Source organism: Pantoea sp. S61, from assembly GCF_016625145.1.
Classification (GTDB): domain Bacteria; phylum Pseudomonadota; class Gammaproteobacteria; order Enterobacterales; family Enterobacteriaceae; genus Pantoea; species Pantoea rwandensis_B.
On the sequence record NZ_JACVUO010000022.1, the window covers coordinates 1 to 85,736 of the forward strand.

84 protein-coding genes and 3 tRNA genes are annotated in these 85,736 nt (G+C 54.8%); 58 read left to right on the plus strand and 29 right to left on the minus strand.

The window, feature by feature from the left end; translation table 11 throughout:
- The first annotated feature begins 328 nt into the window (after positions 1-328).
- Positions 329-1,750, plus strand: coding sequence for a glutamate--tRNA ligase (gene gltX / locus IAE30_RS25995; RefSeq protein ID WP_200681271.1), 1,422 nt, complete (start codon positions 329-331; stop codon positions 1,748-1,750).
- An 83-nt stretch (positions 1,751-1,833) separates the two neighbouring features.
- Here the strand turns inward: gltX and IAE30_RS26000 are convergent, their stop codons facing one another.
- Together IAE30_RS26000 and IAE30_RS26005 are read right to left on the minus strand one after the other, a co-directional pair.
- Positions 1,834-2,187 (minus strand): YfeC-like transcriptional regulator, encoded by a 354-nt coding sequence (locus tag IAE30_RS26000; RefSeq protein WP_038645592.1) that lies wholly within the window; start codon positions 2,185-2,187, stop codon positions 1,834-1,836.
- Between the two features lie 114 nt (positions 2,188-2,301).
- Positions 2,302-3,087 (minus strand): formate/nitrite transporter family protein, encoded by a 786-nt coding sequence (locus tag IAE30_RS26005; protein WP_200681272.1) that lies wholly within the window; start codon positions 3,085-3,087, stop codon positions 2,302-2,304.
- Positions 3,088-3,431: 344 nt separating this feature from the next.
- On the opposite strand from IAE30_RS26005, the gene IAE30_RS26010 reads away from it, so the two are divergent.
- Both IAE30_RS26010 and IAE30_RS26015 read left to right on the plus strand, forming a co-directional pair.
- Positions 3,432-3,507 (plus strand) — tRNA-Ala (locus IAE30_RS26010).
- 39 nt (positions 3,508-3,546) lie between these two features.
- Positions 3,547-3,622, plus strand: a tRNA-Ala gene (locus tag IAE30_RS26015).
- Positions 3,623-4,200: 578 nt separating this feature from the next.
- Here the strand turns inward: IAE30_RS26015 and IAE30_RS26020 are convergent.
- The 5 genes from IAE30_RS26020 to IAE30_RS26040 all read right to left on the minus strand — a co-directional run bounded on the left by IAE30_RS26020 (position 4,201) and on the right by IAE30_RS26040 (position 9,866).
- Positions 4,201-5,832 (minus strand): rhodanese homology domain-containing protein, encoded by a 1,632-nt coding sequence (locus IAE30_RS26020; protein ID WP_200681273.1) that lies wholly within the window; start codon positions 5,830-5,832, stop codon positions 4,201-4,203.
- Positions 5,825-6,415, minus strand: a complete 591-nt coding sequence (locus tag IAE30_RS26025; RefSeq protein ID WP_038645597.1) for a cysteine dioxygenase — start codon at positions 6,413-6,415, stop codon at positions 5,825-5,827. Before IAE30_RS26025 ends, IAE30_RS26020 begins: the two co-directional genes overlap by 8 nt.
- Positions 6,412-7,395: an ABC transporter substrate-binding protein gene (locus IAE30_RS26030; protein ID WP_200681274.1), complete on the minus strand. Its 984-nt coding sequence runs from the start codon at positions 7,393-7,395 to the stop codon at positions 6,412-6,414. The genes IAE30_RS26025 and IAE30_RS26030 overlap by 4 nt, the downstream gene beginning before the upstream one ends.
- The gene (locus tag IAE30_RS26035) at positions 7,395-8,483 is read right to left on the minus strand and encodes an LLM class flavin-dependent oxidoreductase (RefSeq protein WP_200539183.1); all 1,089 of its coding nucleotides are present in this window, start codon (positions 8,481-8,483) and stop codon (positions 7,395-7,397) included. The genes IAE30_RS26030 and IAE30_RS26035 overlap by 1 nt, the downstream gene beginning before the upstream one ends.
- Before the next feature lie 192 nt (positions 8,484-8,675).
- Positions 8,676-9,866 (minus strand): NupC/NupG family nucleoside CNT transporter, encoded by a 1,191-nt coding sequence (locus IAE30_RS26040; RefSeq protein ID WP_034825912.1) that lies wholly within the window; start codon positions 9,864-9,866, stop codon positions 8,676-8,678.
- A gap of 369 nt (positions 9,867-10,235) precedes the next feature.
- Between IAE30_RS26040 and IAE30_RS26045 the strand changes: the two genes are divergently transcribed.
- Complete coding sequence (locus tag IAE30_RS26045) at positions 10,236-11,477, plus strand: Nramp family divalent metal transporter (protein ID WP_034825925.1); 1,242 nt, start codon at positions 10,236-10,238, stop codon at positions 11,475-11,477.
- 60 nt (positions 11,478-11,537) lie between these two features.
- Here the strand turns inward: IAE30_RS26045 and IAE30_RS26050 are convergent, their stop codons facing one another.
- Positions 11,538-11,894, minus strand: coding sequence for a DUF2502 domain-containing protein (locus IAE30_RS26050; protein ID WP_200681275.1), 357 nt, complete (start codon positions 11,892-11,894; stop codon positions 11,538-11,540).
- A 159-nt stretch (positions 11,895-12,053) separates the two neighbouring features.
- On the minus strand, positions 12,054-13,046 hold the full coding sequence (gene mgrA, locus IAE30_RS26055) for an L-glyceraldehyde 3-phosphate reductase (protein WP_200681276.1): 993 nt from the start codon (positions 13,044-13,046) through the stop codon (positions 12,054-12,056).
- A gap of 213 nt (positions 13,047-13,259) precedes the next feature.
- Here mgrA and IAE30_RS26060 point away from each other — a divergent pair, with 213 nt between their 5' ends.
- Together IAE30_RS26060 and glk are read left to right on the plus strand one after the other, a co-directional pair.
- Positions 13,260-14,915 (plus strand): alpha-keto acid decarboxylase family protein, encoded by a 1,656-nt coding sequence (locus tag IAE30_RS26060; RefSeq protein WP_200681277.1) that lies wholly within the window; start codon positions 13,260-13,262, stop codon positions 14,913-14,915.
- A gap of 301 nt (positions 14,916-15,216) precedes the next feature.
- Entirely contained in the window at positions 15,217-16,182 is a 966-nt protein-coding gene (gene glk / locus IAE30_RS26065) for a glucokinase (protein WP_045816616.1), read from the plus strand.
- A gap of 33 nt (positions 16,183-16,215) precedes the next feature.
- On the opposite strand, the gene IAE30_RS26070 is transcribed toward glk, so the two are convergent.
- Complete coding sequence (locus IAE30_RS26070; protein ID WP_038645613.1) at positions 16,216-16,941, minus strand: LytTR family DNA-binding domain-containing protein; 726 nt, start codon at positions 16,939-16,941, stop codon at positions 16,216-16,218.
- Positions 16,938-18,629, minus strand: coding sequence for a sensor histidine kinase (locus IAE30_RS26075; RefSeq protein WP_304622284.1), 1,692 nt, complete (start codon positions 18,627-18,629; stop codon positions 16,938-16,940). Before IAE30_RS26075 ends, IAE30_RS26070 begins: the two co-directional genes overlap by 4 nt.
- A gap of 573 nt (positions 18,630-19,202) precedes the next feature.
- Between IAE30_RS26075 and IAE30_RS26080 the strand changes: the two genes are divergently transcribed.
- Positions 19,203-19,727 (plus strand): GNAT family N-acetyltransferase, encoded by a 525-nt coding sequence (locus IAE30_RS26080; RefSeq protein ID WP_045816619.1) that lies wholly within the window; start codon positions 19,203-19,205, stop codon positions 19,725-19,727.
- A 118-nt stretch (positions 19,728-19,845) separates the two neighbouring features.
- Entirely contained in the window at positions 19,846-21,078 is a 1,233-nt protein-coding gene (gene alaC / locus IAE30_RS26085; RefSeq protein ID WP_200539186.1) for an alanine transaminase, read from the plus strand.
- Positions 21,079-21,118: 40 nt separating this feature from the next.
- Here the strand turns inward: alaC and ypdK are convergent, their stop codons facing one another.
- From ypdK to IAE30_RS26100, 3 genes are all read right to left on the minus strand, one after another.
- The gene (gene ypdK, locus IAE30_RS30460) at positions 21,119-21,193 is read right to left on the minus strand and encodes a membrane protein YpdK (protein WP_100701370.1); all 75 of its coding nucleotides are present in this window, start codon (positions 21,191-21,193) and stop codon (positions 21,119-21,121) included.
- Between the two features lie 202 nt (positions 21,194-21,395).
- The gene (locus IAE30_RS26095; RefSeq protein WP_045816621.1) at positions 21,396-22,424 is read right to left on the minus strand and encodes an HlyD family secretion protein; all 1,029 of its coding nucleotides are present in this window, start codon (positions 22,422-22,424) and stop codon (positions 21,396-21,398) included.
- A 5-nt stretch (positions 22,425-22,429) separates the two neighbouring features.
- Positions 22,430-24,031 (minus strand): MFS transporter, encoded by a 1,602-nt coding sequence (locus IAE30_RS26100; protein ID WP_200681278.1) that lies wholly within the window; start codon positions 24,029-24,031, stop codon positions 22,430-22,432.
- Positions 24,032-24,181: 150 nt separating this feature from the next.
- On the opposite strand from IAE30_RS26100, the gene IAE30_RS26105 reads away from it, so the two are divergent.
- Genes IAE30_RS26105 through IAE30_RS26115 form a run of 3 tightly spaced genes read left to right on the plus strand, consistent with a single transcriptional unit; the run spans position 24,182 to position 26,240 of the window.
- On the plus strand, positions 24,182-24,967 hold the full coding sequence (locus IAE30_RS26105; RefSeq protein WP_034825209.1) for an IclR family transcriptional regulator: 786 nt from the start codon (positions 24,182-24,184) through the stop codon (positions 24,965-24,967).
- A 7-nt stretch (positions 24,968-24,974) separates the two neighbouring features.
- On the plus strand, positions 24,975-25,427 hold the full coding sequence (locus IAE30_RS26110; protein WP_038645626.1) for a universal stress protein: 453 nt from the start codon (positions 24,975-24,977) through the stop codon (positions 25,425-25,427).
- A 9-nt stretch (positions 25,428-25,436) separates the two neighbouring features.
- Positions 25,437-26,240 carry a hypothetical protein gene (locus IAE30_RS26115; protein ID WP_038645628.1) on the plus strand — a complete coding sequence of 268 codons (804 nt, stop codon included), beginning with the start codon at positions 25,437-25,439 and terminating at the stop codon, positions 26,238-26,240.
- A 2-nt stretch (positions 26,241-26,242) separates the two neighbouring features.
- On the opposite strand, the gene IAE30_RS26120 is transcribed toward IAE30_RS26115, so the two are convergent.
- Positions 26,243-26,464, minus strand: a complete 222-nt coding sequence (locus IAE30_RS26120) for a hypothetical protein (protein ID WP_038645630.1) — start codon at positions 26,462-26,464, stop codon at positions 26,243-26,245.
- A gap of 32 nt (positions 26,465-26,496) precedes the next feature.
- Here IAE30_RS26120 and IAE30_RS26125 point away from each other — a divergent pair, with 32 nt between their 5' ends.
- On the plus strand, positions 26,497-26,778 hold the full coding sequence (locus IAE30_RS26125) for a lipoprotein (RefSeq protein ID WP_038645632.1): 282 nt from the start codon (positions 26,497-26,499) through the stop codon (positions 26,776-26,778).
- 67 nt (positions 26,779-26,845) lie between these two features.
- Here IAE30_RS26125 and IAE30_RS26130 read toward each other — a convergent pair whose 3' ends face one another.
- Positions 26,846-26,995: a hypothetical protein gene (locus tag IAE30_RS26130; RefSeq protein WP_166934934.1), complete on the minus strand. Its 150-nt coding sequence runs from the start codon at positions 26,993-26,995 to the stop codon at positions 26,846-26,848.
- A 284-nt stretch (positions 26,996-27,279) separates the two neighbouring features.
- Positions 27,280-28,497: an MFS transporter gene (locus IAE30_RS26135; RefSeq protein WP_200681279.1), complete on the minus strand. Its 1,218-nt coding sequence runs from the start codon at positions 28,495-28,497 to the stop codon at positions 27,280-27,282.
- Between the two features lie 265 nt (positions 28,498-28,762).
- Here IAE30_RS26135 and IAE30_RS26140 point away from each other — a divergent pair, with 265 nt between their 5' ends.
- Positions 28,763-29,002 carry a hypothetical protein gene (locus IAE30_RS26140; protein WP_038645636.1) on the plus strand — a complete coding sequence of 80 codons (240 nt, stop codon included), beginning with the start codon at positions 28,763-28,765 and terminating at the stop codon, positions 29,000-29,002.
- A gap of 37 nt (positions 29,003-29,039) precedes the next feature.
- On the opposite strand, the gene IAE30_RS26145 is transcribed toward IAE30_RS26140, so the two are convergent.
- Positions 29,040-29,939, minus strand: a complete 900-nt coding sequence (locus IAE30_RS26145; RefSeq protein ID WP_200681280.1) for a DMT family transporter — start codon at positions 29,937-29,939, stop codon at positions 29,040-29,042.
- Positions 29,940-30,120: 181 nt separating this feature from the next.
- On the opposite strand from IAE30_RS26145, the gene IAE30_RS26150 reads away from it, so the two are divergent.
- Together IAE30_RS26150 and IAE30_RS26155 are read left to right on the plus strand one after the other, a co-directional pair.
- Positions 30,121-30,996: a helix-turn-helix domain-containing protein gene (locus IAE30_RS26150; RefSeq protein WP_200681281.1), complete on the plus strand. Its 876-nt coding sequence runs from the start codon at positions 30,121-30,123 to the stop codon at positions 30,994-30,996.
- Between the two features lie 168 nt (positions 30,997-31,164).
- Entirely contained in the window at positions 31,165-31,440 is a 276-nt protein-coding gene (locus IAE30_RS26155; protein WP_234472865.1) for a hypothetical protein, read from the plus strand.
- A gap of 20 nt (positions 31,441-31,460) precedes the next feature.
- Here IAE30_RS26155 and IAE30_RS26160 read toward each other — a convergent pair.
- A tRNA-Arg gene (locus tag IAE30_RS26160) sits at positions 31,461-31,535 on the minus strand.
- 86 nt (positions 31,536-31,621) lie between these two features.
- A complete protein-coding gene (locus IAE30_RS26165) occupies positions 31,622-32,542 on the minus strand; it encodes a formate/nitrite transporter family protein (RefSeq protein WP_038645641.1) in 921 nt (306 codons plus the stop codon).
- A gap of 244 nt (positions 32,543-32,786) precedes the next feature.
- Here IAE30_RS26165 and ccmA point away from each other — a divergent pair, with 244 nt between their 5' ends.
- The 10 genes from ccmA to mlaA are packed head-to-tail and all read left to right on the plus strand — an operon-like array spanning position 32,787 to position 40,544.
- Positions 32,787-33,401 carry a cytochrome c biogenesis heme-transporting ATPase CcmA gene (gene ccmA / locus IAE30_RS26170; RefSeq protein ID WP_200681282.1) on the plus strand — a complete coding sequence of 205 codons (615 nt, stop codon included), beginning with the start codon at positions 32,787-32,789 and terminating at the stop codon, positions 33,399-33,401.
- Positions 33,401-34,060, plus strand: a complete 660-nt coding sequence (gene ccmB / locus IAE30_RS26175; RefSeq protein ID WP_038649973.1) for a heme exporter protein CcmB — start codon at positions 33,401-33,403, stop codon at positions 34,058-34,060. The genes ccmA and ccmB overlap by 1 nt, the downstream gene beginning before the upstream one ends.
- Positions 34,061-34,116: 56 nt before the next feature.
- On the plus strand, positions 34,117-34,857 hold the full coding sequence (locus IAE30_RS26180; protein ID WP_034825278.1) for a heme ABC transporter permease: 741 nt from the start codon (positions 34,117-34,119) through the stop codon (positions 34,855-34,857).
- The gene (gene ccmD / locus IAE30_RS26185) at positions 34,854-35,087 is read left to right on the plus strand and encodes a heme exporter protein CcmD (protein WP_200681283.1); all 234 of its coding nucleotides are present in this window, start codon (positions 34,854-34,856) and stop codon (positions 35,085-35,087) included. The genes IAE30_RS26180 and ccmD overlap by 4 nt, the downstream gene beginning before the upstream one ends.
- Positions 35,084-35,569: a cytochrome c maturation protein CcmE gene (gene ccmE / locus IAE30_RS26190; protein ID WP_034825185.1), complete on the plus strand. Its 486-nt coding sequence runs from the start codon at positions 35,084-35,086 to the stop codon at positions 35,567-35,569. The genes ccmD and ccmE overlap by 4 nt, the downstream gene beginning before the upstream one ends.
- Positions 35,566-37,524 carry a heme lyase CcmF/NrfE family subunit gene (locus IAE30_RS26195; RefSeq protein ID WP_038645645.1) on the plus strand — a complete coding sequence of 653 codons (1,959 nt, stop codon included), beginning with the start codon at positions 35,566-35,568 and terminating at the stop codon, positions 37,522-37,524. The genes ccmE and IAE30_RS26195 overlap by 4 nt, the downstream gene beginning before the upstream one ends.
- Positions 37,521-38,078: a DsbE family thiol:disulfide interchange protein gene (locus tag IAE30_RS26200; RefSeq protein WP_200681284.1), complete on the plus strand. Its 558-nt coding sequence runs from the start codon at positions 37,521-37,523 to the stop codon at positions 38,076-38,078. Before IAE30_RS26195 ends, IAE30_RS26200 begins: the two co-directional genes overlap by 4 nt.
- The gene (locus tag IAE30_RS26205) at positions 38,075-38,530 is read left to right on the plus strand and encodes a cytochrome c-type biogenesis protein (protein ID WP_034825179.1); all 456 of its coding nucleotides are present in this window, start codon (positions 38,075-38,077) and stop codon (positions 38,528-38,530) included. Before IAE30_RS26200 ends, IAE30_RS26205 begins: the two co-directional genes overlap by 4 nt.
- On the plus strand, positions 38,530-39,741 hold the full coding sequence (gene ccmI / locus IAE30_RS26210; RefSeq protein ID WP_038645650.1) for a c-type cytochrome biogenesis protein CcmI: 1,212 nt from the start codon (positions 38,530-38,532) through the stop codon (positions 39,739-39,741). Before IAE30_RS26205 ends, ccmI begins: the two co-directional genes overlap by 1 nt.
- Before the next feature lie 35 nt (positions 39,742-39,776).
- Positions 39,777-40,544 carry a phospholipid-binding lipoprotein MlaA gene (mlaA, locus tag IAE30_RS26215; RefSeq protein WP_038645653.1) on the plus strand — a complete coding sequence of 256 codons (768 nt, stop codon included), beginning with the start codon at positions 39,777-39,779 and terminating at the stop codon, positions 40,542-40,544.
- A 45-nt stretch (positions 40,545-40,589) separates the two neighbouring features.
- On the opposite strand, the gene fadL is transcribed toward mlaA, so the two are convergent.
- Complete coding sequence (gene fadL, locus IAE30_RS26220; RefSeq protein ID WP_034825171.1) at positions 40,590-41,873, minus strand: long-chain fatty acid transporter FadL; 1,284 nt, start codon at positions 41,871-41,873, stop codon at positions 40,590-40,592.
- A gap of 358 nt (positions 41,874-42,231) precedes the next feature.
- Here fadL and IAE30_RS26225 point away from each other — a divergent pair, with 358 nt between their 5' ends.
- The 4 genes from IAE30_RS26225 (at position 42,232) to sixA (ending at position 46,813) form a co-directional block, all read left to right on the plus strand.
- Entirely contained in the window at positions 42,232-42,528 is a 297-nt protein-coding gene (locus IAE30_RS26225; RefSeq protein ID WP_075564061.1) for a YfcZ/YiiS family protein, read from the plus strand.
- Between the two features lie 167 nt (positions 42,529-42,695).
- Positions 42,696-44,006 (plus strand): acetyl-CoA C-acyltransferase FadI, encoded by a 1,311-nt coding sequence (gene fadI / locus IAE30_RS26230; RefSeq protein WP_038645655.1) that lies wholly within the window; start codon positions 42,696-42,698, stop codon positions 44,004-44,006.
- Complete coding sequence (gene fadJ, locus IAE30_RS26235; protein WP_200681285.1) at positions 44,006-46,135, plus strand: fatty acid oxidation complex subunit alpha FadJ; 2,130 nt, start codon at positions 44,006-44,008, stop codon at positions 46,133-46,135. Before fadI ends, fadJ begins: the two co-directional genes overlap by 1 nt.
- 195 nt (positions 46,136-46,330) lie before the next feature.
- Positions 46,331-46,813 (plus strand): phosphohistidine phosphatase SixA, encoded by a 483-nt coding sequence (gene sixA / locus IAE30_RS26240; RefSeq protein WP_038649978.1) that lies wholly within the window; start codon positions 46,331-46,333, stop codon positions 46,811-46,813.
- Positions 46,814-46,870: 57 nt separating this feature from the next.
- Here the strand turns inward: sixA and smrB are convergent, their stop codons facing one another.
- Complete coding sequence (gene smrB / locus IAE30_RS26245) at positions 46,871-47,419, minus strand: endonuclease SmrB (RefSeq protein ID WP_034825165.1); 549 nt, start codon at positions 47,417-47,419, stop codon at positions 46,871-46,873.
- A gap of 156 nt (positions 47,420-47,575) precedes the next feature.
- Between smrB and prmB the strand changes: the two genes are divergently transcribed.
- The 6 genes from prmB to IAE30_RS26275 all read left to right on the plus strand — a co-directional run bounded on the left by prmB (position 47,576) and on the right by IAE30_RS26275 (position 52,451).
- Positions 47,576-48,508 (plus strand): 50S ribosomal protein L3 N(5)-glutamine methyltransferase, encoded by a 933-nt coding sequence (gene prmB, locus IAE30_RS26250; RefSeq protein ID WP_038645659.1) that lies wholly within the window; start codon positions 47,576-47,578, stop codon positions 48,506-48,508.
- Positions 48,509-48,554: 46 nt separating this feature from the next.
- Entirely contained in the window at positions 48,555-49,640 is a 1,086-nt protein-coding gene (aroC, locus tag IAE30_RS26255; protein WP_038645661.1) for a chorismate synthase, read from the plus strand.
- Positions 49,641-49,647: 7 nt separating this feature from the next.
- Complete coding sequence (mepA, locus tag IAE30_RS26260; RefSeq protein ID WP_200681286.1) at positions 49,648-50,472, plus strand: penicillin-insensitive murein endopeptidase; 825 nt, start codon at positions 49,648-49,650, stop codon at positions 50,470-50,472.
- Between the two features lie 130 nt (positions 50,473-50,602).
- Positions 50,603-51,400 (plus strand): sulfite exporter TauE/SafE family protein, encoded by a 798-nt coding sequence (locus tag IAE30_RS26265; RefSeq protein ID WP_160869171.1) that lies wholly within the window; start codon positions 50,603-50,605, stop codon positions 51,398-51,400.
- 67 nt (positions 51,401-51,467) lie between these two features.
- A complete protein-coding gene (locus IAE30_RS26270) occupies positions 51,468-52,013 on the plus strand; it encodes an elongation factor P hydroxylase (protein ID WP_034825153.1) in 546 nt (181 codons plus the stop codon).
- A 156-nt stretch (positions 52,014-52,169) separates the two neighbouring features.
- Positions 52,170-52,451: a YfcL family protein gene (locus tag IAE30_RS26275; RefSeq protein ID WP_038645671.1), complete on the plus strand. Its 282-nt coding sequence runs from the start codon at positions 52,170-52,172 to the stop codon at positions 52,449-52,451.
- A 30-nt stretch (positions 52,452-52,481) separates the two neighbouring features.
- Here IAE30_RS26275 and mnmC read toward each other — a convergent pair whose 3' ends face one another.
- Positions 52,482-54,494 carry a bifunctional tRNA (5-methylaminomethyl-2-thiouridine)(34)-methyltransferase MnmD/FAD-dependent 5-carboxymethylaminomethyl-2-thiouridine(34) oxidoreductase MnmC gene (gene mnmC, locus IAE30_RS26280; RefSeq protein ID WP_200681287.1) on the minus strand — a complete coding sequence of 671 codons (2,013 nt, stop codon included), beginning with the start codon at positions 54,492-54,494 and terminating at the stop codon, positions 52,482-52,484.
- Between the two features lie 155 nt (positions 54,495-54,649).
- On the opposite strand from mnmC, the gene fabB reads away from it, so the two are divergent.
- Both fabB and IAE30_RS26290 read left to right on the plus strand, forming a co-directional pair.
- Positions 54,650-55,870, plus strand: a complete 1,221-nt coding sequence (fabB, locus tag IAE30_RS26285; protein ID WP_038645675.1) for a beta-ketoacyl-ACP synthase I — start codon at positions 54,650-54,652, stop codon at positions 55,868-55,870.
- Positions 55,871-56,089: 219 nt separating this feature from the next.
- On the plus strand, positions 56,090-57,271 hold the full coding sequence (locus tag IAE30_RS26290; RefSeq protein WP_038645678.1) for an MFS transporter: 1,182 nt from the start codon (positions 56,090-56,092) through the stop codon (positions 57,269-57,271).
- Here IAE30_RS26290 and IAE30_RS26295 read toward each other — a convergent pair.
- Positions 57,234-58,670 (minus strand): PLP-dependent aminotransferase family protein, encoded by a 1,437-nt coding sequence (locus IAE30_RS26295; protein WP_200681288.1) that lies wholly within the window; start codon positions 58,668-58,670, stop codon positions 57,234-57,236. The genes IAE30_RS26290 and IAE30_RS26295 overlap by 38 nt on opposite strands.
- An 86-nt stretch (positions 58,671-58,756) precedes the next feature.
- Here IAE30_RS26295 and IAE30_RS26300 point away from each other — a divergent pair, with 86 nt between their 5' ends.
- Positions 58,757-59,200 carry a rhodanese-like domain-containing protein gene (locus IAE30_RS26300; RefSeq protein ID WP_038645682.1) on the plus strand — a complete coding sequence of 148 codons (444 nt, stop codon included), beginning with the start codon at positions 58,757-58,759 and terminating at the stop codon, positions 59,198-59,200.
- A gap of 1 nt (position 59,201) precedes the next feature.
- Here the strand turns inward: IAE30_RS26300 and flk are convergent, their stop codons facing one another.
- The gene (gene flk, locus IAE30_RS26305) at positions 59,202-60,233 is read right to left on the minus strand and encodes a flagella biosynthesis regulator Flk (protein ID WP_200539200.1); all 1,032 of its coding nucleotides are present in this window, start codon (positions 60,231-60,233) and stop codon (positions 59,202-59,204) included.
- A gap of 114 nt (positions 60,234-60,347) precedes the next feature.
- Positions 60,348-61,253 carry a DMT family transporter gene (locus IAE30_RS26310; protein WP_200681289.1) on the minus strand — a complete coding sequence of 302 codons (906 nt, stop codon included), beginning with the start codon at positions 61,251-61,253 and terminating at the stop codon, positions 60,348-60,350.
- Positions 61,254-61,348: 95 nt separating this feature from the next.
- Between IAE30_RS26310 and IAE30_RS26315 the strand changes: the two genes are divergently transcribed.
- From IAE30_RS26315 to hisP, 15 genes are all read left to right on the plus strand, one after another.
- On the plus strand, positions 61,349-62,128 hold the full coding sequence (locus tag IAE30_RS26315) for a helix-turn-helix domain-containing protein (protein ID WP_200681290.1): 780 nt from the start codon (positions 61,349-61,351) through the stop codon (positions 62,126-62,128).
- 166 nt (positions 62,129-62,294) lie between these two features.
- Positions 62,295-63,419, plus strand: a complete 1,125-nt coding sequence (pdxB, locus tag IAE30_RS26320; protein ID WP_200539203.1) for a 4-phosphoerythronate dehydrogenase PdxB — start codon at positions 62,295-62,297, stop codon at positions 63,417-63,419.
- Between the two features lie 102 nt (positions 63,420-63,521).
- Complete coding sequence (locus tag IAE30_RS26325; RefSeq protein ID WP_045813661.1) at positions 63,522-64,532, plus strand: aspartate-semialdehyde dehydrogenase; 1,011 nt, start codon at positions 63,522-63,524, stop codon at positions 64,530-64,532.
- On the plus strand, positions 64,532-65,338 hold the full coding sequence (truA, locus tag IAE30_RS26330; protein ID WP_369800278.1) for a tRNA pseudouridine(38-40) synthase TruA: 807 nt from the start codon (positions 64,532-64,534) through the stop codon (positions 65,336-65,338). The genes IAE30_RS26325 and truA overlap by 1 nt, the downstream gene beginning before the upstream one ends.
- Positions 65,339-65,374: 36 nt before the next feature.
- A complete protein-coding gene (locus tag IAE30_RS26335) occupies positions 65,375-66,037 on the plus strand; it encodes a DedA family protein (protein ID WP_045813660.1) in 663 nt (220 codons plus the stop codon).
- A gap of 132 nt (positions 66,038-66,169) precedes the next feature.
- Positions 66,170-67,078: an acetyl-CoA carboxylase, carboxyltransferase subunit beta gene (accD, locus tag IAE30_RS26340; RefSeq protein ID WP_034825118.1), complete on the plus strand. Its 909-nt coding sequence runs from the start codon at positions 66,170-66,172 to the stop codon at positions 67,076-67,078.
- A gap of 189 nt (positions 67,079-67,267) precedes the next feature.
- Entirely contained in the window at positions 67,268-68,536 is a 1,269-nt protein-coding gene (folC, locus tag IAE30_RS26345) for a bifunctional tetrahydrofolate synthase/dihydrofolate synthase (RefSeq protein WP_200539204.1), read from the plus strand.
- Entirely contained in the window at positions 68,526-69,281 is a 756-nt protein-coding gene (gene dedD, locus IAE30_RS26350) for a cell division protein DedD (RefSeq protein WP_045831629.1), read from the plus strand. The genes folC and dedD overlap by 11 nt, the downstream gene beginning before the upstream one ends.
- 251 nt (positions 69,282-69,532) lie before the next feature.
- Positions 69,533-70,018, plus strand: coding sequence for a colicin V production protein (cvpA, locus tag IAE30_RS26355; RefSeq protein WP_034825265.1), 486 nt, complete (start codon positions 69,533-69,535; stop codon positions 70,016-70,018).
- Positions 70,019-70,054: 36 nt separating this feature from the next.
- Positions 70,055-71,572, plus strand: a complete 1,518-nt coding sequence (gene purF / locus IAE30_RS26360; protein ID WP_034825114.1) for an amidophosphoribosyltransferase — start codon at positions 70,055-70,057, stop codon at positions 71,570-71,572.
- Between the two features lie 115 nt (positions 71,573-71,687).
- Positions 71,688-72,257 carry a UbiX family flavin prenyltransferase gene (locus tag IAE30_RS26365; RefSeq protein WP_038645698.1) on the plus strand — a complete coding sequence of 190 codons (570 nt, stop codon included), beginning with the start codon at positions 71,688-71,690 and terminating at the stop codon, positions 72,255-72,257.
- Between the two features lie 275 nt (positions 72,258-72,532).
- Positions 72,533-73,315 (plus strand): lysine/arginine/ornithine ABC transporter substrate-binding protein ArgT, encoded by a 783-nt coding sequence (gene argT / locus IAE30_RS26370; RefSeq protein ID WP_034825110.1) that lies wholly within the window; start codon positions 72,533-72,535, stop codon positions 73,313-73,315.
- Between the two features lie 192 nt (positions 73,316-73,507).
- A complete protein-coding gene (locus IAE30_RS26375) occupies positions 73,508-74,194 on the plus strand; it encodes a histidine ABC transporter permease HisQ (protein ID WP_038645701.1) in 687 nt (228 codons plus the stop codon).
- Positions 74,191-74,907 (plus strand): ABC transporter permease, encoded by a 717-nt coding sequence (locus IAE30_RS26380; RefSeq protein ID WP_034825106.1) that lies wholly within the window; start codon positions 74,191-74,193, stop codon positions 74,905-74,907. The genes IAE30_RS26375 and IAE30_RS26380 overlap by 4 nt, the downstream gene beginning before the upstream one ends.
- A gap of 8 nt (positions 74,908-74,915) precedes the next feature.
- The gene (gene hisP, locus IAE30_RS26385) at positions 74,916-75,689 is read left to right on the plus strand and encodes a histidine ABC transporter ATP-binding protein HisP (protein ID WP_038645703.1); all 774 of its coding nucleotides are present in this window, start codon (positions 74,916-74,918) and stop codon (positions 75,687-75,689) included.
- A gap of 233 nt (positions 75,690-75,922) precedes the next feature.
- Here hisP and IAE30_RS26390 read toward each other — a convergent pair whose 3' ends face one another.
- Complete coding sequence (locus IAE30_RS26390; RefSeq protein WP_045813657.1) at positions 75,923-76,870, minus strand: sugar-binding transcriptional regulator; 948 nt, start codon at positions 76,868-76,870, stop codon at positions 75,923-75,925.
- A gap of 194 nt (positions 76,871-77,064) precedes the next feature.
- Between IAE30_RS26390 and dalD the strand changes: the two genes are divergently transcribed.
- The 3 genes from dalD to IAE30_RS26405 are packed head-to-tail and all read left to right on the plus strand — an operon-like array spanning position 77,065 to position 81,233.
- On the plus strand, positions 77,065-78,453 hold the full coding sequence (gene dalD / locus IAE30_RS26395; protein ID WP_200681291.1) for a D-arabinitol 4-dehydrogenase: 1,389 nt from the start codon (positions 77,065-77,067) through the stop codon (positions 78,451-78,453).
- A 2-nt stretch (positions 78,454-78,455) separates the two neighbouring features.
- A complete protein-coding gene (xylB, locus tag IAE30_RS26400) occupies positions 78,456-79,925 on the plus strand; it encodes a xylulokinase (protein ID WP_038645710.1) in 1,470 nt (489 codons plus the stop codon).
- A gap of 27 nt (positions 79,926-79,952) precedes the next feature.
- On the plus strand, positions 79,953-81,233 hold the full coding sequence (locus tag IAE30_RS26405; protein ID WP_038645712.1) for an MFS transporter: 1,281 nt from the start codon (positions 79,953-79,955) through the stop codon (positions 81,231-81,233).
- Between the two features lie 36 nt (positions 81,234-81,269).
- On the opposite strand, the gene IAE30_RS26410 is transcribed toward IAE30_RS26405, so the two are convergent.
- Entirely contained in the window at positions 81,270-82,163 is an 894-nt protein-coding gene (locus tag IAE30_RS26410; protein ID WP_038645715.1) for a TIGR01777 family oxidoreductase, read from the minus strand.
- A gap of 202 nt (positions 82,164-82,365) precedes the next feature.
- On the opposite strand from IAE30_RS26410, the gene yfcF reads away from it, so the two are divergent.
- On the plus strand, positions 82,366-83,007 hold the full coding sequence (yfcF, locus tag IAE30_RS26415) for a glutathione transferase (protein ID WP_038645717.1): 642 nt from the start codon (positions 82,366-82,368) through the stop codon (positions 83,005-83,007).
- A gap of 111 nt (positions 83,008-83,118) precedes the next feature.
- Positions 83,119-83,664: an NUDIX hydrolase YfcD gene (yfcD, locus tag IAE30_RS26420; protein ID WP_038645719.1), complete on the plus strand. Its 546-nt coding sequence runs from the start codon at positions 83,119-83,121 to the stop codon at positions 83,662-83,664.
- A 46-nt stretch (positions 83,665-83,710) separates the two neighbouring features.
- On the opposite strand, the gene IAE30_RS26425 is transcribed toward yfcD, so the two are convergent.
- Complete coding sequence (locus IAE30_RS26425) at positions 83,711-84,970, minus strand: 4-aminobutyrate--2-oxoglutarate transaminase (protein ID WP_200539211.1); 1,260 nt, start codon at positions 84,968-84,970, stop codon at positions 83,711-83,713.
- Positions 84,971-85,736 lie beyond the last annotated feature (766 nt).

Below are 85,736 nucleotides of genomic sequence, written 5' to 3' on the forward strand. Positions count from 1 at the left end.
AACCGCCGACCCCCTCCGTGTAAAGGAGATGCTCTACCAACTGAGCTAATCACCCCCGCTGTGTGGAGTCGCATTATAGGGATCCTTCGAAGTGAGTCAACGCTTTTTAAAACATAAATGTGCGTTCGCTTTAAATTTAGGCAGCATGCCGCGCTTTTAGCCAATGTGCTGGTTTTATTAGCAGAAAAACGCACTTCAATCTGTGATGCCGCCGCGAGAGTCATTGAGGAAAGCGTCCCACCTGCTAGAATATGCGCACTGTTTTTTCGCGTTAACCCGTTTTTTTGTCATCCAGACAAAGAAACCTGCGCATCTAAGGCAATGCTGAATGAAAATCAAAACTCGCTTCGCACCCAGCCCAACGGGATACCTGCATGTGGGCGGTGCCCGTACTGCTCTTTATTCCTGGCTTTATGCTCGCCATAACAAGGGCGAATTCGTTCTGCGTATCGAAGATACCGATCTGGAACGTTCAACGCCGGAAGCCATTGAAGCCATCATGGATGGCATGAACTGGCTGAACCTGCAGTGGGATGAAGGCCCGTACTATCAGACGAAGCGCTTTGATCGTTACAACGCGGTCATCGATGAGATGGTAGAAGCGGGTACCGCTTATAAATGCTATTGCTCTAAAGAGCGTTTAGACGCGCTGCGTGAAGAGCAGATGGCGAAAGGCGAGAAGCCACGTTATGACGGCCGCTGCCGTGACAGCCATGAACATCATGCGGCGGATGAGCCTTGCGTGGTCCGTTTCCGTAACCCGCATGAGGGTTCGGTCATTTTTGACGACCAGATCCGTGGACCCATTGAGTTCAGTAATCAGGAGCTGGATGATCTGATCATCCGCCGCACCGATGGTTCACCAACCTACAACTTCTGTGTAGTGGTGGATGACTGGGATATGGGCATCACGCACGTGATCCGTGGTGAGGACCATATCAACAACACGCCACGCCAGATCAACATCCTTAAGGCGATTGGTGCAGAAGTGCCAACTTACGCACACGTCTCAATGATCCTGGGTGATGACAGTAAGAAGCTGTCGAAACGTCATGGCGCAGTGGGTGTGATGCAGTACCGTGATGACGGCTATCTGCCGGAAGCGTTGCTCAACTATCTGGTGCGTTTAGGCTGGTCACATGGCGACCAGGAAATTTTCAGCGTGGCTGAGATGGCCGAGCTGTTTACCCTGGATGCTGTCAGTAAGTCTGCCAGTGCGTTTAACACCGAAAAACTGCAGTGGCTGAACCATCACTACATCAATACGCTGCCGCCGGAAAACGTGGCAACGCAGCTGCAGTGGCACATCGAGCAGCAGAATATCGATACCCGCACCGGCCCGGAGTTGGCGAAACTGGTGACGCTGCTGGGTGAGCGTTGCAAAACGCTGGTCGAGATTGCCGCTTCTTGCCGTTACTTCTATGAAGAGTTCGATGCTTTTGATGCCGATGCGGCGAAGAAACATTTACGCCCTGTTGCGCGTCAGCCACTGGAAGTGGTGCGTGACAAACTGGCTGCGCTGAGCGACAGCGAGTGGAATGCGGAGAATGTGCACAACGCGATTCAGGGTGCCGCCGATGCGCTCGAACTGGGTATGGGCAAAGTGGGCATGCCACTGCGCGTGGCGGTCACCGGTGCAGGTCAGTCTCCGGCACTGGATGTGACTGTCGAAGCGATTGGTCGCAGCCGCAGCGTGGCTCGCATCGATAAAGCGCTGGCCTTTATTGCTGAGCGTGAAGCCCAGGCTTAATTGAGGTAGCGGCAGCCTGTAACGTTGCCGCTGCACTTATCGTGGGCATTAAAAAAGCCGGGAGCATGAGCGCCCGGCTTTTTTTAATCTTCTTTAATCCCTAGCCGTTCCAGCACACCACTTATCCCCTCGCGTAGCAACAATGCAGCCAGTTGATCTTGCTCAGCGGTTGTCATTTGCTGGACAGAATTTATTAATAACGCAGGTAACGTATTTTGTTGAGCACCGTAATTGGCCGCCGGCTCGGTCGCGTGGCGGGTAGACTGAATAAAGCTTTTTACACGCTCATCAATATGAATCAATCGCGCCTTACCACCCTGTACACCGGGCTTGGGCGTGGTTGTCCAGTTTTCGCGTTTGATCCATTTATTCACCGTTTGCCGACTGTAGCCCGTTTCCAGCGCGAGCTCCTCGGGGGTGAGCCATTCCTTTTTCACGATGCTGTCCCTGTTAAATACATTAGCTGTACATATTACAACAAAACGTAACGGGGAAAAGTAATCAGGCAGGAAAATGCCTCTTGTCTCATGACAAAAGGCATAAATCGGATATTAAGCTTCGCTGGTTTCAGCTTGTGCAGGACGGAAAGCAAGGAAATAGGTGAGGCCAACAAATATTGCACCGCCCACGCCGTTGCCAAGGAAGACGGCAATCACGTTTGGCGCAAAGTCTGCCCAGCTCATTTGTCCGGCAAAAATCGCGGCGGGCACAATAAACATGTTCGCCACCACGTGCTGGAAGCCAATCGCCACGAAGGCCATCACCGGGAACCACATGCCAAAGATTTTGCCGACCATATCTTTACTGGCAAAAGCTAACCACACAGCCAGACACACCAGCCAGTTGCAGCCAATACCTGAAATGAACGCGTGCAGGAAATCCGCATTCACTTTCGCGTGAGCAATCGCCACGGTCTTTTTCAGATAATCGCCTTCGGTCATACCGAGCATATGACCAAAGAACCAGGCGACTGCGATGCTGCCAATAAAGTTGGCAATCGTGACCCAGAACCAGTTGCGCAGCACACTCAAACCGCTGATGCGGCGGGCGAACCAGGCGATCGGTAAGGTTATCATGTTGCCAGTCAACAGTTCACCGCCGGCCAGAACGGTCAGTATCAGGCCAACCGGAAACACCGCGGCGCCGAGGAAGCCGCCAAAGGAGCCCCATTCAGCAGGCAGTTGGTTGATAACATGCAGATCCAACAGAAAACCGGTGGCAATAAATGCACCGGCCATAAAACCAAGGATCAATAAGGTGGAAACAGGCAAACGGCTTTTAGCCACGCCCGCTTGAATCGCCAGTTGGGCGATCTCTTTCGGTGTATGCAGCGACATAATTCACTTTTCTTTTATTGAACAAGGGGAAAATGCTGGCCGATCAATGAGTGATATACCCTGGAAGGTTGACCGGTTAATTAGCGCGCTAAGTTTTACACTTACCCGTAACGAACACAAGATTATTCCTAACATCTTTAACCCTGATTTAACCTTGGTTGCAGGGCGTTAAATGCGAAAATGCGTTAACGATATGCGTAATTGCGTTGAAAAAAAAGCCATTACGGTAGGGCGTTGCCGCCTTTTTCAGCGATTGAACACAGAACGAGAATTTGGCGTTGACACTCAGGGAGCGGTTTCATATGATGCCGTCCGTCGAGTTAAATCGGCTGTTTTTCGGTGCTGGGGGTATAGCTCAGCTGGGAGAGCGCTTGCATGGCATGCAAGAGGTCAGCGGTTCGATCCCGCTTATCTCCACCAAATCGTTTTAACGATGCACTGAAAAAGATTTCCAGATGTGGGGGTATAGCTCAGCTGGGAGAGCGCTTGCATGGCATGCAAGAGGTCAGCGGTTCGATCCCGCTTATCTCCACCAAATCTCTGTTCGTCCTGAACAATTGCAACACAATCCAACCTTACTGAATTCATAATTGCTCATTTCATATGCAGAATGGCGTCTTTATTGGTGCGACGACACTCCCAGCGTTCTGAAATGCGCCCATCTTTTGATATCAAGTCTCTCGACGAATTGCGCCATAAAACGCGCGAGCTTCTTCCTGTTCGCTGATTCTTCCTGCGCGCTGAGATGATCTCACCCCATTCAGCATTCCAGCTTCTTCTCAGGGGGCGCAATGAATGGCACCGCAGCAGCTTCTCACGCGCTGCGATGATCTTATCCGTTCAGCATTCCGGCTTCTTCTCAGGGGACGCAATGAATCGCACCGCAGTAACTTCTCACGCACTGCGATGATTTTATCCGTTCAGCGTTCAGCGTTCAGCATTCAGCATTCAGCACTGCATGAGAGTGCGCAATGAATCGCACCGCAGCAGCTTCTCACGCGCTGAGATCATCTTATCCGTTCAGCATTCAGCACTTCATCAGAGTGCCCCATAAATCGTGCCGCCAGAGCATAGTGTGCACTGAAATTATGCACAATCTTGTCGCGGCGCAATTTATGGCGCTAAGAGTTTAGCGGTTGCGGCTTGTTCTTGAGCAGGCAACACACGGAAGCCGTGCGTGCCATCACGATCCAATTGCGCCACCAGGCCGTATTCCCAATCCAGGTACGCCTGCATCACGGCAGGTGCGATATCGGTGCCTTCATACGGACGGCGATAGCGATCAATCACCGGTGAAAGCAACTGCTGGTCGCCTTGCTCGGTCGGCAGGTGCGCTGCGCGCCAGGCCGCATTGCCGCCTTCCAGCACAAACACCGGCTTGCCGGTGAGTTCCGCCACCTGGTCAACCGCATATCCGGCCAGCAAACTGCTGCCGCAGGTCAGCACATAACGTCGTGCCGTTGGCAGTATGGCTTTACCTTCTTTTTGCAGCGTTGAGCGCAGCAGCCAGCCCGCACCCGGAATATGGCTGTTAAGGTGATTGGCGTGCGTGGTGAAGTCCAATACCTGGGTCTGACCTTCTTCCAGCCACTCCGCCAGCTGCTGTGGCGAAACAAACTCGGGCTGCGCAACAGCAGGAACCTGCGCTTTCCAGGCACCGGTGGCACTGAAATCACTGGCCTGCAGCTCTTCCAGCACCGACACTTGCCAGCCCAGCTGCGCCAGCCAGGAGGCGGTCATGTTGGCACGCACGCCATCGTCATCAATCAGTACAATACGTGCACCGCGCACGCTGGCGTAATGATCGGTTTCCTGCACCAGCTGTCCGCCTGGTACATGACGACTGCCAGGCAGATGACCCGCTGCATACTCGTCAGCGTCACGCACATCAAACAGATAAGTGGTGCGTGTTTCCTGCTGCCAGCGCTTGAGTGTTGCCAGAGGAATGCGCTCCACGCCTGCGCGATCCGCGATGCTACGCGCGTTCGTCGCAGCCTGGCGCTGTGCCGTTTCACTGGCTTCACCGTATCGGCGCGACTGAGCATGCTCCAGCGCGTGGCCTGCCAGCGTCCAGCCAATAGTGCCGTTACGCAGCGCAAACACCGGATTGCGAATGCCCGCATTCACCAGCGACTGAGTACCAATAATGCTGCGCGTGCGGCCCGCACAGTTCACAATCACCGTGGTTTCCGGTGATGGCGCGATATCGCGTACGCGCAACACCAGTTCACCGCCTGGTACGCTGGTGGCGCCTGGAATGCTCATGGTCTGATATTCATCAAAGCGACGCGCATCCAGCACCACCACGTTGGCATCACTGTTGATTAAGCTGTGCACTTCATCGGCTGACAGGGAAGGGGTATGATTGTGATGTTCAACCAGTTCACCAAAGGCCTTACTCGGCGAATTCACATCAATAAACAGCTCACCGCCCGCAGCCTGCCAGCCGGCTAAATCCTCTTTTAACAGCGCTATATTGCTGTAACCCAGTGCTGCAATTCGTTCCGCAGCCGTCTGTGCCAGTCCTTCGCCGTTATCATATAGCGTGATAGCTGTCGTCAATTGCGGGATGCGATCCAGTAGTTCCAGTTCCAGTTTGGAAAGCGGGATATTGACCGCAAACAGCGGATGACCGGTGGCAAACAGCGCTTCGTCGCGGACATCAACAATCGCCACTTCCTGCTGTTGACGCAGTGACTCAAGAATGTCCGTCGCCTGACGGAAAGGGAATGCGGGTTTACTCATGTGATAGATCCCAAATGTTCGGTAAGTAACGGTTGCTGTAACCGGAGATAAACTGTTTTTCACTGCCGTCTTCGCGGTACACCGCGCGTTTTACCGCGCCGATATTGGCGCCATACACGTGGATGCTGATTGAGACGCGATCGTCATAGGCATTGCTGACGCGATGAATATCGCCCACGGTGGGAGATACGGCTTCAACGCTGCCGGGATCAAGGCGTATTGGTGCACCTTCCGGCTGCAAGCCGTTTGGCCCGGGCTGCCAGGATTGTGATATCTCCGCACCGCGTAGCATGCCAATTAATCCCCATACGCGATGGTCGTGAATCGGGGTTTGCTGGCCCGGCCCCCACACGAAGCTCACGACTGAAAAGCGCTGTCGGGCATCGGCATACAGCAGATATTGCTGATAGTGTTCGGGATGTGGCTGGGTATAAGCCTCGTCCAGCCAGTCATCATGCTGGATTAACTCTCCGAGCCAAACGCTACCCTGTTGCAAAATGGTGGCTTCATCGGGATTCTGGTCGAGTAACGTAGCCAGATTGCCGACAAAATCGCGTAAACGATGATGCTGATTGGCACTCATGATTTATCTCCCGGCGCGCTTTTGGCAACCTGATTGGCCTGAGCCGACAAACTAAAATCAAAGGCTTTACTGACATCGATCGCTTTCGGCAGCACCTGATAGCGATGGAAGAAGTCAGCCGATTTTTGCAGGGTGGGGATCAGGCTGGCATCAAACACCAGTGGACGAATACGTGCATCAGCAATCCAGCTGCTGGTGATATTGGTGGGCATATTCAGTGTCTTACCCAGCACGCTGGCAAACTCCTGCGGATGTTGCTGCGCCCAGATTTGTGCCTTAGCCAGACGCGCCAGTAGATCGGCAATCGCTTTACGCTTACCGGCATCATGTAAGGCCTCGTCACGCGCCAGCGCATACGAATAACCCGACATAATGCCTTTGCCGCCGCCGTCAGCAACGCGCACCGTGCCATCTACAGCAGTGGAGGTAGCGATATAAGGTTCCCATGGCGCCCAGGCCGATACGGCTCCTGAAGTCAGTGCGGCGCGACCATCAACAGGGCCAAGGAAACGCAGCGTGACATCGTCTGGTTTTAATCCGGCGCGCTCCAGCAGTCCAAGCAGCAAATAGTGGCCCCATCCGCCGCGATTGACCGCAATCTGCTTGCCTTTCAAATCCTGCAAATGGTGAATCCCGGCATCAGGACGCGTCAGCAGCGCGATACTGTCAGGATTGCTTTGCCATGCGCCAACCGCTTTCACCGGCGCGCCAGCCGCAAACACAAACAGGAACGGCAGATCACCGGTAAAGCCGACATCCAGTGCACCGGCATTTAATGCTTCCTGCACCGGTGCACCCGAATCAAAGGCGGTGAGTTTCAGATCGTAGGGCAGATTATTAAGTTCACCTGACGCTTTTAACGCGGCAAAACGATCCCCCTTAACATCGCCCAGGCGCAGCGTGACTTTGTCTGCGGCGAAAAGCGGATTGAGCGTGGAGAGCGCCAGCGCAACACCGGTAAACACTGCAGCCAGCCGCATCAGGCGCTCCTTTTGTCAGCGGCGTTTAGCGCCGCGACTTTCTCGCGCGTCAGCGGAATCAGCTCCTCGCCGTATTCCACCGCATCATTCAGCGGATCGAAGCCGCGAATCAGCACGCTGTGAATGCCAAGGCGGTAGTAATCCAGCAGCGCGTCGGAAACCTGATCGGCAGTACCCACCAGTGCTGTGGAGTTGTAGCCGCCTTGCACCAGTTTAGCCACGCCTGTCCACAGTACTTTGTCCAGGCGATCGCCTTCATTGGCGGCAGCCAGCAGGCGCTGAGCACCGACGCTTTGCGGCTTGGGTTTGCCAAACGCAAATCCGGTCTCTTGTAACTGTTTTTCTGCCAGCTCACGGATATGCTCGGCGCGCTCCCAGGCTTCTTTTTCGGTTTTACCGATGATGGGGCGGAACGAGATATTGAAATCAATTTCGCGCCCGTGCTGAGCCGCAGCGGCTCGTACGTTGCGCACCGTTTCTTCCGCCCCTTTCAGCGGTTCGCCCCACAAGGCAAACACATCTGCATGGCGTGCAGCCACATCAATCGCTTCCTGAGACGATCCGCCAAAGTACACCGGCAGTTTTTTCTGCACGGGCTTGATGGCTGAAAACGCCTGTTCAGCCTGGTAAAAGTTTCCCTTATGATCATAAGGCTGACTGGACTCCAGGCTCTGCCTGAGCACGGTGAGGAACTCGTCGCTGCGTGCATAGCGTTCGGCTTTATTCAGGAAATCGCCATCGCGACGCTGCTCGACGTCGCTACCGCCGCTGATGATATGCACCGCCAGACGACCATCGGTCAGTTGATCCAACGTTGCCAGCTTGCGTGCGGCCAGGGTCGGTGCGACAAAGCCCGGACGGTGTGCCAGCAGGAATTTCAGTGAGGAAGTGTGTGCCGCCGCGTGGGCGGTGACCAGAAAGCCATCCGGTTGATCGGACCAATACCCCACCAAAATACGGTCAAAGCCCGCTTCTTCATGGGCGCGAGCGAAACGTGCGATGTAATCTTTATCAAACAGCGGGCCGCTGGCGGGGATGATCTCGGAAGCCAGTCGGTGGCCAATCATGCCAAGAAATTGAATGCTCATACGATTCTCCAGATGTGACGTTATGGAGAAAAGCTACGGGCGCAGGCAACCGTGAAGGAAATTCAATATTGTGCAAAGGTTTTGCGTTTAGCGGGGAAGTGGCGATTGGCGGGGATAAGCGGGAATCGAAGTGAGATAGAACAGAAAGGCATAATTAAGAAGAGAAGGGCGAGCCGCAGCTCGCCCTAAACATCAGAAGGCCAGAACCAGACCGGCGATAGCGGCAGAAAGCACGCTCACCAGGGTTGAACCGTACAGCAATTTCAGGCCGAAGCGTGAAACCACGTTACCCTGTTCTTCGTTCAAACCTTTAATCGCACCTGCCACAATCCCAATAGAAGAGAAGTTAGCGAAGGACACAAGGAACACTGACAGAATGCCTTCCGCATGCGGTGACAGCTGACCGGCGATTTTCTGCAGATCCATCATCGCCACGAATTCGTTAGAAACCAGTTTGGTCGCCATGATACTGCCCACCTGCAGCGCTTCGCTGGACGGCACGCCCATCACCCACGCGAACGGGTAGAACACATAACCCAGCACACCCTGGAAGCTGATGCCGAAGATCAGGTCAAACAGCGCGTTCAGGCCAGAAATCAGGGCGATAAAACCAATCAGCATGGCGGCAACGATGATCGCCACTTTGAAACCGGCGAGGATGTATTCACCCAGCATTTCGAAGAAGCTCTGACCCTTGTGCAGATCCTGCAACTGCAGATCTTCTTCGCTATCGACGCGGTAAGGGTTAATCAGTGACAACACGATAAAGGTGCTGAACATGTTCAATACCAGCGCAGCCACCACGTACTTCGGTTGCAGCATGGTCATGTAGGCACCGACGATGGACATGGAGACGGTCGACATCGCCGTCGCCGCCATGGTGTACATGCGACGCTGTGACATTTTGCCGAGGATATCTTTATACGCGATGAAGTTTTCTGACTGTCCCAAAATCAGAGAGCTTACGGCGTTGAAGGATTCCAGTTTGCCCATACCGTTCACTTTTGACAGCACGGTACCGATGCCGCGGATCACCCAAGGCAGGATACGGAAATGCTGCAAAATACCGATCAGCGCCGAGATAAACACGATCGGGCACAGAACATTAAGGAAGAAGAACGCCAGGCCCTTGTCGTTCATGTTGCCAAACACGAAGTTGGTACCTTCGGCGGCATACTTGAGCAGATGATCAAACAGACCTGCAAACCCTTTGACGAAGCCGAGGCCCGCTTCAGAGTTGAGGAAGAACCACGCCAGCAAAACTTCGATCACCAGAAGCTGAACGATGTAGCGAATGCGGATGCTTTTACGATCGTGACTGACCAGCAAGGCCAGTACGGCTACCACCACTAATGCCAAAAGAAAGTGCAAAATATGGGACATGTCGGCTCCAAATTTGAGGAGGGTTGTATTTTGTTGCGTATTCTATGTAACGCGTTACTTAAAAACGAGATCAAAACCACATTATAAGTATTCGGTATCGACAAATTTCTAAGAATAGTCTCACCGCTCACAACCTCTTCACAAAGCCTTCACAAGAAATATCCACAAAAACATTGTCTATAAAATAACCCGAGAGTAGAGTGATTCCTGTTGCAAACATTTTGGCAAGAACTGGCTTTACCGCAAGGTATAGCAATGGCTATACTTCATAGCACCATCTATTAATACGATAACTATAATCAAATTTCACTTGCCTTGAGCGCCCGCTAAGCTACACGGGTCAACAAGCGTTAGGACAGGGTCCATACTATGTCAGAAAGTCGCACCGCTGAGCGCGCCGCTCGCGGAGCCAGAAAGATCAAGCTCGCGCTGCTGGGCCCCGCCTTCATCGCGGCGATTGGTTATATCGATCCCGGTAACTTTGCCACCAACATTCAGGCGGGTGCGGCCTACGGCTACAAACTGCTGTGGGTGGTGGTCTGGGCCAATGTGATGGCGATGCTGATTCAGCTGATGTCGGCCAAACTCGGTATAGCCACCGGTAAAAATCTTGCAGAACATATCCGCGATCGTTTTCCGCGCCCGGCGGTGTGGTTCTATTGGGTGCAGGCGGAAATCATCGCTATGGCCACTGACCTTGCTGAATTTATCGGTGCGGCGCTGGGCTTTAAATTATTACTGGGGATTTCGCTACTGCAAGGCGCAGTGCTCACCGGTGTCGCCACCTACCTGATTTTGATGCTGCAAAGCCGGGGCCAGAAACCGCTGGAATTGGTGATTGGCGGCCTGCTGTTGTTTGTCGCCGCTGCCTATATTGTTGAGCTGTTTTTCTCGCAGCCGAAAGTGAGTGAACTGGTCACCGGTATGGCGCTGCCTTCGCTGCCAACCTCCGACGCGGTGTTCCTCGCTGCCGGTGTGCTGGGTGCCACCATCATGCCGCATGTGATTTACTTGCACTCGGCACTGACGCAACACGGTAACATTGGCAGTAAAGCGGATCGCTACTCATCAACCAAACTGGATGTGGCGATTGCCATGACCATTGCCGGCTTTGTGAATCTGGCGATGATGGCGACTGCGGCGGCGGCTTTTCACTTCAGCGGTCATACCAGCATCGTTGACCTCGATCAGGCTTATTTAACGCTGCAACCTTTATTGGGCCGCGCAGCAGCCATTGTATTTGGATTAAGTCTGGTGGCGGCAGGCTTGTCTTCTACTGTGGTGGGAACGCTGGCGGGGCAAGTCGTGATGCAGGGCTTTATTCGCTTCCACATTCCGCTGTGGCTGCGCCGCACTATCACCATGCTGCCTTCCTTTATCGTGATCTGGGCCGGATGGGATCCTACACGCATTCTGGTGATGAGCCAGGTACTGTTGAGTTTCGGTATCGCTCTGGCGTTGATCCCGCTGTTGGCCTTTACCGGCAACCGTGAGTTGATGGGCGATGAGATGGTCAATTCACGCCTGATGCAGAACGCCGGACGCCTGATAGTGGTGCTGGTAGTGGCATTGAATCTCTATCTGTTGGTGGGCGAGGCGCTCGGCTGGTAACTCTTTGCCTGGTCAACACGAAGAAAAGAAAATCCCGGCTTTTAAGCCGGGATTTTTATATTAATGATGGTGGTGATCGTGATGGTCGCGGCCATCATCATGACGATGGTCATGGCGCCAATGCTCACGGCGTTCCCGTTCATGCCAGCGGCGTTCGCGCTCACGTTCGTAAGCCTCATGGCGACGCCACTCTTCATGACGCCACCAGCGGTGATCGTTGTAGCGATAACGGTCATTCCACCAACGCGGCTCGCGCCAGCGGCCGCCATCCCAATAGTAACCTCGACGATCGCGATCGCCGAGATGCAGCGTGACACCCGGAGCCAGCGTCAGGGTGGCACTGTTGGCTTCTGCTGTGTGCATTGCCAGGGGTGAAAGTGTTGCCAGCAAGGCGGCAAACAAAATTGCACGTTTCATAACTTCTCCTTTTCAGTGGCTTATCACTGCCACCGTTGCGCTAGTGTGCCACATCGGTCCAGTGTTGCCTTGAGAGTGAATCTGAAAACGTTGCGGGAAATCTGAATTGAGAATTTTCTGCTGCGGAAAATACCCGGCCTGAGCCGGATAGGTAAGCGTTTACACTAATATGTTATGAATCGCTTCGATCTCTTCAGTTGTCAGCATGGGCTGGCTTAGCATCTCAACCGCATCATCAATTTGCGCAGTTTTACTCGCACCAATCAGCACTGAAGTCACACGCGCATCACGTAGCACCCAGCTCAGCGCCATTTGCGCCAGCTTCTGCCCACGCTGTTGCGCGATGGCCTGCAGCTTACGCACTTTTGCCATCTTCTCTTGCGTCAACTGGCTCTCATTGAGGAATTGACTGCCGCTGGCGGCACGCGAATCCTCCGGGATGCCTTGCAGATAGCGATCGGTCAACACGCCGCCAGCCAGCGGAGAGAAGGCGATGCAGCCGACGCCATTATCACCTAGCACATCCAGTAAACCTTGCTCTTCCGGTGCACGTTCGAACATGGAATATTTCGGCTGATGAATCAGGCAAGGGGTGCCCAGATCGCGCAGAATGGCAATCGCTTCCGCTGCTTTATCTGCCGGGTAATTGGAAATGGCGGCATACAGCGCTTTACCCTGACGCACCACCTGATCCAGCGCACGCATGGTCTCTTCCAGCGGCGTCTCCGGGTCAGGGCGATGGTGGTAGAAGATATCGACATACTCCAGCCCCATGCGCTTGAGGCTCTGATCCAGACTGGAAATCAGATACTTGCGTGAGCCCCAGTCGCCGTAAGGGCCGTCCCACATGGTGTAACCGGCTTTGGTGGAAATCACCAACTCATCGCGCAATCCGGCAAAATCCTCACGCAAAATGCGACCAAAATTGGATTCGGCGGAACCCGGCGGGGGTCCGTAGTTATTGGCGAGGTCGAAGTGCGTGATGCCGCGATCAAAGGCGTGGCGCAGTAATTCACGGCTGTTATCAACGCGCGTGCTGTCGCCAAAGTTGTGCCATAAACCGAGCGAAATAGCCGGTAATTTCAGGCCGGTACGGCCACTGCGACGATATTGCATCTGTTGATAACGTTCGGGGTGAGGAAATACAGACATGCAGCGTTCCTGTCTCAAGAAGGGAGAAAGTGACATCAGCATAGCAGTGTATGCGTTTACACTAAGCCGAAACGCGCCGAAGATCGCAACTTACAGAATTTTCTGTCGTCGTAACGATTGCTTGCCACAAATCACCATGCGCTGATGGTGAAAATCTCGCCAATTCAGCCACATCGCTGATACTTCGATCATCCCCTTAAGAAGGAGCTGTCGATGAAAACCCTCAACGTTGGCGACTATTTACTGCACCGTTTACAGCAAGCTGGTATCCGTCATCTGTTCGGTGTGCCGGGTGATTACAATCTGCAATTTCTCGACAGCGTTATCGCGCACCCCGAGATTGCCTGGGTCGGTTGCGCCAATGAACTCAATGCCGCATACGCGGCGGATGGCTACGGTCGTTGCAACGGCGCTGCTGCATTGCTCACCACTTTTGGTGTGGGTGAACTGAGTGCGATCAATGGGATTGCGGGCAGCTATGCCGAATATGTCCCGGTTATTCATATTGTTGGCGCGCCAGCCAGTCGTGCGCAACAGCAAGGTGACTGTGTACATCATTCACTGGGTGATGGCGACTTCCATCATTTCCTGCGCATGGCACAAGAGGTCAGTATCGCCAGCGCGGTGCTAACTGCGGAGAATGCAGCTGAAGAAATTGACCGCGTGATAGCGGAAGCGCTTGACCAGCACCGGCCCGGCTATCTGCTGCTGGCGGTGGATGTCGCGGCGACGGAGATTACGGTGCCTGATGCCCAGCCCGTTGCGCCTGTCCATCAGGACACCGCAGTAGCGACAGCTTTTGCTGCTGCCGCTGAACGCTTACTGGCTCCTGCACAGCGCGTGGCGTTACTGGCCGATTTCCTCGCTTCACGTTGGCAATTGCAATCGCAGCTATTTTCACTCCGCCAACTGCGCGCCATTCCCGCCGCCACATTACTGATGGGCAAAGGCGTGCTTGATGAACAACAGGCAGGTTATGTTGGCACTTATGCGGCCGAGGGCAGCAGCGATCAGGTGCGCCGTGCTATCGAGGAGACGGACGTGACGTTGTGCGTGGGCGTGCGTTTCACCGATACCTTGACCGCCGGTTTCACCCAGCAATTACCTGCAGAGCGCGTTATCGACCTGCAACCGTTTCACGCCATGGTGGGGGGCGAACGCTTTGCGCCGCTTAGCATGGCGCAAGCCCTCGCCGCATTATTGCCCGTTTATCAACGCCACTGCGCACATTGGGCGCTGGCTGACACCGCATCTTGCGAAGAAATTGAGCAAAACGATGATGCGGTAATCAGTCAGCGCGCATTCTGGCAGGCGATGCAGCGCTTCCTGCAGCCGGATGATATTATCCTGGCCGATCAGGGCACGGCCGCCTTCGGTGCGGCCGCGCTGCGTTTGCCGCCGGGCGCGCAATTGCTGGTGCAACCGCTATGGGGATCGATTGGCTATACTCTACCGGCGACCTTTGGTGCACAAACGGCACAACCTGACCGGCGCGTCATTTTGATTATCGGTGACGGTTCGGCGCAGCTGACAATCCAGGAACTAGGTTCCATGCAGCGTGATGGGCAACAGCCAATTATTTTCCTGATCAATAATGAGGGTTACACGGTTGAGCGGGCGATTCATGGCGCTGAACAGCGCTATAACGACATCGCGCAGTGGAACTGGACTGCGTTGCCACATGCGATGAGCGTCCAGTGTGCCGCACAAAGCTGGCGAGTGAGCGAAACGGTGCAGTTAACGGCGGTGATGGAGCAATTGATGCGTCATCGTCGCCTGACGCTGGTGGAAGTGGTGATGGAGAAACAAGATCTGCCGCCGCTGTTGCGTAAAGTCACGGCGGCTCTGCACCAGCGCAACGGCGGCTAGCCGCTATCCGGCTCAGGCTTTGTGACTTTAGACCAGGCGGCGCCTGAAATCATTACGTACTCCCGGTACGCTCCGGTTTCTCCGCACCGTCCGTTTCCCGTGAGGCTACGACGATAACGCCTGGCGCGATAAGCCCGCAGTTTCGGAAAGTTGCCTCTATACAGTGAAGCCGCTGATTGTCAGGCTGTGGCACGCACCCGAAGTGTTTACGCCCATCATGCTGGTGGGCGTTATTGTTTTATTGGCAGGCTCTTATATAGTGTCCTGCAATTGTTTATGACCCAAGCGGAGCAGCAGAAGAATGACAAAATACGCCCTGGTCGGCGATGTGGGCGGTACCAACGCCCGTCTCGCCCTGTGTGAGGTGGAAACCGGTGCCATCTCCCAGGCCAAAACATTCTCAACATCAGACTACGACAATCTTGAAGCGGTGATTCGTGCTTATCTCGACGAGCAAAAGCTGGACATTAAGCATGCCTGTATCGCGATTGCCTGTCCTATCACCGGTGATTGGGTGGAGATGACCAATCACGATTGGGCATTCTCAACGCGTGAGATGAAAGAACATTTGGCATTCGACAGCCTGGAAATCATTAATGATTTCACCGCCGTGTCGATGGCAATCCCGATGCTGACCGACAATGAAGTGATTCAGTTTGGTGGCAAAGCGCCGGTAGAAGGCAAACCGATTGCCATTTATGGCGCCGGCACCGGATTGGGCGTCAGCCATTTGGTGCACGTTGATAAACGCTGGATCAGCTTGCCGGGAGAGGGTGGGCACGTTGACTTCGCCCCGAACAGCGAAGAAGAGGGCGAGATTCTTGAAGTGCTGCGCGCGGAGCTAGGTCATGTGTCGGCAGAGCGCGTGCTGTCAGGCTCCGGTCTGGTGAATCTCTATCGCGCCATCGTCAAATCTGACAGCCGTGAGCCTGAAAACCTCAAGCCGAAAGATGTCACCGAACGTGCATTGAAAGATAGCTGCATCGATTGTCGTCGCGCGCTGTCACTGTTTTGCGTGATCATGGGGCGTTTCGGCGGCAACCTGGCGCTCAATCTTGGTACCTTCGGTGGCGTGTACATCGCAGGGGGAATTGTGCCGCGCTTCCTCGACTTCTTCAAAGCTTCCGGCTTCCGCGCCGCGTTTGAAGATAAAGGCCGCTTCCGTGATTATCTGGTCGATATCCCGGTGTATATGATCACGCACGATCAGCCAGGCCTGCTGGGCGCGGGCGCACATCTGCGCCAGACACTGGGTCGCGTGCTGTAATCTGTTCAGGCGAGCAGCGTCCTGCTGCTCGCTTTACAACCTCATCAACTGGCGAAACGCCTTCACCTTGCTGCGACTCACCGGCACTTGCGCATCCAAATCGCGTAACTTCACCAGATAGGTATTGTTAAACCACGGCTCGATCTCACGAATTTTGCTGAGGTTGACGCAGTACGATCGATGACATCGGAAAAAGAGCGGTTCTGGCAAGCGACTGCAGAATTCACTGATCGCCATCGACATCACATACGCTTCGCGGCGGGTATAAACAAACGTCAGTTTTTCGTGCGCTTCAACATAATAGATATCGTTGATATCTGTCACGATAATGCGCTCATCTTTCACCAGGTTAACGGTTTGCGGCGCACTTTGCTGAGTGGACGGCTGTGCGAGTTGCTGCTGTGCGCTGGCCTCCAGCTTGTTCAGCATGGTGATAATACGCGACTCATGATAGGGCTTGAGGATGTAGTCAAACGCATCCAGTTCAAAAGCATCCACCGCATGCTCTTTCCATGCGGTGATAAACACTATCAACGGCTTATGCGCAAATTGGTTTATGTTTTGTGCCAGTAGCATGCCATCCAGCGAAGGGATATTGATGTCGAGGAAAATGACATCGACGCGATGGTTTTGCAGATACTTCAGCACCTCCAGCCCATCATCAAAACAGGCTTCGATAGTGATCTGACTGTGCTGCTGGATCATCCAGCTCAGTTCTTGCTGAGCAAGAAACTCGTCTTCGACGATAATGGCTTTCACGCGCTGGGTTCCGTGATATGGCTCAACGGTGCAGCCATGCGCTGACCGTTTTTGCTCAGAGTGAAGGCGATTTCCGTGCCCGGATGATGACGAGTGATGCTCAGACCCTGGCCGGAAAGCAGCTTCACCCGATGATGCACATTAAGCAGGCCGATTTTGTTACCGGGCATCTCATCGCGTGCCACCCGGCCAATCACCTCTTCACTGATCCCTGCGCCCGTATCGCGCACCGCGACGCGAACACTCTCCCCGAGATCTTTCACACTCAACGTCACCACACCTTTGCCACGGCAGGGCTGAATCCCGTGCACAATGGCATTTTCCACCAAAGGCTGAATCAGCAAACTTGGCAGCGTGAAGTGCAAATCTTCATCAATGTCATAAATCATCGAGAGCTTATCGCCAAAGCGCGCCTGTTCAATGGCAATGTAATCCTTCACCTGCCACAGCTCTTTTTTAATGTCGATCAGCTCGTCATCGTTAAGCTCAAGGTTGTAGCGCAAATAGCGCGACAGATTAATCACCAACTGGCGTGCCGTATCCGGATTGAGACGAACGGAAGAGGAGATGGCATTCAGCGCGTTAAACAGGAAGTGCGGGTTAATTTTGCTCTGCAACGCGCGCAACTCGGCTTTATTCGCCATCTCACGTAACTGCTCTGCACGTGACACCTCCAGCTGGGTAGAGATAATTTGCGACAAACCTATAGCCATCTCTTTCAGCGATCCGGTAATACGATGCGCACGACGATAATAGATTTTTAGTGTGCCCGTTACTTCCCCTTTTTCCCAAAGGGGAATAACCAGCATCGAGTGAATATCTTTGGTGCGATGGGCTTCATCATTATTCTTAATGATGATTTTGCCGCTCGCGATTGACTGCGCGGTAGTCGGGCTGATGCCATCATCCCCATTTTGATAGTTATGTTCACCGTAACCGACATAGGCGAGAATTTGTTGGGTATTGGTGATGGCCACGGCATCGGCGTGAATATCGCTACGAATAATCGCGCATACCTGGCGAAGTGACTGGCTATTCACCTGACGAAACAGCGGCAGAGTTTTATTGGCTATCTCCAGTGCCAGCTTGGCCTGGCGCGCGGCAATCGCCTCTTTTTCCCCTTCCACGCTCTGCACTAACAGCACAATCAAGCCAATGCTCGATGCGCCGAGAATCATCGGTAAAGCGATCTCAGAAACAATGGAAAAGCCCAAGGCCATCGGCCGAGCCCATAACACAATCAGCACCATGGTGAGGGTTTCGCACAGCATGCCGCCAAGAATACCGGCGCGCCAGTGCTGCTCTTTGCTCACGCGGCGATTAATGACGCCAGAAGCGACACCGGCAATGATACTGGTAATCAGGCAAGGCACGGCCGTGACACCATCCATATCGATCAGATAACGATGTATGCCCGCGATCACCCCTGTCGCGATGCCAACCCAGGGGCCAAACAGAATACCGCCGGACATCACCGCTATCACACGCACGTTCAGCAGCGAGCCATCTACGTTAATGCCTGACCAGGTGCTAAACAGCGCAAACAACGAGAAAATCGCCGTCACCACCACCTTTTCTTTGATCGAATGCTCATCTTTTTGCAGCAGCTGACGGAATACCCGCGTGCGGGTAAGGAAGAACAGACAAATCAGCATCAGCGCAGCGCGGTCAAATACCGCCAGCAGCATGTCAAAGTGGGAAGGCAAGGGCATCTCTCGGAGTGAACCTGGGTGAGGTTATGATAAAAAATGTGATCAAGATCTGCCAGCGCCGCGACACCCGCAAAACGCTTCTCATGGTTTAGATCAATTTTCTGCCAATTTCTCCAACATCCTCCGCGCGGTTTTAAACAGCAACGTCTTCAGCTCATGCCCAAAACAAACCAACCCGAATATCAAAGCACTTCCAATAGCCTGCCAATTTCTCCAGCATCCTCCGCGCGTTTTTGAAACAGCAACGCATTCAGCTCAAGGCCAGAGCGGACCAGCCCGAAGAGCAAAGCGTCTGGGCCATGGATGGCCCAGCCGATCTGCACGGATGCGTTTTGTCTTTGCGATCGGGCTGGTCCGTTCTGGCCCTGGCTCCCAACCAACAGCAACTTTAAATCCAGCTCCCAGCTCCCAACTCCCTCAATCTCCTTAAATTCCCAAAAAGAGGAAAACTTGAGTAACAAAAAGAGGATTAGTTATCCCTGCGCGGAACGCTGGTTGTCAATGACTCGGTTTGCTATGTTGCCATGAGTTATTTCGCGGAGCGCAGCAATGCAACTTCTTACCCCTCGCTTGTCCCTGACACGCTTACAACCCGAAGACTGGCAAATCTTCAAAGCGGTACATGAAGATCCCGGCACCATGACCTGGGTCAGTGAAATCCCTGACGAAAACGACATTCGTCAGCGCTTCACTGAACGCCTCGCACCCTGGCAAGTCACCAGCTTCCACATGCTGTGCCTGGTGGCGCGCTTGCGCGAAACCAATGAACCCATTGGCCTGTTCGGATGCAGTGCCGAATGGCAGCCTTATCGGCAGGCCGAGGTCGGCTACATGCTCTGCCATCGGTTCACTGGAAACGGCTACGGCAGTGAAGCGCTCAAGGCACTGTGCGACTTCTTGCTACAGGCAGAATTTCATAAACTCAAAGCTCTGGTCATAGAGGGGAATTGGCCGTCCCGACGCATTCTGGAAAAGAATGGTTTCGCGTTAGAGGGCACGCTGCGGGATAATTATCTGCTAAACGACCAATGGGTAAACGATTGGGTGCTGGGTCGCCTGAATCCACAAAATTAAAAAAATATTCTGTTGCTCTCGACAATTCTGTTATCAGCGCGTTATGTTCTTTCTTCGGTCACCGCAGTGACCAGCGTCGCTCGGACGGTCCGGGCGCCTACGTAAACCAGAGGACATCATGGCTGATAACAGCACACCCCGTCGTTTCTCGCGTATTGAACGCCTTCCCCCGTATGTATTTAACATCACCGCTGAATTGAAGATGGCTGCGCGTCGGCGTGGCGAAGACATCATCGATTTCTCGATGGGGAACCCGGATGGCCCTACGCCGCCACACATCGTGGAAAAACTCTGTCAGGTAGCGCAACGCGAAGACACGCACGGTTACTCCACCTCGAAAGGCATTCCTCGCCTGCGTCGCGCCATCTCGCGTTGGTACGCAGATCGCTATCAGGTGGAGATCGATCCCGAATCAGAAGCGATTGTCACCATCGGTTCCAAAGAAGGGCTGGCACACCTGATGCTGGCGACGCTCGATCATGGCGACACCGTACTGGTGCCAAATCCGAGCTATCCGATTCATATCTACGGCGCGGTGATCGCCGGTGCGCAAGTGCGTTCCGTACCGCTGGTGGCAGGCGTTGACTTCTTCAACGAGCTTGAACGCGCCATCCGTGAAAGTTACCCGAAACCGAAGATGATGATCCTCGGCTTCCCATCCAATCCCACTTCACAGTGTGTTGAACTCGACTTTTTCGAACGGGTGATCGCGCTGGCGAAACAGTACAACGTGCTGGTGATCCACGACCTCGCTTATGCCGACATCACCTATGATGGCTGGAAAGCGCCGTCGATTATGCAGGTGCCGGGCGCACGAGACGTGGCGGTGGAATTCTTTACCCTGTCAAAAAGCTACAACATGGCAGGCTGGCGTATCGGCTTTATGGTGGGTAACAAAGAGCTCGTATCTGCACTGGCGCGCATCAAAAGTTACCACGATTATGGCACCTTCACCCCACTGCAGGTTGCGGCGATTGCCGCACTGGAAGGCGATCAGCAATGCGTGCGTGATATCGCTGAACAGTACAAACGCCGTCGTGACGTGCTGGTGAAAGGCCTGCATGAGGCGGGCTGGATGGTCGATCTGCCGAAAGCATCGATGTACGTCTGGGCGAAAATCCCCGATCACTACGCGCATCTCGGTTCGCTGGAGTTCGCTAAACTGCTGTTGCTGGAAGCCAAAGTGTGCGTCTCACCTGGCATCGGCTTTGGTGACTACGGTGACACCCATGTGCGATTTGCCCTGATTGAAAACAGCGATCGTATTCGTCAGGCGGTACGTGGCATCAAAGCGATGTTCCGCGCGGATGGTATATTGCCGGGAACGGTAAAAGCGCTGGAAGAAGAGTAAAACTAAGAAGGGCGACTTTGGTCGCCCCGCCTGGCAGGATTTATTTGAGCATCAGCACGAAGGTGCCTACCCAGATTAACAGGAAGAAAGAAACTCCCATCAAAGCGTATCTCACAAAATGACTCCTCTGAGCGGTTACCATGCTGGTGATCCCACTCCAGCGTAACCCGAACAGAATAAGAGAAAGGTGAAGTTCATAACCGCTGCACGCTTTCTTCTCAGGTGGTTCCAAGCGAACTCAGAACAGGATCGAGCGCTAATTTACGCGCAATCGATCCGAAAATAAATAGGCCATTTCTGAGAGATTGCTCACATTTTCATCGCGCTTCAATTTCCGGTATCGCGGACATGCCCACACGCAGTTGTGCCAGATCGGGTTGGTTGGCATCCAGCACAATTTTCACCGGTAAACGCTGCACGACCTTGGTGTAATTACCGGTAGCATTGTCCGGTGAAATGGCGGAGAAGGTCGCGCCTGTCGCCGGTGCAATGCTGTCGACATGACCGGTAAAGGTCTTGCCAGGCAATGCATCGACTCTCACTACCGCTTTCTGCCCAGGCTGGACATCTGCCAGCTGAGTTTCAAGATAGTTGGCGGTGATATAGGTTTGCTGTAAGGGCACCACAGCCAGCAAACGGGTTCCGGCGCTGACGTAAGCGCCCAATCGCACCGAACGCTGACCCACCATACCCTCTACCGGCGCCACAATCCGCGTGTAAGAAAGATTTAATTTCGCCTGATCCACGCTAGCCTGCGCCGCCGTCACATCGGCTTCTGCCTGACGCACGGCCGCTTGCAACACGCCAACCTGTTTCATTGCGGCTGCCAGCGCCGCTTCACTCTGGCGCACCGCAGCGGATGCTGAACGCTGAGTTGAACTGGCTTTCTGCTGCTCATCAGCAGCAATAGTGCCGCTTTTATACAGCTGGTTATAACGCGCCGCACTCTGTCCGGCATATTGCGCTGACGCCTGGCTCGCCGCTAAGGTCGCTTTGGCTTCATCAATCGTTGATTGCTGCTGCTCCAGTTGAGCCTGGCTGCTCAGGCGCTTGGCATCGCTGACCTGCAAATTCGCCTGCGCCGTTTCCAGCGCCACGCGGTAATCGCGATCGTCCAGTGTGGCCAGCAGTTCGCCCGCTTTTACTCGCTGGTTATCTTGCACATTCACACTGGCGATATAACCGGACACTTTGGGTGCCACCAGCGTGTAATCCGCATTGACGTAAGCATCATCCGTGCGGTGATCATTCCCGGTCATTGATGACCAGACAAAAAAAGCCATGGCCAGCAACACGATTAATAGGGCACTCAACAGTACTGTTCTTTTCAAAGCAAAAGCTTGCATATCAGTTATCTCGACGTCGTCGTAACAGGTTGAATCAGGGTTTGTGGCGGCCAGACACGTTTTGGCAGCCAGGCAGTCAGCAATAGCAGCAGGGCAGCGAAGCCAATCAGCATCTGATAACAGTCACTCAGGCTAAGCACCATCGCCTGATGTTTCAGTAACGTTGCGAAACCGCTAAGGTTCTCTGCGCTACTGGCGCTGCCATCAGGTAATAAAGGAAAACTGCTGCTGGATTGGGCGCTGCTGGGCGCGGTCATCAGCCAGGGGCGACTGGCGGCATTGCCCACCAGCACGCTGGAGTGAAACTGTTCCCGGTGACTGATAAACCACCCCACCAGGGTGCTGGCGGCAATGCTCGAGAAGCCGCGCACCGTATTAAACATCGCGGAGGCAAAAGGGCCTTCCGGTGGCGCAACCACGCTGGTCGCACTCATCAATACCGGCAAAATCACCATCGGTTGACCGAAGGCCTGCAACATCTGGATTTGCCAGAAATTTTGCCGCGCCCAGTCGCTGGTGATATGCATGCCCATCAGGCAGGAGATCACCAGCAGCGCCACGCCAGCGGTCAGCATCCAGCGGCAATCAATCCAGCGGATATTCAGCAGTGCCGCCACCAGCGGGGCGATCAGTAATTGCGGCAAGCCGATGGTTAATGCCAGCGGCGCGAACTGCAGCGTGCGGAATCCCTCCACCTGGCCAAGATAAGCTGAAGGCAGCGCCGATCCGGAAAGTGACAAAATCAAGACACCTGCCAGCGCCAGCAATCCGTGCGTGAGATTGTGACGACGCAGCATCTGGAGTTTGAACAGTGGCAGCGGGTGAAACCATTCATTAATAAAGAACACAGTTAGCAATGCCAGCGCGCTCAATAATAGCGCCGCAAACAGCGGTGAATTGAGCCAGTCGAGACGTTCGCCCTGCGTCAGCGCCAGAATCAGCAGTGCCATGCCTGAGCAGCCGGTGAGCATGCCGAAAAGATCGATCTGTTTGAAACGCTCGAAGCGCAGCGGGTCTTGCGGTAAGCCCCAACCAATCAGCAGCATGGCGATCAGCATGCTGGGGATTATCTGCCAAAACACAAACATCCAGCTCACCTCATCGGTCCAGAAAGCGGCGAGCGTGGCGGCGAGATTGGGACCAAAGGTGGCGGTCAGCGCGTAGGCACCAAGGCCATAAAGCTTGATCGGCGGCGGCAGAAATCGCAGTGCCACGGTCATGAGTAACGGTGGCAATGCACCGCCAAATAACCCCTGCATCACGCGCAGCGCAATAAAGAGTGTGGCGTTCGGCGTTAAAGGCAGCAGTAAACCGCACAGCATGAAGCCAGCGGAAACAGCCAGAGCAAAACGACGCAGGGAAAAGGTCACGGCAAACCACGGTGCGATCATCATCGCGGCCACTTCTGCGGCCTGATAAGCGGAGATGATCCAACTGCCTTGATCGTAGCTAATGCCGATAGCGGCACGGATATCCGCCAGCGCAATATCCGTCACGCGGTCATTTAATCCGGAGGTGAGCGCAGCAATCAGCACGCCAACCAACCCCAGCGCCAGGCGCAGGGTAAACGGATGGGGAGCCGGAGCCGCAACAGGCTGGGCGTTCATAACAGGTGTCTCTTTTTATTATTGATGCAGTGTATTGCGATGTGATACATGTCGCATCTTACATCTCGGTATGATGTATTGCAATGTGATACAGGGTGTAAAAGTGCGGTCATTCGCGCTAAAGTAGGGCAGGCCAAAAAGGAACGCACAATGGTTGAACTTCCCTCAAGCCGTGAGGATGAAAAAGCGGGTGGCATTCAGGTCATCGCGCGTGCGGCAAAAATTCTGAATGCGCTGGGTGAACATCCGGGTGGCATGAGTCTGGGCGAAATTGCGCAGGTGGTCGATCTGCCGCGTTCAACGGTGCAGCGTATTATCGCCGCGCTCGACAGTGCGCAACTGGTGCGCAGCAGCGGGGCGGGCGGGCTGCGTCTGGGACCGGCTCTGCTCAAGCTGATTTCCAGCGTGCACAGTGATGTGGTCGAAATCGTCCGTCCATTTCTGGAACAACTCTCAGCCGATATTAACGAGACCGTCTCGCTGGCGCGCGCCAGTGGCACGCAGTTGGCGATTGTTCACTATGTGGTGGCATCCCGGGAATTGCGCGTGGTGCCACGCATCGGATTGAATCTCCCGCTCTATAGCACTTCAGGCGGTCGCGCACTGCTGGCACTGGAAAGTGATGAAGATGTGCGAGTGATGGTCGGCGAAGCCTATAAAGAGTTGACCGAAATGACGGTGAAAACCCTGCCGCAGCTGCTGGAGCTGATTGCTGAAGTGCGTAACAGCGGTCTGGCCATCGATCGTGGCGAAACGCTGGAAGGCATTTCCACCATGGCGGTGGCGATCGACACGCTGTTTGGTCGCTTCTCCATTTCGCTGCTGGTGCCGACGGCGCGTTTTCATAAACAGGAAGCACGCTATCGTGATGAAATCATGAAATGCAAAGAGGCGCTGATTCGCGAAATTGGCAAAATGACCGCTGTGGAAGGATAACCAACTGATGAAAACCTTGCTGATGGCCATCGATAACTCACCGGTGGCAGAAAAAGTCATCGCGTTAACTATTGAACAGGCGCTGGCACAACAGGCTCAGGTCACGGTGTTGTGCTGTGTCGATCCCACTTATTCCTCCTGCAATCAACCGATCGAAATCGATGCGGGCGAAGATCCGGATGATTTCGTCGCGGCAAAAGATGAACAAAACACCGCTGAAATGGTGGTGCGCCACGCCCTGGCACCGCTACTGCGTGCCGGTGTGGCTGCCAAAGGTTTGATTCTGGCCGGTGAAGCAGCGGAAACCATTGTGGCACAATCCAATGCATTGAAGGCCAGCATGATCATCATCGGTCGCCGTCATCTCTCTCCTTTCAATCGCTTACTTAAAGGTTCGGTGAGTGCGGCTGTGATTGAGCGCGCCAACTGCCCGGTTCTGATTGACGTTCGCAAGGATTAATCACGCTCCATGTTTTCCCTCTTACCTATCACGCTGGCAGCGTTTGCGCTGCTGGCGGTGATTATCATCGTTCTGATTCGCACCACCGCACTGCGCTTATGGCAGGGGCTCGTGCTGTTTTTACTGCCACTCGTATTGGCGAATATGCTGTGGTTCAGCTGGTTGCATCCACGGCAGGAGCGACAGGCGCTGGAAACCGAGGTGGCAAACCAATTAAGCCTCGCGCCAGGCTATCGTCAGTTAAAAACACAGGAGCCAGCGCTGTGGCAAATGCTTAATCGTGAGTTGCTGCACAAGCGTATGGAAGGGGTGCCTGCGGATCAGGCACTGGGCGAGTTGCGTGGATGGTTAATGGATCTGGTAAATCAGCGTATGGCGCGTGCAGACGACGAAACGCTGCTCAATTATTTGCGCGTGTCAGTGCAGGAGATGCAGGCACTGCAGCAACCGGAGCCACAACGCTGCTTTCGCTTCCTTTACCCGCAGGTAAATGGCGGCATCAATCTGCAACAAGCGCTGTCACCGACGTTATACCAGCGTGATGCACAGGCGTTAGATTTGCTCCTGCAAAACAGCACCGGCGAAGAGCGTCCGATTGATCAGCAGGGCGCACAACGTGATTTGCAAAGCGTCGTGGAGAAACTTTACGGCAAGTGGGGTGATAAACTTCAGCAACTCAACATGCCTGCTGATACTGCCGTCGATCGCAGCGCCATGTGTGCCATGTCGATTGATCTTTACAGCGGTATTCTCGCATTGCCTGCCAAACAGTCCGCCAACCTTTTGCGTAAAATGGTCAGCCTTACCGGTTAGGTTTACGCGTAAAAAAAAGCCCGCTCAGCGCGGGCATAATGGTCACTTTCCGTTTGTTTTTCTCGTGTCACCTGGTGTGGTGCAGACTTCGTGCTGTCTGAAAGCATCATGGCATCGGTTAAGTGATATGAAAAACCGTTTGGTTTTATTGATTTGATTGGTAAAAACTTTTTCAAAATGACTATTTCGCGCCAGTTTCCTATAGATGCGTGCGGCATAGGCATTTAGACTGCTTCGCTTGGAAGAGGACACCCTAATGAAAAAAATGCTGATTAGCGCACTCGCGCTTTTTATGCTGGCCGGTTGTAGTGTCAGCAAACCCGGTGGATTTGAACGTGTTGATGAAGATAAAAGCTCAAATACCGTGCAATATCGTTATGACCCGCAAACGTTGAATAAAGATGCGATGGAAGTCGATCTGGCGAATTATTGCAACCAACGTGGATTTGATAAAGTGGAATCGCTGCCGGCACAGGACAGCCATCTGCCCGGATTAAAGAAAGCCTGGTATCAATGTAATTACGCGGTAAAAAGCTAAAAGAAAGGGCGGGATAAATTCCCGCCCTTTTTGTTTTTTTATTATGTGCTGTGTGTGCTTTGCCCAATTACCAATGGCGACCATGATAACCATGGTCATGATGCCAGCCGCCACCGTGCCCCCAGCCCGGTCCGCGACCATATCCGTCATGAACGATACAACCACTCAACATCGTCATAATGGCAACAACCGAAGCAGCTTTAATAAGTGTTTTCATGGAGAGTCCTCCTCTTTTCCAATGAGGCCAGATTACCGGGGAAAAGTGGAGTGAAGATGCAGTAAATGTAGAGTTATTTCTGGATCTATTACCAGATATGTCAATTTAAAGCTAAAAACGTCAAGGCGGGAAATAAACCAATCAGATAAAACCGAATGCCTGATGATAATAACGCGAATAGTCTGAAATGCAATCCTAAATAACAGCCGTTCTCAACTTCAAAAACATTATGCAGGAAAGAAGGAGAAAATAGATGCCGCAAAGTGATGCGGCATCTGTGGGAATTAATTATGCAGCAAAGGTTCACTGACGTTTTGACGATTTGGCAGACGGATGCTGAGCGACAACACCAGTGAAATCACCAGCAGTGTCATGATCAAGCTGAAGGTCACGGTAAAACCACCAAACACGGAAGCCACCAGTGAACCCATCACGCTGCCGATACCGAATCCCAGGTAAATCAGCCCGTAATTTTTCGTCAGATTATTAAGACCGAAGAAATCGCTGACCAGAGAAGGGAACACGGTGATGGTGCCACCAAAGCTAAAGGCAACGCAGGCCAGTGACAGGAAGAAGGTGGTTTCGTTCATCCGGGTAAACAACAAAATACTCATGCCCACCAGAGAAACGATCTGTGCCAGTGAAATGACGCGAATACGTGCCATTTTATCGGAGAGTACGCCGAGAATAAGGCGGCCACTCAGGTTAGCAATCGCGATGACAGTCACGGCATTAGCGGCGGTTTGCGTGGTCAGATGGACCATGCCTTCGCCGATGTCTTTCGCTACGCCAATGACATACAGTCCGCTCATGCAGGCAGTGAGGAACATCAGTGCCAGCATCCAGTACTGTGGCAAGCGCACGGATTGCGCCAGCGTGTAATCTTTTTCCTGCAATTTCGCGTTACCGCTGCTTTGCTGGATCGGGGCATCACGCATCATCAGCGCACCCACAATGATCATACTCATCGCCAGCACACCCCAAATCATAAAGGTGTTCTCCAGGCCGTAAGTGCTGAGCAACGCGCCACAGATAAATTTGAAACCCAGGCTACCTAAGCCATAAGCGCCAATTGAGCAGGCGGAAATTAACCCTTTACGCTCCGGGAACCACTTCACGCAGTTTGACAGCGTCATCAGGTATCCTGCGCCATCCGCTAAACCGACCAGGATGCCGGCGCTGAGATACAGCATCATCAGGTTATCGGCATGAGCGGTCAGCCAGAAGCCAATCGCCATCAATATACCGGCGCCGATGGTGACGTTACGCACACCAAAGCGCTCCTGTAATTTCCCCGCCAGTGACGATGCAATCGCGAGCCCCAGGCTTAACAAACCGAATGAAAAAGCGACCTGACTAATGGGAGCATCGAGTTTATGTGCCAACTGGCCGTTAAACAGGCTCCACGTATAGACCGAGCCCAGAGCAAACTGCGTGATAATAGTGCCGATAAGGGTAAGCATGCGGGTGTGCTGCAACTGCGCGGATATTTCTGTTTTCATTTTTATCTCTCCCCTCAGGGAATGCGGAATCTGCAGCGATAATAGGCAGCTTACGCGCGCGCGTGGCGAAGCAGGGCATCAAGAGACAGGACGAGGGAATGAAATGCAGTAAAACGGGTATGAATGGCATTAGGCCCTTGGGATGTCAATTTAAGCGTGGCGGTTGCTATGGGTAAACATGTGTAACCAGGTGTGATAAGCGCGCCAGTTTTGCTGCAAGAGGACAGATTTTTGCCAGGATTAAAATTCACTAACAGGAGGAAATATGACAGACCGAGCATATGAATCCGCGTCAAGCGAGGATGAAGTTTGCTGCATCATCGGTCAGGCGGTGATCGAGTTAAGCGATGAGCATCAGCCTGTGAATAAATCCACGCTGTCGCTGAAATTACTGGCTATGGCCGATCGCGACAGAGATGATGAACGCGTTCTGCTTTACTGGATTGCCAGAAAAGCCATCAGTAAACCTCACCAGCTCAATATCGGCGTTCAGGGCTGGCGCTAGAGGACCAAAGAGCGGGCGCAATGCCCGCTCTCGCTATTTACGCCAGGCGTAATTTGCCTGCCGTGGGCCAGCGCACAAACATCACCATATTCCCCATCAGAATCATCGCCAGACCCACGATGGCATTGCTGTGCCATTGATATCCCTCATAAATGGTCGACAACGTTAGTGCCACCAACGGGAAAAGCAGTGTGCAATAGGCGGCCTGGCTGGCTCCGATACGACCGACGAGCGTGAAATAAGCGCCAAATCCCAGCACCGAACCAAAAATGGCCAGATAACTCATCGAACCAAGCCACTGCAGATTCAGCGCAGGCGCTAATGAATCGCCATTCAGTAGTGCGATGATTGCCATAACGATTGCACCATATAACATGGCATAGCTGTTGGTGGTCAGCACATCACGTTGACGGCGCTGATGGCGAGTTGAAATCATGTTACCCAAAGAGAATCCAAGCGTGCCCAAAGCACTTAGCCCAACGCCCCATAGCAGTTGCGGAGCCGGGTGCGCTGCCTGAATGTCATTCCAGAACAAGGCAACAATTCCCCCCAAGCCGAGCACGGCCGCGGGTAACAGGCGAAACGGTGGGCGCTGACGGAAAAAGATCCAACTATTAAGCGCGTTATATAACACTGCCATGGAGAAGATGACCGATTCCAGGCCACTGCTGATCCACGCTGCCGCATGATAGAAACAAACGAAGTTGAAGCCAAATACGCAACAGCCTTGCAGTAAGCAGAAAAGGTGATCCTGCTTATCCAGTGGGCGCAGGCGTTTAATCAGCTTTAGGATCACTAACATCAATACCGATGCCAGTAAGAAGCGCCAGAATACCGCCACCAGGACTGGCGTGTTGGCCGCCTCTTGTTGTAGAAAAATGGCGATCCAGGTGGTGCCCCAAATCAATACAACCGCAAGGTACAACATGATGTTCATCGTAAACTCTCCAGCAAAATCATTGCCCGAAGTGTGACGAAAACAATCACCACTCGCTTGCACGCCGTTGCGCGTGAATTGCAAAATCTTGCGCTTTTTACACGGATGTCCCGCGTTGGCCTGTTTTCTGGCCGGGGAGATCCGTAAACTGTGCGTTATTAACCTGTGAGTGGACCTCCCGATGCCCGATTATCAGACCTTTGACATGCTGCAGCGCCATAAAGCGCAACTGCGCGATAGCGTGCAGCTGTCGGGTGGCATCAAGTTGGCGGCCTGGTTTAATAGCGGCGATCGCGTCACCAACCTGAGCGACCACCACACGCTGAGCCTGTATACCGCTGATGGCTATGATACCTGGCACAAAACCCAGCATGGTTGGCGCAATGGCGGTGGTCCGGATCGCTTCTGCCTGATGCCGAGCGGGGTTGAATCGACCTGGGATCTGCGTGCCGATTTGTCATTCGTGCACCTTTACTGTACGGATGAGCACTTGCGGCATCTCGGTGAGCAGATCTGGGATCGCAGCCCCGCGCAACTCAACCTGCATGAAAAGATCTTTGCCGATGACGATCGCATCACGCAGCTTTATCGCCATTTCCTGCTGAGCGTTGACTGGCAGCAACCCGCTAATCAATTGATGTTGAGCAGTGCCTCGACGTTGTTGATGACGCATCTTTTGCAGCGCTACAGTGAAGTGCAGTGGCAGGCGCCACAGGTGCGTGGCGGATTAGCGCCCGCGGTATTGCGACGTGTATTGGCGTTTATCGATGCGCAGCTGGATCAGCCTTTGACGCTGGCACAGCTGGCGGCAGAAGCGGCCTTGAGTGAATACCACTTTGCACGCATGTTCCGCAGCAGCGTGGGTGAAGCGCCACATCAGTTCGTGATGCGTCGTCGTATGGATACCGCACTGCAACTGCTAAAGTTCAGCGCTCTGCCGTTAACTGAGATCGCGCTGCGCTGCGGTTTTCACTCCTCCAGTCACTTCAGTAACCGTTTCCGCCAACTGCATGGCGTAACGCCCTCCGCATGGCGCCAAAACCCGCATCAGCTTTGATTTCACTGTAATTGCCTGAAACAGCCAGTTTCTACCTTCGAGAAACGTCGCAAATTCATTCACTCACGCGTAATTGTGGTGATTTTTTCTTCGCCTTAGATACAATGCCATCCATTAACATATTGTTTTTGATGTGATAATTACATGTTTAGCTTATGCGGAGTGGTAATGATGGAAATGCGCGTTTCAAAGCTTGAAGCCGATGTATTTGAAATGAAGGCAGATATTAAAACGTTGAAAACCGATATGGAAACGGTGAAAACCGACCTGGCGGTGATCAAGTCTAACTACGTAACGAAAGCCGATTTACATCAGGAAATCGGCAAAACGCATGTAGAGATCGCCAAAATTCACAAAGAGATGACAAAACAAACCAAATGGATCCTGGGTGGAATAATGAGCGCCGCTGGGCTCAGCTTGGGCATAGCTCGCTGGCTGTTTTGAGGAGGGAGGGAGGTCTGAACTGGTGTCCCCTGCAGGAATCGAACCTGCAACTAGCCCTTAGGAGGGGCTCGTTATATCCCTTTAACTAAGGAGACGCGGCGCGCAGTATAGCGTACCGACCAGCAGAATTTAACCGTGTTAATCCTGTTTGCTCAATCTATCAACAATGTCGTGCCACAGATCACTGTTGTTTCTTCTGCGCTTTCTCTTTGCGCTTCTGTTCCGCCTTCGCTTTGGCCTTCGCCGCCTCACTCATATCGTTGCGAATTTGCGCATGGCTGATCAGTGCAAAAATCAACGTACCGCCGGTGATATTTCCCAGCAGGGTAGGCAGCGCAAACGGCCAGATGAATTCCTGCCAGGGCAGCGTGCCGGCAAACACCAGATACAGCACTTCAACGGAACCCACCACAATATGGGCCAGATCCCCCAGCGCGACCAGCCATGTCATCATCACAATCACCACGATTTTGGCCGCGCCCGCGTAAGGGAACATCCAAACCATGGTGGCGATAATCCAACCTGAAATCACGGCATTGGCAAACATTTCGCTGGGGGAGTTGTCCATCACCTTTTCGCTAATCACGGTGAAGGCCTGACGCGTCGCCTCGTCAAAAATCGGCATATGATTAAACGCCAATGCGCCGAGCGCCGTACCGATCAAATTTCCCGCCAGCACCACGCCCCACAGGCGCAATAACAGCATGAAATTACCGCCAGTGGGTTTGTGCATCACCGGTAATACCGCAGTAACCGTGTTCTCAGTGAACAGTTGCTGACGGGCCATTATCACGATGACAAAGCCGAAGGTATAACCCAGATTCTCCAGCAGGAAACCACCGGGTACATCAGCCAAATGCACATGGAAAATCCCTTTTGCCATCAGCGAAGCGCTCATGGATAGCCCCGCAGCCACGGCAGACCACAGCAACGCCATACCATCGCGCTCTAACTCTTTCTCGCCGTCCTGGCGAATCTCTTCATGGATTGCCGCAGCCCGCGAGGGCAGGGCATCTTCATCCACTTCTATCTCTTTACCCTGGTCCTTTTCGTCGCTCTCGACATCGTTGTCATGTTCTGAAATGGATGGTGATTGCTTCATGTTTTCCCCTGGTGATAATGCCAACGCGTAATAAGCGTAGACGGTTTTATCAAGGACGAAATGTTACTAAGATCCAAATTAAGAGTAACAAGATTTTAACTGAGGTGCTTTTTTGCACAGTTCCTTGATCTGATGCGCACGAATACCCCCTTTGAGTGAAGTGAGAGCAACCTCACAGGCTTCGGCCCACAGATTCATTGTGGTATTATCCCCGCCTTATTTCACAGCTGCGATTCCCTCTTTCATGCTCGAAGTCATTAATCTCTCATGCGTTCGTGATGAGCGAACCCTGTTTCATGGACTGAGCTTCCATATGCAACCGGGTGACATTGTGCAAATTGAAGGCCCTAACGGGGCAGGAAAAACCTCACTGCTGCGTCTGCTGGCTGGTTTAAGCCGGGCAGAAGAGGGCGAGGTGATGTGGCAATCGCAGCCGATTCGTCAGCAGCGCGAAATATGGCATCAAAACTTGCTCTATCTTGGTCATCATCCTGGTGTGAAGTCGGTACTCTCACCTCTGGAAAACCTGCATTTCTGGCACGGCGATCGTGATGAAGAAGTGATTTTCGACGCGCTGGAGCAGGTGAACTTGCTGGGATATGAAGAAGTGCCGGTTGCACAGTTGTCCGCAGGGCAGCAACGGCGTGTAGCCCTGGCTCGCTTGTGGCTCAGCCCGGCTAAAATCTGGATTCTGGATGAACCGCTCACGGCCATTGATAAAGGCGGCGTGGAAAAATTAATGGCGCGTTTCGCTGAACATGCCGATAACGGAGGCGCAGTGATTTTGACTACCCATCAGGATCTGCCTGATGAGAGTGAACGCGTGCGCAAAATCCGCCTTATCTCGGAGTGGGCTTGATGTTAGGTCGCGTGATTCAGCGTGAGTTGAAAATTGCATTTCGCAGCGGTGCCGAGGTGATTAACCCGCTGTGGTTTTTCCTGATTGTTATCACGCTGTTTCCGTTAGGTATCGGGCCGGATCCTCAGCAGCTGGCGCGCATTGCGCCAGGCGTGGCGTGGGTTGCGGCATTGTTAGCCTCACTGCTGGCGCTTGAACGACTGTTTCGTGATGATTTTCTGGATGGTTCGCTGGAGCAACTACTTTTGCTACCCACACCGCTGCCCGTCACGGTGCTGGGAAAAGTGATTGCTCACTGGCTGATTACGGGCTTGCCACTGATTTTACTGTCGCCGCTGGCGGCACTACTCCTGTCACTGGATTTTGCTGGCTGGCGCGCGATGGCACTGACGCTATTGCTCGGCACGCCAACCTTGAGTTTTCTTGGTGCGATTGGCACCGGTTTGACCGTTGGGCTGCGGCGTGGCGGCGTACTTCTGAGTTTACTGGTATTGCCGTTGTCGATACCTGTTCTGATCTTTGCCAGCGCGGCCATCGATGCCGCCGGTCAGGGATTGCCGATCGGAGGTTATCTGGCAATTCTTGGCGCGATGCTGGCAGTGAGCGCAACACTTTCGCCGTTTGCTACTGCAGCGGCTTTGCGCATTAGTCTGCATTAATCCGTGCTGCCCCAGAGCTGCCGGTATCCGAATTCTTTTTATTGTGAGCTATGCAAATGTGGAAATGGTTACACCAGTGGGCGAAGCCTGAGCGGCTTTACCAGCTATGCGGTCGCTTAATTCCCTGGTTCGCAGTGCTGGGCGTCGCCACGCTGCTACTTGGTTGGGTATGGGGCTTTGGCTTTGCACCGGCCGATTATCAGCAGGGCAACAGCTTCCGAATTATGTACATTCACGTGCCTGCGGCGATGTGGTCCATGGGTGTTTACGCCTCCATGGCGATTGCCGCGTTCATCGGCCTGGTGTGGCAGATGAAGATGGCAGATCTAGTCTCCGCTGCGATGGCGCCGATTGGCGCAGTATTTACTTTTATCGCGCTGGTCACCGGTTCTGCCTGGGGCAAACCGATGTGGGGCACCTGGTGGATTTGGGATGCCCGCCTAACCTCGGAGCTGGTACTGCTGTTCATCTATATGGGGGTGATTGCGCTCTATCACTCGTTTGAGGATCGTCGCACCGCCGGTCGCGCTGCAGGCATCCTGATTCTGGTGGGCGTGGTTAACTTGCCCATCATCCACTTCTCGGTGCAGTGGTGGAACACCCTCCATCAGGGATCGTCTGGCATTTTGCAGCAGGCGATTGCGCCGAGTATGCGGACGCCGCTGCGCTGGGCCATTCTCGGTTATCTGCTGGTGTTTGGCGCGCTGACGCTGATGCGCCTGCGTAACCTGATTTTGTTCAGCGAGCGCCATCGTCCATGGGCGATCGATGTGGCTCAGGGAGGGCGCAAAGCATGACACCGGCTTTCTCATCATGGAGCGACTTCTTCGCCATGGGCGGCTATGCCTTCTATGTCTGGCTCGCCGTCATCCTCACGTTAATCCCTTTATTTGGTCTAATGCTGCATACCCTGTTGTTCCGCCGCCGTTTGCTGGCAGAAATTCGCCAGCGTCAATCCAGGGAGCGCCGCATTCGCGCGGCCAAGTCGAAAAAAGCTGCCAGTGAAGCAGCAGGAGAAACCGTGTGAATATCCGTCGTCGTAACCGCCTGTATGTGGTGGTGGCGATTTTGGTCGGCTTAGGCCTGGCCACATCGCTGGTGATGTACGCGCTGCGTTCCAACATTGACCTGTTTTACACCCCGAGTGAAATTCTGTACGGCAAAGGCGAAGCGCATCAGATGCCGGAAACCGGGCAACGTCTGCGCGTCGGCGGCATGGTGATGCCTGGCAGCGTAAAACGCGACCCCAAAACGCTGGCTGTCTCTTTCAAGTTGTATGACGCCAACGGCGTGATCAGCGTAAGTTACGAGGGCATCTTGCCGGACCTGTTCCGTGAAGGGCAGGGCGTGGTAGCGCAAGGCGTGCTGGAAAGCGGCAACCTGGTCAATGCCAAAGAAGTGCTGGCAAAACATGACGAAAAATACACCCCGCCAGAAATTGAAGATGCGATGAAGAAAAACCACACAGGACCTGCAGCGACTTATCAGCAGGCAGGTGCTCAATCATGATGCCGGAAATTGGCAGCTTTCTGCTTTGCCTGGCGCTGGGACTCGCGCTGCTATTAAGTATTTATCCGTTGTGGGGCGCAACCCGTCAGGATGCACGTTTGATGGCGATGGCACGTCCGCTGGCGTGGGGCATGTTCGCCTGTATCGTTGCCGCCTTCGTGGTGCTGGTACATGCGTTTATCGTTAACGATTTCAGCGTGGCCTATGTCGCCACCAACTCCAACACCCTGCTGCCGGTTTACTATCGCATCGCGGCCACCTGGGGCGCGCATGAAGGTTCACTGCTGCTGTGGGTGCTGTTGCTCAGCACCTGGACGGTAGCTGTCGCAATTTTCAGTCGCGGTATGCCGCAGGATGCACTGGCGCGTGTGTTGTCAGTCATGGGGATGATCAATCTCGGCTTCCTGCTGTTTATTACGCTCACCTCGAATCCGTTTACTCGTACCCTGCCGAACTTCCCGGTTGATGGCAGCGACCTCAATCCGATGCTGCAGGATATCGGGCTGATTTTCCATCCACCCCTGCTCTACATGGGTTATGTCGGTTTCTCGGTGGCATTTGCGTTTGCTATTGCGTCATTGATGGCAGGGCGTCTCGATACCGCATGGGCGCGCTGGTCACGCCCGTGGACGACCGCAGCCTGGGTTTTCCTGACCATTGGCATCGTGCTCGGTTCGGCGTGGGCCTATTACGAACTGGGCTGGGGCGGCTGGTGGTTCTGGGATCCGGTCGAGAATGCTTCGTTCATGCCTTGGCTGGCCGGTACGGCGTTGATGCATTCACTGGCGGTGACAGAAAAACGGGGTAGCTTCAAATCCTGGACGGTGCTGCTGGCGATCACTGCATTTTCCTTAAGCCTGCTGGGCACCTTCCTGGTGCGTTCTGGCGTGCTGGTATCGGTGCACTCGTTTGCTTCCGATCCGGCGCGTGGCATGTTCATCCTTGCCTTCCTGGTGATTGTGATTGGCAGTTCATTGCTGCTCTATGCGATTAAAGGCGGCAAGGTGCGCAGCCGCGTGCAAAGCGAAACCTGGTCACGCGAATCCTTCCTGTTGGGTAATAACGTGCTGTTAATCGCCGCCATGTTGGTGGTGCTATTGGGCACGCTGTTGCCGCTGGTTCACAAGCAGCTGGGACTGGGCAGTATTTCCATCGGCGAACCGTTCTTCAACACCATGTTCACCTGGCTGATGGCACCGTTCGCGCTGATGCTCGGCATTGGTCCGCTGGTGCGCTGGCGCCGTGATGAGCCGCAAAAGTTGTGGAAACGCCTGGGTGTCGGTTTGCTGGTGACCTTGATCCTGTCGATCGCACTGCCGTGGTTGTTGCAGGATCGCATTGAAGCGATGACGGTGATCGGCCTGCTGATGGCGATATGGGTGATCTTGCTGACGTTGATGGAACTGCATGAACGCGCTACCCATCGCCACAGCTTCTTGAAAGGCCTGCGCCATTTAACGCGCAGCCACTGGGGCATGGTGCTGGGTCATTTAGGCGTTGCCGTAACGGTGGTGGGTATCGCTTTTAGCACGCAGTACAGCGTCGAGCGCGATGTGCGCATGAAATCGGGCGATACCGTGGATATCCACAACTATCACTTCATTTTCCGCGATGTACACAACCTGCAAGGGCCGAACTACAGCGGCGGTGTCGCCATTATCGATGTGACGCGTGACGGAAAATTTGAAGCGGTACTGCATGCTGAAAAACGGTTCTATACCGCAGCTCGCACCATGATGACCGAAGCGGCAATCAGCGGTGGTTTCACTCGCGATCTCTACGCGGCATTGGGCGAAGAGCTGGATGACGGTTCATGGGCGGTGCGCATCTATTACAAACCGTTCGTGCGTTGGATTTGGTTCGGCGGCGTGTTTATGGCGGTTGGCGGCCTATTGTGCCTGCTGGACCCGCGTTATCGTTCGCGCAAAAAAGCGCAGCAGGAGGAGCTGGCATGAGTAAGAAAATCTTGTTCATCCCGTTAGTGCTGTTTCTGCTGCTGGCGGCCGCGCTGTTGTGGCAGCTGTCTCGCAACGCTAATGGTGATGATCCCACGCGTCTGGAGTCGGCGCTGATTGGTAAGCCGGTACCGGTTTTCAAACTGGAAGCGCTCGATAAGCCGGGCAAAATCTACGATCAGCAGGTTCTGACCGACGGCAAACCGATCCTGCTCAATGTCTGGGCCACCTGGTGCCCGACATGCCGTGCTGAGCATCAGTATCTCAACACGCTGGCCGAGAAGGGCATTCGCGTCGTCGGGCTGAACTACAAAGATGATCGCACCAAAGCGGTCATCTGGCTGAACACGCTGGGCAACCCGTACGCGCTGAGCCTGTATGACGGTGACGGCATGTTAGGTCTGGATCTCGGCGTCTACGGTGCGCCGGAAACCTTCCTGATCGACGGCCATGGCATTATTCGTTATCGCCATGCGGGGGATATGAATGATCGTGTGTGGAACGAAGAAGTGAAACCGCTGTGGGATAAATACAGCAAGGGGGCCGGTGCGTGAAACGGCTGCTTCTGTTAATAGCGGGCATTCTGCTCAGCACCAGCCTGTGGGCTGCCATTGATACTTACCAGTTCGATTCGGTACAGCAGGAAGAGCAGTACCGCGATCTCACCGGTTCACTGCGTTGCCCTAAGTGTCAGAACAACAGCATTGCCGACTCCAATGCGATGATTGCCGCAGACATGCGTCTGAAAGTGTATGAGCTGATGAAGCAGGGCCAAAGTCGCCAGCAGATCATCGATTACATGGTGGCGCGCTACGGCAACTTCGTCACTTATGAACCCCCGGTTACCCCTTCAACGCTGATTTTGTGGGTGGGGCCGGCGCTGTTTGTGGTGCTGGGCGGCTTGATTATTATTCTGCGCAATCGCCGGGGGAAAACCCGTAGCGATCTCGATGACGATGAACAACAACGCCTTGCGGCGATTCTTAAGCGTGACGGGAAGCCGTAATGACTGGATTCTGGATTACCCTGATTATTTTGCTGGTAGCGGCCTCGGCGCTGTTTCTCAGTGCAGGCTGGCGTCAACGTCAAGCCACTAGCGGCGATCGCGATCGCCTGAATACCGATTTTTACCAGCAGCGCCTGCGTGAACTCGAACGCGATGAAGAGGAAGGCGTGGTTGCCGAGCGTCCCGAGATGGTACGTGAACTGCAACAAACGCTGCTCACCGATGTGCCAAACGAGCACGCGGCTCGCATCCATCACAGTAGCCGTTGGGTGCTATTGCCGGGTTTGATTGTATTGTTGCTGGTGTCGGTTGGCTTTTACCTGAAGACCGGTGGACTGGCGCAACTGGCCGGTTGGGTTAGCGTACAGCAGGAGTACCCTCAGTTGCGTGCCCGTGTAATGGATCCCAAAGCGGCGCCCTTAACCATGGAAGAGTTGGCTCGCCTACAATTAGGGTTGCGCACCTCATTGCAAGACGATCCGCAAAACCTCAATGACTGGACGATGCTGGGCCGCCTTGGCATGGTGCTGAATAACGCGACCAATGCCAGCCAGGCCTTCCAGCGCGCATTGCAACTGTCACCTGATAATCTGGAACTGCAGCAGGATTATGCCGAAGTCCTGACGCGTTCCAGCGATCCGCAGGACAACCGCCAGGCCAATGTGATGCTGAAAGATCTGCTAAAACGCGACCATAGCAACGTGCGCACCCTGAGCTTGTTGGCATTTAATGCTTTTGAGCAGCAGCAATATGATCAAGCGATTGGCGCCTGGCAGGTGATGCTGAAGCTTCTGCCCGCGGGTGACAAGCGCATTACCATGATAGAGCGCAGCATTGAACAAGCGAAAACTGATGCGGGACAGCAAAATAGTCACCTGGCATTGACGGTGAGTTTAACCTCGCAAGCAGAAAAAATGTTACCGCAAGGCGGAGTGTTGTATATTTCTGTGTCTGACGGTGTTTCACCGGTGCCTGTGGCTGTGAAGCGTTTACCGCTGAGCCATTTCCCGTTATCGCTCACGCTGGATGACAGCAACGCCATGATGCCCGATCGCCTGCTTTCGGCGCAGCATCAGGTGCAGGTCAGGGTGCGTATTTCGCGCGATGGTAGCGCCAATCCTCAGTCGGGAGACTGGTTTGGCTTAAGCGCGATCACCCCCTGGGATGGTCATCAGCAACTGGCTGTGGAGATTAATCAACAGCAGCCCTGAAGCGATACATTATTCAACCGCACAGGGAGATAAGAATGAATAACCGCCTGACCGGTCTGGCGCTGGCCAGCTTGCTGCTGGTGGGTTGTGCCAGTTCCAAACCGGCCGATCCAACGCAGCCTGCGCAGCGTAGCGATCCGCTCGAAGGCTTTAACCGCACGATGTTTAATTTCAACATGAACGTGCTGGATCCTTATGTGGTGCGCCCGGTGGCGGTTGCCTGGCGTGACTATGTGCCGGTGCCTGCGCGCAGTGGCATGAGCAACTTCCTCGGCAACCTGGATGAACCTGCCAGCATGCTGAATTCGATTCTGGTGGGTGAACCGCGCCAGGCAGGAATCCACTTCACACGTTTCTTCCTCAATACCGTATTGGGCTTGGGCGGATTTATCGATGTGGCGGGCAAAGCGAATCCTGAACTGGCGCGAGAAGTTCCGCACCACTTCGGGAGTACTCTGGGTCGTTACGGGGTGGGCTATGGTCCTTATGTGGTTCTGCCGGGTTATGGCAGCTTCACGGTGCGTCAGGATGGCGGCGACTATGTCGATACGCTTTATCCGGTGCTGAGTTGGCTGACCTGGCCGATGTCGATTGGTAAATGGACACTGGAAGGTGTGGAAACACGTGCACAGCTGTTGGATTCCGATGGCATCCTGAAACAGCAGCAGGATCCGTATGCGTTTATCCGCAACGCTTACTTCCAGCGTAATGATTTCCTCGCCAACGGCGGAAAGTTAAAACCGGAAGAGAATCCGAACGCCAGTGCGATTCAGGATGACTTGAAGGACATCGATTCACAGTAACAAAAATGGCGACCGCATTGGTCGCCATTTTTTTCGAGCTAACTATCAGAACTTGTAGTTAAAGTTCGCGCCGTACAGCCAGGCTTTACCCTCGGAGTTAAAGGTATAAGGGCCTTCTTTCACGGTGACTTTCTGGCCGTGCATGTAAGAGATACCAAGGTCAACTGACGCATTTTCGTTGAAGGCGTAAGAAGCACCGGCGCTCAACCACAGACGGTCCTGATCCGGAATTGAGATCGAGCGTTTGTCAGCGGGAACCGGGCTGTCATCAAACGCGATACCGGTACGGAAGGTCCAGTTATCGTCGTAGAAGTAAGTGGTACCCAACGCGATGCGATAGGCATCTTTAAAGCCTTCATCCTTATAGAACAGCGTCTGGCCGTTGCTGCCCGTGGCCTTCAGTTCCTGGAACTGGCTCCAGCTGGTGTAGGTCAGGCTGTAGTGCACGGCCCACTGCGGAGCGACTTTGTGCCAGCCCGACACTTCCCACATTTCTGGCAGGTTCAGCGTGAGTGAACCCGGAATGGTCTGGCCGCTGGTGCCGTATGGCAGGCCTAAGGCAATCGCCTGCGGTGTACCGTTGTAAGCGGTTGGAATGCTGCTCTTATAATCGCCGTCAAAGTCGATTTTTACTTCTGAACGATAGGTGAAGCCGAAGCGGTTGTTTTTATCCACTTCATACAGGATACCGGCGTTCCAGCCGTAGCCCCATTCATCACCTTTCAGGTGGGCAACCTGAGTATCAGCTGGCATGCCGACGCGAGCGCCAGCTTCACCCGCATAACGTTCGATTTTTGCTTTAGCGTAAACCGCATCAAAGCCAACACCAAAGCTGAAGTGCTCATTCAAACGATAAGCCGTGCTAAGGTTAAAGTTACCTGTCATCAGGTCGGTTTTACCACCGTAGCCGCCAGCGGTGTAACCGTCATTGAACTCTGTCGCCAGACCATAGTTAGAGGTGACGGATGCGCCTACCCACCACTGATCGTTAATCGGATGAACATAATGGAGGTTAGGGATCCACTGATTCGGTGCGATGTTTTTCGCATTCAGGCTGTTGCCGGTTGGGCTCTGGCCGCTGATATCAACTTCCGGATCAATATAAACAGTACCGATGGAGAAAGAAGGGCGATCCATCAATGCCATGGTCGCCGGGTTACGACTGGCAGATGCGGCGGTATCGCCCATCGCACCTTCACCCGAATAAGCACGACCTAAACCAATTGCTGAGAATTCATTAAGTTGAAAGCCTGCGGCGTAAACTTGGGAAGAAATAAGTGCCACTGCAGCTGCCACAGCTGACTTTGCAAACAGGTTCTTATGGTTCATGACCACAACCTCATCTAGATTTATTATTAAACGTTGTTACGTCGCGTAACAAAGGACGGCGGATTGTAGGGACTGATGACAAAGGCACATATCAGACCAGTGCGACGAGTATAGGTCTGACCTGTGTATTTGTTGCAATAATGTTTTTTAAATATTTCCGATTTGATCGATAAAATCAGATCTGCTTAACAAAATCTTGTCGATGCCCATCTAGCATAGCGGTCAAATTTGTTCTGGATCAATTTTTAGTGTGATATTCGTCACTTAGCCGCTGAGAGATAGAAGCCAGGCCGCGCGGGGCGTACACTTTGTGTCAGAAAATGATCCGATTGTGTCTATTTATCGTCAGGAGAAAACAATGACTGATGCCATTAAAAAATGCAGTGCCACGGAAACGGCGGCTTGCTGCTGCGTAGATGTTGGCACCGTAATGGACAATACCGATTGCACGGCGAGCTGGTCTGGCGCTTTTGCCGATCGTCATGCGGCTGAAGCGATGCTGAAGCACCTGACGGACAAAGCGCGTCAGGTTGAATCCGAGCCTTGCGTGATTCAAGCCGAGTTCGTTGAAGAAGCGCCAGGCATACGCCTGAATGTTGATTTCACTTTTGCCTGCCAGGCTGAGACCCTCATTTTTCAACTCGGCTTACGCTAATCCTGTCGCTGCCGGAAGCCCTTCCGGCAGCGTTTTCTCTTTTTCGTGTCTTCCCTCGCACTTTTTTTCTTCTGTTATTGGCGACTTAGCAACACCTGGTTAACACTGATGATCAGGTCAGACCTGTTTGGCAATGATGCTACGGTCGTAAATTACAGGTGAGTGCAATGAGCAAAGCGCAGCCGCTGCTGACGCGTCAGGGCGAACGTATCGCCATAACCCATGGATTACGCACGCCTTTCGCCCGTCAGGCGAGTGATTTTCATGGCATTTCCGCGCTGGAGTTGGGGCGCATGGTGGTGTCAGAACTGATGGCACGCAGCGAGTTACCGGTAGACGTTATTGACCAGCTGGTATTCGGCCAGGTGGTGCAGATGCCGGAAGCGCCTAATATTGCGCGCGAAATCGTGCTGAGCAGCGGATTGAGCGTTCACACCGATGCTTACAGTGTCAGTCGTGCCTGTGCCACCAGTTTTCAGGCGGTGGCGAATGTGGCGGAAAGCCTGATGGCGGGCACCATTGATGCAGGTATTGCCGGTGGTGCAGACTCCTCATCGGTACTGCCTATTGGCGTCAGTAAAACGCTGGCGCGCGCGCTGGTCGATCTCAACAAAGCGCGAACCTTTAGCAAAAAGCTGCAAATTCTACGCCGCCTGCGCCCCCGTGATTTGCTACCGGTGCCTCCTGCGGTGGCGGAGTATTCCACAGGTTTACGTATGGGGGATACCGCCGAGCAGATGGCGAAAACCCATGGCATCACGCGTGAGCAGCAAGACACCCTGGCGTTGCGCTCACATCAGCATGCAGCGCGTGCCTGGCAATCAGGCGTGCTGGCGCAGGAAGTGATGACTGCCTTTGTACCGCCATGGAAAGCACCGATCGAGCAGGATAACAACATTCGCTTTAACGCCAGCGCCAGCGATTACGCCAGGCTGCGACCAGCTTTTGATCGCCACCACGGTTCTGTCACGGCAGCCAACAGCACACCGCTAACGGATGGCGCCGCCGCAGTGATTTTGATGCGTGAAGGCCGCGCACGTGAGCTGGGGATTACCCCGATCGGCTATCTGCGCAGCTACGCGTTTACCGCGATTGATGTCTGGCAGGACATGTTGCTGGGTCCTGCTTACGCCTCGCCGCTGGCGCTGGATCGCGCGGGTATCACGCTCAATGACCTCACGTTAATCGATATGCACGAAGCCTTTGCTGCGCAGACGCTGGCGAACCTGAAAATGTTCCGCGATGAGCGTTTTGCGCGCGAGGTACTGAATCGCCCGCATGCCTTGGGTGAAGTCAATGAAGAACGTTTCAATGTGCTCGGCGGCTCCATTGCTTACGGCCATCCGTTTGCTGCCACTGGCGCGCGCATGATCACCCAAACGTTGCATGAACTGCGGCGGCGCGGCGGGGGATTGGGCTTGGTAACCGCCTGTGCAGCAGGCGGATTAGGCAGTGCAATGGTTCTGGAGGCCGAATAATGAGTGCATCTGCATTCCATTTACATATGCGCCTCGATCATGTCGGCATCATCACCATCGACGTGCCGGGCGAAAAGATGAACACGTTAAAAGCGGAGTTTGTCCCACAAATAAAAGCGGTGCTGGCTGAAGCGCGCAGCAATCCCAGATTGGCGGGATTGGTATTGATCTCTGGCAAAAGCGATAACTTTGTTGCCGGTGCAGATATCAGCATGATCGCGGATTGTCAGACGGCAGAAGAAGCGGAAGCCCTGGCGCGACAGGGGCAAGAGGTGATGGCGCAGATAGCGGCATTGCCCTTCCCGGTGGTTGCGGCAATCCACGGTGCCTGTCTTGGCGGCGGGCTGGAGTTGGCGCTGGCCTGCAGCGCACGCATCTGCACGCTGGATGATAAAACCCGCTTGGGCCTGCCGGAAGTGCAGTTGGGTCTGTTACCTGGCTCAGGCGGTACGCAGCGCCTGCCAAAACTGATTGGTGTGCCGCAAGCGCTACCGCTGATCCTGAGTGGTAAACAGCTGCGTGCTAAACAGGCGTTGAAACTGGGTGTCGTTGATGATGCGGTGCCACAATCCATCTTGCTGGAAACGGCGATTGCACGCGTGCATAAAGGAAAGATCGTTCGCCGTGAGCTGTCACGTCGTGACCGCCTGATGCAGGCACCACTGGCACGCTCGCTGTTATTCGCGATGGCAAAACGTCAAACCGACAGCAAAACGCAGGGCAATTACCCTGCGGCGGATCGCATTCTGCAGGTGGTGCGCACGGGTCTGGAGCAGGGCAGCGATGCCGGGCATGCAGCGGAAGCGCGTGCCTTTGGTCAGCTGGCGATGACACCAGAATCTGCGGCGCTGCGCAGTCTGTTTTTTGCATCGACCGCGATGAAGAAAGAAACCGTGGCCGAGGCTGAACCACGCACATTGCAACGCATCGGCGTGCTCGGTGGCGGATTAATGGGCGGTGGCATTGCCAGCGTGACGGCGCTGAAAGCCGGTTTGCCAGTAAGGATTAAAGACGTCAATCTCAATGGTTTGAACCACGCATTGCAATATAGCTGGGACCTGCTGAGCCAAAAAGTGAAACGGCGTCAGCTTAAACCGGCTGAGCGTCAGCAGCAGATGGCGCGTATCAGCGGCGGTATCGATTATCAGGGGTTCAGCCAGCGCGATTTGGTGATTGAGGCGGTATTTGAGGATTTGGCCCTGAAGCAGCAAATGGTGGCGGATATCGAAAGTCACTGTCAACCGCATACCATCTTTGCTTCCAACACCTCCTCGTTACCGATTGGTGATATTGCCGTCAACGCGCAGCGTCCCGAGAATGTCATTGGCCTGCACTATTTCAGTCCGGTGGACAAAATGCCGCTGGTGGAAGTGATTCCGCATATGGGTACGTCGGCAGAAACGCTAGCGACCACGGTGCAGTTAGCGCGCCAGCAGGGTAAAACAGCGGTGGTAGTGGCCGATAAACCCGGTTTTTACGTCAATCGCATCCTCGCGCCCTATATAAATGAAGCCATGCGCTGTTTGATGGAAGGGGAGCCGGTGGAGCATATCGATCGTGCGTTAGTGAAGTTCGGTTTTCCGGTCGGGCCGTTACAGTTACTGGATGAAGTTGGCATTGATGTCGGCAGCAAAATCAGTCCGATTTTGCTGCAGGCTTATGGCGAGCGTTTCAGCGCACCCGATGCGGTGAATGCCATCCTGGCCGATGGCCGCAAAGGGCGTAAAAACCAGAAAGGATTTTACCTTTACAACGCGGCTCGCTGGCCGGGAAAACGCAACGTCGATGACTCAATTTATAGCCTGATTAACGTCAAGCCGCAGGCAAAGCAGAGCGAAGAACAGATTGCACAACGCTGCGTGATGATGATGCTGAATGAGGCCGCACGCTGTCTGGACGAGTCTGTGGTGCGCAATGCTCGGGATGGTGATATCGCGGCGGTATTTGGCATCGGCTTCCCGCCTTTTCTTGGCGGGCCGTTCCGCTATATGGATCAACGCAGCGCCAGCGAAATCGTCAATACATTACGTGCATTAATGCAGCAACATGGCGATCGTTTCGCGCCCTGTGACGCTTTAATGGCAATGTCAGAAGCGCAAACGAATTTTTACACTTCTGCACAAATTTGAATAGGCGCACAGATTCAGCGGGTTAGTTATGGTGCCATGAAGAAGGTGGTGCGGCACCATTCTGAGATGTGCTTATTTAATAAACAACCGGTTGACTATACTGAAGCCATTGGGGTAAAACACAGCGTTCATTCGCAGAATGAAGCGTCTGGTGCTGTGGTACCCGACGATATCGACAAACAACAGCGGTGCTTTATGCAAGTTTTTATCATGCGTCATGGCGATGCAGCTCTGGAAGCAGCGAGTGATTCAGTACGCCCACTCACAATCTGTGGCTGTGACGAATCGCGCCAGATGGCGAGCTGGCTAAACGGCCAGGCGCTGGATATTGAAAGGGTATTAGTCAGCCCTTATCTTCGTGCAGAGCAGACGCTCGCCACGGTACGCGAGGCACTGAAGCTGCCAGAAGGGCAGGATGTGCTGCCAGAGCTGACGCCGGGTGGCGATCCGGGCATGGTGGCCTGCTATCTGCAGGCGCTGGCGCAGCAGGGGGTTAAATCAGCTTTAGTGATTTCGCATCTGCCGCTGGTGGGCTATCTGGTTTCAGAGCTCTGCCCGCAGGAAGCGCCTCCGATGTTCGCTACGTCGGCAATTGCCTGCGTGAATTTTGATGCAGAGGCCTGTGAAGGCAAACTGGAGTGGCAGGTCAGCCCGTCAAAACTGGCTAAAGCAATGTAAACTCGCCGTGCGTGAGATCTCTATGGGCCGCCTTCTGCGGCCCTTTCCTTTTTAGAGCTAAGGCAGTTCCGGCGGTTGCCACTCTTCAACTTCAATCAACACCAGCAGAGCGGCATCACCGCCAAACAGCTTCGGTGCCTGATGAAATGCCATGACGTGCGGATGTTGCGCCAGCCACAACGGTGTTTGCTGCTTGAGGATATGCTTGCCGTGCCCGGTCATCACGCTGGCACAAAACAGGTGTTCACGGCGGCAGGCGGCAATGAGCGCCCCCAGCTCCTGTTTGGCCTGCTGCTGTCTTAAACCATGAAGATCGAGAAAAATCTCTGGCGTGTAATCGCCGCGTCGCAATTTCTTCAGCTCGTAATGACTGACATCCGCGCGCACATAACGCATCGGCCCCTCGCTGGAGAGCAAAGGCTGAAACTCATCTGAGAAGTAGTGACTGTTATCGGCTTGCTCGGAAAGCAGTCTTTTCAGCGGGACTTCGCGGGTTTTCACTACCGGTTTGTGCACGATAGTGTCTTGTTTCAGTTTACGCGTTCCGCTCATCAACTCACGAAACAGCGCCTGATCGTCCTGGTTTAGGGGCGTCTTCTTACTCATGGCTCAAAATAGGGTTAGAGGGCTGGTTAACAGCCGGTGGCATACCTTAACGCTTAGCGTTAACAAATGTCAGCTTTTTCGCCTTGCTGCGCTGAATTCTGCCCGGCTTCGTGGCACACTATCGGCCGATTGATTTTAAGGCCTGCGGAGGGCTACGTGGACAAGATTTTCGTCGATGAGGCAGTGAGTGAACTGCACACCATTCAGGATATGCTGCGCTGGGCTGTCAGCCGTTTTTCGGCGGCAGGCATTTGGTACGGCCACGGCACGGATAATCCCTGGGACGAAGCAGTCCAACTGGTTCTGCCTACGCTCTGGCTGCCGCTGGATATCCCCGAAGATATGCGCAATGCGCGCCTGACGGCCAGCGAGCGTCACCGCATTGTTGAACGTGTGATTCGTCGCGTAAACGAGCGCATTCCGGTGGCCTATCTCACCAATAAAGCCTGGTTCTGTGGTCACGAGTTCTATGTCGATGAACGCGTGTTAGTGCCACGTTCACCGATTGGCGAGCTGATTGAAAACCGCTTTGCCGGACTGATCGGTGAACAACCGCATCACATCCTCGACATGTGTACCGGCAGCGGCTGCATCGCGATTGCCTGCGCTTACGCCTTCCCGGAAGCGGAAGTCGATGCGGTGGATATCTCCACTGATGCGCTGGCCGTGGCCGAGCAAAACATTGAAGAACACGGTTTGATCCACCACGTCACGCCAATTCGCTCCGATCTGTTCCGTGGACTGCCGCAGGTCAAATATGATCTGATCGTCACCAATCCACCGTACGTGGATGCGGAAGATATGGACGATCTGCCGAATGAATATCGCCATGAACCGGAACTGGGCCTGGCAGCAGGCAGTGATGGTCTGAAGCTGGTGCGCCGAATTCTCGCCTGTGCGCCGGATTATCTGAGTGAGCAGGGCGTGCTGATTTGCGAAGTGGGCAACAGCATGGTGCATATGATGGATCAGTACCCGGATGTGCCGTTTACCTGGCTGGAATTCGATAACGGCGGTGACGGCGTGTTCATGCTGACGCGCGAGCAGATCGTCGCGGCTCAGCATCACTTCTCCTTCTACAAAGACTAAAAAATGGGGCGAAACATCGCCCGCAACATCGTAACAAGGAACCACAATGGCCGGTAACAGCATTGGACAAGTTTTTCGCGTGACCACCTTTGGCGAGTCGCATGGTATTGCGCTGGGCTGCATCGTTGATGGTGTGCCGCCAGGCATTCCGCTCACGGAAGCGGATATTCAGCACGATCTCGATCGTCGCCGTCCGGGCACATCGCGTTATACCACGCAGCGCCGTGAACCGGATCAGGTGAAAATTTTGTCCGGCGTATTTGAAGGTGTCACCACCGGCACCTCTATCGGCCTGCTGATTGAAAATACTGACCAGCGTTCGCAGGATTACGGCGCAATCAAAGATCTGTTCCGACCCGGCCATGCGGATTACACCTACGAGCAAAAATATGGTCTGCGTGATTATCGCGGCGGTGGGCGCTCCTCAGCGCGCGAAACCGCGATGCGCGTGGCTGCGGGTGCGATTGCCAAAAAATATCTGCAAATGAAGCATGGCATTCAGGTTCGTGGCTATCTGGCACAGATTGGTGATGTGGCCTGCGAGCTAAAAGACTGGAGCATCGTTGAAGAGAACCCGTTCTTCTGCCCGGATGCCTCTAAGCTGGATGCGCTGGACGAACTGATGCGCGGCCTGAAGAAAGAGGGTGACTCGATCGGTGCCAAAGTCACGGTGATGGCGGAAAACGTGCCACCGGGACTGGGCGAGCCGGTATTTGATCGTCTGGATGCCGATTTGGCTCATGCATTGATGAGCATCAACGCGGTAAAAGGCGTGGAAATCGGTGACGGTTTTGCGGTGATTAACCAGCGCGGTAGCCAGCATCGCGATGAGATTCGTGCCGACGGTTTCCAGAGCAACCACGCGGGTGGCATTTTGGGTGGCATCAGCAGCGGCCAGACCATCAGTGCGAACCTGGCAATGAAACCCACTTCCAGCATCACCGTGCCGGGTAAAACCATCACGCGTGAGGGCGAAGAAGTGGAGATGATTACTAAAGGTCGCCACGATCCTTGCGTGGGCATTCGTGCGGTGCCCATTGCCGAAGCGATGATGGCGATTGTGTTGATGGATCACCTGCTGCGTCAGCGTGCGCAGAACGGTGACGTCAACAGCAGCGTTCCGCGCTGGTAAGCCACTGATGCGCCGCCTGCTCACTATCGTTGCCGCGCTGTTGTGCAGTGCGACTGCCTTTGCTGCCACGCCCTGGCAGCAAATTCATCAGCCGATTGCTGGCAGCCCACAGTCGATTGGCGGGTTTGCCAATGGCTGTATTGTCGGCGCACAGCAACTGCCTCTCAATTCACCTAACTATCAGGTCATGCGCCAGGATCAGCGGCGTTATTACGGCCATCCCGATCTGATTGCTTTTATTCAACGTCTTAGTACCCAGGTGCATCAGTTGCAGCTGGGGCAAGTGTTGATTGGTGATATGGGCATGGCGGCCGGCGGGCGTTTCAGCAGTGGGCATGCCAGCCATCAAACCGGGTTGGATGTCGATATCTGGTTGCAGCTGCCGCAAAATCGCTGGACGGCGCAACAGCTGCTGAAGCCACAGCCGCTGGATTTGGTGGCACCGGATGATAAGCAAGTGATTGCACGTCATTGGCAGCCGCCGATTGACAGCCTGATCAAGCTGGCGGCGAAAGATAATGAAGTGACGCGCATCTTCGTTAATCCGGCGATTAAAAAGCAGCTTTGTGCGGATGCCGGAAGCGATCGTGCATGGCTGAATAAAGTGCGCCCGTGGTTTGCCCATCGTGCCCACATGCACGTACGTCTGCGCTGTCCGGCAGGCAGTTTAGAGTGCGAAGATCAGGCTGCACCGCCGCCGGGTGATGGTTGTGGCGCAGAGTTAGACAGTTGGTTCCTGCCGAAAAAACCGGGTAGCACGCCGCCTGTGAAGAAAACGCCGCCGCCGTTGCCACCCTCCTGTCAGGCACTATTAGATCGTCATTTACTCTAGCCTTGATGCTGCCTGTTGCAGGAGCATTGGCAACGTTCTCTCTCCCACGCACGGATGTTTGTGAGACCAGGAGAGAGCAAGGATGCCCAGCCTGCAATAAGAACGGTCGGGTTAACTTTACGAGAAAAAAATGGACCTCTTTGTTGTTAGCCCACTGTTGCTGGGCGTGTTGTTTCTGGTTGCGGTGCTGGCAGCGTTTATCGACTCCATCGCCGGCGGTGGTGGCTTACTCACCGTTCCTTCATTACTCGCTGCGGGGCTCTCTCCTGCTCAGGCTTTAGCCACCAATAAGTTGCAGTCGGTAGGCGGATCTTTCTCTGCCAGCCTCTATTTTGTGCGTCGCGGCGCGGTGAAACTGCGTGAACAGCGACTGAACATTGCCATGACCTTTATCGGCGCAGTCTGTGGCACGGTTCTGATTCAGCATATTCAGGCGGAGGTGCTGCGACAAATTCTGCCGCTCCTGCTGATCAGTATCGGTTTATGGTTCCTGCTGATGCCGCGGCTGGGCGAGTCGGATCGTGAACATCGCCTGCAGGGGATCGCTTTTGCGCTGGTCGGCGGTGGTTGCGTCGGTTTTTACGACGGCTTTTTTGGTCCGGGTGCCGGTTCATTCTATGCATTGGCGTTTGTGACGCTATGTGGCTTCAATCTTGCCAAGGCCACCGCCCACGCCAAAGTCCTAAATTTCACCTCCAATTTCGGCAGTCTGCTGTTCTTTATGTTCGGCGGAAAGGTGGTGTGGGGCACAGGCGTGATCATGTTGATTGGCGCATTCGTGGGTGCGCGTATCGGCGCCAGACTGGTGCTGAGCCGGGGTCAGAAGCTGATCCGCCCGATGGTGGTGACTGTATCCGCCGTGATGAGCGCCAAATTATTGTGGGATAGTCATGGCAGCGCGTTGCTGGCGTGGATAGCCACGCTGTAAAGCAGTACTCGTCAAGAACGGCTGCCAATGCGACAATGGCGCTAATTTTTTTAAAGATTAAAATATTATGAGTACAGAACATCATTACCAGCAGCTGGTGGATATTTTTGATGGCTGCTTTGTTGAAGACTTTCAGACCCGTCTAATTAAAGGCGATGACGAACCTATTTATCTTCCAGCGGATGAGGAATCACCGTGGAACCGCGTGGTGTTTGCTCACGGTTTCTACGCCAGCGCGCTGCACGAAATTTCTCACTGGTGTATTGCCGGTGAAGCGCGTCGCAAGCTGGTGGATTTTGGTTATTGGTACTGCCCGGATGGGCGGGATGCGCAAACGCAAAGTCAGTTCGAATCAGTTGAAGTCAAGCCACAGGCGCTGGAATGGTTGTTCTGTGTCGCAGCAGGCTTCCCCTTCAATGTCAGTTGTGACAACCTCGAAGGCGATTGTGAACCCGACCGCATCGCATTCCAGCGCAAGGTCCATGCTCAGGTGATGACCTATTTTGAGCAGGGTATCCCGGCACGTCCGGCTCGCTTTATCGATGCGTTAGCCAGCTATTACGGTACGCCAGCACTGACGGCGGCACACTTCCCGTGGCCGGAAGATTTGTGATTCGCAAATATATTATTAATGACCCAAAGTCACCCGCGTTGCAGCATGACGGCGAATGAACAAACCCCGGGAACGCGAACCAGCGTGTAACGAGGTGAGGGCGTGATGCCAGCGCAGTAGCGGCGCGGCGTATCAAGGGTAATAAGGAACAAGACGATGATCGTAGAATTCGAATCCCGCATCCTGGCATTGATTGACGATATGGTTGATCACGCCAGTGACGACGAGCTGTTTGCCGGTGGCTATCTGCGTGGTCATCTGACCCTGGCGGTGGCTGAGATTGAAATCAGCGGTGAGCACACACCTGAAGCGCTGCAAATCCATGTGACCAACAGCCTGCAGAATGCGATTGCGGCGGGTGAACTGTCACCGCGCGATCAGGCGCTGGTGATTGGCATGTGGGATAATTTGTTCCAGCAGGCGCGTCAGAACGCCTGATAAGTCGGGGCGACCGCTCGCCCCGTCATCCTAGCGTCCCGCTTTCTTACCTTTCAGCAGTTTTCTTACCCAGTAACGATTCGGATTCAATGCCGCCAGCGTAGTGATATCCAGCGGTTGCGGCTCACCACTCATCTGTGCCGCCAGCACTTCCGCTGCCAGCGGCGCGCTGCACAAACCGCGTGAACCCAGCGCACCCAGCACAAATAAACCAGTATGAACCGGTGCATCGGCAAGGGTTTCACCCCGTGCACGCTGCTCCGGCAAATCAGCGTATTGTGCCAGCGTTGCGGCGTAATCAGGCGCGCTGCCACTCATCGGTAAGTGATCGCGCGTGGCGCAGCGTACGCCGACACGCGCCTCGTTATCACTGATATCCACTTGCTGCGGCCACTGCGCATCCGGCAGGCAGTTCACCAGGCGCTGGCGATTTTCCTGCTGATCGTCAGCACGGAAATCGGTTGTGGTATCGCCGCGATGGTAGCTGGCCCCGATGCAGTGGGTATTGAAATGCGGGCTGACTGGCGTGAGATAGCCGTCATAGCAGAGTACGGTATTTAACGCGCCCAGCTCAGGATTGGTCGGCACATGACTGACCTGGCCCGCCACCGCGTATACGGGCAAGTCTTTGCTCTGCTCAATCTCCAGCAGCGCATGGCCATTGGCGAGCACCACCTGCTGATGATTCACCGAGGGCTGCTCGCTGAAGTTCAGGGTCCACCCCTCAGTCGTCGTTTCCAGCGTGGTGACGCGATGCAGCCAGTGCAGGCGTAAACCCAGCGTTTGCGCATGCTCCAACAGGTTGCTGGTCAATTGCGACGGAGAGAGCCAGCCGCCTTGAGGATAGAAAATGCCACCACAACCGGTATCGACGCCCGCTAACTGCTGCGCGTCTTCCTTACTTACGCCGTACGCCACATCATGTGGCAATCCCATCCCCAGCATCTGGGCAATTTTATCGGCACTTTTGCTGTCCCAGCCGAGTTGTAACACACCGCTCCAGTCATGCTCGAACATCACCGGTAGCTGGTCGTACAAACGGCGGGCAAAGGTGAACGCCGCAGGGAAGAACGTAGCGAGAGCGGGATCGTGCTGATTAAGCAGCGGGTAAAGTGCGCCCTGACGATTGCCGGAAGCACCCAGCGCGGGCGCGGCATCGGCGCAATAAAGTGTTACCTTCCAGCCGCGGCGCAGCAGCGCCAGCGCCAGTACGGCACTCGCCACGCCACCGCCAACCAGCGCCACTTCCTGAGTGCGAGCCGCAGGGCGGGCGTACCATGGCTGGGTGTGGGGTAGGGCTGCAACCTGTTCCATTACGCCGGTTAACATTTCGCGCTTGTGACCAAAGCCTTTGCGTTTGGTCACCGTGAACCCGGCTTCCTGCAAACCACGGCGCACAAATCCGGCGGCAGTGAACGTTGCCAGCGTCCCGTCTGGACGCGCCAGACGCGCCATGGCGGCGAAAAGTTCTGGCGTCCACATTTCCGGGTTTTTAGCGGGGGCAAAACCATCTAAAAACCATGCATCCACCTGAGCATTAAGACTGTCATCAAAGGTATTAATTAGCGCGTTAATATCACCGAGCCAGAGATCGAGCGTGACTTTACCGCTGTTGAACAGTAAACGCTGACAACCCGGCAGCACCTGTGGCCACTGTTGCTGTAATTGTTCGGCCCATGGCGCCAGCTCGGGCCAGTGCGCATGTGCGGCAATCAGATCGGTTTGCGTCAGTGGGAATTTTTCGCAGCTGATGAAGTGCAGGCGCTTAAGTGTCGCGTCGGGATGTTCGCTACAGAAGCGATCGAAGGCTTGCCACAGGGTGAGAAAGTTAAGACCAGTCCCAAAACCGCTCTCAGCGACGATAAAAAGATCGCGCGAATGTTGAGCAAAGCGGGCAGGAATATGGTTGCCATCAAGAAAAACATAGCGCGTCTCCTCCAGCCCATTGTCGTTGGAGAAATAGACGTCGTCGAATGCTCGGGAAACAGGTGTACCCTGATCATTCCAGTTTAATTGCGCGTGTTCAACCGGGGATAACTTCACGGGAAAGGCTCATATTTCAGGCAGTGGCGCGATTTTAACGACTGCCGTCACATGACGCAAATTTACAAAAGGAAATGGCTGATCGGACTTGTTCGGCTTACAACTGTAAGCTAGAGTGCACGTCAATCCAAAAGAAGTGGAATGAGGACTATTGAATGAAACGTGCAGTGATTACTGGCCTGGGTATCGTTTCCAGCATTGGTAATAACCAGCAAGAAGTGCTGGCTTCTCTGCGTGAAGGCCGTTCGGGTATCACCTTCTCTGAAGAGATGAGAGATATCGGTATGCGCAGCCACGTATGGGGCAACGTCAAACTGGATACCAACGGGCTCATCGATCGCAAAATCGTGCGTTTCATGAGTGATGCTTCAATCTACGCTTACCTGTCAATGGCGGAAGCGATTCAGGATTCCGGTCTGACTGATGAGCAATATCAGAACAACCCACGCGTGGGTCTGATTGCCGGTTCAGGCGGTGGTTCTCCGCGTTACCAGGTCTTCGGTGCCGATGCGATGCGTGGCCCGCGTGGCCTGAAAGCCGTTGGTCCTTATGTGGTGACCAAAGCCATGGGTTCAGGTGTATCAGCCTGTCTGGCTACTCCATTCAAAATCCACGGCGTGAACTACTCAATCAGCTCTGCCTGTGCCACTTCCGCACACTGCATCGGTAACGCGGTTGAGCAGATTCAGTTGGGTAAACAGGACATCGTGTTTGCTGGCGGCGGCGAAGAGCTGAGCTGGGAAATGGCCTGTGAGTTTGATGCGATGGGCGCACTGTCTACCAAATACAACGAAACGCCAGAAAAAGCTTCTCGTACCTATGATGCAAACCGTGATGGTTTTGTGATCGCAGGCGGCGGCGGCATGGTGGTGGTTGAAGAGCTGGAGCATGCTCTGGCGCGTGGCGCGCACATCTACGCTGAAATCGTCGGTTACGGCGCAACCTCAGACGGCGCAGATATGGTTGCTCCTTCAGGCGAAGGCGCAGTGCGCTGCATGAAGATGGCTATGCAGGGCGTTGATACCCCAATCGATTACCTCAACACCCACGGCACTTCAACGCCAGTCGGCGACGTGAAAGAGTTGGGCGCGATTCAGGAAGTGTTCGGTGACAACTCGCCGTTCATCTCTGCGACCAAAGCCATGACCGGTCACTCACTGGGTGCAGCCGGCGTGCAGGAGGCGATCTACACCTTGCTGATGCTGGAGCATAACTTCATCGCGCCAAGCATCAACATCGAAGAGCTGGATGAAGCCGGTAAAGGCCTGAACATCGTGACGCAGCCGACTGAAAAAGCGCTGACCACCGTGATGTCCAACAGCTTCGGTTTCGGCGGCACCAACGCCACCTTGACCATGCGTAAGCTGCCAGCTTAATCGCGTGATCACAGTTTTCCAGGGGCCGGTCTATCCGGCCCCTGTTGGTTTTGACATTTCCCCCGCTGCTTGCCTACACTCATCCCATCTTGCCTGAAATAAAATAATCGTTTGTGCACATTATGAACCAAATAACCCGTTTTCGTCTGAATGCAAGACACGAACGTGTAAGAGGGTCTCGCTTGTCGCACACGCTCTGAACAAGGAGTTCATACCATCATGTCCACGGCTGCTGATACGCAGACGCAATCTGTGCTGCCTTTGGGTTGCATATCCTTTGCGGTATTTCTCACTTATTTAACCGCAGGGCTGGCGCTCCCGGTCATCCCGCTGTACGTGCATCAGGAATTGGGCATGAGCAACCTGATGGTGGGTGTTGCGGTAGGGATTCAGTTCTTCGCCACGCTGCTGACGCGCAGCTTCGCCGGACGCCGAGCCGATCAGCACGGTGCAAAGCTCACCACGCAACACGGTATGATCGCCATCGCGCTGGTGGGTGGGGCGTATCTGGCCGCGGCGCTGTTGCCCGTTTCGCCGTGGGCAAAATTTGGTTTGCTGGCAGTGGGGCGTTTGTTACTCGGATTTGGTGAAAGCTTGCTGCTCACCGGCAATCTGACCTGGGGCATGGGGTTGGTGGGCAGCAAACGATCCGGCCTGGTGATGTCGTGGAACGGTATGGCGATTTATGGATCGCTGGCAGCGGGCGCACCGCTGGGTTTGCTGATCAATCAGCATGGCGGATTCGCGGCACTCGGTGGTGTCGCGCTGTTACTGCCACTGCTCTCGCTGGCGATCAATAGCTGGGTCACTAAAGTGCCGGTGGTGGGTGGCGAACGTCCCTCATTGCTCAGCGTGGTGAAAACCATCTTTCAACCCGGCATGGCGCTGGCGTTACAGGGCACCGGTTTCGCCGTGATCGGTACCTTTACCTCGCTCTATTTTGCTGCAGAAAACTGGGGCAATGCCGGTTTTGCCCTGACCGCATTTGGCTGTGCTTTTGTATTGGTGCGTGTTTTCTTTGGCGGCCTGCCGGATCGTCACGGTGGCGTCCGCGTCGCAATGATTTCGCTGCTGGTGGAAACCGCCGGTTTGCTGGTGCTGGCATGTGCAACCTCTGGCTGGATGGCGCTGGTGGGTGCCGCGCTCACCGGTTGCGGCTGTTCACTGATTTTCCCGGCGCTCGGCGTCGAGGTGATCAAACGCGTCTCGCCACAAATTCGTGGCACGGCGCTGGGCGGTTTCTCTGCTTTCCAGGATATCGCTTACGGTGCCAGCGGCCCACTGACCGGCCTGCTCGCCACGGCATTGGGTTATGGCTCGGTCTACCTTGCGGGTGCCTGCTGCGCAGCCCTGGGCATTCTCGTCACCTGGTCGTTTGCGCGTAGCGCGACAGCAGCGTAACCAGTTTATCGCAGGCGCTGACAATCTCACCCGGCGTCAGCGCGGCAAAGCCCAGCAGCCAGCCTGGTTGCGACTGACTGCTGGTGTATAACGGCGACAGACGCGGCAACAGCAGACCAATTTCACTGGCCTGCTGCGTGAGTTGTGCTTCCTCACCCTGATGCAATGATACCATCAGCTGCAGCCCGCCAGATGCCTGCAGCGGCGTCAGCCACGGCTGCAGGCGCGTGTTGATCTGCTCCAGCAATCGATCGCGGCGACTGTGATAAAGCTGACGCATTAGCCGCAGGTGGCTGGCAAAATGACCTTGCTGCAGAAACTCTGCTGTGATCGCTTGCGGCAACAGCGCGCTGTGTCCATCAAGAATGCTGCGTGCGCGACCAACGGCATCCACCAGCGCTGGCGGGACCACCATCCACGCCAGTCGCAGGGAGGGGAAGAGCGTTTTGGAAAAGGTGCCGAGGCAGATAACCCGGCTATGATTCTCCAGGCCCTGCAAGGCGGGAATCGGGCGATCGTCATAGTGAAACTCACTGTCGTAATCATCTTCTATCAACCAGCTTTGATGTTGGCGCGCCCAGTCGAGCCATTGCAGACGGCGGGTCAGGCTCATCGCGGTGCCGGTGGGATAGTGATGTCCCGGCGTCAAATAAACCAGCCTGGCATCGCCTTCCAGCGGTATTGCCCCTTCGCCATCCAGCGGCATCGCGCGGCAGTGTGCACCCGCCGCGAGGAATGCGTTACGCGCGCCGGGGTAGCCCGGCTCCTCAAGCCAGACTTCATCATTGGCATCCAGCAACATCAGAGCCAGTAACTGCAAGGCCTGCTGTGAACTGGTTAGGATCACCACCTGCCCGGCAGCGCAGCGTACGCCGCGTGATAACGCCACATAATCCGCCACCGCCTCACGAAGCGGCATAAAGCCCAGTGGATCGCCATAGCCCATCACCTGGCTACCCAGCGAGCGCTGTACGCTGTTACTGATCCGGCGCCATTGCGTATGCGGGAAAGCGCGTAATTCAGGCGAACCGGCGGCAAACGCATGGGGGAACGGCGGATCCTGGCAGCCACCCGTCGCCAGAATCTGCTCGCCGCGTCGGGAGAATCGGGGTGAACTCTGTGCGGGTGTGGTCGCCGCCCGTGCAGGCATCGCAATCGATACAAAAGTACCCCGACCCGCCCGTCTCTCCAGATAGCCTTCACTCTCTAACTGCGCATAAGCGGCTTCCACCGTCACCCGCGACAGTGACAAATCCTCGGCTAACTGACGGCTGGAGGGTAAGCGTTGCTGATGGTGTAAATGACCGCTGGTAATGGCCTGGCGTAACGTATGGCACAAACGTTCACGCAAGCCGCCGGATGACGCATGATTAAACAGTGCTAAAAAAGAGTGGCGCATGGTGGTCTTATCACTGTGGAAAAAGTGGTATCAGATTGCAGACCACTTTGCCGTAAACTCAGGGAAAATTACACAAGGAGAATGCGATGTCATCAGTCTTACTCTTCCCACCCGCCGATCCTCAAGAGAGCGTGGCCTATCTGCAGCACAAACTGAGTTACTACACTGACGCCTGGGATTTGGCAGAAGATCTGGCGCAAGGCGTGAGCGCGATTGTGGTGATCGATGCACGATCCACTGAGGTTTATCAGGCGGGGCATATCACCGGGGCGCTCTCGTTTCCGCATCGCACTATGAATGCCGAATCCACAGCACAGTTGGATCGCAGCAAGGTTTATATCACTTACTGCGATGGCATTGGCTGCAACGGCTCAACTAAAGCGGCATGGAAACTGGCTTCGCTGGGTTTTCAGGTCAAAGAGTTGATAGGTGGGCTGGATTTCTGGAAACGCGATGGGCATCCGTTAACGTGGGGAACGTCGCCCGGCGAATGGCCACAGGCCGCACCCGGCGCGCACTGTGGCTGTTAAGTTACAGAAATAGCCAGAGTAAAAAGAAGAACAGCGCCAGGCCAAGGATTAACGTCAGTGCCGGGCGCTGAGCCAGTGGACGCGGTAATATCTCGATCCACGGCGACCAGATCGGCTGCGGGCGCAGATCGCTGGCAGTGTGCGGCTGCTCCAGCGTTTTCTCGACGCGACGACTGAAGAGTAAATTGAGGAGATCCTGGGTTTGCGCGGGCGTCAGCACTGTCTGTGGCGTGGCCTGGAAACGCTGCTGGCTGTAATCCTCCAGCAAACGCTGTTCATCATGCGTCAACGGCTGCTTCAGCGAGGTTTCAAGCATTTGTAAGGTCGGTGCGCTGTGTTGACCCAACGTCTGACGTACCTGCAAATATTGTGTCAGCAGCGGGAAGTGGCGAGAGGGAATCGGATCGCCACTCTTCAGATTGACCAGTTTCAGCGCTTCAGACAGCAGCTTGACCGGTGATTCACCGGTCGTGGCCGCGAGGCGCGTAACCTGTTGATTCAGAGATTGCTGTTCAGCCGGCAGCAGCGTGCGGTCGGACACGCGCGTTTGCTGCGGTTGTGGGATCGCCATCTGCCCATTTTGCAGCATGGTCAGCACCTGACGTAGCTGATCCTGCGAGAGCGCACTCAGCACCGTTTGATTGAATTGCTGACGGATAAAGTCACTCACCGCCTGACGATTATTTCCCTGCGGCAGCTTCTCCAATAACTGCTGCAACAGCTGGCGCGTTGCAAGGCTGTTCTGCACCTGGGTTAAACGCCCATTCAAATGCTGTTCGGCGGCAGGAAAATGACGCGATTGCAGCTCAGCATCATTCTTTACGCCCACTTCATGGCGTACGCCAGCCCACAATTCAGGGGCTTTCAAGGTACTGAGTGACATGATGCGCACAATCAGACGTTCCAGCGTGGTGCGCTGGGCAGGGGAGAGTGGCTGTTCGCCCGCCGGTCCGCCAGGACGAGTGGGGCCAGTCGCATGAGTGAGCGTTGAACGATCGCCCGCAGGCACACCGGGACCGCTGAGAGGTTGCATGGCGGAATCCTTGAAAAACGAGGTCAGATCCGGGTGCGCCGGAAAAAAGAGGCCATATGATAACAAAAGCCCCCGGGAAATCCACGGGGGCTGCGGCCTTTCGGGACAATAAAATCAGGTGGCAGGATCGTGAACGGTTGACTCACGCGGCTTGCGCAGGGGTGTTTTCAGGCGTTGCGCCAGAATCACACCGACTAAGGTCATCCCGCCACCTATCCAGTGATAAGCGTGCAACTGCTCATGCAGGAACATCACCGCGATAATGGCAGTAAACGCGGGTACAAAATTCATAAAAATGGTTGTCGTACTGGCGCCCAGACGTTGCACGCCAAGGATCCACAAGAATGGCGCAATAATGGACGCGAACAGCCCGGCAAACAGCACCAGCGGAATGTTATGCAGATTCAGCGTGACGTCCGGTGCGCGCAAGAATCCAGGCAGTAACAGCAACACGCCAAAGAAAATCTGTACGTACAGGCTCTGCCAGGTCGGCAGAGGGATCGCCCAGCGTTTAGTCAGCACACCGTAAAGCGCATACGAGGTGGAAGCCGCCAGCATCATCAACTCGCCGTTGCCAAGACGCTGATTCAGCAACTGTGCCGGATTCCCTTCACTCACCAGCCAGACCAAACCGGCAAAGGACAACAGGCCGCCAATTAAAATGCCGCGCGTCGGCGCAAGGCGTAAAACGAATAAGCTGAGCAGAATGGTCAGCAGCGGAATCGTGGCGCCTAATATACCCATCATCACCGCCGACACGCTGTGGGCGGCATAGTAGGCGAGACTCTGATAAAGCACCATGCCCAACAGGCCGAGGATCAATAATCGCCACAGATTGGCCTTCACGGCGTGGCGATGGCGCCACACGCCGGGCAGGCAGAAGGGGGCCAGCACGATCAATGCCAGCAGCCAGCGATAAAAGGAGATGGCGGCAGGATCGATGCTCCCGGCAGAGAGTTTGCTGACAATGGTATTGATCGACCAGACCATCACCGCGATCAGCGGAAACAGTAAATTCATCGTACGACTCCTGAGTTTAATCGCGAATAGTTTACATTTGACCGGTTTTGTTTAGATAGTTAAAATCGGACAATATTCGTTAATGACCGGACAGAATGAATTTACAGATCGAGTATCAACCTCCCGTTGATGCGTCGCTGCTGCGCTATTTTATGCGCTACGAGCAGGCTAACGCGAAAACCGCATATCTGCCGCATCTTCACAGTTGGGGTCAGGTGATTTTCGTCACCAGCCACGTGCTTGAAATGGAAGTGGAGGGGGAACGGTTATTAACGCCAGCTGATATGCCGATTTGGATCCCGCCAGGACAACGGCACAGTAGCTATAACCATTGCCATGCCCAGTTTCGCACCTTCAACCTCGCCGCCGATCTCTGTGCGGGGATGCCCGACAATGCCTGTTTGCTGCACGTTGATGCGATTGTGCACGCCATCATGGATGACTTTGCGCAGCGCGAGTTGGAACAACCTCAGATCGAAGCGGACTGGCGATTGTGTGAGGTCTTAATTGATCGTCTGCGCCAGGCACCAGTGCACACCAGTTATTTGCCCCTGTCGGACGACAAATTCCTCGCGCCGATTTTGCGTGCCCTGGAAGAAAATCCCGGTGACAACACCACGCTGGCACAATGGGCGAAGCGCGTGTTTACCACCGAGCGTACGCTGGCGCGACGTTGTCAGCAGCAGTTGAAAATGTCGTTCAGCGAATGGCGCCAGCGTTTACGGTTTTTGCGGGCCATTGCACTCCTGGAGCAGGGCTGCAGCGTGCAGGGCATTGCACACGAACTCGGCTATAGCTCGTCATCAGCGCTGATTGTGATGTTCCAGCAGCAGGCCGGCACCACGCCGGATCGCTACCGCAGCCGGTTAAGTTGAAATGGGTTAGACCTGAAATCATTCGCGTCGCAGAAAGGCGGCAAAGGTGTGGGGCCTCGGTCAGTAACGGAGGGTATCTACGCAGCCAACGTATCTGTGGCTTGAAGTATGACGGGTATATGTAAGAATACGCGCCTCAAACGCCTCAGCAGACAGGACCGCCGCAGTGAAAATTCTCGTCGATGAAAACATGCCTTACGCTCGTGAACTCTTCAGTCGCACCGGTGAAGTATTGGCCGTGCCTGGACGTCCGTTACCCGAAGCAGAGTTGCAGGATGCCAGCGGACTGATGGTGCGTTCGGTGACCAAAGTGAATGCTGAGCTGCTGGCTGGTACGCCGGTGAAGTTCGTGGGTACCGCCACGGCTGGCACTGATCATGTGGACGATGCTTCTTTGGCGGCCGCTGGAATCGCCTTCTCGGCGGCACCGGGCTGTAACGCGATTGCGGTGGTGGAGTATGTCTTCTCCTCATTGCTGCTGCTGGCCGAGCGCGATGGTTTTGAACTGCGCGATCGTACCGTGGGGATTGTCGGCGTTGGCAATGTGGGTGGTCGTTTGCAAAAACGTCTTGAAGCCTGGGGAGTGAAAACCCTGCTGTGCGATCCGCCGCGTGCGGATCGTGGCGATCAGGAAAGGTTCCACTCGCTGGATGAGCTGGTGGCACAGGCCGATATTCTAACCTTCCATACGCCGCTGTTTAAAGACGGCCCCTATAAAAGCTGGCATCTGGCCGACATGGCACTGCTGATGGCACTCAAACCCAACACCATCCTGATCAATGCCTGCCGAGGCCCGGTGGTGGATAACGCCGCGCTTTTGGAAGTGTTGAAAATGCGCAGCGACCTCAGCGTGGTGCTGGATGTGTGGGAGCCGGAGCCGGATCTGAACCTCGATCTGCTGGATAAAGTGGATATCGCCACGGCACACATTGCGGGCTATACGCTGGAAGGCAAAGCGCGCGGCACGACACAAGTATTTCAAGCCTGGTGCGCGTTTATCGGTCAGCCGCAACAGGTGGCGCTGGAGAGTCTGCTGCCTGCACCGGAATTTGGCACCATTACGCTGCACGGTAAGCTCGATCAGCCAACGCTGAAACGACTGGTGCACCTGGTGTATGATGTGCGCCGCGACGATGCGCCACTGCGAAAAGTGGCTGCCAAACCGGGCGAGTTTGATCGCCTGCGCAAGCAGTATGAAGAGCGTCGTGAATGGTCATCGCTACAGGTAAAATGTGATGATGCCGATAGCGCCGCGATGCTGGAAAAGCTCGGTTTCCGCGCCAGTTTGTAAAGTTAAATCAATCCCCTGCGTTTTCGCGCGGGAAAAGTCTTAAATGTCAGGCGGTGTCATCACCGCCTTCTGTTTTTATGTCATTGTCTGGAGTAAACCAACATGTCTGACGGCTGGAATATTGCGCTATTGGGCGCAACAGGCGCAGTAGGGAACGCTGTCCTGGAATTGCTGGCAGAACGCCAGTTCCCGGTTGGTGAATTGTATCTGCTGGCGAGCGAAAACAGCGCCGGTGAAAGTGTGCGTTTTGATGGTCGCACCCTGCGCGTGCAGGATGCGGCTGAATTTGACTGGACTCAGGCGCAGCTGGCGTTTTTCGCTGCCGGACGTGAAGCTTCCGCGCGTTACGCGGATGAAGCCGCGAGCCAGGGTTGCCTGGTGATCGACAGCAGCGATCTGTTCGCGCTGGAGCCGGATGTCCCGCTGGTGGTGCCGGATGTGAACCCACAGGTACTGGCCGATTATCGCAATCGCAACATCGTGACGGTGGCCGATGCGCTGGTCAGCCAGCTGTTAAGCGCTATCAAACCGTTGGTGGATACTGCGGGTTTAAGCCGTTTGCAGGTGACCAATTTGATTTCGGTTTCCAGCCACGGTAAAGCGGCAGTGGATGGCCTGGCGGGCGAAAGCGCGCGCTTGCTGAATGGTGTACCGGCAGATGAGCACTATTTTGGTCGTCAGTTGGCGTTCAACCTGTTGCCGCAGCTAGCGGATAGCCATGGCAGCGTGGAGAGTGAACGTCGTCTGGTGGATCAGGTGCGCAAAGTGCTGCAGGACGAGGGCTTGCCGATTGCCGTCAGCAGCGTGCAGGCGCCGGTGTTTTACGGCAACACGCAGATTGTGCATGTCGAAAATTTACGTCCGCTGTCAGCCGAAGAAGCGCGAGATGAACTGGATCGTGCTGAGGACATTAACCTCAGCGCAGACGGTGAATACCCGACGCCCGTCAGCGATGCATCAGGTAATGATGCGCTGAGCATTGGCAACGTGCGTAATGATTACGGTCTCCCTGAGCTGCTGCAATTCTGGTCCGTGGCTGACAACGTTCGCTTCGGCGGCGCACTGATGGCGGTAAAAACCGCTGAGAAATTGGTGCAGGAGTACTTCTATTAATGTTGTCTGAAGAAACGACATTTAAGCTGGCGTTAGGCATTGAGTACGACGGCAGCCGTTACTACGGCTGGCAGCGACAGAACGAAGTGCGCAGCGTGCAGGAAAAGCTGGAGAAAGCGCTGTCGAAAGTGGCGAATCACCCGGTGGTGGTGTTCTGCGCTGGACGCACGGATGCCGGTGTGCACGGTACCGGGCAAGTGGTGCATTTCGAAACCACCTCGCCGCGCGCCGACAGTGCCTGGACGCTGGGTGTGAATGCCAATTTACCTGACGACATCGCCGTACGTTGGGTGAAAGCGGTGCCGGAAGAATTTCATGCCCGCTTTAGCGCCACGGCGCGTCGTTACCGCTATGTGATTTTCAATCAGCGGCTGCGACCGGCGATTCTTGGCAACGGCATCACCCATTTTTATCATCCGCTGGATGTCGAGAAAATGCAGCGTGCCGGTCAGTGTTTAATTGGCGAGAACGACTTTACCTCGTTCCGTGCGGTGCAGTGCCAGTCGCGCACGCCGTGGCGCAACGTGATGCACCTTAACGTCACACGTTACGGGCCTTATGTGATCGTCGATATCAAAGCCAACGCGTTCGTGCACCACATGGTGCGCAATATTGTCGGCAGCCTGATGGAGATTGGCTGCGGCAACCAGCCGGAAAGCTGGATGGCTGAGTTGCTGGCGGCAAAAGATCGTACTCTGGCGGCAGCGACCGCTAAAGCCGAGGGGTTGTATTTGGTGGCGGTGGATTACCCATCCCATTTTGCGTTACCTCAGCCTGCGTTGGGACCTTTGTTCCTCGCAGATTAATTTAAATGAGTAAGGATGTTTGGGAGCCGGAACATTATGGAATTCATCCACTTTTTGATCGACTTTATTCTCCATATTGATGTGCATTTAGCCGAACTGGTGGCGCAGTACGGCGTCTGGATTTACGCCATTCTGTTCCTGATCCTGTTCTGTGAAACCGGCCTCGTGGTCACACCTTTCCTGCCAGGGGATTCGTTACTGTTTGTTGCTGGTGCGCTGGCGGCTCTGCCCGGTAACGATCTCAACGTGCATTTAATGGTCACACTGTTGGTGATTGCTGCCATCCTCGGTGATGCGGTGAACTACACTATTGGTCGGTTGTTCGGAGAAAAGCTATTCAGTAATCCGAACTCGAAAATTTTCCGTCGCAGCTATCTGGATAAAACCCACGCTTTCTACGATCGCCACGGTGGCAAAACCATTATACTTGCGCGCTTTGTACCAATCGTGCGAACCTTTGCCCCCTTTGTGGCGGGGATGGGACACATGTCTTATCGCCACTTTGCGCTCTTCAACGTCTCGGGCGCGCTGCTGTGGGTGCTGCTGTTCTCCTATGCCGGTTACAAGTTCGGTGATTTGCCGGTGGTGCAGGAGAACCTGAAACTGCTGATTGTGGGCATTATTGTGGTCTCAATTTTGCCAGGCGTGATTGAAGTATGGCGCCATCGCCGTCAGGCACGTCAGCAGAAGCCACAGTAAGCCCGTCACCAGATTTTTATCCACAGCGTGAACGGGTTGTGGTTTAATGAGCGACATTTACGACCTGCTGAAGGTGATTTCAGCAGTCACAAGAAGACTGGACCAGGTCAGCATTAAACAGAAAGGTCATCAATGAGCTGGATTGAACGCATACTGAATAAAAGCACCACCACGCCAACGCGCAAAGCCAGTATCCCGGAAGGGGTCTGGACCAAATGCGATAGCTGTGGTCAGGTGCTGTACCGCGCCGAACTGGAGCGTAACCTTGAGGTCTGCCCGAAGTGCGACCACCACATGCGCATGCACGCCCGTGAGCGTCTGCACACCATGCTGGATGAAGGTTCTCTGGTTGAATTAGGCAGCGAGCTGGAACCGAAGGATCTGCTGAAGTTCCGCGATTCCAAGAAGTACAAAGATCGTCTGGTTGCCGCGCAGAAAGACACCGGTGAGAAAGATGCGCTGATCGCCATGAAAGGGACGCTGCACGGAATGCCCGTGGTGGCGGTAGCCTTTGAGTTCTCCTTTATGGGCGGCTCAATGGGTTCTGTGGTTGGCGCGCGCTTCGTGCGTGGCGTTGAGCAGGCACTGGAAGATAACTGCCCGCTGATCTGCTTCTCTGCGAGTGGCGGTGCCCGTATGCAGGAAGCGTTACAGTCGCTGATGCAGATGGCAAAAACCAGCGCAGCGCTGGCGAAAATGCAGGAGCGCGGCTTGCCGTACATCTCCGTGCTGACCGACCCAACCATGGGCGGTGTCTCTGCCAGCTTCGCGATGCTGGGCGATTTGAACGTCGCAGAGCCGAAAGCGCTGATCGGCTTTGCCGGCCCACGCGTTATCGAACAGACCGTGCGTGAAAAACTGCCACCGGGCTTCCAGCGCAGTGAGTTCCTGATCGAAAAAGGCGCGATCGACATGATCATCCGTCGTCCGGAAATGCGCTTTAAGCTGGCCAGCCTGCTGGCGAAAATGATGAACCTGCCAGCGCCGCTGCAGGATGGTGATCAGCCTTCTACGGCTGTGCCGGAGAGCAACGAGGCCTGACAGGCAACGAAAAGCGGTGGTTAACGCTTTTCACCAATGAACCGTAAACACCCTGTCATTCGAGTTGCAGCAAGGCGGCAAACGAATGAATCCTCCGGCAGCTTACTCAGTAAGGGACCGGGGGGGATTGAGTGCAGCCCACGCCGCTGCGGCTTGAATGACGATGTGTAAGATGAGTAAACGGGACACATGGACACTCTGCAGCTTCCTCAAGCCACGTCGCCTTTGGCCACGTGGCTTCATTATCTTGAACATCTGCATTCTCAGGCCATCGAATTGGGTCTGGATCGTATTCAACGCGTCGCCGCACGCCTTGACCTGCTAAAACCCGCTCCGTTTATCTTCACTGTTGCCGGCACCAATGGCAAAGGGACCACCTGCCGCACGCTGGAAACGCTGTTGCTGGCAGCGGGCTATCGCGTGGGCGTGTACAGCTCGCCGCATTTGGTGCGCTACACCGAACGCGTGCGCGTGCAGGGCTCCGAGCTGGATGAAGCGCTGCACAGCGCCAGCTTCGCCAGTATTGAAGCCGGACGCGGTGACATTTCACTTACTTACTTTGAATTCGGCACCCTCTCCGCACTGAATCTGTTCCGTGAGGCCAATCTTGATGTGGTGATCCTCGAAGTGGGTCTGGGCGGACGTCTTGACGCCACCAACATCGTGGATGCGGATGTTGCGGTGATCACCAGCATTGCGCTCGATCACACCGATTGGCTGGGGCCGGATCGCGAAAGCATTGGCCGGGAAAAAGCTGGCGTGTTCCGCGGTGGCAAACCGGCGGTCGTGGGTGAGGCGGATATGCCTCACACCATCGCCGAAGTCGCGGCAGAGAAGGGCGCGCAGCTACTGCAAATTAATCGCGACTGGCAGTGGCAGAAACAGGAAAACAGCTGGACGTTACAGGACGCACACGGTGAGCTGCACGACCTGCCGTTGCCGCAGGTGCCGTTGCCCAATGCGGCGACTGCACTGACCGCGCTGCGCGCATCAGGACTCAACGTCAGCGAAGCAGTGATCCGCGAAAATCTGCCTTTAGCGATTCTGCCCGGGCGCTTCCAGACGGTGAGTGAAAGCCCGCGCGTGATTCTCGATGTGGCGCACAATCCGCATGCCGCGCATTATCTGGCTTCGCGTCTGGCGGAGTTGCCGAAAAGCGGTAAAGTGCATGCAGTGGTCGGCATGTTGCATGACAAAGACATTGCGGGGACGCTGGCCGCGCTGGCACCGCAGGTGGATAGCTGGTTCTGTGCACCGCTTGACGGTCCGCGTGGCGCCACCGCCGATGAGCTGATCGCCCACCTTGAAGGTGGCAATGCGTATGATAACGTCGATGCAGCATGGCAGGCCGCGCGTCAGCAAGCCGCGCCTGAGGATGTGATTCTGGTGTGTGGTTCTTTCCACACCGTTGCACAGGTTATGGAATCGATGTCAGCGGAGAATGGCAGTGGCAAGTAAGTTTCAAAATCGCTTAGTCGGTACCGTCATTTTGGTGGCGATTGGCGTCATCGTGCTGCCGGGGCTGCTCGACGGCAAGAAAAAGCATTATAAAGAAGAGTTCGCGGCGATTCCGCTGGTGCCAAAGCCGGACGATCAGCAGGATAGCGAAATGGTGCCGCCGGTAACGCAACCGCTCCCGGCGCAGCCGCCGGAAGGGGCGAGCACGGCGCAAACCCCGGATAACGGTAAAGCCAGCAGCTCGGCCAGCAATGGCAATGCGCAACCGGTGCAGAACAGCGAGCCTACGCTGGTGACACCGCCGCCGGTGCATCAGCAGACGAAGACGGTTGAGCAGCCGAAGCCGAAAGTGGTCGAACAGCCCAAACCTAAACCGGTTGAACAGCCGAAACCAAAACCGGTCGAGCAACCCAAACCAAAAGTGGTAGAACAGCCGAAACCGGTTGAGCAGCCAAAAGCGGTCGAAACACCGAAACAGAGTGAACCGGAAGCGGCTCCTGCGGGGCAGGCGTTTGTGGTTCAGCTGGGTGCGCTAAAGAACGCGGCCAAGGTCAGTGAGATCGTGGCGCAACTGCGTCTGTCGGGATATCGTGCCTTTACCGTGCCATCCACGCCGGTGCAGGGACAAATCACACGCATTTACGTGGGTCCGGATGCCTCAAAAGCGAAGCTGCAGAGTTCGCTGAGTGAGTTACAAAGCATCTCCGGGCTCGGTGGCGTGGTGAAACCGTACGGCACGCGTTAATGCTGTGATAAGCCGCGCCGATAGCAGTAAAAGGCGCGGTATAGCACAAGCGGTTAAGCGAGAATGTTGTGGTAAATCTGTTTTATATCAGTGAGTTAAATTGCTGATTTTACTCAGGGCGAGGAAAGTTTTTTTCATCGCCCTTTTTATGGATACAGAACCGGAAAACCCTACGCAAACGTTTTCTTTTTCTGTTAGAATGCGCCCCGAACTGGATGCAGGGGTGCATAAGCACTGGGTTGGAAGCGTTCATGATCTGGATTGATTACGTCATTATTGCGGTAGTTGGTTTTTCGGCTCTGGTCAGCCTGATTCGTGGGTTTGTCCGGGAAGCCTTATCTCTAGTTACCTGGGGATGCGCGTTTTTTGTCGCCAGTCATTACTACACCTACCTTGCAGTCTGGTTTACAGGTTTTGACGACGAACTGGTTCGCAACGGCATCGCGATAGCGGTGTTATTCGTTGCCACCCTGATAGTGGGTGCCATCGTGAACTATGTGATCGGCTCGCTGGTGGAAAAAACCGGCTTGTCGGGAACCGACAGGGTGTTGGGGGTCTGTTTCGGGGCGTTGCGTGGCGTGCTGATTGTTTCCGCTATGCTCTTCTTCCTCGATACATTCACCGGCTTTTCCAAAAGCCCGGACTGGCAACAGTCGCAACTCATTCCCCAGTTCAGTTACATCATCAGGTGGTTTTTCGATTACCTGAAAAGCACGTCCAGTTTTATACCCCGGTAACGCCACCGGGAGTGCGGCCAATGAGGAAATGACAACATGTGCGGTATTGTTGGTATCACCGGTTTTATGCCAGTAAACCAGTCGATCTATGACGCGTTAACGGTGCTGCAGCACCGCGGGCAAGATGCCGCCGGCATTTGTACCATCGATGCGCTTAACTGCTTCCGTCTGCGTAAAGCGAATGGCCTGGTGAGCGATGTCTTCGAAGCTCGCCACATGCAGCGTTTGCAGGGTAATATCGGGATTGGCCATGTTCGCTATCCAACCGCGGGCAGCTCCAGCGCTTCTGAAGCGCAGCCTTTCTACGTAAACTCCCCGTATGGCATTACGCTGGCGCACAACGGCAACCTGACCAACGCGCACGAACTGCGTAAGCATCTGTTCGAAGTGGGTCGCCGTCACGTTAACACCACCTCTGATTCTGAAATCCTGCTGAATATCTTTGCGCAGGAGCTCGACCGTTTCCAGCACGACCCGCTGGAAGCTGACAACATTTTTGCTGCGGTAGCGGCAGTGCACCAACAGGTGCGCGGCGCTTACGCAGTGGTTTCGATGATTATTGGCCATGGTTTAGTCGCGTTTCGCGATCCAAACGGGATTCGCCCATTAGTTCTGGGTAAACGCGTGATTGCTGATGGTCGCACCGAATATATGGTGGCGTCTGAAAGCGTGGCACTGGATACGTTAGGCTTCGAGTTCATCCGCGATGTGGCGCCTGGTGAAGCGGTGTACATCACCGAGCAGGGCCAGCTCTCCACGCGCCAGTGTGCTGAGAATCCAAAAACCAACCCATGCCTGTTCGAATACGTCTACTTTGCGCGTCCGGACTCCTTCCTTGATAAGGTGTCGGTCTACAGCGCACGTGTGCGTATGGGCACCAAACTCGGTCAGAAAATTGCCCGCGAATGGGAAGATCTGGATATCGACGTGGTCATTCCGATCCCGGAAACCTCCACGGATGCCGCGCTGGAAATCGCCCGTATTCTCGACAAGCCATACCGTCAGGGCTTCGTGAAAAACCGCTATGTGGGCCGCACCTTTATCATGCCGGGCCAGCATATGCGTCGTAGCGCGATTCGCCGTAAGTTGAATGCCAACCGTGCCGAGTTCCGTGATAAGAACGTGCTGCTGGTCGATGACTCCATCGTGCGCGGCACCACTTCTGAGCAGATCATTGAAATGGCGCGCGAAGCCGGTGCAAAACGCGTTTACCTGGCGTCTGCCGCGCCGGAAATTCGTTTCCCGAACGTCTACGGCATCGACATGCCGAGCGCTACCGAACTGATCGCGCATGGTCGTGAAGTGGAAGAGATTCGTCAGCTGATCAAAGCCGATGCGCTGATCTTCCAGGACCTCGATGACCTGATCGAAGCAGTGCGTGAAGAGAACCCGGATATCGCACAGTTTGAGTGCTCGGTATTCAACGGCGTTTACGTCACCAAAGATGTCGACCAGCAGTACCTCGAGTATTTGCAGTCACTGCGTAATGACGATGCGAAAGCGATTCAGCGTCAGAACGAAGTGGAAGGTCTGGAGCTGCATAACGAAGGCTAACGGCCTCGTGGTGCTCATCTTTAACAGGGCGGGGGAGACTCCGCCCTGTTTGTTTTTGTATTTTTGTTCAGTGAGCGGCTATCATTGCCGCAATCTGAACGGGTAGGGCTGAATAATGAAACGACTGATCATTGGTATTTCCGGCGCCAGTGGCGCGATATACGGCGTGCGATTGTTGCAAGTGCTGCAACCTTTGGCCGATGTGGAAACCCATTTGGTGATCAGTCCGGCTGCGCGTCAGACGTTATCGCTGGAAACGGATTACAGCCTGCGTGATGTGCAAGCACTGGCTGATGTGGTGCATGACGTACGTGATATCGCGGCCAGCATCTCATCCGGTTCCTTCAAGACACTCGGCATGGTGATTTTACCCTGTTCAATGAAAACCCTTTCCGGCATCGTGCACAGCTACAGTGATAGTTTGCTGACGCGCGCCGCCGATGTGGTGCTGAAGGAGCAGCGTAAACTGGTCCTGTGCGTGCGCGAAACGCCGCTGCATCTTGGGCATTTACGCATGATGACCACTGCCGCGGAATTGGGCGCCCTGATCATGCCGCCGGTGCCCGCTTTTTATCACCGCCCACAAAAAATTGAAGATCTGGTCGATCAAACCGTCAATCGCGTCATCGATCAATTCGATATTGAGCTGCCGCAAGACCTGTTTACCCGCTGGCATGGCGCATAATGGTGCAATTTTGCACTAACTGTGTGCAATTTCGCGTGCCCGATCACTCTTCGTGCATCTTGTGCACCAAAAGTTAACAATGTCGCTTTTTCTTCCTCACGCCGCTGTTATATTTCCCTCACAAACTAAGTGCTTGCGCCCCTGAAGGGCGCGGTATTTAGTGCGCCGGAGCACGCTTTCGCCGTTTTGCATAACTGGCATGAAACCTGCAAATCATTCAGCGCAAACACACATCACGACCATATAACAATAAGCACTTCACTTGAGGGTTACCTATGAAAAAGCGAGTTCTGGCTCTTTCCCTGATGCTGGCCATGTCCAGCGCTGCGAGCGTGTTCGCTGCGGTACCAAAAACGCTGCGCATCGGGACAGACCCGACATACCCGCCGTTTGAATCCAAGAATGCACAAGGCCAGTTAGTCGGCTTTGACATCGATCTGGCGAACGAAATCTGTAAGCGTATCGAGACCAAATGTACTTATGTGGAAAGTGATTTTGATGCGCTGATCCCGTCGCTGAAAGCGAAGAAGATCGACGCTATCATCTCTTCTCTCTCCATCACCGAGAAACGTCAGGAAGAGATCGCCTTCTCTGAAAAACTCTACGCCGCCAATGCACGTTTAGTGGCGAAGAAAGGTTCCAGCCTGCAACCGACCATTGAATCGCTGAAAGGTAAAAACATCGGTCTGCTGCAGGGCACCACTCAGGAAACCTACGCGAACGAAAACTGGCGTCCTAAGGGTGTCACCGTAACGCCATACGCTAACCAGGATCTGGTGTATCAGGATCTGGATGCAGGTCGTATCGATGCGGCGTTCCAGGATGAAGTGCAGGCGAGTGAAGGCTTCCTGAAACAGCCGGTTGGCAAAAACTACGCGTTTGCGGGTCCAGCGGTCAAAGATGACAAAATCTTTGGTGTGGGTACCGGTATGGGCTTACGCAAAGATGATGCCGACCTGAAAGCGGCCATCGATAAAGCGTTTGATGCCATGCGTAAAGATGGCACATACGACAAGATTGCGAAGAAGTACTTTGATTTCAACGTATACGGCGATTAATTGTCCTGTTTTCTGACCTTGATGATTGATTTGCAGCAGGGTTGGTCATAACTATTCACTCCGGGCGCTTACTTATGTAAACTCCCGGGGTTCATACGCTTGCCGCCATCTACCCTGTGATTCAAATCCTGGTCAGGACTGTCCGTTAGTTGGGCAGCGTTTGTTATTTTCCCTCACGACAGGATCGAACCCATGCTGTATGGCTATTCTGAAGTAATCCTAAAAGGCACCCTGGTGACCCTTGAGCTGGCACTCAGCTCGGTGGTGCTCGCCTTAGTGCTTGGCTTAATGGGCGCTGGCGCCAAACTCTCTCGCAGTCGCCTGTTGGTGATGATTGCTGAAGGCTACACCACCTTAATCCGCGGTGTGCCCGATCTGGTTTTGATGTTGCTGATCTTCTACGGTCTGCAAATCGCCCTCAATACGGTCACTGATGCGCTGGGCATGGCGCAGTTTGATATCGATCCGATGGTGGCCGGTATCATCACACTTGGCTTCATCTATGGTGCCTATTTCACCGAAACCTTTCGGGGTGCTTTCCTCGCTGTGCCAAAAGGGCAGATTGAAGCGGCTACCGCTTTCGGTTTCACCGGTTCGCAAACTTTCCGTCGTATTTTGTTCCCGGCGATGATGCGTTTTGCGTTACCAGGCATTGGTAATAACTGGCAGGTGATTCTCAAAGCCACGGCGCTGGTGTCGCTGCTGGGGCTGGAAGACGTGGTGAAAGCCACGCAGCTGGCGGGTAAAAGTACCTGGCAGCCGTTCTACTTCGCGATCGTCGCGGGGGTGATTTATCTGGTGTTTACCACGCTGTCGAACGGCGTGCTGTGGTGGCTTGAACGCCGCTACACGGTGGGTGTGAAAAGGGCAGAGCTATGATCGATATTATTCAGGAGTATTGGAAACAGCTGCTCTGGACCGATGGTTACCGTTTTACCGGCGTCGCCATTACGTTGTGGTTGTTGATTCTTTCCGTGGTGATCGGCGGTTGCATGGCGGTGTTGCTGGCGATTGCGCGTGTATCGCCGAATCGTTATATCTCAACGCCCGTCTGGCTGTTCACCTATGTGTTCCGCGGTACGCCGCTGTATGTCCAGCTGCTGGTATTCTATTCCGGCATGTATACGCTGGAAGTGGTGAAAGGATCGGAGCTGCTGAATGCCTTCTTCCGCAGCGGCCTGAACTGTACGCTGCTGGCCTTTACGCTGAACACCTGCGCTTACACCACCGAAATTTTTGCCGGTGCCATTCGCGCCGTTCCCCATGGCGAAATTGAAGCAGCACGCGCTTACGGTTTCTCCCCGTTTAAAATGTATCGCTGCATCATTCTGCCGTCGGCGCTGCGTACCGCGCTGCCAGCCTACAGTAATGAAGTGATCCTAATGCTGCACTCCACCGCGCTGGCATTTACTGCCACGGTGCCGGATCTGTTGAAAATCGCGCGGGATATTAACTCGGCGACCTACCAGCCGTTTACCGCGTTTGGCATCGCTGCGGTGCTGTATCTGATTATCTCTTACGTGCTGATTAGCCTGTTCCGCAAGGCGGAACGCCGCTTCCTGGCGCACGTGAAACCTTCTTCATCGCATTGAGTATCACTATGGCTGACAACAAATTAAGCGTTACCGAACTGCACAAGCGTTACGGTGAACATGAAGTTTTGAAAGGCGTATCACTGCAGGCGAATGCCGGCGATGTGATCAGCATTATTGGCTCGTCCGGTTCCGGGAAAAGTACCTTCTTACGCTGCATTAACTTCCTCGAAAAGCCGAGCGAAGGCACCATTTCGGTCAACAACGAGCAAATCAATCTGGTGCGTGATACCGATGGACAGCTGAAAGTGTCCAACAAAGAGCAGCTGCGTTCACTGCGCACTCGTCTGACCATGGTGTTCCAGCACTTTAACCTGTGGAGCCACATGACGGTGCTGGATAACGTCACCGAAGCGCCAATCCAGGTGCTTGGGCTGAGCAAAGCCGAAGCGCGTGAGCGTGCGATTAAATATCTGGATAAAGTCGGCATTGATGAGCGTGCGCGCGCTAAATATCCGGTGCATCTTTCTGGCGGTCAGCAGCAGCGTGTGTCCATTGCCCGCGCCCTGGCGATGGAGCCGGAAGTGCTGCTGTTTGATGAACCGACTTCTGCGCTCGATCCCGAGTTAGTCGGCGAAGTGCTGCGCATCATGCAGAAACTGGCTGAAGAGGGCAAAACCATGGTGGTGGTGACGCACGAGATGGAGTTTGCTCGTCATGTTTCCAATCACGTGATTTTCCTGCATCAGGGCAAGATTGAAGAGCAGGGCTCGCCAGATGAACTTTTCGGCAACCCGAAAAGCCCGCGTTTGCAGCAGTTCCTGTCGGGATCGCTGAAGTAATCGACCAGGTCGCCATCAATGGCGACCCTACCAATGTAGGGTGCGCACTATGCGCACCTGGCCAATCGCCGCACGGGCGAGATGAAGCATCGATGCGTACCTGGCCGATAACCGCACGGACGAGATGAGGCATCGATGCGCATTTGGCCGATAATCGTACGGACGAGATGAAGCATCGATGCGCATTTGGCCGATAATCGTACGGGCGAGATGAGGCAATGGTGCGCGTACGGTTACTCTCGCATTAACTTCAGCGCCGTATCTTCATCAGTTACCAGTCCCGATACCCAGCCACCCTGCAATGCAGCCCGAATCGCCGGGTACTTCCGCTCGCTGCCGGAAAAACCAATAATCTTGCGCTGTGTCTGGCTCTCCAGCAATACGCTGGTCAGTAGCTCATCGGTTTCGCCCCACACGCGCTCACCTTGCTGATTGAAAAAATGACCGAGCATCTCGCCCACCACGCCGCGCGCGTTCAGCGCTTCAACCTGCGCATCGGTGATAAAACCTTCGGCATTTAACGGACAACCCGGCATCACTTCCCCAATACCAACAAAGGCCACGTCCGCCTGCAATGCGCGATCGGTGACGCGCTGATACACCTGATGCTGCACCCACATCGCTTTATCCTGTGGTGTGTCGGCGTAGAGCGGCGCAGGAATGAAGAAATATTTGCCCTGCATCTTTTCGGCCATTTTCAATGGCACATCGTAGCGGGTACCGGAATCATCGCGTGCAATCGCCCCAATCATCGAAACGCACTGATGCTGCGGGCGGTCCACCCACGGCAATGCATCGATCATTGAGCGGAGAGTCTTCCCCGAACCAATGCCGAACACCTGTGGCGTTTCCTCATTGATAAACTGTGACATCACCGCTGCGCCTTCTACTGCCAGCATTTGTTGAATGGCGTCATCATTCAGATTGGCCGATGGCACCACGCGGCACAGATCCAGACCAAATTTCTCCTGCACCTCGCGCGCCAGCTGCAAACAGTGCGTGACGGGATGATCGATTTTTACGCTCACCATGCCCATCTCACGTGCGCTGGAGACAAGGCGCTGCGCGACCTGACGTGATAATCCCAATGCCTGCGCAATCTCCTGCTGTGTCACGCCTGCAACGTAATACATCCACGCGGCACGTGCGGCCAGCTCCTGCTTTTTCTCTTCTCTGCTCATCACGCTGTTCCGTCAAAATCGATGCGTCATCTTAGCGCGTGTTTTACGAAAAGCACTAACTGAGCAAAAGCCCTAAAAAAGAGCAAAAGTATTATTTGTGATAAGGCTCGCAGAAAGAACCTCACCACGCGCACTATGCTACTGGCTATCGGGCAAATGCCCTTGTTTGTGGCAAATGTTTAATTGAGGCAATTATGACCAATCAATCAGTGTGGATGCACATCGGCGCAGGATCATTTCATCGGGCACATCAGGCGTGGTATCTGCATAAACTGCGCGAGCAGGGAGACGAAAGCTGGAGCATCGCGCTCGGCAATATTCGCAATGACGCTGTACCGCTGCTCAATCAGTTAGCGGCACAGAACGGCGAATATGTGCTGGAAACCGTGACGCCTGAAGGTGAGCGCGACTATGAAACTATCACTTCGCTACGCAAAATCTTGCCGTGGGATAGTGAAATCAGCGCGCTGGTTGAGCAGGGGGCCAATGCGGAAACTCGTGTGATTGGCTTTACCGTGACTGAAGCGGGTTACTACCTGACGCCTGAATTCACCCTGGATCTTAACCAGGCAGACGTGAAGGCCGACCTGAGCGGCGATATCCGCACTATTTATGGCGCACTCAGCCGTATCCTGACGCAGCGTGTTGTGCAGGGCGGCGCGCCAGTCACACTGCTGAACTGTGACAACCTGCGCCATAACGGCGAGCGTTTCCGTGAGGGGTTCCTCGCCTTCCTTGCGGCCAAAGGCGATACCGCGCTGGCAGATTGGGTGCGCACACAGACCACTTCACCGAATACCATGGTCGATCGCATCACACCGCGCCCTACGCCGGATGTGGCGGAGCGCGTGCAAGCCGCAACCGGCAAACAGGATCGCGCAGCGGTGATGGCGGAGTCCTTTATTCAGTGGGTGATTGAGGATGACTTTATTGCCGGGCGTCCGGCGCTGGAAAAGGTCGGCGTTGAGCTGGTGGAATCGGTGCTGCCGTGGGAAGAGGCGAAAATCCGCATCCTCAATGCGACGCATGCCGCGATTGCCTGGGCGGGCACGCTGATTGGCTTGAACTATATCGATGACAGCACACGTCATCCGGCGATTTATCAACTGGCGCATGACTACGTCACTCAGGATGTCATTCCCTCCCTGTCGCCCAGCCCGCTTGATTTAGCCGATTACCGCGACGTAGTGCTGGCCCGCTTTAGCAACCCATACATCAAAGACACCAATCAGCGCGTGGGCGCTGATGGCCTGTCCAAAATTCCCGGCATGGTGACGCCAACCCTGCAAGAGTGCTACCAGCGCGGCACGCAGCCCACTGCAACGGCGGTGATTCCTGCGCTGTTCTTCCTGTTTATGCAGCGCTGGGCCAATGACGATCTGCCGTATTCCTATCAGGATGGCGCGCTACAGGCCGATGCGCTGCGTAAACAATTCGCCAGTGCTGACCCGCTGGCGTCCTTCCTGAGTGACAGCGCGCTGTTTGCGGAACTGGCCAACGACAAGGCTTTTCATGCGCTGGTGACGCGTCGTGTTGAGAGTTTGCAGCAGTGGCTGAAACAGCCAGAACTGGCGGCGGTGTAATCATGTATCTCGGCATCGATATCGGCACCTCAGAACTTAAAGCGCTGATCGTTAATACAGACGGCGAGATTGTGGCGTCTCAGCACGCCACGCTGGCTGTGCAGCGCCCACATCCCCACTGGGCAGAACAGGATCCCGAACGCTGGTGGCAAGCCTGCACCGAGGTGCTGGCGGGATTGCGTCATCAATCCCCTGATGCGTGGGCCGAGATTCGCGCTATCGGCTTATCCGGTCAGATGCATGGCGCTGTGCTGCTGGATGCGGACGGCAAGGTGTTGCGTCCATGCATCTTGTGGAACGACACACGCAGTGCGCCGCAGTGTGATGTGCTGCGTAAATGCTATCCGCAGATGATGGCGATCAGCGGCAACATGATCATGCCCGGCTTTACCGCGCCGAAACTGCGCTGGGTGGCTGAACATGAGCCAGCGATCTTCAGCCGCATCGATAAGGTCTTGCTGCCAAAAGATTACCTGCGCTGGCGCCTTACCGGGCGCTTTGTCAGTGAGCCTTCCGATGCTGCCGGTACGCTGTGGCTGGATGTGGCTCAGCGTGACTGGTCTGATGAACTGTTGTCTATTACCGGACTGACGCGCGCGCAGATGCCTGAGCTGGTAGAAGGCAGCGCGGTGAGTGGCCGCTTGCAACCGGCACTGGCAAGCGAATGGGGCTTATCCACTTCGGTGACGGTGGCTGGTGGTGGCGGTGACAATGCTGCTTCAGCGGTCGGCGTGGGTGCAGTGAATCCGGGCGATGCCTTTATCTCATTGGGCACGTCCGGTGTGATCTTCGTGGTGAACGATCGCTTACAGGCCGATCCTCAGTCCGGTGTGCATGCCTTCTGCCATGCGCTACCGGGCCGCTGGCATCAGATGAGTGTGATGCTCAGCGCCGCCAGTTGTCTGCGCTGGCTGTGCAATCTGCTGTCGGTAAGCGAAAGCCAACTGATGGAGGAGATGGCACAGCTCAATGATGAACAACTGCGCCGCGCACCGGTTTTCCTGCCTTATCTGTCAGGTGAGCGCACACCGCATAACGATCCTGACGCCTCCGGTTCTTTCTTCAATCTACGCCACGAAACGCCGCGTGCCTTACTGGGCTATGCGGTGATTGAAGGTGTGGCATTTGGGCTGGCGGATGGGTTAGCCGTACTCGGTGACGCTCAGCATCACATCCAGCAATGCAGCCTGACCGGCGGTGGTGCGCGTAGCACGCTGTGGGCACAGCTGATTGCCGATGTGCTGCAACTGCCTATCGTCACCCATCCGGCCAGCGCATCCGGTGCGCTGGGCGCCGCGCGTTTAGCGTGGCTGGCGGATGGCGGTCTTGAGCATGAGGTGTGTCTGAAACCGGCGGTACAGGCGCGCTACCAACCGGACGTGACGCGCGGTGCGGTGCTGCAACAGCGGCTGCGTCTGTTCCGCGAACTCTACATCCAACAACAACAGGTGCGCAGCTTGCTGCCTGCATAACGGCTTACCGAACAGAAGGTGATGGTGATGCAATCGAACGAATACTGGTTTGGCTTACCGAAAAAGATGTTCTGGGGCTTCCTCGCTATCGCGATTTTCATGGCGGGTGATGGCTTCGAAATGGCGTTTCTGTCGCGCCATATCACCGACATGGGCTTTACGCCTGCGCAATCTGCGGTGGTGTTTACCTTTTATGGTTTAGCGGCGGCGCTGGCGGCTTGGGCGTCTGGCGTGGTGGCTGAGCTGATCACCCCGCAGCGCGCGATGATGATTGGCTTTGTGCTGTGGATCGTGATGCATGCGCTGTTTATGTCGCTGGGGCTTGGCCTGCGCAACTACCCGCTGATGGTGCTGTTCTATGGCATCCGCGGGCTGGCTTATCCGCTGTTTATCTACTCGTTCATGATGATGCTGGTGCAGGTCTTACCACGTGAGAAACTGGCAGCAGCAACCGGCTGGTTCTGGGCAATGTATTCCGTCGGCATCGGCGTGGTTGGCAGCTATTTGCCAAGCCTGACCATCCCGATGCTGGGGGAAACCGGGACGCTGTGGCTGGCGATTATCTGGGTGGCCTGTGGCGGTATTCTGGCGTACTTCAGCTTGCGCAACGTGCCGGTGGATCGCTCACGTGTAAATTTGCCGATGCGTGACAAAATGACCGAGATGTCGCGGGCCGTGACCATCCTGTTCACCAACCAGCATGTGTTTTATGCCTGCCTGATTCGCATTATCAACACGCTGTCGCTGTTTGGTTTTGCCATCATCATGCCACTGCTGTTTGTCGATCGTCTCGGCTTCACCATCTCTGAATGGCTGCAGATCTGGGCAGTGTTCTTCTTTGTCACCATTTTCACCAACATCTTCTGGGGCATTACCGGTGAGAAGCTAGGCTGGATCCGTCAGGTACGCTGGTTCGGTTGTTTGGGGATGGCGATCTCCAGCCTGATGTTTTACTACCTGCCGCTGTATGCCGGTCACAACTTCTGGGTGGCGCTGATTCCGGCAGTGATGCTGGGGATCTTTGTGGCGGCATTTGTACCGATGACGGCGGTATTTCCGACGCTGGAGCCGCATCACAAAGGTGCCGCCGTCTCGATCTATAACCTGTCGGCGGGCCTGAGCAATTTCGTGGCTCCGGCTATCGCCTCAGTGATGTTGCCGTTCTTTGATATTGTCGGGGTGGTATGGGCTTACACCGCGCTGTATGTGTTTGCGGGTGTACTCACCTTTATCATTCGCGTGCCGCAGCCGGGACACACGCGTGAAGAGAGGGCGGTGAAATCGCGAGTTGCGGAACAACGCAGCTAAGCGAAAAAACGGCGGCTCAGGGCCGCCGTCTGTTTATCAGACCACATCCTGCAGCGCTTCCTGCAAATCATACCAACGGAAGCCAAAACCCGACTCCTCCAGCCGTTTCGGCAAAACATGCTGCCCACCCAGCACCAGCACGGCGGATTCGCCCATCATCAATTTAATCGCACTGGCAGGCGTGCGCATAAACGCCGGTCGATGCATCACGTGGCCGAGTGTGGCGGCGAACTGCTCATTGCGCACCGCATAAGGCGCAACCATATTGAACGGTCCGTTCAGGTGGTTATTGTCGATCAGCCAGATGATGGCGTTAACCAGATCGTCAATGTGAATCCACGGCAGATACTGCTTACCGCTGCCAATGGGGCCGCCGACACCCAGCTTGAACGGCAGCTTCATTTTCGCCAATGCGCCGCCTTCCTCGGCTAACACTACGCCAGTTCGTAACAGGCATACGCGGGTGCGATCGCTCTGTGCGTTAAGCGCCAGTTGCTCCCAGCGCGCGCAGAGAGCATGGGTAAACTCATCGTGACCAGGATCATCTTCCGTTAATACCAGATCGCCGGTATCACCATAAAAACCGGTCGCGGATCCGGAAATTAAAAAATGCGGTGGATTGCTGCTGGCGTGGATCAACGAAACGATTTGTTCGGTAATCTGCCAGCGACTTTCACACAGCCGCTGTTTCTGTTGTTCGGTCCAGCGTTTATCGGCGATCGGCTCGCCTGCCAGATTAATCACGCCATCAATACCGTCGAGATCGGTTTGCTGATTGATACCGGACCACAGCGAAACGCGAGGATCCAGTTTGTCCCGTGCCGCCGCGACATCTCGGGTGACGACATTCACCTGATGTCCGAGCAACAGCAGACGCGGTATCAAATGGCGGCCTATCAAACCTGTGCCACCGGTAATAAGCAGGTGCATGCTGAGCCTCCTTGTAATTTATTTTCTGCTCAGACTGATCATAGAAGAGAAGCGCACGGATAGCGTGACAGCGCTTACGCTAATGAAGAAAAAGGGAAAGTTTGTGTTGGCCTTAAGGTCAAAGATCCGACCAGCACACCATTGCCTTAACAAATAAAAATCGGTAAATAGAAAGCACACCTGATGCTTATTGAGGCAGCCGATGAACTATCCATCCATCACCTTGTGGTCCGATGCATCCTTTTTTAGTCCTTACGCTATGTCGGTCTACGTTGCACTCACCGAGAAGGGCATTCCCTTCACCCTGAAACGCGTGGACTTAGCGCAAAACGCACAGCTTGATGATGACTATCGCGCGCTGTCGCTCACCTGCCGCGTGCCCACGCTGCAAATTGATGATCTGGTGCTCAATGAATCTTCAGCGATTGCTGAATACCTTGAAGAGCGTTTTCCGGCCCCTGAATTTGAGCGTCTCTATCCGCGCGATCGTGAAAAGCGTGCGCATGCGCGTGAAGTGCAGGCGTGGTTGCGCAGTGATTTAATGGCGCTGCGTGCTGAACGCCCGACGGAAGTGCTGTTTGCCGGCGAGCGCTTTGCGCCATTAACCCCGGCAGGCGAGCAGGCGGCCAGCAAGTTGATTGCGGCGGTTCAGCGCCTGCTACCGGATGGACAACAAAACCTGTTTGGGGAATGGTCGATTGCCGACACCGATTTGGCGGTGATGATTAACCGCCTGGCACTGCATGGCGACACGTTACCGGTGAAATTGCAGCATTACGCCGAGTTTCAGTGGCAACGCGCGTCAGTGCAATTGTGGCTGGCCGAATCAGGCAAATCGCGCTAAGCACGAAGAGCCTTGCGGAGGCGAAAAGAACGCTTTACCTTACCGCTCATTCTAATAAGGCATCGCAAACAGGCGCGTGCTGGGCACGCCGAAAACAGAAAAGGGTTACGGATGGTGGATCAAACGGCAGATAGCGGTATCGAGTGGGTTGATATCGTTAGTGAAGAGAACGAAGTCATTGCGCAAGCTAGCCGTGCGCAGATGCGTGCGCAGAATTTGCGTCATCGTGCGACCTACATCGTGGTGCATGATGGTATGGGCAAAATTCTGGTGCAGCGTCGTACTGAAATCAAAGACTTCATGCCGGGTATGCTCGATGCGACCGCCGGTGGCGTGGTACAGAGTGGTGAGGACCTGCTGGAATCTGCACGCCGTGAAGCGGAAGAAGAATTAGGGATCGCCGCAGTGCCGTTTGCCGAACATGGTAAATTCTACTTCGAAGATGAGCACTGCCGCGTCTGGGGCGGATTGTTTAGCTGTGTATCACATGGCCCATTCGCCATGCAGGAAGAAGAAGTGGATGAAGTGTTCTGGATGACGCCAGAAGAGATCACTGCACGCTGCGATGAATTCACCGATGACTCGCTCAAAGCCGTATCACTGTGGCTGAGCCGCAACAGCGATGCCGCGCGTCGCAAGCAGAGCAGCGAATCCTGATTCCCGCTACATTCGAACAAGGCGCCCAACGGCGCCTTTGTTGTTTCTAATGCTCACGCAAAATCTCTTTGAGCAGTTGCAGGGCCTTATCAAACTGCGGCTGCGGAATCGTCAGCGGATAAAGAAAACGGATCACATTACTGTGTACGCCACAGGTCAGTAAAATCAGCCCTTGTGCCAGCGCCTGTAACTGAATCGCTTTGGTGATTTCTGCTGATGGTCGGCCTGAGTCATCCTGAAACTCTGCCGCAACCATTGAGCCGTAGCCGCGTACCTCAGCAAGGGATGCGCATCCTGCACTCCGCAAAGTGGCACTGAGTTGTTCGCCCAATTGGTTAGCGCGTGCGCACAACTGCTCTTCATCAATAATATCCAGCACGGCATGCGCGGCGGCTATCGCGGGCGGGCTGCCCGCATAAGTGCCACCTAAACCACCCGGTTCAGGGGCATCCATCACTTCGGCACGCCCGGATACGGCAGATAGCGGAAACCCGCCCGCCAGACTTTTTGCCATGGTGATCAAATCTGGCTGCACATCGTAATACTCACTGGCGAACAGCTTGCCGGTGCGCGCAAAACCGCTCTGAATCTCATCGGCGATTAACAAAATGCCGTGACGATCGCATAAGGCGCGTAACGCAGAGACAAACGCTGGCGGCGCAATATAAAAACCGCCTTCGCCCTGCACGGGTTCGAAAATGATCGCCGCCACCTGCTGTGGGCTGATATCACTGCGGAAAATGGCCTCAAGACTCTCCAATGACTGATGCACGCTCACGTTGTGCAGCGCATTGGGATACTGGGCGTGAAATACCGAACCGGCGAACGGCCCAAAGCCGGTTTTGTAAGGCACAACCTTACCCGTCAGTGACATCGTCATATGGGTGCGACCATGGAATGCACCTGTGAACGCAATAATGCCGGGACGCCCGGTCGCCGCGCGGGCAATCTTCACCGCATTCTCCACCGCCTCCGCGCCGCTGGAGAAAAAAGTGGTTTTCACTGCGCCGCTTATCGGAACGCACTGGTTAAGCCTTTCAGCGAGATGAATATAGCTTTCATAGGGGATGATCTGAAACGCGGTATGGGTAAAACAATCCAACTGCTGTTGCACGGCCGCCATCACTTTCGGATGACGATGCCCGGTATTCAGCACCGCGATACCCGCCGCGAAATCAGTGTATTCGCGCCCTTTCTGATCCCACACCGTGGCGTTTTCCGCCTTGACCGCATAGAAATCACACATCACACCCACGCCGCGCGGCGTGGCCTTCAATCGACGACTGTGCACATCACTGTTACTCATCATTAACCTCGCAATTCACGGGGGACTGTCATCAGTGTGAGCGGCAGGATGTTTTTTCGCCAGTGAACAACTGCGTGAAAATCGCCTCGTTATATAAGGTCTCAATGCGGAGGTGTGTACCCTAAAATCGATGATGAAGTTTCAAAGGCAGGGAAGGAGAGTGCCAACAGGAATGCACGAGAACCCTTCTCACAAACGGTAAGAATGCGGAGGTGTGCACTGCAAAGGCGATGGTGAAGTTTGAAAGGCAGGGAAGGCGAGTGTCAACAGAAATGCACGAGAACCCTTCTCACAAACGGTAAGAATGCGAAGGTGTGCACTGCAAAAGCGATGGTGATGTTTGAAAAACAGGGAAGGAGAGTGCCAACAGAAATGCACGAGAACCCTTCTCACAAAAGGTAAGAATGCGAAGGTGTGCACTGCAAAAGCGATGATAGTGTTTGAAAGGCAGGTAAGGCCAGTGCGAAGAGCGAAGCGTCCGCGCCATGGACGGCGCGGCCGATCTGCAGGGATGCGTTTATCCTTCGCGATCGGACTGGCCTTCCCTGTCGATTGCACCCAGCTTTCAGCGACAATTGCACCCAGCCTGCAGCAACTATTGCACCCAGCTTTCAGCTGCAATTGCCCCAGCCTGCAGCAACTATTGCACCCAGCTTTCAGCTGCAATTGCCCCAGCCTGCAGCAACTATTGCACCCAGCTTTCAGCTGCAATTGCCCCAGCCTGCAGCAACGATTGCACCCAGCTTTCAGCTGCAATTGCCCCAGC

Bases quoted from the DNA above. Each gene is read 5' to 3' on its own strand.
- fadI (WP_038645655.1), top strand. From the start codon at position 42,696: ATGAGCAAAGCGCAGCCGCTGCTGACGCGTCAGGGCGAACGTATCGCC.
- IAE30_RS26225 (WP_075564061.1), top strand. From the start codon at position 42,232: ATGACTGATGCCATTAAAAAATGCAGTGCCACGGAAACGGCGGCTTGC.
- alaC (WP_200539186.1), top strand. From the start codon at position 19,846: ATGGCTGATAACAGCACACCCCGTCGTTTCTCGCGTATTGAACGCCTT.
- IAE30_RS26325 (WP_045813661.1), top strand. From the start codon at position 63,522: ATGTCTGACGGCTGGAATATTGCGCTATTGGGCGCAACAGGCGCAGTA.
- IAE30_RS26125 (WP_038645632.1), top strand. From the start codon at position 26,497: ATGAAAAAAATGCTGATTAGCGCACTCGCGCTTTTTATGCTGGCCGGT.
- glk (WP_045816616.1), top strand. From the start codon at position 15,217: ATGACAAAATACGCCCTGGTCGGCGATGTGGGCGGTACCAACGCCCGT.
- fadL (WP_034825171.1), bottom strand. From the start codon at position 41,873: ATGAACCATAAGAACCTGTTTGCAAAGTCAGCTGTGGCAGCTGCAGTG.
- IAE30_RS26300 (WP_038645682.1), top strand. From the start codon at position 58,757: ATGTCATCAGTCTTACTCTTCCCACCCGCCGATCCTCAAGAGAGCGTG.
- IAE30_RS26020 (WP_200681273.1), bottom strand. From the start codon at position 5,832: ATGAGTAAACCCGCATTCCCTTTCCGTCAGGCGACGGACATTCTTGAG.
- IAE30_RS26165 (WP_038645641.1), bottom strand. From the start codon at position 32,542: ATGAAGCAATCACCATCCATTTCAGAACATGACAACGATGTCGAGAGC.
- aroC (WP_038645661.1), top strand. From the start codon at position 48,555: ATGGCCGGTAACAGCATTGGACAAGTTTTTCGCGTGACCACCTTTGGC.
- IAE30_RS26275 (WP_038645671.1), top strand. From the start codon at position 52,170: ATGATCGTAGAATTCGAATCCCGCATCCTGGCATTGATTGACGATATG.
- mepA (WP_200681286.1), top strand. From the start codon at position 49,648: ATGCGCCGCCTGCTCACTATCGTTGCCGCGCTGTTGTGCAGTGCGACT.
- ccmA (WP_200681282.1), top strand. From the start codon at position 32,787: ATGCTCGAAGTCATTAATCTCTCATGCGTTCGTGATGAGCGAACCCTG.
- sixA (WP_038649978.1), top strand. From the start codon at position 46,331: ATGCAAGTTTTTATCATGCGTCATGGCGATGCAGCTCTGGAAGCAGCG.
- IAE30_RS26045 (WP_034825925.1), top strand. From the start codon at position 10,236: ATGTCAGAAAGTCGCACCGCTGAGCGCGCCGCTCGCGGAGCCAGAAAG.
- IAE30_RS26115 (WP_038645628.1), top strand. From the start codon at position 25,437: ATGTTTTCCCTCTTACCTATCACGCTGGCAGCGTTTGCGCTGCTGGCG.
- xylB (WP_038645710.1), top strand. From the start codon at position 78,456: ATGTATCTCGGCATCGATATCGGCACCTCAGAACTTAAAGCGCTGATC.
- IAE30_RS26270 (WP_034825153.1), top strand. From the start codon at position 51,468: ATGAGTACAGAACATCATTACCAGCAGCTGGTGGATATTTTTGATGGC.
- IAE30_RS26145 (WP_200681280.1), bottom strand. From the start codon at position 29,939: ATGAACATCATGTTGTACCTTGCGGTTGTATTGATTTGGGGCACCACC.
- cvpA (WP_034825265.1), top strand. From the start codon at position 69,533: ATGATCTGGATTGATTACGTCATTATTGCGGTAGTTGGTTTTTCGGCT.
- IAE30_RS26050 (WP_200681275.1), bottom strand. From the start codon at position 11,894: ATGAAACGTGCAATTTTGTTTGCCGCCTTGCTGGCAACACTTTCACCC.
- IAE30_RS26200 (WP_200681284.1), top strand. From the start codon at position 37,521: ATGAGTAAGAAAATCTTGTTCATCCCGTTAGTGCTGTTTCTGCTGCTG.
- IAE30_RS26155 (WP_234472865.1), top strand. From the start codon at position 31,165: ATGATGGAAATGCGCGTTTCAAAGCTTGAAGCCGATGTATTTGAAATG.
- IAE30_RS26025 (WP_038645597.1), bottom strand. From the start codon at position 6,415: ATGAGTGCCAATCAGCATCATCGTTTACGCGATTTTGTCGGCAATCTG.
- ccmB (WP_038649973.1), top strand. From the start codon at position 33,401: ATGTTAGGTCGCGTGATTCAGCGTGAGTTGAAAATTGCATTTCGCAGC.
- purF (WP_034825114.1), top strand. From the start codon at position 70,055: ATGTGCGGTATTGTTGGTATCACCGGTTTTATGCCAGTAAACCAGTCG.
- gltX (WP_200681271.1), top strand. From the start codon at position 329: ATGAAAATCAAAACTCGCTTCGCACCCAGCCCAACGGGATACCTGCAT.
- IAE30_RS26410 (WP_038645715.1), bottom strand. From the start codon at position 82,163: ATGCACCTGCTTATTACCGGTGGCACAGGTTTGATAGGCCGCCATTTG.
- IAE30_RS26040 (WP_034825912.1), bottom strand. From the start codon at position 9,866: ATGTCCCATATTTTGCACTTTCTTTTGGCATTAGTGGTGGTAGCCGTA.
- IAE30_RS26110 (WP_038645626.1), top strand. From the start codon at position 24,975: ATGAAAACCTTGCTGATGGCCATCGATAACTCACCGGTGGCAGAAAAA.
- folC (WP_200539204.1), top strand. From the start codon at position 67,268: ATGGACACTCTGCAGCTTCCTCAAGCCACGTCGCCTTTGGCCACGTGG.
- IAE30_RS26295 (WP_200681288.1), bottom strand. From the start codon at position 58,670: ATGCGCCACTCTTTTTTAGCACTGTTTAATCATGCGTCATCCGGCGGC.
- IAE30_RS26315 (WP_200681290.1), top strand. From the start codon at position 61,349: ATGAATTTACAGATCGAGTATCAACCTCCCGTTGATGCGTCGCTGCTG.
- IAE30_RS26120 (WP_038645630.1), bottom strand. From the start codon at position 26,464: ATGCCTATGCCGCACGCATCTATAGGAAACTGGCGCGAAATAGTCATT.
- IAE30_RS26005 (WP_200681272.1), bottom strand. From the start codon at position 3,087: ATGTCGCTGCATACACCGAAAGAGATCGCCCAACTGGCGATTCAAGCG.
- IAE30_RS26135 (WP_200681279.1), bottom strand. From the start codon at position 28,497: ATGAAAACAGAAATATCCGCGCAGTTGCAGCACACCCGCATGCTTACC.
- IAE30_RS26080 (WP_045816619.1), top strand. From the start codon at position 19,203: ATGCAACTTCTTACCCCTCGCTTGTCCCTGACACGCTTACAACCCGAA.
- IAE30_RS26365 (WP_038645698.1), top strand. From the start codon at position 71,688: ATGAAACGACTGATCATTGGTATTTCCGGCGCCAGTGGCGCGATATAC.
- IAE30_RS26035 (WP_200539183.1), bottom strand. From the start codon at position 8,483: ATGAGCATTCAATTTCTTGGCATGATTGGCCACCGACTGGCTTCCGAG.
- fabB (WP_038645675.1), top strand. From the start codon at position 54,650: ATGAAACGTGCAGTGATTACTGGCCTGGGTATCGTTTCCAGCATTGGT.
- IAE30_RS26335 (WP_045813660.1), top strand. From the start codon at position 65,375: ATGGAATTCATCCACTTTTTGATCGACTTTATTCTCCATATTGATGTG.
- IAE30_RS26375 (WP_038645701.1), top strand. From the start codon at position 73,508: ATGCTGTATGGCTATTCTGAAGTAATCCTAAAAGGCACCCTGGTGACC.
- yfcD (WP_038645719.1), top strand. From the start codon at position 83,119: ATGGTGGATCAAACGGCAGATAGCGGTATCGAGTGGGTTGATATCGTT.
- argT (WP_034825110.1), top strand. From the start codon at position 72,533: ATGAAAAAGCGAGTTCTGGCTCTTTCCCTGATGCTGGCCATGTCCAGC.
- flk (WP_200539200.1), bottom strand. From the start codon at position 60,233: ATGCAACCTCTCAGCGGTCCCGGTGTGCCTGCGGGCGATCGTTCAACG.
- IAE30_RS26150 (WP_200681281.1), top strand. From the start codon at position 30,121: ATGCCCGATTATCAGACCTTTGACATGCTGCAGCGCCATAAAGCGCAA.
- mlaA (WP_038645653.1), top strand. From the start codon at position 39,777: ATGAATAACCGCCTGACCGGTCTGGCGCTGGCCAGCTTGCTGCTGGTG.
- ccmI (WP_038645650.1), top strand. From the start codon at position 38,530: ATGACTGGATTCTGGATTACCCTGATTATTTTGCTGGTAGCGGCCTCG.
- yfcF (WP_038645717.1), top strand. From the start codon at position 82,366: ATGAACTATCCATCCATCACCTTGTGGTCCGATGCATCCTTTTTTAGT.
- IAE30_RS26030 (WP_200681274.1), bottom strand. From the start codon at position 7,395: ATGCGGCTGGCTGCAGTGTTTACCGGTGTTGCGCTGGCGCTCTCCACG.
- accD (WP_034825118.1), top strand. From the start codon at position 66,170: ATGAGCTGGATTGAACGCATACTGAATAAAAGCACCACCACGCCAACG.
- IAE30_RS26095 (WP_045816621.1), bottom strand. From the start codon at position 22,424: ATGCAAGCTTTTGCTTTGAAAAGAACAGTACTGTTGAGTGCCCTATTA.
- IAE30_RS26310 (WP_200681289.1), bottom strand. From the start codon at position 61,253: ATGAATTTACTGTTTCCGCTGATCGCGGTGATGGTCTGGTCGATCAAT.
- truA (WP_369800278.1), top strand. From the start codon at position 64,532: ATGTTGTCTGAAGAAACGACATTTAAGCTGGCGTTAGGCATTGAGTAC.
- IAE30_RS26380 (WP_034825106.1), top strand. From the start codon at position 74,191: ATGATCGATATTATTCAGGAGTATTGGAAACAGCTGCTCTGGACCGAT.
- IAE30_RS26180 (WP_034825278.1), top strand. From the start codon at position 34,117: ATGTGGAAATGGTTACACCAGTGGGCGAAGCCTGAGCGGCTTTACCAG.
- hisP (WP_038645703.1), top strand. From the start codon at position 74,916: ATGGCTGACAACAAATTAAGCGTTACCGAACTGCACAAGCGTTACGGT.
- ccmD (WP_200681283.1), top strand. From the start codon at position 34,854: ATGACACCGGCTTTCTCATCATGGAGCGACTTCTTCGCCATGGGCGGC.
- smrB (WP_034825165.1), bottom strand. From the start codon at position 47,419: ATGAGTAAGAAGACGCCCCTAAACCAGGACGATCAGGCGCTGTTTCGT.
- IAE30_RS26290 (WP_038645678.1), top strand. From the start codon at position 56,090: ATGTCCACGGCTGCTGATACGCAGACGCAATCTGTGCTGCCTTTGGGT.
- mgrA (WP_200681276.1), bottom strand. From the start codon at position 13,046: ATGTCTGTATTTCCTCACCCCGAACGTTATCAACAGATGCAATATCGT.
- dalD (WP_200681291.1), top strand. From the start codon at position 77,065: ATGACCAATCAATCAGTGTGGATGCACATCGGCGCAGGATCATTTCAT.
- IAE30_RS26405 (WP_038645712.1), top strand. From the start codon at position 79,953: ATGCAATCGAACGAATACTGGTTTGGCTTACCGAAAAAGATGTTCTGG.
- IAE30_RS26060 (WP_200681277.1), top strand. From the start codon at position 13,260: ATGAAAACCCTCAACGTTGGCGACTATTTACTGCACCGTTTACAGCAA.
- IAE30_RS26390 (WP_045813657.1), bottom strand. From the start codon at position 76,870: ATGAGCAGAGAAGAGAAAAAGCAGGAGCTGGCCGCACGTGCCGCGTGG.
- IAE30_RS26425 (WP_200539211.1), bottom strand. From the start codon at position 84,970: ATGAGTAACAGTGATGTGCACAGTCGTCGATTGAAGGCCACGCCGCGC.
- IAE30_RS26075 (WP_304622284.1), bottom strand. From the start codon at position 18,629: ATGCTGCTGGCGGTATTTGACCGCGCTGCGCTGATGCTGATTTGTCTG.
- IAE30_RS26140 (WP_038645636.1), top strand. From the start codon at position 28,763: ATGACAGACCGAGCATATGAATCCGCGTCAAGCGAGGATGAAGTTTGC.
- IAE30_RS26195 (WP_038645645.1), top strand. From the start codon at position 35,566: ATGATGCCGGAAATTGGCAGCTTTCTGCTTTGCCTGGCGCTGGGACTC.
- IAE30_RS26130 (WP_166934934.1), bottom strand. From the start codon at position 26,995: ATGAAAACACTTATTAAAGCTGCTTCGGTTGTTGCCATTATGACGATG.
- IAE30_RS26265 (WP_160869171.1), top strand. From the start codon at position 50,603: ATGGACCTCTTTGTTGTTAGCCCACTGTTGCTGGGCGTGTTGTTTCTG.
- fadJ (WP_200681285.1), top strand. From the start codon at position 44,006: ATGAGTGCATCTGCATTCCATTTACATATGCGCCTCGATCATGTCGGC.
- IAE30_RS26100 (WP_200681278.1), bottom strand. From the start codon at position 24,031: ATGAACGCCCAGCCTGTTGCGGCTCCGGCTCCCCATCCGTTTACCCTG.
- IAE30_RS26105 (WP_034825209.1), top strand. From the start codon at position 24,182: ATGGTTGAACTTCCCTCAAGCCGTGAGGATGAAAAAGCGGGTGGCATT.